We start from the raw sequence: 113,695 nt of genomic DNA, 5'->3' as shown, positions 1-113,695 counted from the left end.
TCAGGAAATCGAACTCGCCTGGGGTCATCTTGTGTTCCCCTTCAGAACGCGAGAGATCTTGGGACCGATCTCCTTCAAGGGTAGAATATCGCAGCACATGCCCGTCTGCGCGGCCGCGCCCGGCATGCCCCACACAACACTGGTGGCTTCGTCCTGGGTGATCACGCTGCCGCCTCCGGCGGCGATGGTCTTCACGCCATCGGCGCCGTCATGGCCCATGCCCGTCAGGATGATCCCGAGGGTCGCGGAACCGTAGGCCTTGGCAACGCTGTCGAACAGCGGATCAACGGCCGGCTTGCAGAAATTGACCGGCGGACCGTCCTTGAGACGGATCTTCACGGCACCGGCATCCTTCTCGACAGTCATGTGCTTGCCGCCCGGTGCAACGTAGATGTTGCCCGGTTTGAGCACTTCTCCGTCTTCGCCTTCCTTGGCCGGACGCAGGGCGGCCTTGCCCATGTGTTCCGCCAAAATGGCCGTGAACGTCGGAGGCATATGCTGGGTGATCACGACCGGAACATCATTCATGGCCGTACCGACTTCCTTCATGACTTCCTGCAGCGCCTGTGGGCCGCCCGTTGACGAACCGATGGCCAGGATCCTCGGACGCGCGGTCGAATAGGGTCTGGTCTGGAACTTCGTTGCGCCCGCCGAACCGGCCGCCGGAGCGACGCCTCGAAAGCTTGCGCGCGTATCGGTGGTCGGCCGGGCGGATACGGGTTTGGCCGGCTGCGCGGACCGGCCCGCATTGGTTTCGGCACGCATCGCGCGTGACGGTCCGCTCAGGCGGATCGCGCGGGCGCCGAGGGCCTTGACCTTTTCCACCAGTTCGCGGCGGAAATCGATCGACGTCGTGACTTCCGACGTGGATTCCGGCTTGGGCACGTAGTCCGCAGCGCCGAGCGACAGGGCCTTCAGGCTGATCTCCGCGTTGCGGCGCGTCAGGGTCGACGCCATGATGACAACGAGATTACGCTTCTTGGCCAGCATGAGCGGCAGGGCCGTCATGCCGTCCATTTCCGGCATCTCGATGTCGAGCACGACGACGTCGGGATTGCTTTTTTCGATGTCCTCGACGGCAAGCTTTCCGTTGCGGTGCGAGCTGACGACTTTCAGACTTTTGTCTTCACCGAGCCAGCGTGTCAGTAGTCCGCGAATGACGACTGCGTCATCGACAACCATGACTTTGATGGGATCGCTGCCCGGACTCGTGCCCGCTGTTATGCTTCTTTGCGCAAACGCCATTTAGAGTGCCCAACTCGATACTAGATAAGACCGACTTCCTGAAACTTGGCTTCGACGATTTCACGGTCGAACGGCTTCATGATGTACTCGTTGGCGCCGGCACGTATGGCACGCGCGATGTGAGCAACATCGTTCTCGGTGGTGCAGAACACGACGATCGGGTTTTCGCCGCCTTCTTCCGCGCGCAGGCTGGTCAGGAATTCCAGTCCGTCCATCACAGGCATGTTCCAGTCCAGAAGAATGGCGTCCGGCATGGTTTTCCGGCATTCGTCAAGCGCCTGCTGACCATCTTCTGCTTCGGTTATCTCGAAATTCATGTCTTCGAGAATGCGTCGGGCGACCTTACGGATAACACTCGAGTCATCCACGACAAGGCACTGTTTCATCAGGCGTAACTCCACTTGGGTGGCCGTTTTCGGCCAACTTATGCTGCAGCCATGGGTTCAGTGAACATCGCGCCAAGCAGCCGGTCCACATCGAGAATGACCATCAGCTGGCCATCCAGACGATGCACACCGCCGGAAATCTCGGCCCAGCGGCGGTCCAGGTTCGACGGGTTGGGCTCCGCGGAAGCGGAGGGCAATGTCAGAACTTCGCCCACGGTATCGATGACCAGACCGTAGCTTTCCTGCTTGTATTCGATGCCCACGGCCATCATCTGCCCATCTTCCAGAGGAGGCAAGTGCAGCCGGCGCCGCATGTTGATTGCCGTGACAATACGCCCGCGCAGGTTGAGAACGCCCTGAACCTCCGGTGCCGATTTCGGCACCCGGGTCACGCTTTCCGGCACGAAAACATCGTGGACCTGGGAAATCGGGAGACCGAAGAGCTGGCCGCCGATCACCACGGTCACATACTGGATCATGTCACTGGCGGCTTTTTGATCCTCGGTCAGATTCTGTTCCAGCACACTCATGCTGCAGCTCCCATTTCACCGGAGAAGACATCTTTCAGGGCGGCGATCAGTCCCGGGCGGTCGAATTTGGCGACATAATCGTCAAAGCCCGCCTGGCGTCCGCGTTCGATCGAGGCCGGCGTCACCATGGACGAGAGGGCCAGGATCGGAATGTTGCGGAACCGCGGATCGCGGCGCAGCGATTCACAGAACTCGAAACCGTTGATCTCGGGCATCTCGATGTCACTGACAATCGCGTTGAACTTGTCGCCGTTTTCCAGAAGCTCGAACGCCTGCTGCGGACCGTTACACGTGGTCACGTCATAGCCCGCCGCCTTCAGAACCGGCGTGAGCATGTTGCGGAAGAACGAGCTGTCGTCGACGAACAGGACCTTCTTGGTCAGCGCCTCGATATCCATTTCCTTGCGCATGAACCAGTCTTCGAAGGCCTGCGGCAGGTAATAGCCGAGATCGATGATCTCCGTGGCCCGTTCCTTCACGACCGCGGAACCGAGAATGCCCGGACGTTCCGAACCGACCTCGATGTTCATGCGATCCTCGACGATGTCGACGATCTCGTCGACGACAAGGCCCATGGAGCGGCCCGAGTCCGAGAACACCAGCATCGGCTGTGTGCCTTCGGTCTTGTGGCTGTCACCGTCGTTCAGATAGACCAGCGGCATGAGCGCACCGCGGTACTGGACCAGGTCGCGGCCGTTGGACCGTTCGATTTTCGAGACCTCGAATTCCTCGAGGCGGGTGACCAGGGACAGCGGCACCGCCTTCGGCTCCGGCGCACCGGCGCGGAACAGCAGCAGCGAGATCGAACTCTGTCCGGAAATCGCCTTGAACTGCAGGTCTTCCTGCTCGTCTTCCTGGTTTTCGGCAACGGCGCTGGACGCATGGCTTGCCATCGCGCTGGCGATGCCGTTCGGGTCGATGATCATGATGACCGAGCCGTCTCCCAGAATGGTGTTGCCGGAGAACATGTCGAGATTGCGCAGCATCGTCGACATCGGCTTGACCACGATTTCCTCCGTATGGAAGACACCGTCGACGACAACGCCGAATGTCTGGCTGCCCACCTGCATGACGACAATGAAGCCGTTGTCGGCGTCAATCGCCTCCTCGACGTTCTCGCCTTCATAGATGTCGAGCAGCTGAGACAGGTGCACGAGCGGCAGGAGCTTGTTGCGCAGGCGCAGAACCGGCGTGTCCTTGATCCGTTCGATCCGGTGTTCGGAATTGGTTTGCACGCGAACCAGTTCGACCACAGACAGCTGCGGGATCGCAAACCGGTCACCGCCCGCTTCGACAATCAGCGTCGAGACGATGGCCAGCGTCAGCGGAATCTTGATGATGAAGCTGGAGCCCTTGTTCTGCGTCGAACGCAGATCGACCGTACCACCGATCAGCTCGATGTTGTTGCGCACCACATCCATGCCGACGCCGCGGCCGGAGACACTCGTCACCTGCGCCGCGGTCGAGAAACCGGCCGCGAAGATGAACTTGTGGATCTGGGCATCCGTCATCTTGTCGACTTCGGCCTCGGTGGCAAGGCCGCGCTCGACGACCTTGGCCTTCACCTTGTCGACATCGATGCCTTTGCCGTCATCGCGGACCTCGATGATGATATGGCCACCTTCATGATAGGCCGCCAGCGTGATGGTGCCCTTTTCCGGCTTGCCGGCAGCACGGCGGTCTTCCGGAAGCTCAAGGCCATGGTCGGCGGAGTTCCGGACCATGTGCGTGAGCGGGTCCTTGATCATTTCAAGAACCTGGCGGTCCAGTTCGGTATCCGCCCCGATCATTTCCAGTTCGATCGGTTTTTCGAGTTCCTGGCTGAGATCGCGGACAATGCGCGGCAGCTTCTGCCAGGCGTTTCCGATCGGCTGCATGCGCGTCGCCATGACGCCTTCCTGCAACTCGGCGGTCACGTTGGACAGGCGCTGCAGCGGCACCTTGAATTCACTGTCTTCGTGACGGCGCACGATTTCCAGAAGCTGGTTGCGGGTAAGCACCAGCTCCGACACCATGGTCATCAGGTGTTCAAGCGTATCAACCGCGACACGAATGCTCTGGTTGGAAACACCGCCACCCTTTTTCTTTTCGGGATCCTTGGCATCCTTGGTTTCGGATTTTGCCTCGGCCTTCGGCGCTGCTGCGGCAGGAGCCGGTGTGGGTTCGGGTTCGGACTCTTCGACCTCGTCATGCGCGTCTTCCGGCTCGATCGGGTCCGGCTCGGCAACCTCGACTTCAATCTCGGTTTCCTGGAACGCGCGCTCCAGCTCGTCGAGGGAGACTTCCCCCGGGCGGAGCGGGCGTTCAAGCGCCTGCTCGGGAAGACTGTCACCGGCGGGCTCTTCCGCGGCGGCCTCCACGGCCTCCTCGGCAGATGCCTCCTCTACGGCCACAGGCTCTTCCTCTTCGGCGCCGCCGCCGGCCATGGCGGTATCGGCCTTCGCCGACATTTCTTCCAGCTTGCCGATCAGCTCGCTGTCGTCGCCTTCGGGCTCCTCGCCTTCGGCCGCTTCCAGCTCACCCAGAATATCCTTGATCTGGTCGATCGAAATCAGGATCAGCGACACGGCTTCCTGCGTCACAGGCGCACCGTCGCGGAACTTGCCCATGAGAGTTTCGGCCGCGTGGGCAATACCTTCGAGCCGGGGGAGGCCTAGGAAACCACAGGTGCCCTTGATCGTATGCACCAGGCGGAAAATGTTATCTAGAATGGTGGCGTTGTTCGGTTCCTGCTCGAACTTCACGAGCTCAACATCAACAACATCGAGACTTTCATTGGTCTCGGTAATGAATTCCCTGAGGAGGTCGTCCATGGCCTGCTCTCACCCGACTTGTTACTGGTTCCGCATCCCGAAAAGGATGTCTGGACCGAGAAGTCCATGAGAGCTAGGTTGACGACAAACAGTTAAGATACGCTGAAGCGGATGGAGACTTTTGCAGACCTGTTTTAGTCTGTCGGCAGGGCCGTAATTTTTACCAATTCATCTTGTTTATCTATTGTTAATACCATGCCACTCTCGCGTGCAAGCAGCAAAGTATAAATCGGCTGGACGGAATGCGCGTCCACCCGCTCCGGCTCCTCTCCACTCAGGGTTTCCTTCATTCCGAGCGGAATTCGGGGGTTCAGACCACTGGCATGAAGCGTGAAGGAGGGCGATTGTGGTTCGCCGTCCATTTCAACCTTGATTTCACCGCCGCGCGGCACACACTGATTGGCAATAAGAATGAGATTCAGAAGAAGCTTAACGTAGTTCTTCGGCATAAGGTGCCGAGTCAATTGCCAATTTAGGTCGGATTTTTCGTTTTCCATAAATCCCGACGCCACGACCTGAGCATCGCCCAGATCGATTTCGGCACCGGCAGATCCCGCCGCGCCGAAGGCAAGCCGCGCGAACTGAAGTTTCGCCGAAGCCTGCCGCGCGCTCTTGCGGATCAGGTCCATCGCGAATTCGCGCATGTCCTCCGAGCCCTCTTCGTCGAGCACTTCGAGGCCGTTGGTGATCGCGCCGACCGGTGAGATGATGTCGTGACAGACACGGCTGGCGACCAGAGCGGCAAGGTCAAGAGAAGAAAGCTCTTTAAGTGCGGACATGGCGATGTTTGGCTCTTGTTGAAGATCTCGGCAAATGACTGATTCGCTGCAGTAAGCCAAGGGTTACACATCCGCAAAGCCGCTGCCAAGGCAACGCGGGACCGCATTTCCGGTCATCCAGATGAAAGTTTGTCTGTCGGGTCGAAAGTCATGTCCCGGTGAAAGGTGACTATCGGACGGGCACGCATCCGACCCGGGACGCATTGTCCCTGGCGGCCTTCACCAGATTGGTTCCGTTCACGACGAACAGGAACCGGTTGACGACGGAATGAAAGAATACCAGCCGTCCCTCGACCACGGCGTAGATAAAGGGATTGCCCGCCGTCGCGAAACCTTCCGAAAGCGCATATCCGCCGCATCCGGCGAACATGGGTGCGTAGGAGTCGGGATCGCGCGCGAAGGCGGCCATGTTGCCTTCGTTGACGAAAATCCATTCCGCGCCGCCCCACTTGTACTCGTGCGCCCGGTCGCCCTTGCGTGGCTGACCATCGACAAAGTAGCTCACCGGATCATGCCCGCCGATGGCGTAGCCAGTTATCGGGTCAGGCACGAACACCTTGGGGCGTGCGAAGACTTTCCCCGCGAAAACACACGCAAGCAGGATCAAAACCGCGGAAAGACACATCCTTGTCTTTTTTTCAGGCCAGCTTTCCATTGAGTCGGCTTAAGTAAGGTGCAAGAGGGCATGCGAATCAGCATGATACTGGACCAGTTTAACATTGCAGTCTGACCGGACGGCAACAGCCGGACCTGTTATGGGAGATATTGAATGACACAAAGAACCTGGCGCGTCGCGTCCCAGATTTCGGCTGCGTTCCTCGTCTTGTGTTTGCTTGCCGTTTCCGGCCCGGGCTTTGCCCAGTCTTCGGGCAACGAACCGATACCGCCGAACGCGACCTACGGTGAAGACGAGATCCTGAAGACAGGCCATCAGTTCTTCGGGTCGGTTTCCGGAGGCCTGGCCTCGGTCGTCGAAAAGGCGTTTTCAAGCTACGGCGAGCCGAACGGCTATATTCTCGGCGAAGAGGGCTCCGGCGCCTTCGTGGCAGGCGCACGCTACGGCGAAGGGCACCTCTACACGCGCAATGCCGGCAATCACAAGGTTTTCTGGCAGGGCCCGTCCATCGGCTGGGACTTCGGCGCGGACGGGGCCCGGGTGATGATGCTGGTCTACCAGCTGCCGTCGGTAAATGCGGTCTATCAGCGTTTCGCCGGTGTCAACGGCTCCGCCTACCTTGTCGGAGGTGTCGGCATGACCGTTCTTCTGAAGAACGAGATCGTGCTCGTACCGGTGCGCGCCGGTGTCGGTGCACGCCTCGGCCTGAACCTGGGTTACCTGAAGATCACGGACAAACCGACCTGGAACCCCTTTTGATCGGGGCCTTTCCGACGCCCTTGCGGCCCCGGAAGGTTTCAGCCGGCGCAGCGTGAGCCCTTGGCGCCGGGGCCTGCGTGGTCTAATGATGGGTCAGTTGGCGCTTCAGGATCTGTCGCGTATTCGGATTTGATTGAGGTTTGGATGCTATTCGCTCCGCCCAAGACGCAGGGTCACAGGAAGATCCTTGTGGATATACGGCCCATCGGGAGCCGTTCTTCTTGCCGGATACCGATATCCGGCACGCGCCTTGACCGAGGCCTGATACACTACAGCCCTGGCGGAGAAACGCGCGGGAGCCGGACTTGATTGAAGCAGCGATGTATGTGGCACTTGGGTTTTGCACGGCCGGACTGATCGGCCTTGCGATCCTGCCCGCCTTCTATCGCCGGGCCGCCCGCCTCACGGAAGAAGCCCTGCGCGCTGTGAACCCGGCAAGCTATGCCGAGGTGAGAGCAGCCCAGGATCAGGAACGCGCCCGCTACGCCGTCGAACTCCGGCGCGTTGAAACGCGGCTGGATGCCGAACGCGAAAAAGCTGCCCGCTTTCATATCGAGGCTTCAAGGCTGACGTCCCAGATCGAGCAGGTGAAGGCGACAAGCCAGTCACTGGTTGCCGAACTGGAAACGAAGCTGGCCGACCAGGCGAGCGACCAGCACGCGGTCGACATGCTTTCGGCGGAAATAAAGACGCTGAAGCAAAAGCTGTCGGAATCCGAGAAGGCTCTGGCCGAAAGCTGGACGACACCCCGCGAAGGGGCGCCCGGCGAAACTCCAGCGGGCGACACCCAGGCGGATGGCGGCAGCGACTGGCTTCCGGCCACGGACACGATGACACTGGCGACGATCACCGGCCTGGAAGCCGAGGTCGCCACGCTCAAGTCGAGGCTCGCCGCGTACGAACCGACCGTTGCCGCCGAAGTGGAGGCTTCGATAAAGGAGGCCTCCAGGTCCCGGCTGGCCGAGCTGGAAGCCCAGCTCGTCGATACCGAGAGCAACTATGTTTCCGCACAGGCCGAGGTGACCCGGCTGTCCCTGATGCTGGAAGCGGCCAATGCCGCCGACGCCGAGCCGGACAAGAAGCTGCAGGCACAGCTCAAGGAACTCACACGCAGGATCGCGAGCCAGCAGACCGACCTGAAGGACAAGGACCGGGCACTGCAGCGCCTGACCGGCCAGGTCCGTCAACTGCGCAGCGACCTGGCCGCCTCACCGGAACTCAAGGGCTTGCGTGAAGAGTTTCGCGCCCTGTCCCGAAGACTTTCGGACGCGGAGACAATTTCGGTCGGGCCCGCAACCGCCACGGATTCCAAGGAAAAAAAGCCGGGGCGCGGTCCGGCCAAGGCCGCGCCCCCGGCTCCGGACGCTCCGGCGGCAGCCGAAAGGGCCGTGAACGGTAACCGGCCACAGGCAGCAGGCAGCGTCGCCTCGAAGCCGAACGGAGGTGAACCGCCCGAGGTGACGGCCTCCCCCACTCAAGAAACACCCCAAACTTCATCTTCCGCCAGGTCCTCCGACATAGCCTCCGCGGCGGAAGCGCTCGTCAGCCGGATCGTGGCCTCCAGCCGCAACAAGGCCAAGACCGAAGCCGACAGCACCGCCTCCCAAGCTTCCGGTGGCCAGGAAACGGCTGGCAAGAGCAACACAGACAGCGCGCGGAAAACCAAAACGGCGAAACAGAAGAACAAGGATGTGGCTTGAGATCTGCCGGTCGACTGCGCAGACCGGCAAACGCCTGACGGGGTGCTGCCAGTGCGCCACCTGTGAATGCCGCGTCAAACCATGACACAAGGCAATTCACTCGGCGATGCGCGAAGCGCGCGCAGGCACCCCTCAACCGGATATGCACCGCTGCGATGTCATGGACTTCACGGGACGAAATTTGAATGCTGATTGAACGCCATAACACCATTTTGGAGCTGGCCCGGCAACTGGGCCGCGTCAGTGTCGACGATCTGGCAAAACGGTTCGACGTCAGTCCCCAGACGATCCGCAAGGATCTCAACGAGTTGTGCGAACGGCGCCTTCTGGCCCGCACCCACGGAGGCGCCCTGCTGTCCTCCGGCATCGAGAATGTCGGCTATGAGGCCCGCAGGATCATTTCCAGCCGGGAAAAGGCCGACATCGGTGAGCAGGTCGCCGCGCTCATTCCTGACAATGCGTCGATCTTCATAAACATCGGCACCACCACGGAAGCGGTCGCCCAGGCCCTTTTGCAGCATCGTGGCCTGATGGTCATTACCAACAACATCAACGTGGCCAGCCTGATGCGCGGCTATTCCCAGATCGAGGTGGTGATCGCCGGCGGCGTGCTGCGCCACTCGGACGGTGGCATTGTCGGCGAGGCCGCGGTGGATTTCATGCGCCAGTTCAAGGTCGACTTCGCCGTCATCGGCGCTTCCGCGATCGATCCGGACGGATCGCTGCTCGACTACGACTACCGAGAGGTCAAGGTCACCAAGACCATCATGGACAATGCCCGGCATGTCATACTGGCCGCCGACAGCACCAAGTTCGAGCGCACCGCGCCGGTGCGCGTCGGTCATCTGTCCCAGGTCAGCACCTTCGTGACCGACCATTGCCCCTCGCCGGCATTTGCAAAGGTCGCCGAGGAAGCGGAAGTCAAGCTGATCGAGACGGGATTGCAGGAACGCGAGGACATCGCCTGACGGGAACAGGAGCTATGCACGACGACAGGGACAACCTGTGCGCAGTGTGTGGAAAGAGTGCTCAAGCTCCGGGAGAGAGATTGGCACGCCCAACGGGACTCGAACCCGTGTTTCCGCCGTGAAAGGGCGGCGTCCTAGACCGCTAGACGATGGGCGCGCGGTGCTCGGAGGCGTCTGCCTCAAGCCGAGGTTCGTGCGTATACGGCTGCTCGGCCGAAGACGCAACCCCTATTTCTCATTTTTTTGACAAACCCCTGGATTTCTCCCCACCCGCCAAGCGGGGCACCTTCGCGAAGATTTACCGGGCCACGAAATCGGTTCGGCCGACCTGCTTGCCTGTCACCTGATCGAAGCGCAGCAACGCCGTCCCGCTGCCCTCCCGCACCAGCACCATCAGCATGCCCTCGGCGATTGTGGCCTGGAGGACCTCCGCCTCGGAACCCACGGCGACGGTTGCCGCAAAAGGCAGTTCGGAGGGATCCGGCTTGTTGCTATTGATCTTGTAGAGAATTGCTGCAAAGACAGCGACAAAGCCCGCGATCATTACGAGGGTCGAGCCGAGCAGCAGGCGCTTCAGCTTCGCCTGGATGCGTTGGGCTTCCGGATCAAGTGGCGCCTCACCCGGTCCCTCGCCCCGATTATCAGGTTGTGACATGACAGAAAATTCCCTCGAAGATCCGGCCGGACTGGACCAGGATTTCAGTTTGACAGTTGATGCAGCCGATGCCGGGAAACGGCTGGATGCGGTGCTGGCGTCCCATCTGGACGCCCTGAGCCGCAACCGGATCCAGTCTCTGATCAAGTCCGGAGACGTCACCGTGGGCGGCGCGAAAATAGTGGAGCCGAAATACCGGGTCAATGAAGGTGATGCCCTGATCCTCACTTTACCCGAACCGGAGGACCCGGACCCCAGGGGCGAAGATATCCCAATCTCGGTGGTCTACGAGGACGACCACCTGATCGTGATCGACAAGCCGGCCGGACTGGTGGTGCATCCGGGCGCGGGCAACTGGACCGGCACGCTGGTCAATGCGCTGATCCATCATTGCGGCGACAGCCTGTCCGGCATCGGCGGCGTCAAGCGCCCCGGCATTGTCCATCGCATCGACAAGGACACCTCCGGCCTGCTGGTCGTTGCCAAGACGGACCAGGCCCACAAGGGTCTTGCCGCGCAATTCGCCGACCACGGCAAGACCGGTCCCCTGGAACGGGCATACGCCGCGCTCGTCTGGGGAGCGCCGTCCGGGCTCAAGGGCACGATCAACGCCAATCTGGCCCGGTCCCAGGCCAACCGGCAGAAGATCGCCGTCGTCAAGACCAGCGGCCGCCACGCCGTCACCCACTGGCAGGTCAAGGAACGCTTCGGCAATGCCGATCAGCCGGCCCTCGCCTCCCTGATGGAGTGCCGCCTTGAAACCGGGCGCACCCACCAGATCCGTGTTCACATGGCCCATATCGGCCACCCGCTGATCGGTGACGACGATTACGGGTCGGGTTTCAAGACAAAGGCCAATCGCCTGGAGGACCCGCTGAAGAGCCTCATTCAGGGGTTCGGAAGGCAGGCGCTGCACGCCGGTCTGCTGGCGTTTGAGCACCCGGCAAACGGCAAAACCTTGCGCTTTGAGAGCCCGTACCCGGCCGATTTCGCAAAACTTTTGTCAGCATTACAAAAATTTTAGGATGCATTTCCGGATTGTGACCATGTAATCGACCAATTTGGACCTATATTAATAGTTCTTGTGTGCCTGCACGGACACTATTCTGCGTCCGCTTTCCCTCCAACATGGCTTGCTTGCGTATCTCTGCGGGGCAGCGGGAGGCAAAGGGATGCAAACTTGACGAAAGGGGGTGCATGACATGGCCCAGAACGTACCGACGCTCACAGCCGGGGAAGGCGGCCTCAGCCGCTATCTCGATGAGATTCGCAAGTTCCCGATGCTGCAGCCGCAGGAAGAATACATGCTCGCCAAGCGCTACAAGGAGCATGAGGACCCTGAGGCTGCCGAAAGGCTGGTGAACTCGCACCTGCGCCTCGTCGCCAAGATTGCCATGGGGTACCGCGGCTACGGCCTGCCGATCGGGGAAGTCGTCTCCGAAGGCAATGTCGGCCTGATGCAGGCGGTCAAGCGCTTTGAGCCGGACAAGGGTTTCCGGCTCGCGACCTATGCCATGTGGTGGATCAAGGCCGCCATCCAGGAATATATCCTGCGCTCCTGGTCGCTGGTCAAGATGGGCACCACCGCCAACCAGAAACGCCTGTTCTTCAACCTGCGGCGCCTCAAGGGCAAGATCCAGGCCCTTGACGAGGGCGATCTGAAGCCGCACCAGGTGTCGGAAATCGCGACCCGTCTCGGTGTCAGCGAGGACGAGGTCATCTCCATGAACCGGCGCCTCGGCGGCGATGCCAGCCTGAACGCGCCGGTCCGCGCGGAGGCGGACGCGGGCGAATGGCAGGACTGGCTGGTCGACGAGAGCGACAGCCAGGAGACCATGCTTGCCAAGCAGGAAGAGCTGGACATGCGCCGCAAGATGCTGAGCGAGGCCATGGATGTCCTGAACGAACGTGAACGGCGCATCTTCGAAGCGCGCCGCCTCTCCGAGGATCCCATGACGCTGGAAGATCTTTCGGGCGAGTTCGGTGTCAGCCGCGAGCGCGTCCGCCAGATCGAGGTCCGCGCGTTCGAGAAGGTCCAGAAGGCCGTGCGCAACAGCGCGCGCTCGCTGGACCAGCAGCCGGCGAGCTAGCCGGCCTCCGCCGACGGTGACAACCGACCTGAAAAAGCGCCGGAGCCTGGCTCCGGCGCTTTTCTTTTGTCCGCATGTCTTTTCGAGTGAGCGGCGGCGCACTAGGGTCAGATTGAATCAAACCTTGGGGAACCAATGCGCCGCATTGTCAAAACACTGTTCTCGAGGCGCATACAGGTGGCAATGGTTGCCTGCCTCGTTCTCGGCGTCATGACCGGTTTGCGCGCCGCCGAGCCGGATTTCCTGACCAACCTGCGCGAACTCACCTTCGACTATTACCAGCGCTACACGCCGCGGCCGCACCAGCCGGCACCCATCCGTATCGTCGACATCGACGAGGCCTCCATAGCCGAAATAGGGCAATGGCCGTGGCCACGCACCCGCCTTGCGGAACTGGTGCGGACCCTGACCGACCTGGGCGCTGCGGCCATCGTTTTCGACATGGTGTTCTCCGAACCAGACCGAACCTCGCCGAGCCAGTTGATCACGGCTCTGGACCCGGGCGCACCGCCCGAATTGAAAAGGCTGCTGCAAGGGCTTCCCGACAACGACCGGCATTTCGCGGACGCCATTGCGAGCGCCCCCGTCGTGCTCGGTTTTGCCGTGACACCCGATCCAACGGACGGCCTGCCGCTGAAGCTGGCCGGCACATCCTTCGCGGGAGAAGACCCCGTCAACTTTCTTGCGCCCTTTTCCCACGCGGTCACGAACCTGGAACGGTTTCAGGAAAAGGCAAGCGGCATCGGCTCGTTCAATGTCTCCGCCGACGACAAGGAAGGCATTGTCCGCCGTATCCCCCTCATCGTCAGCGACGGCAACGAAATCTATCCAAGCCTTGTCACGGAGGCGCTGAGGGTGGCCCAGGGAGAGAAGGGCATCGTGATCCGCGCGACCGGTTCGAGCAACGAGAGCGCGACCGGAGCGGCAGCGGTTACCGCCATCAAGATCGGAGCTTTGCGCCCGCCGACTACGGCAAAGGGGGAACTCTGGCTCTATTACAATGCCGATGACAGGCATCCCGAACGGTACGTCTCCGCCCGGCGCCTTTTCGACCCGGAACAGCTCGAAGGACTTCTCCCTGCGATTGAAGGACAGATCGTTTTTGTCGGCACGTCGGCGGTCGGATTGCGGGACATCCGGGCGACCCCGCTGGGAGAGCAGGTTCCCGGGGTGTCCATTCACGCCCAGGCGGCGGAACAGATCATTTCGGGCCAGTTCCTGTCGCGCCCGGACTGGACGTTCGGCCTGGAAGTCCTGGCAACCTTCGCCGCCGGTGCAATCCTGATCCTGGCGCTGCCCGTTATCGGCAGCATCGGCACCGCCGTGCTGGGGGCGGCGCTTGTCGGCGGCCTCGTTGGCGGCTCTGTCTACCTCTTCCGGGTCGACGGCCTTCTGATCGATCCTGTCTACCCCAGCCTCTCGGCCGTGCTTGTCTTTACTGCGTCGACCGCCCTGCTCTATTTCCTGAGCGACCGGGAAAAGCGCTTCGTCAGACAGGCCTTCAGCCAGTATCTGTCGCCGGAACTGGTCACGCAGCTGGAAAAGGCCCCGGAGCAGCTTGCCCTCGGCGGCGAAATCAGGCCGATGACCATCCTGTTCATGGACATTCGCGGCTTCACACCGATCTCCGAACAGCTCACACCCGAGGAACTCGTCAGTTTCCTGAACACGCTGCTGTCACCGCTTTCCGACGCCATCCAGGCCGAAGGCGGCACCATCGACAAATATATCGGCGACAGCATCATGGCCTTCTGGAACGCGCCCCTGCCGGTGCCCGATCACGCTGAAAAGGCCTGCCGCGCCAGCCTGGCCATGCTGAAGCTCGTCGACAGGCTCAATGAAGAGGATGCCTTCGGGTTCAAGGCCCGGAACCTGAAAACGCAAACCGTGCAGATCGGGATCGGCCTCAACAGCGGCGAGGCCTGCGTCGGCAACATGGGGTCCGCGCGCCGCTTCAACTATTCCGTCATCGGCGACGCCGTGAATGTGGCCTCGCGCATCGAATCGAGCTGCAAGGCCGTAGGTGCGAACCTGTTGGTATCCGAAGAGACACGGGCCGCGGCACCGGACTTTGCCTATCTGGAAGCCGGGGAAATTCCCCTGAAGGGCAAAAGCGAACCCATCAAGCTGTTCGCGCTTATGGGTGACGGGACCCTCAGGCAGTCAGCCGCCTTTGAAACCCTGTCAGCCTGCCATGAGCAACTGCTTGACGCGCTCCGGGAGAAAGACACCGTTGCGGCCGCCAGAGCGCTTGCCGAGGCAAAGGCTCTGGCACCTGCCATGACACCCTTTTACGACCGGTTCGATGACCACCTCTCGGCGCTGTCATCCGCCGCCGACAGCGCCGCCTGAACGGCGGCGCTGTCATCTGCGTCAGCGGATCTCTTCCGCAAAACTTTCGACCGGCGGCACCGTGCCGATCAGGCCGGCATCGGCCATGAATTCCGCAAACCGCTGATAGCGGCCCTCATCCAGAGTGGCCGGACGCTTGGCAAACCGTGGCAGCGTGTCGGTCCAGGCGCGCTTGTTGAGCTCGTCATTGAGATGCGGATAAGCCTCGATGAAGGCGTTCCAGGCTTCCTCGGGATGGTTGGTCAGGTAGATCGTCGCCGCCTCGACGGCGGCCAGGAACTTCCTGAACCTCGGATCGTCCGTCTTATCCTTGTTGACCACGTAGATCAGCTCGTCGAAGACCGGCACCCCATTTTCTTCCGGGAAGAACGCCTTGCCGGCCTTGCCTTCGATCTCGATCTGGGTCAGCTCGAAATTGCGATAGGCGCCGATCACCGCATCCACCTGGCCGGACAGCAACGAACCGGACAAGGCAAAATTGACATTCACCAGCTCGACATCGTCCATGGTCAGACCCACCGAACGCAGCATCTGGCCGAGCATGGCGTCCTCGAAACCGGAGACGGAGAAGCCGATCGTCTTGCCCTTCAGGTCCGCCAATTCCTTTATGGGGCCGTCCTTGAGAACAATCAGCGAGTTGAGCGGCGTTTCGACCAGCGTACCGATCCATTTCAGCGGCAGGTCTTCCTCGATCTGGGCATGCAGCGTCGGCTGATAGGAGACCGCAATATCGCCCCGTCCTGCCGCCACCAGCTTCGGCGGCATGGCCGGATCCGCCGGCTCGATGATTTCCACCTCAAGGCCCTCGGCCGCGAAGAACCCCTTGGTCTGGGCCGTAACCAGCGGCGCGTGATCGGGATTGATGAACCAGTCAAGCAGCAGGGTCAGCTTGTCCGCGGCCTGGACCGGCTGAGACGCCAGAAGGCCGGCGGCGAAGACAAGAGACAGGAGTTGTTTTTTCATTGGATCCTCCGTTGCGGCAGCGTGGTTTCAGGTCACGGTCTGCCAGGGCACTAGAAACTGGGTGAAGCGGTTCACGGCAAAGCGCATGATCAGCACCATTGCCGCGAGCAGGATGAGAGCGGCGAACATCAGGTCCGCCTGCATGCGATTGCTGCTCTGGAGCATGATGAAGGCAAGCCCGCCCTTGGCTCCGGCCCACTCGCCGATAATCGCGCCCATGGGCGCGAAGACGGCGGCCACGCGCAGGCCGGAGGCAAAAGCAGGCAGGCCGGACGGCAGGCGGAACAGCCACAATTCGCGCAGCCGCGACAGCCGGTAGAGCCGGGCCAGGTCCCCCAGCCCCGGGTCGAGACGCTGGAGACCGTCGAAAAAGGTCGATGTCACGGTGAAGAAGATCACGAGGATCACGACCACGATCTTGGATGCAAGGCCGAAGCCGAGCCAAAGGACAAGAATCGGCGCGATTGCGAAAACCGGCAGCGCCTGGGTCACGAGGATCGGCGGCATCGCGAACCGGGCCGCCACCGGGAACAACCACAAAAACACAGACAGAACGGCCCCTGCCAACGCGCCCAAAACAAAACCGAGCACGGTTTCGTAGGCGGTGATCCCCGCATGATGCAGCAGGAAACCGGCGTTCTTGGCAAAGGCCGCGAACACCCGGTCCGGCCCGGGCAGGATGTAGTGCTGGGTGTCAAAAACGAAGACGATCGCAGCCCAGACCGCAACGGCGACAGCTGCACCGGTCAGGGCCCGCAGCACCGGCATCAGGAAAGACGTCATCTGGCCGACCCCTCGCGCCTGCACCCGAAGGCAATCGGGCGGGCCGGAACCGGCAACGGCAATGACAGCAACTGCCACGATGGCAGACGACAACGCATAGGATCTCCCGTCTTCGGACGCGCCGAAAATGACATTGGAGATCCGGGATTTGGCTAAAGGTTTCCGTCCCTTCGCCGGCATGACCCGGATCAGGTTCTAAGGGTTCGGCTGATGCCATCTCAGTTCCGGAAACCGGAACACCCCTCGGACCAAGGCGGACCTTGCCTCGTACGGTGGAAAAAGGCAAGCCGCGATCCGCGGCTTTTTTGGATTTGGTGGTCGCCCCTTGGGGTCAGCCGGCCTGCCAGGCTGTGATCGCCTTTTCGACCGCTTCGGCACCGACAGTGCCCTTTTCAAGGGTCAGGATGCCCCTTTTGCCGTTTTCATACAGCATCGGAATGTCGATCCAGCCGCGCTCGCGCAAAAGGGCCAGGTTCCGCTGCTGTTCGTTGGGCAGGCTGGAGAGCGCAATCCAGAAAAAGCCGGGAGAGACTTTCACCGATGCCCCGATGAGGGCATCCCCGCGGGCCTCTTCCGTCGGCTTCATGACCAGACCGGGCACGTTGACGACATCCCCGGCGGCAAAGGTTTCCGGAAACTCGTACTTGATCTCGACCAGGTGGCTCGCCGGCAGCGACGTGTCATCATTCGGCTTGATGCGGATATCCACCTTCACGTCGCGTTCGGGAATCTCGACGGAGGCGCTCAGAACCGCCTGTGCCTGACCATCGAGATTGGTTTCCTCGTCGAGGGTCCAGACGACGGCGCCCTGTGCCGCGGTGCCGGCACCTCCGCTTTCCTCGCCTTCCTCGTAGAGGATCGAGCGCTGTACGCTGCTCTCTTCCGCGACGGCAGGAACGGAGGGAGCCGCTTCTTCGGGCGAAATCGCCGCAAGGTTGTCATCCGGCACGGCCACCGGCGGTTGTTCGGGCGTGGCCGGCTCGGCGGCCGGCACCTGTTCGTTGTCGATGGACGTCACGATGGACGGCTGCGCCGGGGCCGGGGCCGGGGTGTCGTCCTGCGGCGTGATCGTCGTCGTGGTCACTGTCAGGGCGTCGGGCGCAACCACGTCGTCAGTACCGTCATTCAGCAGCCTGTCGGTGTTTTTGGTCTCGTCCGCCGCAGCCTGAGAGGGTTCATCCTGCGCCGGCGTGCCCTGGTCCGGCGCGGCGGGTTCGGGTTGAACCGCCGTCGTTGTGATCTGCGTGTCCCCGCCAGTCGCAGACGGGCCGCTGTCCGCGGTCTGCTCGCCTGCAGGAAGCAGGAAGTACGCTCCAACCGCGACCAGTATCAGCACCACGGCCGCCGCCGCGGCGATCGGCAGGATCCGGTTGCCGGACGAAACGCCGCGCAAGGCGTCCGACGCGCTTGGTTTTGCGCGCCTGCCGCGGCCGACGGTGGGGGCGGCCGTTTCCGCCTGGCTGCCCGCATTCGAATCACCCGCCTGAGCGGAGGTTGCCTGGTCAATCGACGTTTCGGGACCGGGTTCGAACAGTCCCTCATCCGCCGCCGGCCGGCTTTCAAAAGCGGGTTCCTGCCTGACCGGGGCCGTGTTCACGGCTTCAGGTTCCGCCTGGCCCGGACTGCGCTCGGCGGCATCCCTGGCGCTCTGCGTTGCCTGGCTTGCCGCCGCGCCGAGCGTTTCGGCTTCGGCCAGCGTCTCTTTCAAGGGCGAGGGCGTCGTGTCTTCGGAAGTCTCCGTGCCCTGCTCGTGGGAGACCGGGGCGGAAACGGGCGCCGGTTGCGGATCCGTTGCCGCCGGCTCGCTGTCCGGCTGCGGTGGCGCGACCACTGTCGTGACCTGCGGCGCCTCGGCCGCGGGCTCGGATTTGGGCGCAGGCGCTCCAAGCCCGAGACTTTCCCGCGCGGCCTCCGCCTCGACCTTCCGGATGGCTTCTTCCAGCCGCAGCTGCTCTGCCGTGATTTCGGACGGGGCAAGCGGCGGCTCATAGGCTTTCAGCTGATTGACGATGGCATTGCGCGCGCGGCTGTAGACGCTGCGGCGCGCGGCACCGTTGTTTTCAGGCAAAGACGCGATCGTTTTCTTCAGAATTGAATAGTAATCAGCCATCTTCCTGCCTACCGGCCGACTGCAAGGACTTGGTCCGCGGCCCGAGATTTCCAATCAGTCTCAGGCTTATAGCAAGTTTTTCATGTGCGGTGCGAATTCTTCCGGGGGAATGCAGCCGCAGCTTCCTTACAGTTCTCTGTCCTACCACAAACTCGTTGGAACGGCACACAACTGCGCGCCGCCGTCGGGTGACAACGCGCCGAAGTGATTCGCAACGCGTTGTCGTACCCTTCAATAATGTGCTTTTTGCGCCACAGATCTCAATCCTGGAACGGATTCTGCACAAGAATTGTGTCATCACGCTCGGGGCTGGTCGACAACAAGGCGACCGGAGCGCCGATGAGTTCCTCAACATGGCGCACATATTTGATCGCCTGAGCCGGCAGATCCGCCCAGGTCCGCGCGCCTTCAGTCGATTCCTTCCAGCCCGGCAGGCTTTCATAGATCGGCTTGACCCGCTCCTGCGCGCCCTGGGAGGCCGGCAGGTAGTCGATTTTCTCGCCATCCAGCTCGTAACCGACGCAGATCTTGATTTCGTCCAGCCCGTCCAGAACGTCCAGCTTGGTCAACGCGATGCCGTTGATACCGGACGTGCACACAGTCTGGCGCACCAGAACCGCGTCGAACCAGCCACAGCGGCGGCGGCGGCCGGTGACCGTGCCGAATTCGTGACCGCGGGTCCCGAGAAACTCGCCGACCTCGTCGTTCAACTCGGTCGGGAACGGACCTTCGCCGACACGCGTCGTGTAGGCCTTGGTGATGCCGAGCACGTAGTTGACCGACCCCGGACCGAGGCCGCAGCCCGTGGCCGCCTGCCCGGCAACCGTGTTGGAGGAGGTCACGAACGGATAGGTGCCGTGGTCGATGTCCAGCAGCGCGCCCTGGGCGCCCTCGAACAGGATGCGCTTGCCCTGGCGGCGCAGGTCGTCCAGCAGGTACCAGACCTTGTCCATATAGGGCAGGACCTTGTCCGCGACGCTGGCGAGTTCGTCGTAGATGGCCTGCGCGGAAATCTCTTCCTGGCCGAGGCCGCGGCGCAGGGCGTTGTGATGCGTCAGCAGTCGATCGATCTTGGCCGGCAGCGTCGTCAGGTTCTTCAGGTCCATCAGACGGATCGCCCGGCGTCCGACCTTGTCCTCGTAGGCCGGGCCGATGCCGCGTTTGGTCGTGCCGATGCGCGTTCCGGTGTTGGAGTTTTCGCGCAGCGCGTCCAGTTCGCGGTGCAGCGACAGGATCAGCGTGGCGTTCTCGGCAACGCGCAGGCTTTCCGGCGTCACCACCACGCCCTGCTGGCTGAGACGGGACACTTCCTCGGCAAGCGCATGCGGATCCAGCACGACACCGTTGCCGATCACGGACAGTTTTCCCTCGCGCGCGACGCCGGACGGAAGGAGAGACAGTTTGTAGCTGACCCCGTCGATGACGAGCGTATGCCCGGCATTGTGTCCGCCCTGGAACCTTACGATGACATCGGCCTGTTCCGACAACCAGTCGACAATCTTGCCCTTGCCTTCGTCACCCCATTGCGAACCGACAACAACCACATTCGCCATATAGACCTTGCTCTCCTGAAGCAGCTTCCAGGCACCCCGGAAACATGTCCCCGATGCCAACACGACAAGCCCCGGCAAACCGGCCGGGGCAAACGGCGCGGACTATAGACAGGTTTCCCGGCTCTTGCGAGTCTCCCGGGGCAGATTCTGCACCTGTCCCGCCACTTTTTCCAGGCGCCGACAGACTGTGACTTCGACCGCCCTTCGAACCGGCTTGCGGCTGTCTCGACAGCACCCACAAGCCGTCCCGGCCCGCATGGCGCTTTCCTCAACGGCCGGACTCGCGTTTCGGGTGTTGCGCACCTCCCCGGCGTGGTAGGCCGGAGCATCCGACACCTGCCAAGAGACCCGAACAATGTCGCTACGCAACTGGATCATGCTGGCCGTCCTTGGCGCCATCTGGGGCGGCTCGTTCCTGTTTGCCAAGGTTGCCGTCGCCGAGATACCTCCGCTGGTGCTCGTCTTTTTCAGGGTGTCGATCGCCTGCGTCGTTCTTCTGGCCGTTCTTTGGGTTCAGGGCCTCCTGGACAGGCTCGAGCCGCGGATGGCCGGCGCCTTTCTGATCATGGGCTTCCTGAACAACGCCGTTCCGTTTTCTCTGCTGTTCCTGGGACAAACCGCGATCGGCGCCGGCCTCGCGTCGATCCTGAACGCGACAACACCGGTTTTTACCGTGATTGTCGCCAGCCTTCTGGTCCGCCAGGAAGCCCTTCAAGCGCATCGTGTCGCAGGTGTGGTCCTGGGCGTCGCCGGGGTCGCCGTCATGCTGTCGAGCAGCCTGTCGGGGCTCGCCACCGATCCGGTCTGGGCACAGCTATGCTGCCTGGGCGCGGCGATCTCCTATGCCTGCGCCGCAACCTTCGCCAGGCGGTTCCGGTCCGTTCCGGCCCAGGTGGCGGCCACCGGCCAGCTCATGGGGTCCAGCCTGATCATGCTGCCCGTCGCGCTCTATGCCGGTGCCGGCTGGTCGCCGTCCGATCCCGGGCTGACCACCTGGCTGAATGTCGCCGCGCTCGGCGTCCTGGCAACGGCGCTGGCCTATCTGATCTATTTCCGCCTGTTGTCCGAAGCAGGCGCCACCAACGCGTCGCTGGTCACCCTGCTGGTTCCGGCCAGCGCGCTTTTTTTCGGCTGGCTGATCCTCGGGGAAAGCCTCGGCTCGCTGCAGATCGGCGGCTTTGCCATCCTTCTCGTCGGACTTGTTGTCCTGGACGGCCGGATACTGCGGCGCAAGGGACCCAGCGCCGCATGACGCCCCGGCGGCAAGGCTGTACACCGCCGGGGAGCCTGTCTTGCGCTCAGAACCTGAGCGACTTGACCTGCTTGACGTAGGACACCGCCGCGAGCCGCTCCATGACCTCGACCGGCACTTCGCCATCCACCTCGACGAGGCAGATCGCATCATCTCCCGCCGCAAGGCGGCCGAGATGGAAAGTCGCGATGTTGACGCCGTTGTTGCCGAGTTCCGTGCCCAGGTGTCCGATGAAGCCCGGCTTGTCCTCATTGGTGATGTAAAGCATGTGGGAGCCGAGCTCCGCCTCCATGTTGATGCCCTTCACCTGGATGATACGCGGTTTGCCGTCGGCGAAGACCGTTCCGGCAACCGAACGCTCCTGGCGTTCGGTGATCACGGACAGGCGCATGTAGGTCTCGTAGGCACCCTGCTTTTCGCGGCGGATCTCCTCGATCTTGATGCCCCGCTCCTTGGCCAGGATGGGCGCGGACACCATGTTGACCGTTTGCAGGAGCGGCGTCAGCAATCCGGTCAGCGCGGCGGCGGTCAGGGCCTGCACGTTCATCTCGGCAACGGCACCGGCATATTCCAGCCGGATTCCCTCGATGCCGGTTTCGGTCAGTTGCCCGGCAAATGAGCCGAGCTGCTCGGCCAGACGCACGAAGGGCGCAAGCTTCGGAGCCTCCTCAGCCGTGATGGACGGCATGTTGAGCGCGTTGCGCACCGCGCCGTCCAGCAGGTAATCGCACATCTGCTCGGCGACCTGCAGCGCGACATTTTCCTGGGCTTCCGACGTCGACGCCCCCAGATGCGGGGTCGAGACGAAGTTGGGCGCGCCAAAGAGCACGTTGTCCTTGGCCGGCTCTTCCACAAAGACGTCGAAGGCCGCCCCGCCCAGCTTGCCCTCGTCAAGCGCCGCGCGAACGGCCGCCTCATCGGCAAGGCCGCCGCGTGCGCAGTTGATCAGGTAGGCGCCCTTCCGCATCCTGGCGATCGCTTTCGCGTCGATGATGTTGCGGGTCTTGTCCGTCAACGGCGTGTGCAGGGTGATGAAATCGGAACGGGAAAGGAGTCCGTCCAGTTCGACCTTCTCGATCCCGAGCGCCACGGCGCGCTCCGGGGTCAGGAAGGGATCATAGGCGATCACTTTCATCTTCAGGCCGATGGCGCGGTCGGCGACGATGGACCCGATATTGCCGCAGCCGATCAGGCCAAGTGTCTTGCCGGTCAGTTCCCGGCCCATGAAGCGGGACTTTTCCCATTTCCCGGACTGGGTCGAAGCGTCGGCAGCCGGAATCTGCCGGGCCACGGCCATCATCATCGAAATCGCATGTTCGGCGGTGGTGATCGCATTGCCGAACGGCGTGTTCATCACGATGATGCCTCGCGCGGTCGCCTTCGGAATATCGACATTGTCGACACCGATGCCGGCCCGGCCGATCACTTTCAGATTGTCCGCGGCACCGATGATCTTTTCGGTCACCTTGGTGGCCGAGCGGATCGCCAGGCCGTCATACCTGCCGATGATCTCGAGCAGTTTTTCCTTGTCCTTGCCCACGTCGGGCAGGAAGTCCACATCCACGCCGCGATCCTTGAAAATCTGGACGGCGGCATCCGACAGCTTGTCTGAAATCAGTACCTTGGGAGCCATTTGAGCCTCTCCTTCAACGGGAATACGACCGGGCGACGCATCGCCCGGGAGTGGTGTTGTTTCTTGGAGAAAGTGCTCAGGCGGCCTGAGGCAGTTTCGCTTTCCGGGCCTGGAAGGCCCAGTCGAGCCAGGCGGTCAGGGCCTGAAGATCCGAGGCCTCGACCGTTGCCCCGGCCCAGATCCGCAGTCCGGACGGCGCATCACGGTACGCGCCGATGTCATAGGCGACGCCTTCCGCGTCCAGCGTGCTGACAATACCCTTGGCAAAGGCGGCCTGGTCATCGGCGGACAGCGCCTGGACACCGGGGTCGGTGACCTTGAGGCAGACGGAGGTGTTGGACCTGATCGCCGGGTCGGCGGCAAGGAAATCCACCCAGTCCGTGCGCGCCACCCAGTCGGCCAGCACCTTGAGATTGGCATCGGCACGTCCGCGCAGGGCGCTTAGACCGCCGAGGCCGTCGGCCCATTTCAGCGCATCGAGATAATCCTCGACGCAGAGCATGGACGGGGTGTTGATCGTCTCGCCCTTGAAGATGCCCTCGATCAGCTTGCCGCCCTTGGTCAGGCGGAAGATCTTCGGCAGCGGCCAGGCGGGCGTGTAGCTTTCCAGGCGCTCGACGGCGCGCGGGCTCAGGATCAGCACGCCATGGGCAGCTTCCCCACCCAGCACTTTCTGCCAGGAGAAGGTGACCACGTCGAGCTTGTCGAAGGCGAGATCCTGGGCGAAGGCAGCGGAGGTCGCGTCACAGATCGTCAGGCCTTCGCGGTCGGCCGGGATCCAGTCGCCGTTCGGCACGCGCACACCGGAAGTTGTGCCGTTCCAGGTAAAGACCACGTCATTGGAGAAATCGACGGATCCGAGATCCGGCAGCTCGCCATAGGGCGCTTCCAGCACACGGGCATTGTCCAGCTTGAGCTGCTTGATCACGTCTGTGACCCAGCCGGAGCCGAAGCTTTCCCAGGCCAGCATATCGACGCCGCGGGCGCCGAGAAGCGACCACAGCGCCATTTCCACGGCACCGGTGTCGGAGGCCGGCACGATGCCGATCCGGTAGTCTTGCGGAACGTCGAGGACCTTGCGGGTCAGCTCGATGGCTTCGGCAAGCTTTGCCTTGCCCGGCTTGGCGCGGTGCGACCGGCCAAGCGGCGCATCGGACAGTTGGTCTAGCGACCAACCGGGACGTTTGGAACAGGGACCGGATGAAAAATTGGGATTGGCCGGACGCAGGTCCGGCTTTGCGGTAAGCTCAGTCATGTGTCTACCCTCACAGATAGGAGCCCCTCGTTGGGGAGGGGTGGCCCACCTATGGGGATAGCGGAAGGACGGACGTTCCGCAAGGACATTGCGCGCAAAAGCGTGCAATGTCCCGCTTCCGCGAGGAGTCGCTACTGCGGTGCCTTCGGCAAAAGCTGCTGCAGTGGCGGGACGAAACGCGGTTGCCTCGGTGTCACCTGCGGCTGCTGTTGCTGCACACGCACACACCTGTTCCGCTTCGGATCCCAACGCGTGTTGCGCGGGCAGACACAGGCCTTGCTCTTTGCATTCCAGACCCGGCCACCCGTGCAGTTTGGCACCGTCGGCTCGACCCGTTGCCCGGGGCGCACGCATGTCAATGCGCCGACCCGCCGGACCTGCCACCCCTGTGCGGCCAGCGCAGCGGCCCGGACCGGGGTCACCTGCTTCCATCCGCTCGGACAGGTCTGTGCCTGCGGCCTTGGACGCGCGCAGTAATAGACCACGCTACCGCTCCGGCGCTGCAGCACTTCCGAATTGCGCGGAACCCGATTCTTGTTCCGGTAGAGCGTGTACCCCGAAGGGCATGTCAGCACCGTCTGCGGCTGGGGCGGGGTGCCGCAATAGATGGTCACGCCGCCACGGGTCACCGGTGCGATCCGCCAGCCCTGGGCCCGCAGGGTCCTGACCCGGGACGCCGCGACCTCGGACTGGCCGGACGCGCAGGACGGTGGTGGTTCGACCGGTTGCCGTAGCTGCACCGTCACGCAGCTGCTGTCATTGGAGGCTTGCGCATCGCCGCTGCCCCAGGAGACGAACAACCGGCCGAGCAGCCGCCCGTCGATGCGGCCCGTGGCCGGCAGTCCTGCCTGTTCCTGGAAAGCGCGTACCGCACCGCGGGTTCTCGGGCCTGCCTGGCCGTCAACCGGGCCGGCGTCGAAGCCGAGCGCGTTGAGGGCGTCCTGAACGGCCCTGGTCTGCGCGGCGACGCCCCAGTCGAGCGAGGCACAATTGCGCAGGCTCGAGGCCCCGCCGCGCGGCGGACGAACACTCAGCGACAGGGTCCGGGACTGACCCGGTGCAAGCGTCGTCACGGGGTGGCTGCAACTCACCTGCCCGCCGCCTGTCCGGCACCGCCAGGGAGCCGGACCAGAGGCGATCCGGCGGCTCGCGGGTGTGCCCACGTCGCTCAATTGGAGCGGACCGGTATAGGGCACCGGACCGTTGTTGGTGACCGTCACCTGAAACGCGCACGGCTGACCGGCCGTACAACTGCGCTGCGGCGCGGTCTTGGTCACGGAAAGATCGGCAACCTGACGCCGCGACGGCGGCACCACCGGCGCTTGCGGCTCTTGCGCCACAGGCGGCTCTTCCGGCTGCGGTTGTTCTTCCTGCTCTTCCGGCTGATCCTCCGGCTGGACAATCATGATGGTGCTGGTGTGGCGGTCGTTCTCGGGCTTCGCATCCTTCACCTTCAGATCCGGCCAGACCATCTCCTTGCGATGGACGATCCTTGGATGCGAAAAGTCCTTCGGGATGTCGAGCACCATGTCGATCCGCACCGAGGATTCCGGCTTCAGGGTGAGGCTGTCAGCGTCGCATTCGTAGCTGCCCACACCCGTGACACGACAGTCGAAACCGGGTGTCCGGCTCTGGAGGCTTGAAATGGCGACAGCCGGGTCGAGTGTGCCACGCAGTCCGGCAGCGCCCGAGAACAGGCGACCACCGCGATTCTCGACCCTGACCTCGATGGGACAGGACGCCCCCCGCTCGCAGGTTGTCGCGCCCCATGGCGCCAGATCGGCGGCGAGAACCGGGATGCTCACGCAAGCAGGTCCGTCCGTCGCCGGATTGTCGTCACCGCTGTAGGTCGAGCCGATGTACCAGGCCGGAGGAGGCGCCGACCAGTTCATCCGGGCGCAGTTCTCGACAGAGTTTCCGGCCACGGGATCGGGCAGGCGCATTGTCAGGGTGGTCAACACGGACTCGCCGGGCAGCATTGTACCGGCATTCAGGCAGGTCACCGTCCCGGCGGCTTCACTGTTGCAGGAAAATGTTCCCGTGGCACTTTCCAGGGTCGCACCGGCAGGCAAGAGATCATCGAAGGTCATCAGGGCCATGAAATCCTTGGGCCCGTTGTTGGTGATCTCCACTGTGAAGTCACAGGCTCCGCCTTCGTAGCACTCCGGTGGACCGGACTTGGCGATCTCCAGATCAAAAGCATCATCGATCCAGGTCGGAACGCACATGTCGTCATCCTTCTCGGTGGCACCGGGTGCGGGGATATCGTCAGGCGGCATGATGCCGACACCCCAGTCGAGGGCGACACAGTCGAGCAGCGGATCGGCGGGAGCCGGATCGGGTATCGCGACGGTCAGGAACAGGATCCGTTGGTCGCCGGGGTGAAGCAGGTGCGGCCCGCCGTTGAGTGCGCACCGGATGGGTGGTCCGGCGACACAGGTCCAGCCCGGGCTGTTGGCGACATAGGTCACACCGGGATCGATCTCGTCCCGGATCACGAGTTCATCGTTGTAGTCGTCCGGACCATTGTTGGTGACCAGCACCTGGTAGACGCAATTGCCACCTGCATCGCAACTGGCCGGACCCTGCTTGCCGATCGACAGGTCGAAATGACCGGCGCCGTCCAGCACGTTAACGGTGACGCAGGCTTCATCGGGATGAACATCGGCGGGCCCGTCATCCGAGGTCATCAGCGTCCAGTCGATGCGGGCGCAATTCTCGACGGTGGTGCCGGCAATGCCGTCGGGCAGCTTGATCCGAACCATCATCGGAACGGTCCCGCCGACCGGAAGCGTTATGTCCGGTGTCTGGCAGACAACGTCGGTGCCGCTGAGTGAACAGGTGACGGTCGCCGGATCGAAGCCGGCCAGAACAAGGGAGCTGCCGGCCGGCAACGGGTCTCGAACAGCCAGTGACCCGTTGAATTCACCCGGTCCCTGGTTGATCACCTGCACCAGGAACGTGCAATCCGCGTTCTCCGTGCAGTCGGGCATGGACGACATCTTGACGATGCCGAGATCGAAGCCCTCGCTCACCGGCGTTGTAACGCAATCCTCGTCGTTGCCGTCGCCGGGACCGTCGTCCGTACCCATTTCGAACCAGTCGATGGCAACACAGTTCTGCACGTTCGGTCCGGGCACGGTGGCGGGCAGAAGAAGATTGACCTCAATGGCCGCCGTCGCGCCCGGAGGCAACAGGGCGGCAGCATTGGTGACGCAGTTGAAGGCAACGCCGATGGGGGCGCAGTTCCAGCCGGGCGAGGTGGAGGCAAGCGTGGCACCCGCGGGCATCGTGTCCGTGATCGCAAGCGGACCTGCATAAGTCGTCGCGCCGACATTCCGGAGTGTCACGACATAGGTGCATTCAACCCCTTCCTGGCATTGCGCCGGTCCGGTCTTGCGGATCGCAAGGTCCGTATCGAGCGGGAACGGCGGCGGCAGGAACCAGCCGTCGGGCGGCAGCGGCGCGGGCACCCAGCCTTGCGGCGGCAGCCCCTCCGGCCATGGAACAGGGCCGAACGGATCGTCCTCCTGGGCCAAAAGTGCGCCCCCGGCGGGCAGCGACTGGACAACGGCGACGTCGCCGACGCGGGTGGCATCGTTCCGGAACCTCAGCTCTTCCAGGACGTTGCCGGCCGGGTCCGTATTGACGTCTGCGTCGACCATGAAGGAGCTGTCGGGCCCCGTCGCCGGGGTCACAGGTCCCGGGGCCGGGTAGGGCTGGAAGGCGGTTACGGGCTCGAACGCCTCGAAGGGGTGTGCGGCCCGGCCCTGAAGCCCGTGCACCTCGGAGCCGTCGTCATACGCCCCGGAGCTGGAATCGAAACAGCGCCCGCGATCCGAACAAAGGCCGTCTCCCGTCATCCACACCGTTCCATCCGGCACATCGGGGTTTGCCGTCCCGGAACCGAGATAGCCGGGGCCGAAGGAGACGCCCCCGGCCGATCCCGCGCGCAGATAGGGTGGTCCGTCCTGGCCGCGGTCATAGTAGCCGACATCATAGCGCCCGGCGCCACGCCAGAATCCGGTGTCGGTCATCTCGTAACGCAACACGCGGGATTCATGCGGGTAGGCAAAGGCATTTTCCGCTGCCAGACCGAGATTGCGGACCCCGCCGCGTTCCGCAAGCAGCATGACATTCTGTTCGCTCAGATCGGGAAACGCGATATCGGCGACGGGATGGCTGAACCCGGAGCGTGCAATCGCCTCCGGCGAGCGGAAGAAATCCGGAAGGACAAACTCCCGGCGAACGCCGGCCGGGTCAAAAGCACCGTCCGGACCGATGCCGATCGACCAGACCGCGTTCCTTTTCTCGCTGTCGTCCGCGCCGGCAAAATCCGCATTGCCGAAGCCCTGGCTGCTCCAGAGAGCATAATAGAGACGCACGCCATCGCTTTGGGTATCCCGGCGCACACCGAGGCCCCAGACGCGCCGGCGGAAGTCGGCAAAGTTCCAACAGGAAGGCGTGCGGCCGAAGTCTCCACTCGGACAATCGGCTGTCCGCGCCCGGCTCAACGGGTCAAAGGCCACGGGAGCAAGTCCCTGATAGCCACCGCTCGGGACGTCGAAGAACGCCCTCCGTCCGTCAACGCCATGATCATATGTCCCGAGAACCGCCCCGTCGGCAAGGCGGAGGCGATGCACCATGCCGGTCTCCAGGTCGGAGACATAGAGCTGACCATTCCAGCGGTCATAAGCGACATTGCCGAGGGCAGCGCCGCTGTTCGGCCGGCCATCCAGGGTTATTTCTGCAAAAAGTTCAGGTTGATAGCCGTTGGCGCCGTTCAGTTTCCAGACCGTTCCGGGTCCGCCTTCCGCGCCCCACATGCCGGCCATCCAGTCGGAATTGTCCGCATTCCTGTGCAGGCCGAAAGCAGAGGTCGCTGTCAGATAGATGTTTGCCGGCGACGCGTCATCGATGGCAACACCGAAGACCTGACCGATTTCAGCGGCTGTGACCGCTCCGCGCTGCAACGCGTTGAACCAGTGCTCGCCGCGTGCCGGCCCTCCCGGCTGGCGCAGGTCGACAACGCTGACCACGGCCCCCTGGCCGTCAATCACGAGGCGCCCCGCTTCTTCGGCTGTTCCTGAGAACCGCGTCACGACCGCCTCGCCAGGCTGAAGCGCCTCTTGCGCGCGGGCCGCGCCGCCCGCCACAGGCAGGCCTCCAAGGCCCGCCAGGACAACGGCTGAAAGAAGAAAATCACGGGTTTGGACCAACAACCGGGGTGACATGCGCAGCTCCCTTCGGGTTGGCGATGTCTCTGCCCTCTTGCGCTCCGGCGATGGTCCTCCGCCTATCGGCCGGAACGGGATCCAGGCAGCGCTCGCCGTTCCTATCCTGGGGCACGTACCCCTAGGTTAGTTTAGCGAATTCTGACATTGCCACCTTTGAGGGAGGTCAATGCCGGGTGAACTTCAGGCTCGCAAACAAAAAAAGGCCGGTCAAGCGACCGGCCTTTCCGTTCCCTGATCTGGAGATCAGAAGTTGCTGGTGATCGGCCCCTGGGGCTCGTAATAGACCGGGCCGGCCGGAGCGCTGCCACCACCGAAATTGTAGCGTACGCCAAAGCGGATTTCGTGAGCGGTCAGGTCGTCCCATTCCACCCGTGTTTCACCGGTGCCTGCGTCATGAAGCTGCACGGTCGCCGCGTCGCCGAGGTCGCGATACTGGTAGCCTGCGTCGAGCGACCACCTGTCGGTCACGGCGTATTCGGCACCGGCCATCAGTGCCCAGGCGAAGTTCCACTCGCTGTGCTTGCCGTCATAATTGCTGCGGCCGCCACCGCCCGGATTGACGGAATACGTGCTGTCGGTCGTCACGTAGGACGCACCGATACCGGCACCGACATACGGCGTGATCCGGTTCCAGGTCCCCAGATCGACATAGCCGTTCAGCATGACGGTCCAGACATCGATATCGGTCGACTCGGTCGAGTATCCGCCGGTACAGGCTCCGCAGACCGCGTAGCCCTTGACGTTCGCCGAGGTCTCGTAATCCAGCGTCACGTCCGTACGGAAATAGTCGTTGAACTGGTAACCGACACCGACACCGATCATCCAGGCATTGTCCATGGATTCCCGTTCGAAACGCAGATCACCGATCACAGGGTCGTTGAAGCTGCCGCTCGGATCGTTCCAGAATTTGTAACCGATGTCGCCGCGCAGGTACAACCCACCTGCCACGGGCACTTGCGGCACATGCTCGATGACCGGAGTTGGCAAGTCCGCAGCGTAGCCCGCAGTGGAAAGCACAACAGCAAAGCCGGTCAAAGACAAACGCTTAAAGAAATTGTCCATGTCCTCGTCCTCTTCCAGTGAGCGCCCGCTTCAACAATTTCCCGGACACATCAAACTTGAAAGCATACTGAGGGGAATTCATTAATTGTGACTTAACTCTGTTCATTAACCGCGATTTTTTACCTTAAGAAAGTCTTACCAAATCCGGATCTTGTTGACCGGACACAAAAAAGCCGCCTCCCGGGGGAAGCGGCTCCATCAGAGTCCGGGGAAGGTCAGGCCGCGGATGCGGCAACCACACCGGCGATGTCATTGACGACCTGCTTGACGAGGTCGGCATCATCGCCCTCGGCCATCACCCGGATCAACGGCTCGGTACCCGACGCCCTGATCACCAGGCGGCCGGATTTCCCCAGGCGCGCCTCACCGTCTTCGATGGCCGATTTGACCTTGTCCTGTTCGAGCGGAGCCCCGCCCTTGTACCTGACGTTCTTCAGGATCTGCGGCACCGGTTCGAACCGCCTGCAAACCTCGGACACCGGACGGTCCTGGTCCTTGACACAGGCAAGGACCTGCAGCGCCGCGATCAGACCGTCGCCCGTGGTGGTAAAGTCGGACAGCACGATATGCCCGGATTGCTCGCCGCCGACATTGTAGCCGTTGGCCCGCATGTGCTCGACCACGTAACGGTCGCCGACCTTGGTCCGGGCGAGGCCCAGGCCCAGTTGTTGCAGGTAGCGCTCCAGCCCGAGATTGGACATGACCGTTGCGACGATGCCCTGCGCCGACAGCCTGTTGCTGGCCTGCCAGGATTGCGCCACCACGGCCATCAGCTGATCGCCGTCAACAACGGCACCGTTTTCGTCGACAATGATCACGCGGTCGGCGTCACCATCGAGCGCAATGCCGATATCCGCGCGCACCTCATGCACCTTGCGGGACAACGCGTCTGTGGAGGTCGAGCCGCAATCCTGGTTGATATTAAAGCCGTCCGGGGTGACCCCCATGGAGATCACGTCGGCCCCGAGCTCCCACAAGGCTTCCGGGGCAACCTTGTAGGCCGCGCCGTTGGCGCAGTCGACAACGACGCGCAGTCCTTCCAGGTTCATTTCCCTGGGCAACGTCCGCTTGGCGAATTCGATATAGCGCTGCTGCGCCCCGTCGATCCGTCTCGCCCGGCCCAGCTCGCGCGCGCCGGCCAGCCGTGATGTCAGGTCGCTTTCGACCAGGCCTTCGATGGTCTTCTCGATTTCATCGCTGAGCTTGAAGCCGTCCGGGCCGAAGAACTTGATGCCATTGTCCTGGAAGGGATTGTGGGACGCCGAAATCATCACGCCAAGATCCGTTCTCAGCGAGCGCGTCAGCATGGCCACAGAGGGCGTCGGCATCGGCCCGAGCAGAAAGACATCCATGCCCACGGACGTGAAGCCTGCAACCAGTGCCGTTTCCAGCATGTAGCCGGACAGGCGCGTGTCCTTGCCGATCACCACCCGATGGCGATGACCGCCGTTCTTGAAAACGAGGCCAGCGGCCATCCCGACCTTCAGAGCCAGTTCGGCGGTCATCGGGAAACGGTTCGCCTGGCCGCGAATGCCATCGGTGCCGAAATACTTACGCATCAATCATGCCTGCCTGAATTTCCAATGTGCGCCCTTATTAACGCAATTGGCTCCGATCACGATTCAAAATATGTGAGCAATTGTTACCATTCACAGGCACGCATCAACGGCCGCAAAGGCAGAAGCCCGGCATTGGCCGGGCTTCGTCAGTCACTTAGGCGTTGATCAGGACGGTTGCGGCTCCATGCCGCCGCTGGCTTCGTCCCCGCCGCGTTTCGCACCTGCTGTGGGAACCGCGGAAGAACGGCCGACCGGCTGGTCGTCGTCGGTGTCGCGCACCGGCGGCTTGCCGTTCAAGAGGTCCTTGATCTCGTCGCCAGAGAGCGTTTCGTATTCCAGAAGGCCCTTGGCAATCGTGTGCAGCTGGTCCTCGTGGTCGCCCAGGATCTTGTTGGCGGTTTCATAGCCCTGGTTGACGAAGGACTTGATTTCCGCGTCGACGATCTTCTGGGTTTCGTCCGAGACATGCTGGTTCTTGGCCACGGAGTGGCCCAGGAAGACTTCTTCCTGGTTCTCGCCGTAAAGCAGCGGGCCGAGCTTGTCGGACATGCCGAACTGCGTGGCCATCGCCCGGGCCAGCTTGGTGGCCATCTGGATGTCGCCCGAGGCACCGGAGGTGACCTTCTCGTAGCCGAAGATCATTTCCTCGGCCACGCGTCCGCCCATGGCAACCGCAAGGTCGGCCTTGCACTTGGCCCGGGTCAGGGACACCTGGTCCTTTTCCGGCAGGCGCATGACCATACCCAGCGCGCGGCCGCGCGGAATGATGGTCGCCTTGTGGATCGGGTCGGAGGCTTCCTGGTGCAGTGCCACCAGCGCATGGCCGGCCTCGTGATAGGCGGTCAGCTTCTTCTCTTCCTCGGTCATCACCAGCGTGCGGCGTTCCGCGCCCATCATGACCTTGTCCTTGGCATCCTCGAACTCGGCCATGGTCACCAGGCGCTTGGACCGGCGGGCGGCCAGAAGCGCGGCCTCGTTGACGAGGTTCATCAGGTCGGCGCCGGAGAACCCGGGCGTACCGCGTGCCAGGGTCTTGACGTCGACATCCGGCGCCAGCGGCACCTTGCGCATATGCACCTTCAGGATCTTCTCGCGGCCGGTGATGTCCGGGTTCGGTACGACGATCTGGCGGTCGAAACGGCCAGGGCGCAGCAGCGCCGGGTCGAGAACGTCCGGACGGTTGGTCGCCGCGATGATGATGATGCCTTCATTCGGCTCGAAGCCGTCCATCTCGACCAGCAACTGGTTGAGCGTCTGTTCGCGTTCGTCGTTGCCGCCGCCGAGACCGGCGCCGCGGTGACGGCCGACCGCATCGATTTCGTCGATGAAGATGATGCAGGGCGCGTTTTTCTTGGCCTGTTCGAACATGTCGCGGACACGGGAAGCACCCACACCGACAAACATTTCAACGAAGTCCGAGCCGGAAATGGTGAAGAACGGCACGTTTGCCTCGCCCGCGACGGCACGTGCCGTCAGGGTCTTACCGGTGCCCGGAGGGCCAACCAGCAGGACACCGCGCGGAATGCGTCCGCCCAGGCGCTGGAATTTCTGCGGATCACGCAGGAACTCAACGATCTCCTGAAGGTCTTCCTTGGCTTCGTCGATGCCTGCGACATCCTCGAAGGTGACCCGGCCGTGCGCCTCGGTCAAAAGCTTCGCCTTGGATTTACCGAAGCCCATCGCCTTGCCGCCGGACCCCTGCATCTGGCGCATCACAAATATCCAGATGCCGAGAATGATCAGCATGGGCAGCCACGAGAACAAGGCACCGAGAAGCGGTGAGCTTTCCGCTGGGGGACGGGCATTGATCAGCACGCCCTTGCCACGCAGCTCGTTGACATACTGGGCACCGTCGGGCGCATAGGTCTGGAAGGCGCCGCCGCTGTTGTAGCTGCCGGTGATCTTCTGTTCCTGGATGGTGACGGACCTGACCTCGCCGTTGTCGACCTGCTTCATGAAGTCCGAATAGGCGATGTCATTTGTCGCACCGTGCTGCGCCGGGCTTTGAAAAAGCTGGAACAGGGCGATCAGCAACAATGCGATGATCACCCAGAGAGCAAAGTTGCGAAAATGTGCGTTCATTTCGTTTCCTTAGCCGCCCAACGCGACCCCTGGGTCTGTTGAGAATTAGGTTCCGGTCCCGTCGATGGCCCGGGTCGGAGCGCTTTGCCTCCGCACACGGCCAGATCCCAATTCTCAAAAGACCCCGGCTCGCGCGGTCTTTATTCGTTACAGCGAAGATAGGTCGCCGAAGTCCCGCTGCCAAGGCGGTGCGCCATAGTTGCGCAGATGCACTGACTATTTTGTTAAGCCCGGAGCTCTATCAGAACTTCTTAGCAGGGAAAACTCTAGTTTTCGCCTTGTACGGTCCCATCGTCCAAATAGTTACCAAGAAGCTTAACTTGGATCGGCAGGCGCTCCAAATCCAAAACGTCGCCCTTGCAGGAATTGCCTAGATTTGAAGCGGCCACCAGGAAGGGCAGACACAGGATGTCCTCCCCGGCCCAGACCACCGGCGCACAATGGAAGGCGGCCTTCGGCCACCCCTTGGGCCAATTGACGTCCCTGGACCGGAGCGGTGCGTTGCAGAGCGGCCCGAGACAAAGCGCTTGCCGACCGTGGGCCTTCCTCCTGTCGGAAACGCAATACCGGTACCGGTTGTCCCAGAGACCGCTGCCCTCCGGGTCAACCAGTGTTTCGGGTGGTGTCCGCCCCGGTTCCTTCCAGCAGAAAACAACGTCATCCCGCGCATCGAACACCGCGCCACCGAGGGTCAGACGGCAGGGCCGCTCCCTGACCAGCATCCGGTCCAGTCCACTCAGATTGCGAAACCGCGGCCGCGGCGTGGCCCCGCTCACGCGCGCGATCATGAGTGTAAGCAGTCGCAGCCGCATCTCTTCCGTCATCGACCGGTACGCCAGACGATCCAGTTTCAACGGACCGGCCGGGTGTTCAATCAGGTGTTTTTCGGCGAGATCCCGAAGGCAGGCCTCCAGCGCCTCTCCTGCCCGGCGCATGTGCCCGGCTGTCTTGGAAAGTCGCTCCGCTGTCAGGCCCTCTTCTTCCAGGAGCGCCAGGATCGACCGGAGCCGGCTCCTCTTGTACCTGGTGTTGCTGTTGGAGGGATCGGTGCACCATGTCCTGCCGCGCGCCCTCAGGCTGGCTTCCAGGCGAGCCTTGGCGACACCCAGGAACGGCCGCAGCAGCCGCAGGCCTTCCGGGCCGTTCGGTTCGTCCGCGGCCATGCCCCCCAGACCGGCGACACCGCTGCCGCGGGTCAGCCTGTCGAGGAAGGTCTCGGCCTGGTCGTCCTGGTGGTGGGCAAGAAGCAGCGCTTCCGATCCGGATCCCCTCATGTGCTGCGCCATCAGCCGGTACCGGGCGAGGCGCGCCTCCTCCTGAAGGTTGCTGGCGGGCTTTTGCCCCGACCAGCGCAATATCGTGCAGGGCACACCTTCACCGCGCGCACAGTCGGCAACAAAGGCTGCCTCTTCGGCACTTTCGGGGCGCAAGCCGTGATCGACGCACAGGATTTCAAGGGATCCCTGCCAGCCTGTCCGCCGCTTCCACTCCGCCAGCAGCACCAGGAGACACAGCGAATCCGCTCCGCCGGACACGGCCACGGCAAGGTTTGAAAAGGACGTCAGCCTGGAAAAGAGAGCATCGACAATATCGGACGGGAGCCCCTCGGGCTCGACCGGCCCGTCAGGAACATTGGGCACGTTTGCGCTCGTCCCTGGCCTGGGACAGGACCGCGGGAGCGGCATTCGGAAACTTGTTCAGAAGTTCGGAGAAGGTTGCGCAAGCGGCGTCCGATTCTCCCAGACCGCGCAGGGACACGCCGAGCTTCAGCAGGCTGTCCGGGCTTTTTTCGTTACCGGGATGGTTGGTATAGGTCTTCAGAAACGCGTCCGCCGCCTCGCGGTAGTTCTGCTGCGCGAGCAGGCTCTCTCCGAGCCAGTACTGGGCGTTCGCCGAGCGCTGGTCATCGGGATAGTTTTCCAGGAAATTGCGGAACCCGCGTTCCGCGCCGGAATAATCCCCGTTCACAGCCAGCGAATAGGCCTCGTTGTAGTCGGTCTGCGGATCACCGCTGCCGATTACGCTTGCGATCTGGTCGTCGTCGGTTGCCAGGCCCGGGTCCGGCGAGATGTCGTCGCCCGTGCCCGGAACGTTGTCCAGTCCATTGGCAAGCGCCGACAGGTCGATCGGACCGTCAGTCGGCAGTCCGGTGTCATACCCGCCGGACTGGTCCCAGCTGGCATCGCCGGACCCGTCGGCAGGCAAGGTGGCAAGCCCGCCGCCCGGAGCGACAAGCGATCCGGTTTGCGGCGTGCCGTCCGGGGCAAGCCCCGGTGCACCTGATCCGGGCGGGAGTTCCGAGCGCTTGCCCGGCGTGCCGCCTTCAAGCTGCTGGAAGCGGTATTCGTTGTCTTCCTGCATGCGGCGCATCATGTCCTGCATTTCCCGCAGCTGGAAAGACAATTGCTCGATCTGGCCGGTCAAGACGCGGATCCGCTCTTCCATCTGGCCGATACGCACGGCGGATTCGTCGTTGCGGCGTCCGAAAAGCTGGGCTTCGGACGGTGTGGCAGCGGTGATCATCACCATCGCCAGAACGAGACCTGCAAGTCCCTTTAAATGTTGCATTCTCTCCTCCGGTTCGGGGATCCGCGAGCGCTCTGCCGGCAAATCCTTCCGCATGATGTCTTATCATGACCGGTTATCTACTCAAGTGCACAGAGCGCTCCGACTTCGGCTAAATTTTGACCTTTCCTGCCGAAACCCGAGAGATTTCGCATTTGCGGCACCTGATCGGCCGGATCTCGGATGAACACGCCCTGCCCGGATAACGCAAAAGGCCGGGCACGAGGCCCGGCCAATCTGTTCGCTGTTGCGGCAATCAGTTGGTGGCGTTGTTCAGAACGGTCACCGCGCGGCGGTTCTGGGACCAGCAGCTGTTGTCGTTGCACACCGCGACGGGCCGTTCCTTGCCGTAGGATATCGTCCGTATCCGCGAAGCGTTGACGCCCTGCGACACCAGATAGTCACGGGCAGCCTGGGCCCGGCGCGCACCGAGAGCGATGTTGTACTGGCGCGTTCCGCGCTCGTCGGCATGTCCCTCGACCGTGATCGTGTACTGGGAGTATTTCTTCAGCCACTGGGCCTGTTTGGCGAGCGTCGCCTGGCCCTGCGAATTCACCACCGACTGGTCTTCCTCGAAGAACACGCGGTCGCCCACATTGACCACGAAATCCTGGCCCGTGCCCGGCTTCACGTTGCTGGACAACCCATCCGGTTTCGTCTGGGCACATGCCGCTGCGAACAGAACCGCAAAACAGACGGCAATCCATCGCGCACCTTTTGCGGCGTTTACTTGCTTGAACATTCCTGTCTCCTAAACCCCAGCCCGCAAACCTCACTCCGGGAGCGTCCGGTTCTTGGTAAACGCTTTCTAGCCAAAACCGGTAAAAAACGTCTTTTCAAACGTGGTTAGCGAAAGCTTAACACGGCCTGCCCCGGCAGGCCGCCTTTCGTGTCAGTCGATCAGCGGCGACCAGGACGGATCCGACGCGAAGGCCGGCGTCTCCAGACGCTGCTCGTTGTATCCGGTCAGGTCGACGGTCCAGACCTGCGGACCGCCATTGGCGCCCGGCGTGTCCCGGAAGAACACCAGCACCCGGCCGTTCGGCGACCAGGCGGGTCCCTCGTTGTGATAGCCCTCTGTGAGGATGCGCTCGCCCTTGCCGTCCGGACGCATGACGCCGATCATGAAGCGGCCCTGATGCTGCTTGGTGAAGGCGATCAGGTCCCCGCGCGGCGACCAGACCGGCGTCGAGTAACGGCCTGGCCCGAAGGAAATGCGCTGCGCCTCGCCGCCGCCCGCGCTCATGACATAGAGCTGCTGCGTGCCGCCACGGTCGCTTTCAAAGACGATCCGGCTGCCGTCCGGAGAATAGGACGGGCTGGTGTCGATCGCGGCCGTGTTGGTCAGGCGCGTCGTCCGGCGCGACCGCAGGTCCATCTTGAAGATGTTGGCATTGCCGCCCTGCTGCAGGCTCATGACGACGCTCTGGCCGTCGGGCGAGAACCGGGGGGCAAAGGTCATGCCGGGGAAATTGCCGACGATCTCGCGCTGGCCGGTCTCGATGTTGAGCAGGTAGACGCTCGGATCGGCGGCGCCATAGGACATGTAGGTGATTTCCTGGCTGGTCGGCGAGAAGCGCGGCGTCAGCACCAGGTCCTCGCCCCGCGTCAGGTAACGGGTGTTGGCGCCGTCCTGATCCATGATGGCCAGCCGCTTGATGCGCTTGTCCTTCGGCCCGGTCTCGTCGACAAACACGATCCGGGTATCGAAATAGCCCTTTTCGCCGGTCAGGCGCTCATAGATGGCGTCGGCGATGATATGGGCCAGCCGGCGCCAGTTTTCCGGCGTTGTGTAGAACTGCTGACCGAGCATCTGTTCGGCGGCGAACACGTCCCAGAGCCGGAATTCCGCGCGCAATCGCCCGTCCGGCTGCTTGATCACGGTGCCCGTCACCAGGGCCTGGGCCTGGATCTTGCGCCAGTCGCCGAAGCGCGGCGTCGAATTCACGCTCATGTTCTTCTGCAGGAAGCTGGCCGGGTCGAGCGGGTTGAACAGGCCGGACCGCTTGAGATCCGCCGAGATCACACCCGTCATGTCCGCCGCCAGCTTGCTGTCGCCCCCCTCGGCGGTGAACGACGGCAGGGCGATCGGCAAGGGCTCGATGTTGCCGCCGCGAATGTCGATTTCAACGAGGGCCCGCGCCGGCTGCATGGCCAGCAGAATCAGGCCCAGACCGACAAGGAGTTGCCGCAGAAGATGGCTCATCTTCCGTTCCAACCGATCAGTTTTCATCGTTTCCGTCGTCAAACCTGGCCTCCTGCCATTCAAGCGAAGCATGTTCCGCTCCCGGTATTCGGTTTTCATCCCGATCCAACCTGAGCGCATCATTGGTTAGGATCCAAAATCAGCATCAATATGTTCCCGCCACGCGACTGGCATGTCATTCCGGTCTCGCACCCGATCCTAGGAAAAATTCGGATCGAACGACAACTTAAGTTCATTCCAGCCGTTGGCGCCGCCGTATTTGTCCGCCGGCAGGATGGTGAAGCCTCCCTCGTTGTCCACCTGGTAGATCGCCCGTTTGGCCGAGTCCGCCAGCGACTGGAAACGGGGATCCGGATACGTGTTCAAAAGCACCGGCGCCCCGGCCAGCTTGCCCTGCGGGGTAAACTTGATCTGGTACGTGATCCTCATGTCCGGCGGATACTGGTCGGGAAACTTGTTCCAGCGTTCCTGGATCATCTGGCGAATGAGATCCTTCTCGTTCGCCGTCAGGCCGGCATGCTGCACGCCACGCTGATCACCGACGGAAGCGGGCTGCTGCGAGGACGGGCCGCTGGAGCCTCCGTTTTCCTTGCTCAGGAGCTGGTCGATTGCATTTGCATCGAAGTTGCTCCGGTCCGTCTCCGGCGTGCGTCTCGGCGGCGTGGGCTTGGACCGGCTCACTGCCGCTGCGATTTTCTGGTTCGGAAGCGGCGCGGCCTGCTGCACCGGTTCGGGTTCCGGCGCGGGCTCGGGCTCCGCGGCAGGTTCCGGCTCCGGTGCCGGGACCGGCTCGGCATCCGCCGGCGGTGCCGACGCCGGCTCGGGCTCGGCCGCCGGTGTGGGTGCAGGGGCCGGTGCGGGCGCGGGAGGCGGCGGCGGTGGAGCGGCCGTGTCCTGCGTCGGTGCCGGTTGTTCGGCCGGCTGCGGTTCCTCGGCCGGTTCCGCTTCACGCGGTTTCGGCGCCGGCGGCGCCTCGATATCCCCCTCCCGGTCCCCGACCTGGATCTCCGTCTTTTCGGCCAGCGTCGCGAAATCCATGTCGATGAAGACAGGCTGCTCTTCCTGTTCAGGAAAGCGCTCCGCGCCCGGAAAGGCGATCAAGCCCCAGAGAAGGATTGCCGAATGTCCGGACAGTGACGCGATGAGACCTGCGCGCATGGTGCGTTACGAGTCCCGTTCATCCTCTGTGCGCAGCGCCAGCCGCTTGAAACCGGCAGCACTGATGCGGCCCATCACCTGCATCATGGTCCCGTAGCTGGCATTGCGGTCGCCGAACACGTAGATGCGTTCGTCGTAGCCATTGGCCGCGATCGCCTCCAGTGTCGGTACGACGTCCTCGAGCGCGTAGGCCTCCTTGGAGATGAAGATCTCGCCGGACGCCTTCACGGTGACCGTGATCGGTTCATTGTCCCCGGTCAGCTGCTGCGCCTGGGTCTCCGGCAGATCGACCGGAACCCCCACGGCCAGCAGCGGCGCCGTGACCATGAACACGATCAGAAGCACAAGCATGACGTCGACGAAGGGCGTCACGTTGATTTCGCTCATCGGCGCGTGGCGCTGCCTGCGCCGGCCGCGGCGCCCGCCTGACTGTGCGGATCCGGCTTGCATGCCCATGGCTCAGCCCCTCTCGTCGATCTGGCGCGACAGGATGGCCGAGAATTCGTCGGCAAAGCCTTCCATCCGCGCGACCGCCTTGCCGACATCGGAATTGAACTTGTTGAAGGCGATCACGGCCGGGATCGCCGCCAGCAGACCCAGCGCCGTCGCAAACAGTGCCTCGGCGATGCCCGGAGCCACCACGGCTAGGTTCGTGCTTTCCGAAGCGGCAATCGCCTGGAAGGCGGTCATGATGCCCCAGACCGTGCCGAACAGGCCGATGAAGGGCGCCGCCGAGCCGACGGTCGCCAGCACGAGCAACCGGTTCTCGAGCCGCTCGGCCTCGCGCTGGATGGTGACATCCATGACCCGGTCGATCCGCTGCTGCAGGCTGCCGATGGCCGGACGCGCGCCTTCATGGCTGCGTTTCCACTCGCGCATCGCCGCCACGAACAGGGCCGCCATGGAATGGTTCACCCGGTTGTGCAGCGTGTTGTAGAGCTCTTCCAGGGACTGGCCGGACCAGAACACGGTTTCGAACCGGTTCATCTGCCGCCGCGTGCGCCCGACCAGCATGAACTTGTCGACGATAATCGCCCAGCACCATACGGATGCGAAGATCAGGCCGGCCATGACGACCTTCACGACAATATGCGCCTGCCAGAACAGATCGAGAAACGTATGTTCACCCATGTTTATTAAGACCCCTAGGCCGTCTGATACTGATGTGCAGTCCAGGTTCCGAAAGCGTCAGGATGGACCCGGAATCAGGAGGCCGGATAATGTAACCAGCCGCCTCTCTGACGTTTGATTTTGTCAAAACTGGGACGTTTCCATTCAAAGAACGCCCCTCTCTAAAGGAATCAATTAAGGTTACTGCAAGATTAACGCAGGTAATGGAGTTGTAACTATTTTCCTGAGGACGGCCGGCAGGACCGCCCAGGTCCGCGCAAGGCCCTCAATTGTCGGGGCTTTCTCCAGGCACATGCCGTTGAAGTTTTTCCGCCAGCACAAGCGGCAGCCGCGTCGGCCGCCCCTCGGACGTGATCACCGCAACGGTCACTGCAGCGGAAATCAGCAAATCACCGCCCCGATGGATCCGCTGCCCGAGCCCGATGCGCGCGCCCCTGAACTCCGCGACGCTCGTGCGGACTTCCAGCACATCGTCGATCCGGGCCGGCTTCTGGAAGTCCAGTGTCATGGACCGCACGGCAAAGGCCAGCGAAACCCCATGCGCGCCCGATGCCATATCACTGTGATGAATGCCGATCAGGCGCAGGAAGTCGGAGCGGGCCCGCTCGAAAAAGCGCACATAGGCCCCGTGATAGACGATGCCGGTAAAGTCGGTGTCCTCGTAATAGACCCTGACGGGCAGCACATGGCCGCCCTCTTCCAGGCGACCCGACAGATCCGGCCAGTCAGACACGACGACATCCCCGCTTTCCTGAGACCCAAAAAAGAAGGCCGCCCGGTCGGCAACCGGACGGCCTGACTTGCCCATACCTACGATCGCCGTCAGGCGGCTGCAACCTCGGAGAGGAATTTCTCGACCGAGGCCCGCAGATGTTCGGCCTGCTGCTTCATCTCGATCGTCGCCGTCAGCATGTCGCCGACCGCCTGGGAGTTTTCCGCAACGCCCTCGTTGAGCGATGCAACCGTGTTGGCCACGCTGCGCGTGCCGTCCGCGGCCTCGGCCACGTTGCGCGAGATCTCGCCGGTGGCCGCGCCCTGCTGCTGGACGGCGTCGGAAATGGTCGTGGTGTAGGAATTGACCTCCTCGACCGATTCCGACACCCGTGCGATCTCGTCGACCGCCTCCGTTGTCGATGCCTGGATCGCCGCGATCTGGGCGGAAATCTCCTCGGTTGCCTTGGCGGTCTGGCCGGCCAGCGACTTCACTTCCGAGGCAACAACCGCGAAGCCCTTGCCGGCGTCACCGGCACGGGCCGCCTCGATGGTCGCATTCAGCGCCAGCAGATTGGTCTGCTCGGCGATTTCCGAAATCAGCGAGACAACGTCGCCAATCTTGTTGGCCGCTTCGGCCAGGCCGGAGATCTTGGAGTTGGAACTTTGCGCCGCCGTGGTGGTCTGCGCCACGATCGAGGCTGTCGTTTCCACCTGCCGGGAAATCTCCGAAATGGAAGCGTTCAGCTCCTCGGTCGCCGAGGCAACCGCCTGCACGTTGGAAGACGCGTTTTCAGAGGTGGACACGGCCGTCTGGCCCTGTTCCGAAGCGGAGGCGGAGCGTGCGTTGAGCGCGGAGGACACGTCCTCGACGCGGGCGATGTTGGTTTCCACCAGTTCGAGCACGGTCTGGGATTCGGCCCGGAACGCGGCGATCAGCGAATCGATCAGCTTTTCGCGTTCCTCGCGGGCGATGTGTCCCTTCTTGCGGTCCGCCGCAAGGCGCTCCCGCTCGATCGAATTGTCCTTGAAGACCTCGATGCAGCGGGCCATGCGGCCGATCTCGTCCAGCCGCTCGGTTGCCTCGACACCGACTTCCAGGTCGCCGTCGGCAATCTTGCGCGCCGCCACGGAAAGCCGCTCCATGGGAGCGAACATGCGCCGGGTCACCCACCAGATCAGGCCGACGATCGGGACCAGACAGAGAAACCCGGAAATGACCGCGCCATAGGTGATCCGGTCGGCAGCCGCCGACAGCTCGGTCTGCTTGACCGCCTCCACCACCCCGAAGGGCGCGTCGATGAAGGTATTGCTTGCCTCCGCGAACCGGTAGTCCCCGTCGCCCAGCCGGATCAGGCGGTCATCGACGCGAATGTCGGCGATGGAATGCACCGCGGCAACCTCACCGTCCGCACCGAGCTGCACCAGCTTGCCCGAGGAATCCGAAAGGAAAACCTGCTCGCTTTCGCCAAGTCCGGACTTTTCGTTCAGGAGCCCGGCCAGGTGTTTCATGTCCACGGTAAAGGCGACGGCGCCGAAGAACCGGTCGAGATAGAAGACCGGCGCCGCCAGCACCGCGCTTACGGAACCGTCATCGGATGTCACGAAACCTGAGGAATAGATCTGGCCGCCGGCCAGGGTATCGGCTTTCAGGGCTGCGAAGAGCTTGCCCATGGCGACCTGGACCGGATGACCCGCGATCTGCGCATCATCCACGTGAAACCCGAATTCGGGTCCCTTGCGATAGGTATAGGTGAGGTAACCGTCCGGATTGGCGAGCGCCGCATCCGAGAACAACCCCTGTCCGATCAGATCCTGATAGATCGGATGAACGACCTTGTGATTGTTCACATAGTAGTTGGACTCGGCCGGCTCCACCAGGAGATGCCGTTCGTTCGCCGGGTGCGGATTGTCGTCGACGAAGATCTTGCGGAGAAGCCCGGTCTGCCCCTCCTTCAGGTTCTTCCAGCCGACCATGGTCTTCATCAGGCTGTCCTTGGCCCCTTCCAGGGTCACGAAGAAGGCCGCGCTGTCCCTGACCTGCCCGAGCGACAGTTCAAGGACCTTCTGCTTGGCCTTGGTCGCACTTTGCAGCCCGGCATCCGCCTGCCCGTTGGCAACGTCCCGGGAAATGATCGAAGTCACAGTCACGATGGCAACGCACATTGTCAGTGCGCCCGCCAGAAACATCAAAGCCAGTTTAGAAGAAAGCCGCTTCCGCATGGTGTCCCCCACATAGTTAACGGGACAATACGGCTGTATTCGCCAATAAATGCTTAATTATCGAGCAGGCCCTGCCAGTTTCGGATGACTTGTATTTGCCAGGCGTTGGAATCCCTAGTCCGGGTCCGAAAAAAGGCCCATCTGCGGTGCATCCGCACGTGCGGGTGCGGCAAGGCCCAGATGTTCGAAGGCCATCGGCGTCAGGATCCGGCCGCGCGGCGTGCGTTGCAGAAAACCATTCTGGATCAGATAGGGTTCCACGATTTCCTCGATGGCATCCCTTGGCTCCGACAGGGCCGCGGCGATGGTTTCGATGCCGACAGGTCCACCGCCGAAATTGACGGCGATCTGGTTGAGATAGCGCCGGTCGAGACTGTCGAGGCCCGCGCTGTCGACCTCAAGCTGCAGCAGCGCCTTGTCGGCAAGCGCACGGTCCACCCGTTCTGCGCCTTCAAAAACGGCGAAATCACGCACCCGGCGCAGCAGACGCCCGGCAATGCGCGGCGTGCCGCGCGATCGCTTGGCGATTTCATGCGCTCCGTCCTCGGCCATGCCGATGCCGAGAATGGACGCGCCGCGCTTGACGATATGTTCCAGCTCGGGGACCGTGTAGAACTGCAGCCGGACCGGTATGCCGAAACGGTCCCGGAGCGGCGTCGTCAAGAGGCCGAGCCGGGTGGTCGCCGCCACAAGGGTGAACTTGGCCAGATCGATCTTGACCGAGCGAGCCGCCGGCCCCTCGCCGATGATCAGGTCGAGCTGGAAATCCTCCATGGCCGGATAGAGCACTTCCTCCACGGCCGGGTTCAGCCGGTGGATTTCGTCGATGAACAGGACGTCCCGTTCTTCCAGATTTGTCAGGAGTGCGGCCAGGTCCCCGGCCTTGGCGATCACCGGACCGGAGGTCGCCCGGAAATTCACGCCGAGCTCGCGCGCCATGATCTGGGCCAGGGTTGTCTTGCCAAGACCCGGCGGGCCGACAAACAGCACGTGGTCCAGCGCCTCGCCCCGCGCCTTGGCCGCGCCGATGAAGACCTTCAGATTGGCGCGCGCCTGCGCCTGGCCGACAAATTCGTCCAGCGCCTGCGGCCGCATGGTGCTGTCGATTTCATCGCCGCGGATCTCCGGCGTCACGATACGGCTGTCATCCGACATGGCTTACGACCACAAACAGAAGCACCAGAAGAGCGAAGGAATAGGCCACCCGAAGTGCATAGAATTTCTTGTACTGGCGCAAAACGAAAGGATCGTCCGTTTCGATCCGGCGCCCGTTGATGGAAAACGGACGGTCGCCCACCGCCTGGCTGAAACGGTGGTCGAGATACATGATGCCGCCGATGCCGAGCACCACAAAGGCAATCGCGATGACGGCATAGGTAACGGCGATCATCCTGACAGTTCCTTCAGCCCCAGGCGGATCAGCGTTTCCGTCGTCGCCTCCTCGCCGGCCGACTGCATCGCCTTTGCGACAGCCCCGCTCGCCTGTGCCTGGGCATAACCCAGATTGGTCAGCGCGGAAACCGCCTCGGCAACCGGCCGCGCGGCGACATTGTCGGCGACATTCTGCGACACGGCAATCGTACCCTGGTCGACGGTCGCAAGGGCCGGCGCCTTGTCCTTCAGTTCCGAAACGATCCGTTCGGCGACGCGCTTGCCGACACCCGGCGCACGGGTTATCGCGGCCTTGTCGCCAAGCGCGATCGCGTTGGCGACGTCGCCGGCCTTCATGATCCCGAGTATGCCGAGCGCAACCTTGGCGCCCACCCCCTGCACGGTCATCAGAATGCGGAACCATTCGCGTTCCGCCTCGGCCGAGAAACCGTAGAGCCGGATCATGTCCTCGCGCACGATGGTCTCTATGAACAGCACCGCGGCTTCCCCCGCTCGTGGCAGGCCTTGCAGGATGCGCGAGGGGCAATGCACCTGGTAGCCGACACCGTGGACGTCCAGGATCACGTGATCCTCGCCGTAACTGTCGACCGTGCCTTTGAGTTTTCCGATCATGCAACCCCCATTGCCGCCAGCCGCGCCGCGCCGCTGGCCCGGTGCTGGGCGTGGCAGATGGCGATCGCCAGCGCGTCGGCCGCATCGTCACTGTTGAAGGTTGCCCGCGGCATCAGCACCTTGACCATCGCCCGGATCTGTTCCTTTTCCGCGTGGCCGGTGCCGACCACGGTTTTCTTGACCAGGTTTGGCGCGTATTCGGCGACCGGCAGTCCGGCGAGAGAAGGCACCAGCAGCGCGATGCCGCGTGCCTGCCCGAGTTTGAGCGTCGCGCCCGCATCCTTGTTGACGAACGTGTGCTCGACAGCGGCTTCCGCCGGCTCGAACCCGCGCACGACCTCGCTCAGGCCGTGATGCAGCTCGACCAGCCGTTCGGCGAGACTCTTCTTGTTGTCGGAGGTCACGGTACCGGAGGCAATGAAGGACAGCCGGTTTCCCGCCGCCTCGATCATGCCCCAGCCGGTGCGCCGCAGTCCCGGGTCGATGCCCAGCAATCGAATCGCGTGTGTCATGGAACAAATCGGTAACAAAACTTCCCCGTTGACGCCAGACAAAGCGCGGCTTACCACCGGAAAGCCTGTCCATAACATGCCCAATCAGGCAAGTGCCCGGGCGTTTTTCGACCTTCTTGCCCTGCCTTCCGGCGCAGTCTGCGCGTGCCGGTGTCCGGCTCCCCCGTTTCCCGCGAAGCCCATGTTCGACATCTTCAACTCGTTTCCACCGCACCTCCTGGCCTTTCTGGCCGCTGTCCTGTTCGTTGCCGGTTGCGTGCGCGGTTTCGCCGGCTTCGGCGCGGGCATGATCTTCATGCCGGTGGCAACGAGCGTCATGCTGCCGTCGACGGCCGCCGCCGCCTTCCTGTTCATCGACGGGCTTGTCGCCCTGCCCCTGGTCATCCGCGCCCTGAGACTGTGCGACTGGACAACCGTGCTCCCGGCCGTCATCGGCGCGGTCATTTTCGTTCAGTCCGGCGCCTGGCTGCTGGCCAACACGGATGTGCTTGCTCTGCGCTGGTTCATCTTCGCCATTGTCACCGGACTGTTGCTGCTGCTGATTTCGGGCTGGCGCTACCGGAGCAAACCGACGAGGCCCGTTTCCTTCGCTGTCGGTGCCGTTGCGGGTGTCCTGGGAGGCGTCTCTCAGGTCTCGGGTCCGCCGGTGGTCGCCTTCTGGCTGTCCAGCGCCAGGGAACCGGCCATCGTGCGGGCCAACCTGATCGTGTTCTTCGCGCTGGCCAGCATCGGCACCTTCGCGGCCTATGTCCTCAACGGCTTCTTCACCGTGAAGGTGTTCCACCTGCTGTTCGTGGCGGTCCCCGTCTACGCGCTCGCGATCTATCTCGGATCGAACGGTTTCAGGAAGGCCGATCCCGCGCTTTACCGGAAGCTCGCCTACGGCCTGATCGCGCTCGCGGCACTCACCAGCATGCCCGCCCTCGACCCGCTGTTCCGGTAGTCGGTTCCTGCAGCAAAGCACTCCAGGACGATCTTATCCCGACGAGCGCTCGATTAGCTTCTCCTGCCACTTGGCGCATTTTTCCGCCATCAGGCGATCGAGCTCGGCCTCGAACTCCTCGCGGCTGTCGCAGGCCTGCGCCAGGACACTCAGCGCAACGATCGCCGCATCCGCGGCTTCCTCGCGGACATCGGCCAGCGTCCGGTTCTTGTAGCCGCTGCCCGGCGCACCAGTCGCCGACAGCACCGCCTGCGCCAGCTCGCCCGCTTCCTCGGCCAGTTTCAGCGCCCGTTCCTGCAGGGTCTTCGGGTCCTTCTGGGTCAGGTCGTAGATATTGAACATGAAGCTTCCTTGATCAGTCCGGACTTCTCTTTCGTCTTCGCGGACGACAGAAAGATGCCGCATAAAAAACCCCGGCCGGGCCGGGGTTTTAGAAGTCAGGCCGGGCAGAAACCGGTCAGGAGGCCAGCGCCGCCAGGGTTTCCTCGTCGACGTCGAAATTGGCGTAGACGTTCTGGACGTCGTCATCGTCTTCGAGCATGTCGATCAGCTTCATCAGGGTCTGAGCCTTGTCGGCGTCGACCGGGGTCAGGTTCTGAGGCTTCCAGATGATCTTGGTGGAGTCCGCCTCGCCCAACGCGTCCTCCAGAGCCCTGGCGACCTCGTTGAGGTCTTCAAAGGCGGAATAGATCGTGTGACCGTTCTCGTCGGACTGGACGTCTTCCGCACCGGCCTCGATCGCGGCTTCCAGCACAGCTTCGGCTTCACCGGCCTCCGGCTTGTAGACAATCTCGCCGACCCGGTCGAACATGAAGGAGACCGACCCGGTTTCGCCGAGCGATCCGCCGCATTTGGTGAAATAGGAGCGGATGTTGGACGCGGAGCGGTTGCGGTTGTCGGTCAGGGCCTCGACGACGACGGCGACGCCTGCTGGGCCGTAGCCCTCGTAGCGGATCTCCTCGTAAGACTCTGCATCGCCCGCCTGGGACTTGTTGATCGCCCGCTGGATGTTGTCCTTCGGCATGGACTGGGCCTTGGCGTTCTGGACGGCCAGGCGCAGGCGCGGGTTGGCGTCCGGGTCCGGATCGCCCATTTTCGCCGCGACGGTGATTTCCTTGGACAGCTTGGAGAACATCTTGGAACGGGCCGCGTCCTGGCGGCCCTTGCGGTGCATGATGTTCTTGAATTTTGAATGGCCTGCCATGGCTCTTCTCGGCTCTCTACGGATGATGTCGGTGAAAAACTGCGCCGCTTATAGGCAAGTTGGCTCTGAAAATCCAGTTCGGCGAAATTATCGGCTCGAGGCAGCCTGGCCACCGTTCCAGAACGGCGGCAGCACCGGCTCCAGCCGCCCGCCGATCCGAAGCGGCGCGATCCGTTCCGCAAGGCCCGTGCGGTCGTCGGTCTCGATGGCGACCCCGCAAACCGTGGGATCACCGGCTGCCGGCGTGAAACGGGATCCGGGAATCTTGCGCTGGAACCGGTTGACCGGCTCGTCCTTTTCCATGCCCAGCACGCTGTCATAGGCACCGCACATTCCGGCGTCGGACATGTAGGCGGTGCCGTTTTCCAGGATCTGGTGATCCGCCGTCGGCACATGTGTGTGCGTGCCGACCACGAGGGACACCCGGCCGTCGAGGAAATGGCCCATGGCCTGTTTCTCGCTGGTGGCCTCGGCATGCATGTCGACGATGATGGCATCGGCAACGTCTCCGAGCGGGCAGTCGTTGACCGCCTTGTCGATGGCGGCGAACGGGTCGTCGAGCGAATCCATGAAGACGCGGCCCATGACATTGGCAACCATCACCCGGGCCCCGTTGCGGGCCGTATAAAGATGCGCGCCCCGCCCCGGCGTGCCGGCGGGGTAGTTCACCGGCCGCAACAGCCGGTCCTGGCGCTCGATATAGACCAGCGTGTCGCGCTGGTCCCAGACGTGGTTGCCCGTGGTCACGACGTCGGCGCCGGCGTCCAGCACGTCCTGGAGGATGGCTTCGGTGATCCCGAAGCCGGCAGCGGCATTTTCGCCGTTCACAATCACGAAATCCAGCTGGTTGTCCTCGACCAGTCCGGGCAATTCCTCGATGGCGGCGGTCCGGCCGGCACGGCCGACCAGATCGCCCAGAAACAAGATACGCATAAGTCCTCGCGGGATCAGTCGAACGCGCGGTATCCGCGTTCGGTCAGGATTCCATTCAAGGGCTTGTCATGCGCTTCCGCGGGCACGCGGTCAACCTCCTGAATGGCAAAGGCAAGGCCGATGCGCACCAGGGGACCTGATTTTTCAAGGCTCGCAATCGCGTTGTCGTAAAAGGCCTTGCCGTAACCGATGCGGTTTGCGCGGGCATCGAACCCGGCCAGCGGCATCAACAGGACGTCGGGGCGCAACTCCTGCGCTTCGGGTCCTGGTTCCATGCAGCCGAAACCGGCTGGCACCAGCTCGGTGTCGCGGTCCAGACGGCGGAAAATCAGGTTCGGACCGACCATCACCGGCAGGCAAAGCACATGACCTTTCTGGCGGAGCCTGTCCAGCAGCGGCCTCGGGTCGATCTCGTCCCGGATCGGCCAGAAGCCTGAGACGACGGCCCCTGGCGGCAGAGGCAAGTCGTCGACGTGATCGACCAGCGCGAGGCTGCGTTCGATACGGTCCGTGACCGGCATGGCCTTCCGGCGCGCCAGGACCACCTTGCGCAATGCGGCTTTTTCATCTGCTGTGGAAACAGGATCGATCATGGGCCCTCAAACAATATTTACCGGCCCGCTCTCTTTCGGAAGGAAATGCGCAGCCGCCCGACCGTTGGATCTGCAATCCCGGAGAACCTACAATGTAGGTGGGCGCCGTATGCAACGGACCACGGCCCAGCGCAGGGACAGCTCCCGAAGGAATGCGTAAGGCCCCGGGGATAATGTTCCTGACGTATCGGGCAGCCGCAACTACCGCATATAATCCGGCCTCGCCGCAATTACCAGAGCGGCATGGAATTCGCCACAAACGAACCGCTTCAGAAAGCTCACCCCGAAAAAGACCTGTCCGGTTTTCGGCCTTTGCCGCGATGCATTCGGATCATGCCTTACCAAGAGGTAATTAAATAAAAAATAGGCACATACGAAATCATACTTAGTTACGAAAAAGCATAATTATTTCAAACAAAAGTTTGTAGGCCTAAGTAGATTCATCAATTCGAGCGAATATTTTATATTGTTGATAAATTTGAATCAAATTCACAATATGCAACTTGTGGTCGACATTGTTTCTAATACACTCAAATGGCAATGCTTTTTGAGGCATGCGCTGTCGGCCTTTTTTGCAACATGTCCAAAAAAGAGAGGAATATCTCATGGCAGATGACAAACCGGGCCTTCTCCACACGCCTGAGTACCTGAAAGGCTTGGCGGAACAACTTCGCGCCGAAGCAGATCGCGCCGAAGCCCGTGCCAAGAGGTTGTCCAGCGGTGCGGAGAAAGCAAGTTGCGAGTCGGGGTGCTGGAACATTCTTTCGACCTGCATCCAGGTTCAACCGCTTTGAAATCCTGGTGTCCGGCGCGACGAGCGCCGGACATTCTTTCTTTCCACTCCGACCCCTCTTCAGCCAGACGGAAGATCCGGCAGTTCGACCGGCAAAAGCCCAGGGAAGCGACGCCATGACCTATCAGCAAGCTCTGCCAGCCCCCAAACTCAAGGATGGCATCTACCTCAAACCCATGAACGGCTACGCATTGGTGCATGGCCACCATCCGTCGCTGATCCGCATGATTCACCCTTCCGAGGCTTTCTTCCTCAGCCTCTGCAACGGCACCTATACCTTACCGGAAATCTCCTATCTTTTCGGCTCGACCTTCCGGCTTCCCCCAGCAGACGCAGAGCCACGCATTGCCCGGTTTATCGATCAGTTTCAGGTATTTGTGAAACAGGTTCCCAGATCGGCGGCACCGGACAGCATGCCTCAAGCCCGTCTGTCCCCCAGCGATTTTCTCTATCCCGGCGACGACGCGGCCATCGCAAATGCCACCTACGGCCAATGGCCTGTCCCGGCCGGAATCAACATCACGCTGACCTTCAAGTGCAACTTCAACTGTTCCTACTGCTACCAGGACCTGCTGCAGCCGGACGGCAAGATGTGGACCTTTGACAAATGCCTGGGCCTGGTCGATGAAGCCGCGGATTGGGGTGTCGTCTTTCTGGGACTGACAGGAGGAGAGCCCACAATATTCAAGGGCTGGCTGGAGCTGATTGAGCGTGGCCTGAGCCGTGGCATGATCCCGACAATGACGAGCAACGGCACCGTCATCGGCACAAGCCCCGAATATGCCCAGCGCCTGGCCGCCGCCGGCATGAAGGAAATCACGATCAGCTTCGACGCCCCGAATGCGGAGCTTCATGACGAAATCACCCGGTCCAAAGGGCAGTTTCCAAAGGTCCTGAAAGCGATCGAGCACCTCGTCGACAGCGGAATCCGCGTCGTCATCAAATGCGTGCTCACACCGAAAAACCGGCATCTGATCGTTCCCATGATAGACATGCTGGCGGATCTCGGCGTCTCTGAAATCGGCATCTCCTACATGGAAAGCGGAGCCTTGAATTCCGGGGCGAACCTTTCGGACAACATCTCGACCGGTGAACTCCTTGAGGTGCGAAAAGCCGTTCTCGCCAAGCGGGATGAATACATGTCCGTTTGCACGATACACCCGCCGAAGGACGCCACCAGGAAATGGGGTCAGGATGACTGGTACCCCTGCGGCGGGATCAATATGGGCATGTCCATCTTTCCGAGCGGTGACGTCTCGGTTTGCGACAAGATGCACGGTGTCAAGGACTTCACCTACGGCAACGTTTTCGACAGCGGCCTGAGAGCGATCTGGCAGGGGGACGCGTTTCAGGCGCTCCGGGAGAGAACCGTCGACCCGGCACGGATCGATCCGGACTGCGCAAAATGCAGCAAGCTGCACATGTGCAGGACGTCGTGCTTTGTCGACGCGTTTAACCAGAGCGGCAAATACCTTGCCAAGGACCCCAATTGTGGCGGGCCTTTCCTGAACTAGGGAAACCGCGTTCAACCGGACGCGAAAGATGCCGCAACTTATTGAAAGAATGAAATTTCCTGCTTCCGCATAAAGTCACGCGAAAGCAGGATCATCCAGCAATCCCTTGTGAGCAGAGAGATGCCCATGTCGGTCGAATTTGAAATCGGATATCACGGGGAAATCACCGAATTGGCGAACGGCACCCTTTTGGACAGTCAGCAGCTCGGCATTGTGGTCGCGGCAAACATCGCGCAGGATCTTTTCCAGACGAAAAGTTTCATCCACTTCGACAACTGCGATTTTCCGGGCGGGATCGGCCATATCGACGACGAGTGGAACGCGATTGATACGCAAGGCAATCGGTCCGACGCAGCGCTGGTCTCCTTCGGCGCGTTACTGCACACGGTCCAGGACTTCTACGCGCACTCGAACTGGATCGAGTTGCATCTGGACAGCGATCCGGTTCCAACCTGGGATTTGAAGCTGTCGTCGTTGCCGGCCAATATCGTCAGCGGAACCTGGTCCCTCGGCTCGCCCAAGCTCTGCGGGCCCGGGGCACCGTCCCACAGTCAGCTCAACAAGGACAGTCCCAAGTCGCCGGAAGGATCGAAAGTCGTCTCCTCCGGACCGAACACGGGCAAAAGTTACTTCGACCTGGCCTTTTCCGCCGCGCTCGCCGCCTCAAAGCTACAATTCAGCCGATTGGCGCAGCTACCGCCGGCGGCAATTGCGGCAACGGCGGTCGAAACGCCGCCGGATCTCGAGGATCTTGTCGAAATCATGCGCGGTTTGCGGGAAACCAACTGAAAGAAAGGCACTGTCAGACCGCCGAGACAGATGCGGCCGCGGCCGGATCAGGAGGCCTCGGATGATTTGAGGCTCTTGGAAAGACTGTCCGCAAGGCTCTCGATACGCGCTGCGGCCTGGTTGACCGCCCTGGAAAGCTCTTCCTCGTTCTGGCTCATGTCGTCGAGGGCGGACACCTGCTGCTTCCGGGCCTCGGCCAGATCCTCTTCCAGCTGCGCCACCTTGCGCTCCAGCTCGGAGACCTGGTCTGTTGCCATGATACCGGCCATGACGGTGAGGCGCTGGTCGCCGATCTCGCCGAAGGCCCCGCGCAGCTCGTTGATCCAGCCGTCGAACCGTCCCGCGAGTCCCTGGAGCCGCTCTTCCTCGCCGTCGTCACAGGCCATGCGGAAGGATTTGCCGTTGATGGTGACGGTGATCTGAGCCATGCGAACCTATCCCCCGTGCGCGTCGAGCACGCTGCGAATGGTTTCCATGGCAGAGACAAGCCGCCGGGACACATCCTTGTTGGCTTCTTCCAGCCTGGAGGCGCGGGCTTCGCTTTCATCGAGAGAGGCAGCAAGCTGGGATCTGTCTTCGCCCAGTCTTTGCAGATCGTCCTGCAGGGCGTTAAGGGAGCGGTCAGCGTCCATACGCCGCTGGACGGCGGTTTCCAGCTGACCCACAGCCTGGTCCAGGCGTCTCACCGCGTCAGCAAGGCTGGTCTTTTCCATGCAGTCGACTTCCGCCATTAATTACATTGTCCCAAGTGTTTTTGCGGCGGCCCGCCCATCCTTTTCAAGCAACAGACTGGAGATTTGGCGCTTTCGCCCTGACGTTTCGTGCATAAAACTTGTGCAAACAGAACGGCGTTCCGAAGCGCTTGCATACCGGCGAAAAAGCAAATCCTTATCAGGGCATCGAGCTTAGGCACCGCAACTTCTCTCAGTCAATGCCACCATTGGCAGAATCCTCAATTCTCTGGGGCCATGAGCCTTTCATTCGGTTGAATTGGCCGGGGTGCGCGTGATCGGATACGAGGCGCAAATCTTTGGAAACCATCCGGTTTCCAAAGATTTGCAACGACGTGGCCGGACACATTCCCCCTGTCCCGCAGCAACACAGAAACGGCTTCGCTCTGCTGCATCAATCCGCGTGAGCCGGGCAGGAAACCCGCTTTTCACGCTTGTCCTTGCAGCCCATCGCCGTTTGCCGCTCCCTCTCAACCAAATGATTGTCTCCTGATCCTAACCCGTGACAGGAAATTTTCTTCCGCAATTCGAAGTCGCCTTGCACCACAGCAGCTTTGTTGACTCGGGTGCGGTTCCTGATATTTGTCTGGCGCCTGATCGAAATTGACGATAGTTAACTTTTGAGCAACGTACCTCAAATCTGCCTTGCCGAGCGCTGTGCTTCGGGTATGGGCGCTCCAGAGCAAGCAACGGGAAGAAGATGACCGATCTTGATAAACACCAGCGCATGGCAAATGCGATCCGCTTTCTTGCCATCGATGCCGTGGAACAGGCCAAATCCGGTCACCCCGGACTGCCCATGGGCGCTGCCGATATCGCGACAGTACTGTTCACCGAATTCCTGAAATTCGACCCGACCGCCCCGCACTGGACCGACCGCGACCGTTTCGTGCTGTCCGCCGGACACGGCTCCATGCTGCTCTACAGCCTGCTTTACCTGCTCGGCTACGAGGACTTCTCCCTCGACGAGATCAAGAACTTCCGTCAGCTCGGCTCACGCACGGCCGGCCATCCGGAATTCGGCCACGGCGCGGGCATCGAGACCACCACGGGCCCGCTTGGTCAGGGCCTCGGCAACGCCGTCGGCATGGCGATCGCGGAACGCCTGCAGTCGACCCGCTTCGGCGAGGATCTTGTCGACCACTACACTTATGTTCTGGCGGGCGACGGCTGCCTCATGGAAGGCATCAGCCAGGAAGCCCTGTCGCTGGCCGGTCACCTGAAACTGAACAAGCTGATCGTCATCTGGGACGACAACGGCATTTCCATCGACGGCAAGGTCGAAATCACCGACTCGACCGACCAGCAGGCCCGTTTCGCCGCCTCCGGCTGGAACACGCTCAGCGTCGACGGCCATGATCCCGTCGCCATTTCCGCAGCTATCCGCCAGGCCCAGGCCAGCGACCGGCCGACCCTGATTGCCGCCAAGACCACCATCGGCTTTGGCGCGCCGACCAAGTCAGGCACTGCCAAGGTCCACGGCGCACCGCTCGGTGCGGAGGAAATCGCCGGCACCCGCGAAGCCCTCAACTGGCCGCACGCGCCCTTCGAGGTTCCCAGCGACATTCTTGACGCCTGGCGTATTGCCGGCCTGCGCTCCGCCTCCGCCCACAAGGATTGGCAGAAACGTTTTGCGGATGCCGATGCCGAGACCCGGGCCGAGTTCGAGCGCCGCAACCGCGGCGACCTGCCGGCCGGCTATGCCGCGGCGATGATGGACTACAAGAAGAAGCTGGCCGAAGACCAGCCGACCATGGCGACCCGCAAGGCCTCCGAGGCGGTCCTGGGTGTCATCAACGAGGTTGTTCCGGAAACCATCGGCGGCTCCGCCGACCTGACCGGCTCCAACAACACCAAGACCGCGCAGACGGCCCCGATAACCCCGGACGATTTCTCGGGCCGTTACATCCACTACGGTGTCCGTGAGCACGGCATGGCCGCGGCCATGAACGGCATTGCCCTGCATGGCGGCCTGGTTCCCTATTCCGGCGGCTTCCTGATCTTCTCCGATTACTGCCGGCCGTCGATCCGCCTTGCCGCCCTCATGGGACAGCGCGTCATTCACGTCATGACACACGATTCCATCGGTCTTGGCGAGGACGGGCCGACGCACCAGCCGGTGGAGCATTTCGCCGCCCTGCGCGCGATCCCCAACCTGAACTTCTTCCGTCCGGCCGACATCACCGAGACGCTCGAATGCTGGCAGTTGTCGCTGGAGAACCGGAATGGCCCGTCCGTCCTGGCACTGACCCGCCAGAACCTGCCGTCCCTGCGCAAGACCTTCGAGGAAGACAACCTTTGCGCCAAGGGCGCCTATGTGCTGATCGACAGCGACGACGACGCCGCGGTCACGATCTTCGCTTCCGGGTCCGAGGTCGAAATCGCGGCAGGCGCTCACGAAGAACTGACCGAAGCCGGCATTGCCACCCGCGTGGTGTCCGTGCCTTCCTTCGAACTGTTCGAAGCCCAGTCCGACGACTACAAGGCCGCCGTGCTTGGCACCAGCCCGGTCAAGATCGCCGTCGAGGCAGGTATTCGCATGGGCTGGGAACGCTTCATCGGCTCCGATGGCACCTTTATCGGCATGACCGGTTTCGGTGCCAGTGCTCCGTACAAGGAGCTTTACGAGCATTTCGGCATCACAAAGGAGGCCGTTGTCGCGGCCGCCAAGGAAAAGCTCGACGCTTAATCGAGATCAATTCCCGGCACCGAGACTTCCTCCTATGGTGCCGGGTCTTCGAGCACGTCATGTGCTATTTCAGTGACCACTCTAAGTGGCTTTTAAACCGGTTTAGGCCCCGACCAGGCACGCCGGAGATTGCGGGAGTTGATTATGGTAACCAAGGTAGCAATCAACGGATTTGGACGTATCGGCCGCAACGTGTTGCGCGCCATCGTCGAATCCGGTCGCACCGACATCGAAGTTGTTGCGATCAATGACCTCGGCCCGGTCGAGACCAACGCACACCTCTTGCGCTACGACAGCGTTCATGGCCGTTTCCCGGCCGACGTCGCGGTCAATGGCGACACCATCTCGGTTGGTGGCGGCAATCCGATCAAGGTGACCGCGATCCGCGACCCGAAGGACCTGCCCTGGGGCGAGCTCGGCGTGGAAGTCGCCATGGAGTGCACCGGCATCTTCACAGCCAAGGAAAAGGCGTCCTTGCACCTGGAAGCCGGCGCCAAGCGCGTGCTGGTCTCCGCCCCGGCCGCCGGTGCCGACAAGACCATCGTCTACGGCGTCAACCACGACGCGCTGACCGCCGACGACCTGGTCGTGTCCAACGCGTCCTGCACCACCAACTGCCTGTCCCCGGTCGCCTATGTCCTCAATGAAGCCGTCGGCATCGAGAAGGGCTTCATGACCACGATCCACTCCTATACCGGTGACCAGCCGACCCTGGACACCATGCACAAGGATCTCTACCGCGCCCGCGCCGCGGCCATGTCCATGATCCCGACCTCCACCGGCGCCGCCAAGGCCGTCGGGCTGGTGCTGCCGGAGCTGAACGGCAAGTTGGACGGTGTCGCCATCCGCGTGCCGACCCCGAACGTGTCCGTGGTCGACCTCAATTTCATCGCCAAGCGCGAGACCTCCGTCGAGGAAATCAACGCGGCCGTCAAGGCCGCCGCCGACGGCAAGCTGAAGGGTATCCTGGGCTACACCGAAGATCCGCTCGTCTCCATGGACTTCAACCACGACAGCCATTCGTCGGTCTTCCACATGGACCAGACCAAGGTCATGGACGGCACCTTCGTGCGCATCCTGTCCTGGTACGACAACGAGTGGGGCTTCTCCAACCGCATGGCCGACACGGCCATCGCCATGGCGAAACTCATCTAGGAAAACCGAAGGGACGCCGGACAGGTCCGGCGTCCCTTTCCGGTGCCAGTACCGGCCGTTTCAGGAAAATCGTCCCAGGAAATCCAAATCGGACCTACGTCCAGGGCAATCGTCATGTAGACTTGAACCGTAGTTGCGCAGTTCAAGACTGGAGACGCTGCCATGACCCCGCTTCTGGTTATCCTTGGTTCGTTGTTCGCGATGGGTTGCCTTGTGGGCTTTTACTTCTACAGGGCCGATCTCACGGAGGAGCAGCAGCGCATCCCGTCAGATCAGGATTGGCAGCCGGACATGGAGCCGTCCGACGCCGACGTGACGAAAAACCGCGACCCGTCGGAACTGGACCCCTGACCGTCCTCACCCCAGACCCGTCGGAGACCCTGTGCTCGAGCTATTCACCGTCATTTCCCTGACCATCGTCGTCGCCATCGTGCCCGGACCGGACTTCGCCGTCGTTCTGCGCAACGCCCTGATCGGCGGCCGCCTTGCCGGCATCATGACCGCCCTCGGCATCGCCCTGGCGCTCGGCGTCCATGTAACCTACGCCCTTGCCGGCATCGGCCTGATCGTCTCCCAGTCGATCCTGCTGTTCAACGCGCTCAAGCTGATCGGCGCCGCCTACCTGATTTTCCTTGGTGTGACCATGTACCGCACGGCCTCGAAAGAGATGCCGTCGGAAAGTGCGCTGACCGGAATGCCGCCGCTAAAGGCCTTGCGCTGGGGCTTTTTCACGAATGTGACCAATCCGAAGGCGACCATGTTCGCGCTCAGCGTGTTCCTTCAGGTCACCTCTCCGGCAACACCGCTCTGGACCCAGATCGGCTATGGCGTGATCATGGCCGGCGGCGTGTTCCTCTGGTTCGTCCTGGTCACGCTGTTCTTCACCCTGCCGGCGGTCCGGCTGCACTTCATGCGCGCCAAACTCTGGATGGAGCGCTCCTTCGGTGTCCTGCTGACGCTCTTCGGCATCGGCATCGCTATCACAACCAATTCGACCCGTCCCTGACAACAGGTGCTCATCCATGGCTTTCAAAACTCTCGACGATCTGACTGACATTGCCGGCAAGCGCGTTCTGGTCCGCGTGGATCTGAACGTGCCGATGGATGGCGGCAAGGTCACCGACACAACCCGCATCGAGCGGGTGCTGCCCACGATCCGCGAACTGTCCGAAAAGGGTGCAAAGGTCATCCTGCTGGCCCATTTTGGCCGCCCCAAGGGTGAACCCGTCGCGGACATGTCCCTGGCTCCGGTGGCACCGGCCGTCTCGCGCCTGCTGGGCAAGCCGGTTGCCTTCGCCGATGACTGCATCGGCCAGCCGGCCGAAGACGCGGTCGCCGGGCTTTCGAATGGCGACGTCCTGCTTCTGGAAAACACCCGCTATCACGCCGGCGAGGAAAAGAACGACCCGGACTTCGCCAGGGCCCTGGCCGCAAATGGCGATATCTACATCAACGACGCCTTTTCCGCCGCGCACCGCGCCCACGGCTCCACCGAAGGCATCGCCAGACTGCTGCCGGCCTATGCCGGCCGCACGATGCAGGCCGAACTGGAAGCGCTCGGCTCTGCCCTCGGCGAACCGGTCCGCCCGGTGCTCGCCGTGGTCGGCGGCGCCAAGGTGTCGTCCAAGATCGACCTTCTGGAAAACCTCGTCTCCAGGGTCGACATGCTTGTCATCGGCGGCGGCATGGCCAACACATTCCTGGCCGCAAAGGGCGTCAGCGTCGGCAAGTCGCTGTGTGAACACGATCTCGCCGACACGGCAAACAGGATCATGGCCGCTGCCGACAAGGCGGGCTGCGAGATTGTCCTGCCGGCAGATGCCGTCGTTGCCAGGGAGTTCAAGGCGGGCGCCGACAACGAGACCGTCGCGCTCGACGCCATCCCGGAAGACGGCATGATCCTCGATGTCGGCGCCGCGTCCATCGACACGGTCAAGGGCAAGATCGACACCGCCAAGACCCTTGTCTGGAACGGCCCGCTCGGCGCGTTTGAAATCGCCCCGTTCGACACCGCGACCGTGGCGGCCGCGCAGCATGCCGCGGCCAACACCCGGTCCGGCAAGCTCAACTCCGTCGCCGGCGGCGGCGACACGGTGGCCGCGCTGAACCACGCGGGCGCAGCGGACGATTTTTCCTATGTCTCGACCGCCGGCGGCGCCTTCCTGGAATGGCTGGAAGGCAAGGAACTGCCGGGCGTGAAGGCGCTCGAAGCCTGACAAACCGGGGAGAACCGGAATGAAGCGTCAGTTCACCAACATTCTGACCGAGGAGGTCGCCGTGACGGCGGCCTTCTACGTTGAACTGCTCGGAATGACGCCGCAGTTTTCCTCCGACTGGTTCGTCAATCTCGTCGATCCGGAGACCCCCGGACTGGAACTCGGCATTCTCAACCAGACCAGCGACATCGTGCCCGTGCGGGCCCAGAAAGCCCCCGCCGGCGTGATCCTGACCTTTGTGGTCGACGATTGCGACACCGTCTATGAGCGCGCCCGCGCGCTGAACGCCGTCATCGTCGAAGCGCCCCGCGACCTGCCCTACGGTCAGCGCCGCATGGTTGTGAGAGATCCCGCGGGAACATTTGTCGACATCAGTTCGCCGGTCCGGTAACCGCGACCCGGTTAAATTTTGCTTCCATTTAATTCGAATATCGAATTAAATAAGCTTGATCATTTTCCGGCAGGCCCTTGTATTTTAATTGATTTAACCGGTTCGTTTCCTCTTTCCATGTCGGAAAATCTTGTTAGAACGACCGGGGATTGACGCACCGCAACACAGGTGACGTTTCGAGTTATCCTGGGATCCGGACCTTCGGGAGAAAATTGATGGCACGCATTACCCTTCGCCAGCTTCTTGACCATGCCGCCGAGCACGACTACGGCGTTCCGGCCTTCAACATCAACAACATGGAACAGGCGCTGGCCATCATGGCCGCTGCCGACCAGACCGATTCTCCCGTGATCATCCAGGCTTCGCGCGGTGCCCGCGCCTATGCCCACGACGTCATGCTGAAACACATGATGGACGCGGTTGTGGAGATCTACCCGCACATCCCGGTCTGTGTGCACCTGGACCACGGCAACGCGCCGCAGACCTGCATGACCGCCATCCAGGCCGGCTTCACCTCGGTGATGATGGACGGCTCCTTGGAAGCGGACGGCAAGACCCCGGCCAACTGGGACTACAATGTCGGCGTCACCAAGACCGTGACCGACATGGCCCATCTCGGCGGCATTTCCGTGGAAGGCGAACTCGGCGTGCTCGGATCCCTGGAAACCGGCATGGGCGACAAGGAAGACGGCCACGGCGCCGAAGGCAAGCTCAGCCATGACCAGCTGCTGACCGACCCGGACGAAGCCGTCAAGTTCGTGCGCGAGACCAAGGTCGACGCGCTGGCCATCGCCATGGGCACCAGCCACGGGGCCTACAAGTTCACCCGTCAGCCCGACGGTGAGATCCTGGCAATGAACGTGATCGAGGAAATCCACCGCCGCCTGCCGGAAACCCATCTGGTGATGCACGGTTCCTCCTCGGTGCCGCAGGACCTGCAGGACATCATCAACCAGTATGGCGGGGAAATGCCCCAGACCTGGGGCGTTCCGGTGGAAGAAATCCAGCGCGGCATCAAGAACGGCGTGCGCAAGGTCAATATCGACACCGACAACCGCATGGCCATGACCGGCCAGATCCGGAAGGTCCTGAGCGAAAACCCGGGCGAATTCGACCCTCGCAAGTATCTCAAGCCGGCACGCGACGCCATGCAGAAACTGTGCATCTCCCGCCTGGAAGCGTTCAACACCGCCGGCCAGGCCTCCAAGATCAAGAAGATCGTCACCCTGTCCGACATGGCAGCGCGGTATCAGTCCGGCGAACTGGATCCCAAGATCGCCTGATCCGCGGTTTTTCAGCGGCCGGGTCCACCCGGTTGCAGTCACTTTATTGAAAGAGGGGCCTTGCGTCCCTCTTTCGCCGTCTTTAGGGACAAGAACCGCTACTACCAATCGGATCAACCAGGATCGCCGACGTGAATCGCCCCCGCCTCTTTCTCGTGACACCGCCGGTCTTTGACACGGCCGACCTGGCTGCACAGCTCAAGCAGGCCTTTTCGGGCGGCGACATCGCCTGTGTGATGATCTACATGCCCGGCGCCGGGACCAAGGAAGTACAGGCGGCAGCCAGCGTGCTGGTGCCCGTCATCCAGGAGGGCGGCGCCGCGGCGATCGTCTATGGAGACACCCAGGCCGCCGGCCGCAGCGGAGCCGACGGGGTTCATGTCGACAGCTCCCTGGAAGACGTGAAGCTGGCAGTCGAGAGTTTTCAGCCCGACCGCATCGTCGGCACGGGTGGCACCAAGCTCAAGCATGACGCCATGGAATGGGCGGAAACCGGTGTCGACTACCTCTTTTTCGGCAAGCTCGACCTGCCTGAAAAGGATGCGGCCCATGACCGGACCCTCAAGAGTGCGGCCTGGTGGGCGGAACTGTTCGAGACCCCGTGCGTCGCCATGGCCGGCAACGCGCTTGACACGCTCGGGGATGTTGCCGCGACGGGTGCGGATTTCGTCGCGCTGAAAGACGCCGTGTGGCAGTCCGGTAACGGGATTTCATCCACAATCGCGGAAGCCAACCGCATCCTGGAGGCTTATCCGTTTCCAGAGGTTGAATAGACGACAAGAGGCTGAGCAGGATCCATGCCCACAACAAGGGTGAGCCTTCGACGGAACTCAGGCGCCGCCAAGCTGCTGGCGACGGTCACACTTGCCCTTTTGTCGGCTTCCCCGGCCACGGCGCAGCAACAGGACGGCGACACGGCGCCGGCTCCCGGAGCCGCCGCTGAAACACTAGCGACAAACGGTGGCGCCCCTGTCCCGGCCCTGATCGACGTGACCACGAAGGACAAGACCCTGCGCAGCATCATCGATGCGGGTCCGCCAAAGCTGGCGGAAGGTGACAAGGCCTCCGCCTCGACCGCCTATTCCGCATTTCAGCGCGGCTGGTTCCTGACCGCTCTCGGACTTGCGACACCGCTGGCGGAACAGGAGGACGTGGCCGCACAGGCGATGCTGGGCGTCCTGCATGAAGCCGGCCTGGGCATCCGGCAGGACAAGGCCAAGGCGGCCGACTGGTACCGTCTGGCCGCCGCCAAGGGCGACGCCGGCTCTGCCATGCAGCTGGCGCAGCTCTATCTGCTTGGAACCGGCGTGGAGACCGACAAGAAGAAAGCCGCCGACTATTTCGAGCAGGCCGCCGCCGCAGGCAACGCGTCCGCCCTGTACAATCTCGCCCTGCTCTACCAGGAAGGCGAAGGCCGCCCGTTCAACGAGGCAAAGGCGCGCGAGCTGCTCGAAGAGGCCGCCCAACTGAATGACCCCGAGGCACAATACGCGCTTGGCCTCAGCTATATCGAGGCCCAGACCGGTCTGAACGATCCCGGTCAGGGGGCGTTCTGGCTGGGCCGCGCGGCGCGGCGCGGTCATACCTCCGCCCAGGTCTATTACGGCATCCTCAGGTTCCAGGGCAAAGGCGTCGACCCGGACGAGTCGGAAGCCGCGGACTGGTTCGAACGGGCGGCAACCGCCGGCAACCCGGTTGCCATGAACCGCCTGGCGCGCGTCTACGCCTATGGCCGCGGCCGCGAACAGGACTTTGCCGCAGCCGCGGGCTGGCATCTGATTGCGCGGACGCTCGGCGTTTCGGATTTCAACCTCGACCGGATCGTGGAAAGCCTGGACGAGACCACGATGGCCGAGGCCAAGAAGCTGGCCGAACAATACTCGGCCACACTGATGGCCCCTTCGGAGGATCCGGCACGGGAATCTCCGTAAACCTTGCGATGCCGCTCCGATTTGTAAGGATGTTTGCCTTTTTTCCTTGAACTTTCCGGGCTTTTGTGGTGGACAGGCGCGAGCTATTTCCGGCGCCCGGCTTCCCGGCCGGTGTCCGCGCTGCTCAAGATCCTAACAATACGCAAAGTCGGTCGTTCCATGAAAATCAACGGAAACGAAATCAAGCCCGGTAACGTGCTTCAGCACCAGGACACCCTGTGGGCGGTTGTCAAAGTCCAGCACGTCAAGCCCGGAAAGGGCGGCGCCTTCGCACAGGTCGAGATGAAGAACCTGCTCGACGGCCGCAAGCTCAACGAGCGTTTCCGCTCCGAGGACAAGGTCGAGCGCGTGCGCCTGGAGCAGAAGGACTTCCAGTACCTTTACACCCAGGACGACATGCTGATCTTCATGGATACGGAAACCTACGAGCAGCTGGAACTCCAGTCCGATTTCGTCGGCGACCGCGCCGCCTTCCTGCAGGACGGCATGATGGTCACCGTGGAACTGCATGAAGAACGCCCGATCGGCATCACCCTGCCGCAGCATGTGACCCTGGAAATCTCCGAAGCCGACGCCGTCGTCAAGGGCCAGACCCAGTCGTCGTCCTACAAGCCTGCGCTCATGGAAAACGGCGTGCGCGTGATGGTGCCGCCCTTCATCACCGCCGGCGAGAAGATCATCGTCGACACCGGCACCCTGGAATATGTCCGCCGCGCGGACTGATCCGGCTTTAGAGAATTTTAAATTGGCGCGTCCGGAACAAGCCGGGCGCAGCCCAACAACAAGTGACAATCGATGGCCCGCACAGCTCTCCTCAACGTGATGGTTCAAGCCGCAATCAAGGCCGGGCGTTCCCTGGTCCGGGATTTCGGCGAAGTGGAAAACCTGCAGGTTTCCCGGAAGGGCCCTGGAGACTTCGTCTCGGCCGCCGACCGCAAGGCCGAGGAAATCGTGCGCGCCGAACTGACCAGGGCGCGTCCGACCTTCGGTCTCGTCATGGAGGAAAGCGGTGAAGTCGAGGGCACCGACGGCCAGCATCGCTGGCATGTCGACCCGCTCGACGGCACCACCAATTTCCTGCATGGCATTCCGATCTTCGCCACCTCCATCGCCCTGGAGCGCGCGGGCGAGATCGTCGCAGGCGTCATCTACAATCCGGTCATGGACGAGCTCTACACGGCCGAGCGCGGCCGCGGTGCCTTCCTCAACGACCGCCGCCTGCGCGTTGCCGGCCGCACCGAGCTGAATGACATGGTCTTCGGCACCGGCCTGCCCTTCATCGGCAAGGGCGACCACGGCCGCACCCTGCGCGAGCTGCGCTACATCATGCCGGAAGTCGCCGGCATCCGACGCTGCGGTGCCGCCGCGCTCGATCTTGCCTGGACCGCCTCGGGCCGTCTTGACGGCTACTGGGAACGCAATCTCAATTCCTGGGACATCGCCGCAGGGCTGCTGATGGTGCGCGAGGCCGGTGGTTTCGTTTCCGACCTGGCCGGCAAGAACAAGATGCTGGACAGCGGCGACGTCGTCGTCGGCAACGAGGATGCCCACAAGCATTTGCTGCGGCTCCTGAAACAGGCGGAAGCTCCGGCCCAGGGGTAAAAGCCTCGCGACCAATGTCTTTTTGGGGCTGGGACACAAACTCCACGTCATCCTGAGGAGGACCTCAAGGTCCGTCTCGAAGGATCGGCAACTTGTTTCGGAGTGCCTGGCCGATCCTTCGAGACGCGCGCGAGCGCGCTCCTCAGGATGACGATGGAGTGGAAGAAGACACCCGAATTCGGCCTTTTCAGGGTTTATTCCCGTTTCAGCCTCTTTAAGAGGTTTCCAAGGTGTTAAAAATCACGCTATCAATCGGTTACGTCTGAAACAGGTGACCGATTGAGCAATATGGCCAGAGAATTTGACCCCTACAGCCTGTCCAGCCCGAGGGCCTATCTGACCTTCATGATCATCTTCCTGGTGATCGTCGCTTTCATTGCCTTCATCCTGTTCCCGCAAATCTCCACCGCCTTCATGAGCAATCCCGGCCTCAACGGACTGATTGTCCTGGTCGGCGTCTTCGGCGTGCTGCTGCTGTTCGGCCGGGTGATCCGGCTTTTCCCGGAAATCACCTGGGTCAACTCCTTCCGCATCGGCGATCCGGCCCTGGACACCCGCTCGCCCGTGCTGCTGGCGCCGATGGCCGCCCTTCTGGGCAACAAGGCCGGCGACATGGCCCTGACGCCGACCACCGCGCGCTCGATCCTGGATTCCATCGGCATGCGCCTTGAGGAGAGCCGCGAGATGTCGCGCTACCTCACCGGCCTTCTGGTGTTTCTCGGCCTGCTCGGCACCTTCTGGGGCCTGCTGCAGACCGTCAGCTCGGTCGGTGCCACCATCCAGTCGCTGGATGTCGGCTCGGGCGATGCCAACGTGATTTTCGAGGACCTGAAAGCCGGCCTGGAGGCACCGCTGTCCGGCATGGGCACGGCCTTCTCGTCCTCGCTGTTCGGCCTGACCGGCTCCCTGATCCTCGGCTTCCTCGATCTTCAGGCGGGCCAGGCCCAGAACCGGTTCTACAACGAGCTGGAGGACTGGCTCTCCACCGTCACAGATATTGCCTCGGAGGAAGGCCTGTTCGACGCATCGGACTCGCCCGGTGTCGAACAGATCCAGGCCTCGATCTCGGCGCTGCAAAAGAGCATGGAGGATGGCGGCGGCCGGAACGCGAACCAGGCCATGGCCAACCTGGCCGAAGGCATCCAGGGGCTGGTCAAGCATGTGCGCTCCGAACAGCAGATGATGCGCGACTGGGCCGAGTCCCAGGGTGAGCAGCAGAAGCGGATCGAGGGCCTTTTGACCTCCATCGCCGCGGCCTTCGACCGGGCGAAAGAATAAACTAGGAGCGTTTTTCAATGGCAGGAGGACTGCGTGCCCGCCGCCGGGGACAGGCGACCGACTACTGGCCCGGCTTCGTCGATGCCATGGCAACGCTCCTGCTCGTCATCATCTTCCTGCTGTCGATCTTCATGATCGCGCAGTTCTTCCTGTCGCAGCAGCTTTCCGGCCGGGACACGGTGCTCAACCGGCTCAATGCCCAGATCAGCGAACTGACCGAACTTCTTGCGCTGGAACGCGCCAATGCCGGCGAGCTGGAGGACACGATCCTCGGCCTGCAGGCAAGCCTGTCGGACGCCGAAGCCGAACAGACCCGTCTTCTCGGCCTGCTGGACAGCAGCTCCGGGGCCGCGGATGCGGCCGGAGGCCGCGCCACCCGTCTTGAAAACCTGCTCGACGACGAACGCCAGATCAGCCAGGAGGCCCTGGCTCAGGTGGAACTGCTCAACCAGCAGATCGCCGCGCTCCGCCGCCAGATCGCAGCCGCCAACGCGGCGCTGGAAGCCTCCGAGGCCAAGGAAGCCGACAGCCAGGCCAAGATTGCCAGCCTCGGCAAACGGCTCAACGCCGCCCTCGTCCAGAGGGTTCAGGAACTGTCGCGCTACCGCTCCGACTTCTTCGGCCGCCTGCGCGAGATCCTGTCCCAGCGCTCCGACATTTCCGTTGTCGGCGACCGCTTCGTGTTCCAGTCCGAAGTGCTGTTCGATTCAGGCCAGGAGGACATCAACCCGGACGGACAGCAGGAACTCGACAAGCTCGCAGAAGCCATCCTGGAACTCAGCGGCCAGATCCCGGACGAGATCAACTGGGTGCTCAGGGTCGACGGCCACACGGACGCCCGCCCGCTTTCGGGCACCGGCCGCCTGCGCAACAACTGGGAGCTTTCCGCCGCCCGCGCCATCTCGGTCGTGCGCTACCTGATCGAAAAGGGCGTCGATCCCAAACGCCTTGTCGCCGCCGGTTTCGGCGAGTTCCAGCCCCTGGAAGAAGGCGAGTCGCCCGAGGCACTGGCGAAAAATCGCCGGATCGAATTGAAGCTTACGGAGCGTTGAGAACTCTCTCTCGCAACAGGCCGGATCCCGCCGGACAAAAATCGGTGAAGCCGCACATCCGGGCAGCCTTGCGCCTGACAGGTGCCGCAAGCGCGATATTATCAGGGTTCACGTGTGTGGCCTGGCCCGCTTCGGTGGACACCGACAAGAACCATCACCTTAGCTTCTATACGATCGTGTCGCAGTCAGACGGCAGCACAAAAGTGTCTCATCTGCCCCTTGTCCCGAATTTGCCCGGGCGAGCTTGCTACGGTTGGCGTGTGAAGGTTTCCTTGTCGAAGGAAATGGTCGGCTTCAGGGAAGTGTTTTCACTACCCGCCGCGCCCAAAACCTGGTCCGGCGAAAACGATCCCTATGCGGCCAACGCAATCACGAAGGACCGTACGACGTCCATTACCGAAAGGTTCGAAACACCTCAAAACGGCACAATCGGTAATGAATGGTGCGTCGTTGAAGGCGACCCTCTGGGCAAATACAGGATGGAGATCCATGTCGCCGAGGAGTATCTGGGAACCCTTGATTTTGAGCTGGTCACCCCACAGGACTACGACCGTGCAACGTCCCGATAAGCCAGCCCTGCTTGTGTGCGGGAGAACGCTGCCGTTGAAACGACCACCGTCTGTTGCCGGCCGGAATGTTCCCAGAGTGTCCCTGGAGTGTTTGTCGAGGTCCAACGCCTGAAAGCGGGATAACCCTGCAGATCAGGAAGTTGCGGCCTGCCCCAGCTTGAACTGCTGCCTGACAGTCTCGACATAGGTCGCGCCGACGGGCAGTTCCCTGCCATCCTTCATGCGGACGATCATGCGTCTTCCGGTTTTCTCAACGTTCGAAACAAAATCCCGGGCGACCCAATGCGAGCGATGGATCCTGCACCCGGGATAGCCTTCGAGAAGATCGATCGCGTCGGTCAAGCGGATCAGCAGAAGCGACGCACCCGTTGTCGTGGTCACCTCGGCATAGTGATCCTGCATGGATATCGAAATGACAGCGCCGACCCGGCAGTTGTCGGGCAGCCGGTTCAGGAGCGGAACGACCTGTGGGTCGTCCGTCGGCTCCGGCTCCACCTCGGAGACATCGCTTCTGGCATCGACAACCGGTGCCTCGGTCCTGCCGAAAACGGCCGGCCACAGGAAGAACTCGGCGAGCAGCAGGATCGTCGAGAACACCACCACCTGCGCGACAAGCATCGGGTAGGGCGTGGTGATTTCTATCCGCGGACCGACCAGGGAGAAGAGAACCGTGATGTAGGCCGCCGTGGGCAATGCCCCGAAAGCGACACTCAACAAGAAGCGCGGAAATGGCGGGATGAACGCCGTCAGGCGGCTGTGAAAGAACACGTGCAAGACACAAACGATGATCGCCATGCCACCCAGGATGTCCAGGAACCAGAACACCATGCGTTCCCAGAACGTCATCAGGTCGTAAGTCCCGAACGGCCCGAAAAAGGTGGCCAGCAAAGCCACCCCGAAATACAGGAACAGCTTTCGCTCAAGATCAAAAACGATTGTAAATTCACGCTTCGTGAACATGTCTTTACGAATTTTCGTCCCTGTTTTCAAAGGTTTTCGCGAAACTTGCCTTTCATAGCACACTCGAATTTCGCAGTCCTGTCTGCACGGCCGAATTCTTCAGAGGACTGCGTCGTGCCCGACAAATCGTCGATCACGCCGCAGCCGGTGCGAGACGGCCGCGTTGGAGTCCGAATGGCGTTTTAGTGCCGACGGGCTCCGCAACCGTCTTCGGGGAGCCGGCAGCTTCGATGAGACGGAAGGCAACGGACTGGACCCAAACTGAATTGCACAAGGTGTCGCCAGGGCAAACTACCGGACTTGAAGGGCGTCAAATCCGGCAACTCAACAAGTGATTGTTTCAAGGGATTATTGACATGGCAGATTGGTACATCGGCTCATATGACGACGAAACGCTCATACGCTCACAATGGTGGCTACCAGGCCAGGGGATCAGCATCTACTTCGGCAACCTGGGATACGACACCCTCAATTTCTCGGCTGTCCCCGGCGGAATGACCTATTTCTACGGTCAACAGGCCTGGGTGCAAGACCGCACCATTCCGCTTGGCGTCTATGACGAATCGATTGGCCAGGATCTTTACGCCTTCGCCTATACCGGCGGCTGGGAGCACATCATTGCCGGATCGGGTGCGGACACCTTCCACCTCCTGGGCGGTGTCCTGGTCTATGACGGCGGCGAGGGTAACGACACTTTCGTTTATACCGCCAGTGGATTTGATCCCGGCATCCATCTCGATGGCAACCTTGGTGATGATAGTCTCGATTTCACGGACGAAACTCTCGGAATAACCTACGACCTCAATGCCGGGACACTCACGAATTATCGCGACTGGGTTGCGACCGTTTCCAGTGTTGAAAACATTCTCGCCGGTTCCGGAGACGACATCCTCATTCCAGGCGCAGACACGCTTTTAATGAACGGCGGTGACGGTGACGATACCTTTGACGTGAGCGCAGGCGTTCTCGTTCTCGGACAGACCTTCATCGGCGGCGACGGTATCGACACGTTCAGTTTTTCCGACCTCACATGGGGCCTGGAGGTCGATCTGGAATCCGGCCTGGTGACATGGGGAGACACAGGCGCAATCTACGCCTTTGCCTATGATTTCGAGATCGTTCGCGGCGGGCTGGATGACGACACGATCCTGGGCTCGGATAGCCGCAACGACATTTACGGTGGCCGCGGCGACGACTTCATCGACGGCTCCGGAGGACGTGATTTTCTGTATGGCCAGAATGGTGACGACACCATTCTGGGCGGTGCCGGCAGGGACAATATCTACGGACAGAAAGGCGATGACGACCTGCGCGGAGGCGGCGGAAACGACGCGATCCTTGGCGGCAAAGGCAACGACACGCTCCGCGGCAACGCAGGCAACGACACCTTGCGCGGCGGCACCGGCGACGACATTCTTGCCGGAGGACGTGGCAATGACCAGCTCAGAGGAGGTGCGGGCGAAGACCTTCTGATCGGCGGCAAGGGTGATGACACCATGTTTGGCGGCGAGGACTCCGACACATTCCTGTTCGCGGACAATCACGGCAACGACACGATCCTCGGATTTTACGTGGCGGATCCCGCCGAGCTCATCGATTTCAGCAGACTGTCATCCATCTCCAGCATGAGCGAGCTGATCGCTTCGTCGGTCGACACGGCTGACGGTGTCCTGATCACGACCGGCGCCGCCTCATCCGTGCTGCTGACGGATGTGTCATTGGCCAACCTGAGCGATGCCGAGTTCCTTTTCCTCTGATAGGCCAGACAAACCTTGCAGCTGTTCGGGACGAACAGCTGCAAGTGCCGGAAAATGCCGCCCCCGAGACTTGCGGCGGTCAACAGATCGGCGCTCCGGGCCACACCACGGCCCTCAAGAAGCTTCTTCGATCCCGAGCGAGCCTGCCAACCAGCCGTGATACTCGCGCAACGCATCCTCGTCGCGCGCGCAGTAGGACCATTTCTGCTGTTTCCTGACCGTCAGGAACCCTGCGCGGCGCAAGAGTTCTATGTGCCGGCTGACGGTCGGCTGGGAAACGCCCAGGCGCTCCGCGATCAGGTTCATGCAGACGCCGACCGTTTCCGGATCGGCCGATTCCTGATGCGAAAATTCTGTTCCGGGCGCCATGAGCAACCGCAGGATCTGCATCCTGTTTTCGCTGGCCAAGGCCTTGATCTGGTCGGTTCTCGACGTCATGACCTTGGCTATATAGCAATATTGCCAAACTTCAAAAAGAGCCGGCAACACGGTCCGGAACCACGGCTGGAAGTCATGCGAGTCTGGACAAGGTGCCGTTCCAGCTCTCTTCGCGAATCGTGCAGACGGCGACCGACGGGTTTTGGGCACCGGCTTCCTGTCAGCATCCGGTCTCAGGATTGCCTGCGAAATTTCCTTCGGACCGCCCCGCACTCCTCTCACCACGGTGACAGCAGGCCTGTGGTTCCTTGTGGCTCTCCGAACGAGCGAAGGAACACGCACCTATGAAAAGAACACCTGTCAACCCTTGGCCCTGGTCCCTGAAACTGGGCTATAATCAGGCCGAAACTCTGGAGGATGCCGGCCGGCATCTGGTCTGCGCCGGCCAGACCGCGGTCGATAGCGAGGGCAACCCGCGGCACCCCGGCGACATGCGCGGCCAGATCGCGCTTGCCCTGGACAACCTGGAAGCCGTGCTTGGCGCTGCCGACATGAGCCTTGGCGATGTAACCAGCCTGCGGATCTTCACCACCGACGTCGACGAAGCGCTGAAGAATTTCGATCTTATGGGCGCACGCTTCGGGCCGGTTGACGCCGCGCCTCCAATGACCCTACTTGGAGTGTCCCGGCTGGCATTGCCGCCTCTCCTCTTCGAGATCGAAGCGACGGCCGCCGACTGAAACCAGATCACGCCGGTCGGAACACATCTGTCGGGTCCGGCGAAACCGAGCAGACCCGAAGCGGGCCGGCAACGGACCGTGATCGAAAACAGCAGGGACAGCGGATGCGACGCGCGGAACGCCTGTTTCGGATCATCAACGAAATGCGGACCCGTGACGTCATCCGCGGCAGCGAGCTGGCGGAAAGACTCGAAGTCTCCTTAAGCACGATCTACCGCGACATCGCGCATCTCCAGGCCTCCGGCCTTCCCATCGAAGGGGAGGCCGGCATCGGCTACCTGATGCGGCCGGGCTTCGATCTGCCCAACCTGACCTTCACCCACGATCAGATCGATGCGCTTGCGATCGGGCTGGCCTTTGTCGAGCGCACCGGTGATCCGGCACTCGCTGCGGCGGCTCTCGAGGCGCGCGCCAAGATCCAGGCGGGCCTGCCCAGGCCCGAGGAGCGCAAGCTGGCCGATGCGCCCTATTTCAGCCTGCAGATCAGAAACAGCGCCCCGCCCAACGTAAGCCTGATCCGCGAGGCCATTCGCCAGAGGTTTCTGGTCGAATTGGTCTATGAAGACGGAACGGGCAAACAGTCGGAACGCAGCGTGCACCCGCTCGTTCTGTGGAACCTGACCGACGGCTGGATGTTCTCCGCCTGGTGCGAACTCAGGCAGGATTTCCGCACCTTCCGCTTTGATCGCATCGTGAAGCTGGCCGTTACCGACACTCTTTTTGAAGACGAGGACGCGAAGGGGCTCCGCGCCTTCCTGGCGTCCGACACGTGCGAGGTCGGCGGACAATAACCGCCCCTTTCAGCCCGGCCCTTGCCCGGAACCGCTCTAGATCCGGAATTCCGCAACCATGGGGCAATGATCCGAAGCTTTGGGACGGTCCCAGCCCACACGCGGGAAACGAGGAACGTCTTGAGAATTGGGAACGCGGTACGGCATTCCGAAACGGACGATCTCCGGAACGCCGACGATTTTTTCTGAAAGGGCGGGAGACGCGATTATGTAGTCAAGCTGCGTCTTGTGCTTTTCGCCCGCGTAATAGTGGGTCCAGCGCTCTTTTTCAGGCAACAATTCGGCAAGATTCACCCCGAACCCGTCATGCAGCAACGGATCGACTCCGGACTCCTCGGATGTCTCGATGTCCTCGACATGATTTCCGTCTTCATCCAGCCGGCCGCGAACCTTGATGACCTGCCGATAGTCATTCAAATCTCCGACCACGCACCAAAGCGCTGAGCCGGGATCCTCAAACTTTCTATTGATGATCTCACGAACGGTAATAGCTTCGAGTTGGCGCATGCCCATGCTCTTGTCCCGGCCGCCGCCCATGGACTTGAAGTGACAGTTGAAGACAGTCACGGGCGCTTTGCTCAGCACCGCTTCCACGCAGTCCCGTCTGAAGATACGATTACGATTAAGGTCATCGGCTTTCCTCTTTGCCTTGGGAAAGGCTGCAAGCAGTTCTTGTCCCGTAGCCGTGTTGTCGACCCATGCAGGCGTCAGATCGGCATGTGAACGGGTGTACAGGGGCCAATCCGCATGCGCGGCGAAAGCAACATCGATCCCGCGCATGTCATTGGCCTCGTGAAGCACGACATGCCGATAGGATGTCTCGCCCAGCTTTGCGTAATAGGCTGAGAGGAATCTTTCCAGAGCGCGGAAACTGTCCACTTCCTGGAACGCGACAACGTCCGCATTCAATTGCGCAAGTGCCAGCGCGGTATGCTGCCGCTTGTCGTCGTCCTGGGATATGGAAGCGGTTCGGACCAACTGCCTGAAATCATCGAAATCCTCAAGGTCACCGTCGCCATATTCAGCCAGGAATTGAACAATAGGCGCAAGATACCTGGCTTCGCGACTGCCTGGTCCCTTCAGAAATGCATTGAAATCAAACCTGGTAAAAAGATTTTCTAAATTAAAGGTGGCAATACGAAGCTTAACCGGCATAAGAAACGCCTTCCCAGCAAAGACCACAAGCAATGTTTCAAGTATAGCTTGAATCCCGTAAGTCATGCAACCCTGAGAAATGGGCACCGTTTTCTTCAAGCTCAAGGGGAACGCACCCTGACGGGACCGTCTTTCTGCAGGTCCCTGCCTATTGAGGTTGGTACAACTGGTGTCCAGTGCCGCACAGACGGCCAAGGGGCCACGACACATGCCAGGCTCTTCATTTATCCCGGGACGGTCGAAGACGGCACCTGAAACTGCTCGGCCATCTGAGGCTTCAAACAGGCAGTTGCGAGCGTTCTGGGCCCCTGCTCACGCCAGGAGCCCGCCAGTCGGTGCTGATACGCACGCGGGGACCGCGCTGCACGATTGGCTGGACCCTTTCCGCTGTTTCCTGACCGGCACGAACAAGGTGCGGCGCAGGATCCGCACCCTGTTTTCGCTGGCCAGCGCCTTGATCAGGTCGGATCTTGACCTCATTATCATTGTCATATAGCAATATTGCTAAATATCGATAAAGGAACCGGACATGCTTCAGCTCGACAACAGTTTTTCGTTCCGCGGCCAGAGGGTCGCCTGGGGATCCATGGGAGAAGGCGACCCGGTCGTTCTGATCCACGGCTTTCCCTGGTCGGCGCAGGCCTGGCGCCGTATCGCGCCCTGGTTGGCCGGGACCAGCAAAGTGTATTATTTCGACATGCTGGGATTCGGTCAGTCGGAAATGGCCGACGGTCAGAAGGTCGATGAATCGGTCCAGAGCGACCTTCTGGAAGCCCTGATCTCACACTGGGGCCTGAAGCGGCCACGGGTGGTCGGTCATGATTTCGGCGGACTGGCGGCCTTGCGGGGTCATTTCGTCAACGGCATCGACTACGGCAGGCTTCATCTCGTGGATCCGGTCGCCGTCCTGCCGTCCGGGTCGCCCTTCTATGCCCATGTGGCCCATCACGAAGCCGCCTTCGCCGGCCTGCCGGACTATGCCCACGACGCCCTGTTCAAGGCCTATATACAGCAGGCGGCGCATTATCCGCTGCGGAAGGATGCGATGGAGATCTACGCGGCGCCCTGGCGCGGAGACGCAGGCAAGGCCGCCTTCTACAGGCAGATCGCCCAGGCTGATCCGGGCAACATTTCCGAGGCCGAAGCGCGCTACCGGAAACCCGATTTCGACGTTCACCTGATCTGGGGAGAGCATGACACCTTTATCCCGGTCGAACGGGGCGAAAAACTGCGGCGCATGCTGTCCGCGGACAGTTTCACGGTCATACCCGGCGCCGCCCACATCGTCCAGGAGGACGCGCCCGAGGCGCTGCTTGGCGCGTTGCTGCAACATCTTTGAGAGGCTGCCTCCGGATCGACGGAGGTCCCGACCGTGTCACGAAGGAATTGGCATCGGCTCTGACGACGCCGGGAATTCAAGCATCGGATGAGCAAGGCGGACCGGCCACCCGATACGCCGCCCGCCCCGATCCTTGGCCAATCCGCTCGCGATTTTTTCAGAGCGCTTTCAGCTGAGTTCCAGACTCGGCGGCTGGCCGAACTTGCGGCTGTAGTCGCGGCTGAAATGGGTCGGGCTCTCATAACCGACCGCATAGGCGGCTTCCGCAACCGTGTGCTGCCGCGACACCAGCAGGGCCTTTGCCTCGATCAGGCGCAGGTCCTTTTGATATTGCAGCGGTGTGGTTCCCGTGACCGACTTGAAATGCTCGTGAAAGGAGGACGGACTCATGGCCGAGATGCGGGCAAGATCCGTCACGCTGAGCGGTGCCCGGAAGTCCTTTCGCACCTTGCCGATGGCCCTGGCGATCCGGCTGGCATGGCTGTCGGCGATCAGCAGGTTTCGCAACATGCCGCCAATCGGGGAAAGCAGAAGCCGGTAGTGGATTTCGCGCCGGATCGACGGGCCCAGAACCCTCGCGTCCAGGGGCCGGCCCGCGAGTTCCAGATATCTGACGAGCGGAGCCAGCCAGACCGGATCCGCCTGGCGCGTGGTGAGCGAGCGGACGGCAGGCCCATTTGCTGCGGGTGGCAGGGCATCCACCACCTGGTCGTAGAGACTGCGCAACAGCGCAAGGTCAAGTATCAGGACCACCGCGAGATAGGGCTCTTCGGCACTCGCGCGGGTGATCCTGGAGACGACAGGCACATCGTGGCTGATCAGGAGCGCGTCGCCGGGCGCAAGTTCCACGAGCTGGGTTCCGATCGAGGTGACCTTGCTCCCCTGAAGGATCAGGCAGATTGCCGGTTCATAGACAAAGGCTTCGATATCACTGATGCCGTTTCTACAAAAAATGCCGAGGCCGGGCAGGCTTTCAAAATGTTCCGATATGTCAGATCGATAGCTGTTGCTCAGCGCGATGAGATGGGTCAGATCCATGCCGGCCTCCTTACGGGACTGTGTATCAGATACCGGAGGCGGCTGCAGCCAATTGTTCCGCTGTTTGGAGGAATTGGCAGACATGGCGGAGAAGTTGGCAGGCATGGGGAAAAGATCCCGGCTATCTGTTGTTGTCAGGTTCACCGGCGGAGCAGGGAGCGTCTCATGTCGTCCATCCAAAACCAGTTTCTCGATCTCGGCAGTCATCACGCGGTCTATGACGCCATCGATCCCGCAGGCGCCCTGAAAGGCAGCGCGGCGGGCAAGGTCGTTTACATCACCGGCGCCTCGCGCGGGATCGGCCAGGCCACAGCGGTCGCCTTCGCCAGTGCCGGAGCCCGGGCCGTTTACCTGACGGCGCGTTCCGAGGAGGCGCTGAGGGAAACACGGGAGCTGGTCAGACAGGCGAACCCGGAAACGCAGTGCCGCGTTTCCGTCTGCGACGTCACCAGTGCGGCGGAGGTGGAGGCTTCAGTCGATGATTGCGTCTCGGCATTCGGCGGCATTGATCTCGCCGATGCCAATGCCGGTTATCTCGGCAAGTGGACCAAGATCGGTGAAACCGATCCGGAAAGCTGGTGGCACGGTTTCGAGGTGAACCTGCGCGGCGTCTATCACGTGATCCGCTACACGCTGCCCCACCTGATCACCTCTGCCGGCGCGCATGAGGACAAGGCGACCAGCGGCGGTCATCTCATTCTTCTGTCCTCGATCGGCGCACAGCTGCTCATGCCGGGCGCGTCCGACTACCAGACCTCAAAACATGCCATCAACCGGCTGTGCGAATTCGTCGTGACCGATCACGGTGCCGACGGCGTCAAATGCTTTGCCATCCATCCGGGCGGTGTTGCGACGGATCTCGGGCTGACCATGCCGGAGTTCCTTCACGAATACCTCGTCGATGCCCCGGAGCTGGCGGCGGGATTTGCCGTCTGGCTGAGTTCGGGTGCGGCCGACTGGGCCAGAGGACGGTATCTCAGCGCCAACTGGGACGTCGGCGAAATCTGCAAAAACAGGGACCGGATCCTTCAGGATGATCTGTTGGTGAACCGGATGCGAGCGCAGGGGTAACGCGACATGTTCGCGGCGCGCTGCTGTCACGCAAACCCCAGCCAGCCGAAGAGCGGATTTGAGGAATCGCGCAGCAAATTCAGGGCCATTGCGATGCTGGTCAGCACCAGAAGGGGACGTATCACCCGCGCTCCGCCCCGCATGGCGAGCCGGGAGCCGGCGAGCGCGCCCAGTATCTGACCCAGTCCCATGACCAGGCCGATTTTCCACAGCACGGCGCCATGAAGCACGAACACCAGCAGGCCGCCGATGTTCGACGCGAAATTCACGACCTTGGTATGCGCGGTTGCCTTGAGCATGTCGAACCCTGCGAGCGCGACAAATGCCAGCATGAAGAACGACCCCGCCCCCGGGCCGAAGAGCCCGTCGTAAAAAGCGATCGCGGGAATGACCGTGGCGCCGAACACACTGAAGGCGATGCGCCGCCGGCGGTGAACGCCTCCCGGATCGGGTTTGAGGCCGAAATAGATGGCAATGAAGATCAGCAGGAGCGGCAAGGCCCCTTTCAGGATCTCGAGCGGCAGGATCGTGGCGAGACTGGCTCCGAGGACGGCGCCCACGAGCGAAAGGCAGGACATCGGCAACACCGTCCGCACGCGGACATGTCCCTTGCGTCCGTAGGCATAGGCTGCCGATCCCGAACCGAACAGCGCCTGCAATTTTGCCGTCCCCAGGGTTTCGAGCGGCGGCAATCCGGCCAGGAGCAGCGCCGGAATTGCGATCAAGCCTCCCCCTCCCGCGATCGAGTCAATGAACCCGGCCAAAAACGCGGCCACGAAAAGGAGCAGGACAAGTTCAAGGGCTATGTCGGTCAATGAGGGATATCCCGGAAATGGGTGGGGCGGCCCGGGTCAAACGGAGACAGCGTCACGCTGAGCGGTGGACTGCGCCCCGCGTCTTGCGACCTCTCGATGGGGATGTGCCGGATAGCATCCGAGCACTGTTGTTTCGGTGGCAAAGTGAGCCAGTTCTTCGAGCGCGAGTTCGAAGGCCGGATCCTGGCAATGCGCAGCGGCGTCAATCAGAAACTGGGTGTTTTCGAACTGTCCCTCGATCATGTAGCTCTCGATACGGGTCAGGTTCACCTTGTTGGTCGCAAACCCGCCCAGTGCCTTGTAGAGCACGGCGGGAAGATTTCGAACCCTGAACAGGACGGTGCTCATGCATTTTTGCCGCGTGTCGGGCATGACCGGGTCCCGCGCCAGAATGACAAACCGGGTGGTGTTGTCGGTCTCGTCCTCGATGCGCTCCGCGAGAATGGATAATCCTGACCAAGCGTTGAGCGGGGCACATCCTTGAGAATTTCCAGGTTGACATTCTGCGCCCCTGCCTGCCTTTCAACGTCATGACCATCCTCAAGAGCCATTGGCAACTCATCCTGATCACCGCAGTGCTGTTTCTTTTGTGGAACACGGCGATCGCGATCCCGCTCAAGATCCTCGTCGTTTACCTGCACGAGCTGGCCCATGCGCTGGCCGCGATCCTGACCGGCGGCTCCGTCGTCGAGATTTCCCTGTCGCCCTACCAGGGCGGCCATGCCATCACCCGGGGCGGCAGCCGTTTCCTGACATTGACCGCCGGGTATCTCGGCTCCCTGCTGCTCGGCGTGTCCCTGATGATGATCGCGCTGAAAACCAAGGCGGATCGGATTGTCCTGGGAGGGCTCGGCGCCTTCACGCTGGTGGTGACCGCGCTCTATATCCGCGACTGGTTCGCCCTCGCCTTCTGTCTTGGTACCGGTGCCGCCATGCTGGCCGCCGCCCGTTATCTCAGCGTCGAACTCAACGACCTGATCCTGAGGGTGATCGGCCTCGCCAGTATCCTGTACGTGCCCTACGACATCTTCGACGACACCATCCGCCGCTCCGGCATCCGGTCGGATGCCTACATGCTCGCGGAAGAGTATGGCGGCCCGACGATTTTCTGGGGCGGCCTGTGGCTGGCCGCAAGTCTGGCCATCATCTATTACAGCCTGCGCCACGGCCTGGGCGACAACAGCAACCTGGTGTTTCGCAAGCGCAAGCCAGGGCCGTGATCCGCCTCCGGCGTGACCTTCGCCCCAGCGGGCGTTTCACGTCCCGAGATCAGCGCCAAAACCGGGCAACGCAATGCCGGAAGGATGCCGTCCGCGCCAGCCGACGCTGGGTCATAACAGACCTCCGCCGACAAAGATCACTGCAAGACCCGCCATCGTGGAGAGAAGCTTCTGCCAGGCGAGCCGGAAGCCGATGAGGCCGAAGGACACAAGGGCGAGACCGACGCCGATCTTGAGCCCGGCCAGGACCGCGGCAAACGGCGTGTGCGCCAATTCGATCACGGCGGGATTGGCAATCATCGCCAGCGGGATGACATAGAGTCCGATGCCGAGCGCCATCGCGGTCATGGCCACCTTCAGCCAGTTCTCCCCGACCATGCCGGCGGCAATGAAGACCGCGCCGCAGACGGGCGGCGTGATCGTCGAGATCAACGCGAACCAGAACACAAAGAGATGCGCCTGAAGCGGTTCCAGCCCCTGCTGCACCAGCGCGGGACCTGCAACGGAAACGCAAATCACGTAAGCGGCCGTTGTCGGCACCTCCATGCCGAGCACGAGGCAGGCAAGGGCCGTCAGGAACAGCGACGGCCACAGGTATCCGCCGGATCCCGACAGGATCAGCGACGTGATCTTCACGCCGAGGCCCGTGATCGCGAGAACCCCGATGATGATCGAGGCACAGACGATGATGGCGGCGATGACGGAGACCTGGCGCGCCGCGGTCAGCACCGCGTTCTCCATGCGGCGCAGGATTTCGCGCGGATCGAATGTGCCCCTGGCATTGAAGAGCAGGAGAATGAAACCGGCCAGGATCGCGAGACAGGCCGCATATTGCGGCGTGAACCCGGCGATGAACATGCCGTACAGAAGCACCAGGAACGGCACCAGGAAAAACGCCGAGGTGATGAAGACCTGTCTCAGTTCCGGCTGGTCCTCGCGTGCGATCGCGGCAAGATCGAAGCGGCGCGCATAGGCGTTGATGCCGACCCAGACGGCAAAGAAATACAGCACCGCCGGCAACAGGGCCGCTGCCATGATCTGGGTGTAGGGCACCCTTGTCAGCTCCACCATGACGAAGGCGCCGGCCCCCATGAGCGGCGGCATGATCTGTCCGCCGGACGAGGCCACCGCCTCGACCGCGCCCGCAAGACGCTTCGGATAGCCGAGCCTTGTCATGGCCGGCAGGGTAATGGCCCCCGTGGAGGCGACATTCGCCGAGGCGGATCCCGAGATGGAGCCGAACAGCGCCGAGGATAGAACCGAGACCTTGGCCGCGCCCCCTTTCAGACGGCCGGCGGCGGCAGCGGCGACATTCATGAAGCCCTGCCCCGCCTCGCCCGCGTTGAGCACCGCCCCGAAAATCACGAAAATCGCGACCACATTGACGGAAACCCCCGTCAGGCTGCCCCAGATGCCGCCTTCGGCAATCGTCAGAGTTCCGAGAAAACTGGCGATCGGTGTTCCCGAATGGCCGAATTCACCGGGGATGTGCTGCCCGTAAAGGCCATAGGCCAGGGCCAGCGCGGCCACGATGGGCAAAGGCCAGCCAATGGCGCGCCGGGCCCCTTCCAGCACCGTGACCAGCAGAACAATGGCAATGACCAGCTGAAAGTCACCTTCCAGAAACCCGTATTGATCCGACAGCATCGACTGGTTGAGCGCGACCCAGAGGCAGGCCGCGACGCCCGCCGCACACAACAGAGCACCGCTGACACGCTGAGCGATGCTGCCGCCGGCGAACAGGAATATCCAGGGCAATGCCAGCGCCAGGTGCACCGGCCGGCTGACCAGATTGGGAACCAGGCCTGAAAAGATCAGCCCGAGATGAAAGACGACAAGCGTGATGGCCAGAACAAGCATCGCCATGCGCCAATATGGAGTGGGGGCAGCTTCGCCGCGGATCATGATGTGTCGCGTGTCTTGATAGGGAGCAATCGGTGCAGCCGGATCCGGCCACCTGCAAAAATTCCGGCGTGCAGCCCGGTCCAGACCGGAAGCCGCGCGCCGAAGACAATTGAAAAGAAGCTTACTTCTGGGCGTCGGTCAGAGAAATGCCGGCTTCCTCATAATAGCGCACCGCGCCGGGATGGATCTTGCCGGTGATGTTGGCCATCAGACCCTGGTCCACGCCGTTCCACCACGGGGCTTCCTCGCCCATCTTGGCCTTTTCTTCCCAGAACGTCTTGGTCAGCGCATAGGCCGTGTCGTCATCCATGGCGGTGGTCGTGAAGGCCGCGACCGGCAGGGACGTGGTGACGATGTCGGTTTCCTGGCCGGCATAGGTGCCGGCCGGGATGACCAGCTTGGTGCGCTTGGTCTCGGCAATCTGGTCATCGGAAAGAGACAGGACGGAAACCCCGGTCGAGGCGGCGGCCTCGATCACGTTCGGCGCCGGCCAGGAGCCTGCGGTCACGAAGCCGTCGATCTGGCCGTTCTTCAGAGCCGCGACGGCGTTGGAAAGTTCGACCTCGGCAAGATCGACCTTGCCTTCAAGGCCGAACAGCTTGAGATATTTCGCGCCTTCGTTGGCACCGAAGGATCCCTTGCCGAGCAGGATGGTCTTGCCTTCCAGACCGGCAAAGTCGGTCACGCCGCTGTCGGCGGACATCACGAAATGCATGGTCAGCGACGGAATCGGGAACAGCGCCCGGATCTCGTCGAACTTGGGGTCGCCCTTGCCTTCGAACATCGCCTTGCCGCCCTGGGCAAGCGAAACAAGAACGGGAGGCGTCGTGAAGACGTAGTCGCCACCGCGTGCCCGGGCTTCCATCACGTTCTGGACGGAGCCCTGGCTTTCCTCGACGGTCACGATCATCTCGCCATCGCTTCCCGCCTTCACGGCTTCGGCGATCTGCACACCCATCTGATAGTAGGACGAAGTGGATTTGGCGGACTTGTAGGTGATCCGTGTTTCCGCCTGCGCCTGTGTGACACCAAGGGCAAGCGTCAGGGCGAAGCCCAGCTTCAACAGTTTGTTTGACATGTTGTTCTCCCAGAAAGTCTGGAAGACTAAGTCGGGATCGCCGGAGTGGCAACGCGTTTTCGCTCCCATCCGGTACGCTTTTCAGGAAGAAAAAGGCCGCCGGCTGAACCCAGCCGGCGGCCCTGATCGCAGCTCCGCTTACGGGAGATTTATTTGGTTTCTTCGTCTTCGGACGCGGCCTCTGAATCAGCGGCCTCGTCTTCGTTGCCGGCTTCGTCCTCTGCCGCGGCTGTGTCTTCGGCAGCAGCCTCTTCAACGGCGACGGCTTCTTCTTCAGAACCGGTATCCTGGTCGAACACCGAGCCGGCATCCACGTCGGCGGCCTCGTCTTCAACAGGTGCGGACTTCAGGGACCCCAGGTTTGCGAAGACCGCATCCGCGTCGATTTCCTCTTCTTCCTCGCGCTTCACGGGCTGGCTCGGATCGAAGGAGAACGCCGCGGCAATCGCGTCGTCGCTGGTCGATTCCTCGACCGGCATCAGGGTTTCCTCCGCACCGGCGACCGGCTGCGGCAGGTTCTTGGCCGCCTTTTCGACTTCCATGTCGAGTTCCAGCTGGCTGCACAGGCCGAGCGTCACCGGATCGGACGGCGTCAGGTTGGCGGAGTTCCAGTGGGTGCGGTCACGGATGGCCGCGATCGTCGGCTTGGTCGTGCCGACCAGGCGCATGATCTGCGCGTCCTTGAGTTCCGGATGATTGCGCACCAGCCACAGGATGGCATTCGGCCGGTCCTGACGGCGGGAAACAGGTGTGTAGCGCGGGCCTTTGCGCTTGGCCTCGGGAACAACCACTTTCGATCCCTGCAGCTTCAGCTGATAATTCGGATCTTTCTGAGCCTTTTCGACTTCTTCGCGGGTGAGCTGGCCGGTCAGGATCGGGTCGAGCCCCTTGATCCCCTGCGCGGCTTCGCCGTCGGCAATCGCCTTGACCTCAAGCGGGTGCAACTTGCAGAAGCCTGCGATCTGCGTGAAGCTCAGCGCGGTGTTGTCAACGAGCCAGACGGCGGTTGCCTTCGGCATCAGCGGCGTGTTCGCCATCGGATAAATTCCTCTCGTCTGCTCCCTCGCCCGGCGGGGCGAAAAAGCGGTGTTCCGTGTCAGTTTCCTGGGAAGTGGCCGGAATATAGGAGAAATCCGGGCGAAACGCAAATGGGAACGCACAATTTGCGTTCCCGCTGAATTTGCGTGCATTCAATCGTTCACCGACAGAACGATTTTGCCAATATGGCCAGAGCTTTCCATGCGCCGATGCGCCTCGGCGGCCTCACCCAGCGGAAAGGTCGAATCCATCACCGGCCCGATTTTCCCCGATTCGATCAGCGGCCAGACCTTCTCAGACAGGCTGTCGGCAATCGCGGTCTTGAAGGCATCGCTGCGAGGCCGCAGCGTCGATCCGGTATGGGTCAGGCGCTTCACCATGAGCCGGGAAAAATTCACGTTCTCCGCAATGCCGTTCAGAGTGGCGATCTGGCAGATACGCCCCTCGACGGCAGCCGCCTTCCAGTTCCGTTCGACATAGTCACCGCCGACCATGTCGAGGATCACATCGACACCGGCGCCTTCGGTGATCTCCAGAATCACCTTTTCGAACGCCGCCTCCCGGTAGTTGATCACGTGATCCGCCCCGAGCTTCTTCACCGCCTCCGCCTTGTCGTCCGAGCCGACGGTGGTGAACACTTCCGCGCCGAAGGCCCTGGCCAGCTGGATAGCGGTCGTGCCGATCCCCGACGTGCCGCCATGAACCAGGAAACGCTCGCCGCTCTTGAGGCCGACCCGGTCGAAGACATTTGTCCAGACAGTGAAGAAGGTTTCCGGCAGCGCCGCAGCTTCCACCATGGAGAGACCTTGCGGGATCGGCAGGGCATGACCTTCCGGCACCTTGCAGTATTCGGCATAACCACCGCCGGGAGCCAGGGCCGTGACCTGTGCCCCCACCTGGTGGCGCGTACTGCCTTCGCCGCACGCCACCACTTCGCCGGAGACTTCCAGGCCGGGCAGGTCGGAGGCTCCCTTGGGCGGCGGATAGGCCCCCTTGCGCTGCAACACGTCCGGCCGGTTCACACCGGCAGCAACGACACGGATCAGGATTTCCCCCGGTCCCAAATCGGGAATCGGTCTTCGTTCCGCCTTCAGGACGTCCGGCCCGCCGGGCTCCGAAATCGCGACAACCGTCATGCTTTCCGGCAGATTCTGCATGGAGCTCGATCCTTTTTGGTTCATTTTGGGACTGGCTAGGCCAACTGTGCCTGGCCTATGGTGAATCGTCACCTATCTATTTGCCGGAAAGACAGCCGGACAGGCAAGGTGTCCGGACCCGGACTGGCACACGCTTGGAAACGAGACAATGAGCCTATTTGATGATGATGTCCCCAGAAAATCACCGGCCGGCGCGATCACTGTCGGTGAGGACCTGTCGCGTTTGTCCGAGGAAGAGCTGGCGGAACGAATCGAAGCTTTGACTGCGGAAATTAACCGAACCCGGAACGAACTGGAACAACGCGGCACTATTCGCAATGCCGCTGACGCGTTCTTCCAGAAATAGCCTGCAAAATATTGCATATTTCGCAGAAAGCGAGGCGACGCTACGGCACCTGATGTAAACGTGGTAGGTAAAAATTTACTCGTTTACCTCTTATTAATCTTTCCAAAGTATAAATTTAGTTATCCAGTCATCTGGATGTGAGTGGCTCCTGTCCACTCTGTTTGACGCCTCCCTGTTAAAGACTCAGAGCCGCAACCGTGCGGCTCTTTTTTTTGCCTCCACCTCATAGTATCTTGTCAGAGTTCTGGTTAATGGCCGTTTTCGAAACCGTTTGGCACGTGCCTTGCTAGTTATAGGCCATGAAGACCTGCATCGTTCCAAAAAGGAACACCTGCAACGGAGTGACACATTCCGGGACGGGACAAGAAGAGATGCGGGACGATCGGATCTGTAACTGAGGCGTAGCATTCATGACGGAAGACACAAAAAAAGCCGGTGAACCAGTTGGCGCAGTGCATATCGCGCATCACCTCGCCAGCTCGGACAGCTTCCAGACGCTGTTTCAGGAAGGCATGTCGCTGGTCGAGGAGACGGCGATGTATCTGGACGGCGATGGCCGCGAGGAAGCCAAGCAGCTGCCCCGCCCGGCCTCACTGGCCTACGCGACGGAATCCATGCGCCTGACCACCCGGTTGATGCAGCTTGCGTCCTGGCTGCTGCTGCAACGCGCGGTCAATGAGGGCGAGATGTCCCGCGAGCAGGCAGGCAGCGAGAAGAACAAGGTCCGCCTCGACAAGCTTTCAAGCGCGACCGGCGGCCCGTCCTGGAGCGATCTGCCTGAAAGTCTGCGCGCGCTGATCGAACGCTCCACACGTCTCCAGGAGCGCATCGTTCATCTCGACACCATGCTGTACCGCAAGTCCGAGGAACCTGCCGAGGAAGCCACCAACGACAACCCGGTCGCCTCGCAGCTCAACAAGCTGCACGCCGCTTTCGGCAAGTTCGGCTGAACCGGGCAGCAGCCAGCCTCTATTGCATTCGAAAAGCCGCCGCGAGGCGGCTTTTTTGGTATTCGGACGATTGCCGGAGCCCGCATGACCCTCTTGGGAAAAACGGGCGCAAACTGCCGGCTCTTCACATATCCCGCATCCGGTTGGTCTGCTGTGCGAGACGCATCGTCTCGTGCTCTTCAAGGTCCAGGAGCGACTGAAGAAGCTCCTGCGCTTCGGGAATATCTGCCCGTCTGAGCAACTCCCGATAAAGATCGATCGCCTGGTTGTGAACGTTGAACACCGACACGCAGATTTCGTTGAAGTCCATTTCTGCGATGGGCACGCCGTCGCCGCGGCGGAGATCGATCGGCTCGTGTTTCAAATAGTCATACACCCAGGTATTGAGCGCCTTGGTATCGGCCTGCTGCTCGAAACCTTCGATGATTTTCTCCAATGCGGCCTCGTGATCGGCGAGATATGACAGCAGCATCCTGGCCATCTCCTGCTCATGCTGCGCCGAGCCGTCGGCGAAGCGCTCGGCGAGCTGACGGTGCATCAGCCGCGTCCAGTCGATGAGATCGGAAATCGTTTTGACTTTCATGACCTTAATCTCCGAATGGTCCAACTGCGGCTTCTTGTGCCGAAGCCCGTCATCTGAAGGGGTGGTGAGCAGCAAACGCGTGGCGCTCCGGCACCGGAGCGGACCATGGCAAGCTTCCGGCCCGGCGGCAGGGTCACACGTTTCCCAGCATAGGTCAGCCGGGCAGTTTGCAGCAAGTTCGAGCCCGGACCCGCTCGAGGCTTCGAGCATCCGGCCGGCCGCGCGGCGCCCGGAGGGCTCTCCGCACGCTGCGAGGCGCTCAACCACGAAGCAGCTTGGCCGGACCAAACACAAAAAACCCGGCCACAAGGCCGGGTCTTTCGTTTGAAGCTGCCGAGGTCTGGAGCTTTAAGAGCCTAGGAAGCCAGCGAACTTGTTCTTGAAGCGGGACACGCGGCCGCCGCGGTCCATCAGCTGACGGTCACCACCGGTCCATGCCGGGTGGGACGTCGGGTCGATGTCGAGCGTCAGGGTGTCGCCTTCCGCGCCATAGGTGGAGCGGGTGGTGTATTCGGTGCCATCGGTCATGACGACCTTGATGGTGTGGTAGTCGGGATGGATATCCGCTTTCATGGCCGGTCCTTTCAAACGCCGTGCAGCCGTCTTTCCGGGAAAGCCGCTGGCTGGCGCAAAACGAAATGAAGGGCCGCCGATCCGGATGCGGACGCCGCCCTCAGAAACATGAGGCGGGGATATACCCCATGGCCGCGTCCAAGACAAGGGGCATTTTCCTCCCTTTTTGATGCTGTCCAGCACGGGAAATCCGGGACGCCCCGCTGAGCCGCCATCTGCCGGTCTCCACTTGACCAAACCCATTGAGCGTTCCGGTGAACATGTTAAGAGGAACGGGAAACGAGAAGGAGAGCCCAGTGGCCGACGCCCCTGCTTCAGACGCGCAGACCCCGAACGGAAAATCCCGAAAGTCCCTCAGGCCGCTGACCCGCCTGCTGCCCTACCTGATCCGGCACAAGATCATGGTCGGCGCTGCGATCGTCGCCCTGTTTTCCGCGGCCCTGATCACCCTGGTGCTGCCGGCGGCCGTCCGCCGCATGATCGATTACGGGTTCGGCGCCGACGATCCCGCGCTGGTGAACTCCTATTTTGCGGTTCTGATCGTCGTCGTCTGCGCGCTCGCCACCGCCAGTTCCGTCCGTTATTTCCTGGTGATGTGGATCGGCGAGCGCGTCGTGGCCGAAGTCCGCTCGGATGTCTTTGCCCACATGACACGGCTCAGCGCCGCCTTTTACGACAGCGCCAAGTCCGGCGAGATCCTGTCCCGGCTGACCGCGGACACGACCCAGATCAAGGCCGCCTTCGGCGCCAGCGCCTCGCTCGCCATGCGCAACCTGATCATGTTCCTCGGCGCCTCCGTGATGATGGTGGTTACCAGCCCGCGCCTGTCGGTGATCGTCCTGGCCGCGATTCCGGTCATTCTCGTTCCCATTCTGGGGTTCGGCCGCCAGGTGCGCAAGCGCTCGCGCTTTGCCCAGGACACGCTGGCGGACGCGTCCGCCTATGCCAGCGAGATGCTCGGCTCGGTCAAGACCTTGCAGGCCTTCACCCATGAGGAGCGCAGCGCCGGCCGCTACGGCGCGTCTGTCGAGGCGGCGTTCCAGGCGGCGCGCAAGGCCATCATGGCACGCGCGGCCCTCACCGGGTTTGCCATCATGGTGATCGGTGCCAGCATCGTCGCCGTTCTGTGGATCGGCGCCAGCGACGTTTTCGCCGGCCGCATCACCGGCGGCGAACTCAGCCAGTTCCTGCTCTATTCCATCCTGGCCGCCGGCTCCCTGGCCGCCCTGTCCGAAGTCTGGGGAGAGCTCTCCCAGGCGGCGGGGGCTGCCGAGCGCCTGTCCGAACTTCTGGACATCGAGCCGGAAATCGATGCCCCGGCGAACCCGGTCGCACTGCCGGAGACGCCCCGCGGTGCCATTGCCTTCGACAAGGTCTCCTTTGCCTATCGCAATGCCGAGCACATGCCGGTGGTCCGCGACCTGGACCTGACCGTCGCACCGGGCGAGACCGTTGCCGTGGTCGGCCCGTCGGGGGCCGGCAAGTCGACCCTGTTCAGCCTGCTGATGCGGTTTTACGATCCGGTCTCCGGCACCATTCGCCTCAATGGCGTCGACCTGACCGCCCTCGATCCGCGCGACTTGCGCCGGCACATCGCGCTGGTTCCACAGGACACCGCGATCTTCGGCACCAGCATTGCCGAAAACATCGCCTATGGCCGCCCCGAGGCGAGCCGCGAGGACGTGATGTCGGCTGCGAAGGCCGCACATGCGGCCTCCTTCATCGAGACCATGACGGACGGCTATGACACACTGGTGGGTGAGCGCGGCGTGACACTCTCCGGCGGCCAGCGACAGCGTATCGCCATTGCCCGCGCTGTCCTGAAGGACGCCCCCGTCCTGCTGCTGGACGAGGCCACCAGCGCCCTTGACGCGGAAAGCGAACGGCTCGTGCAGACGGCCCTCGACCAGTTGATGGAAGGCCGCACCACGCTCGTCATCGCCCACCGCCTGGCAACCGTGCTGAAAGCCGACCGGATCGTTGTGATGGAGGACGGCCGCGTCGTCGAAACCGGCACCCACGCCGAACTCAGCGCCGCCGGCGGCCTCTACGCCAAGCTCGCAAGCCTGCAGTTCGGCGCTGAAAAGGAAGCCGCTGCGGTTTAGGGGGGCTCTATCGTGGACGGCTCATCAGATTTTAGCATCATCATGCCGACTGCTGTCCGGTTGAAACGACAGTGGTTTCGGCAAGATACTGGAACGACTTGTCTATCTGCGGTGAACGGCTTGCCGAACATGAGACAGATACGCCGCTTGCTGTTGTCTCCCCCCTTGCGGGGGAGATGTCCGGGAACCGGACAGAGGGGGGTGAAGCGGTTGCCGTAAAGTCGGAAATGCCGGTTGATTTGGATAGGGTGACACCCCCCTCTGTCTCTTGAAAGAGACATCTCCCCCGCAAGGGGGGAGAGGGGCGCAAGTGGTCTGGTCTGAAATCTCATTGGAGAGGCTTCCTTAACCGGACACCAGTGGGTCAAGCCCTGCAATGACATTCATATTGAAAGAAGCTGGAGAAGCCTTAGGGACAGCGCGAACACCGTCCCTGCATCAAAGCTGACTTCAAACGTCGTCGGGAACCGCAACGGTGTAGTTGAGCGGCATGCGGCCGCCGTCGGCGAAGATGGTCTGGCCGGTGACGTAGCTGGAATCGCTGGACGCCAGGAACGCGGCAACGCCTGCAATCTCGGACGGCTCACCGATGCGCAGCATCGGGGTGCGCGACATGATCCGGTTCTTCGCGGCCGGATCGGAATTCACCGACGCCAGCATTTCCGTCATGATCGAGCCCGGGCCGATGGCATTGACGCGAATGCCGTACTGGGCAAGCGACAGCGCCGCCGTCTTGGTCAGCTGGGTGATGCCGCCCTTGGAAACGCAGTAGGGGATCTGGTTGGGGATCGCCAGCACGGAATTGACCGAGGACATGTTGATGATGCAGCCCGGCTCGCCGCCGCCTTGCACCTTTTCAACCATGTGCCGTGCGACCGCCTGGGCGCACAGGAAGGCGCCCTTGAGGTTGATCGCCAGGACCCGTTCGAAATCGTCCTCCTCAAGGTCGAGGAATTCTGCGCCGACCACGATCCCGGCGTTGTTGACCAGGATATCGATGTCGCCATAGGCATTCAGGGTCTCGGCCACGAGATTGCGCACGTCCAGACGCTCGGCGACGTTGCAATGGATGTACATTGCCTCGCCCTGGCTTTTCAGATCTTCCGCCGCGGCTTCGCCGGCATCGTCATCGACGTCGGCAATCACGACCTTTGCACCATCGGCGACGAAACGCTTGGCAACGGCAAACCCGATACCCCGGGCTGCACCGGTGATGATGGCGACCTTATTCTCCAAAGACACGGAAACCTCACGGCTGCTAGAGTAATCAACGCCGCGCAAAAAGGCGCGGGCCGCGCTGCGGCGGCCCGACCATAAGTGTCAAAATGAGTGCTGTCGATGGCCCTTGTCGGCCTCCAGCAACGTCAATCGCTCCACTCAGGTGGAAATCCCATGTGTTTTCAAAGCGTCGCTGATTTCATCCAGAATTGCCGGATCATCGATCGTGGCCGGCATCTTGTAGCTCTCGCCATCGGCAATCTGACGCATGGTGCCGCGCAGGATCTTGCCGGACCGGGTTTTCGGCAGGCGTTCGACCGTGATCGCGATCTTGAAGGCGGCCACAGGGCCGATCTTCTCGCGCACCAGTTTCACCAGCTCTTTCTCGATCTCGTCATGCGGGCGTTCCACGCCCGCTTTCAGCACGACGAACCCGCAGGGAAGCTGGCCCTTCAGCTTGTCGGCGATGCCGATCACCGCGCATTCGGCAACATCTTGATGGGTTGCCAGAACCTCCTCCATGCCACCGGTCGACAGGCGGTGGCCGGCGACATTGATGATGTCGTCGGTGCGCGCCATGATCGACAGGTAGCCGTCATCATCGATCACGCCCGCATCCGCGGTTTTGTAATAGCCCGGGAATTCGGCGAGATAGGCGTCGAAGAAGCGCTTGTCCGCATTCCAGAGCGTCGGCAGACAGCCCGGCGGCATCGGCAGCTTGACCACGATGTTGCCAAGGGTGTTGGGCCCCAGCGGATGACCGGCATCGTCGAGCACCTGAACATCGTAGCCGGGCATCGGCACCGTCGGCGAACCGGGTTTCACCGGCAACTGGCCAAGGCCGAGCGGATTGCCGACGATGCACCAGCCGGTCTCGGTCTGCCACCAGTGGTCGATCACCGGCACCTGCAACTGGTCGATCGCCCAGTTGACCGTTTCCGGATCGGCGCGTTCACCGGCCAGGAACAGCGAGCGGTACTGGGAAAGATCGTATTTCTGGATCAGTTCGCCGTTGGGATCTTCCTTGCGGATCGCGCGGAAGGCCGTCGGCGCGGTGAACAGTGAAACCACGTTGTGATCCGAGATCACCCGCCAGAACGTGCCGGCGTCGGGCGTGCCGACCGGCTTGCCCTCGAACACGATCGTGGTGCAGCCATGCAGCAGCGGCGCGTAACAGATATAGGAATGGCCGACCACCCAGCCGACATCCGACGCCGCCCAGAACACCTCGCCCGGCTCGACGTCGTAGAGGTTCTTCATCGACCATTTCAGGCTGACCATGTGGCCGCCATTGTCGCGCACCACACCCTTTGGCTGCCCCGTCGTGCCGGAGGTGTAGAGAATATAGAGCGGGTCGGTCGCCTTGACGGGGACCGGCGCAATCCGGCGGCCGGCCGCTACGGCAGCCTCGACCAGGCTGCCGAGGTCCTGATCACGTTCGTTTTGAAGGTCCGCCGCCAGTTCCTCGCGTTGAAACACCAGGCAGCTGTCCGGCTTGTGGGACGACAGTTCGATCGCCTGGTCCAGAAGCGGCTTGTAGGCAATGACCCGGCCCGGTTCCAGGCCGCAGGAGGCGGCGATGATCGCCTTGGGCGTCGCGTCGTCGATCCGGGTGGCCAGCTCGTTGGCGGCAAAGCCGCCGAACACGACCGAGTGGATCACGCCGAGGCGCGCGCAGGCCAGCATGGCCATCACCGCCTGCGGGATCATCGGCATGTAGATGATGGCGCGATCGCCCTTCTCCAGGCCATGGTCGGCAAGCACGCAGGCAAAGGCCTCGACCTCCTCCAGCAGTTCCGCATAGGTATAGGTCGCTGTCTTGCCGGTGATCGGGCTGTCATAGATCAGCGCCGGCTGGCCCGGCCGCCCGCGCTCCACATGCCGGTCGAGACAGTTGTAGCAGGTGTTGCATTCCCAGTCGGGAAACCAGCGGCCGTACTGGCCCTGGTCCGGATCGAACACCTCGTCGGTCGTCGAGACCCAGTCGATCTCGTTCGCCGCCGTCTTCCAGAACCCGAGCGGATCGTCTTTCCAGCCCTGATAGACCTCGTGATACCGGCTTGCCATGATGCGTCCTCCCAAACAGCCGCGCGGGGGAGCGCGCCCCCCGGCATTTGCGGCCTAGAGTGCTGTAAGGGAACCCGAAAATGCAAGCCTGACCATTTAGGCAATTAGACGGTCGGGACTTTACGTAAGCCCTCCGGCGTGGTTGTCTGCCGGTCCTTTCGAAATTCCCGTCGTGAAAATCCATCCATGATACCGATTGCCGATCCCTGGTTTTATGCGGCCGCCATTCCGGCGGTGTTTTTTGTCGGCCTGTCCAAAGGCGGGTTCGGCGGCACCTTCGCCATGCTCGGCGTGCCGATCATGGCCCTGGCGGTTTCCCCGCTCCAGGCGGCCGGCATCATGCTGCCCATCCTGATCGTCATGGATATCGTCGCCCTGCTTGCCTATCGCGGCCGGGCCGACTGGAAATGCCTGGCCATCCTCCTGCCCGCCGCCGTCATCGGCATCGGCATCGGCTGGGCGACGGCCGCCTACGTGAACGACGCCTTTGTGCTGTTCCTGATCGGCATCATGTCGCTGGCCTTCGTTGCCGACTATGTCTTCAAGCAGCGCAAGGCGACGCAGGCCGCCCGCCATAATCTGCCCAAGGGCACGTTCTGGGGCGCCATCGCCGGTTTCACCAGCTTCATCAGCCACACCGGCGGCCCTCCCTTCCAGATGTACATGCTGCCCTTGCGACTGGCGCCGATGCTGTTTGCCGGCACGGCCGTGATCTTCTTTGCCGCCGTCAACGCGATCAAGCTGGTGCCCTATTTCCTTCTGGGCCAGTTCGACGCAACCAACCTGTCCACCTCCGTCACGCTGTTCCCGGTTGCGCTGGTCGCCACCCTGGTCGGCGTCTGGCTGGTCAGGATCGTCAAGGCGGAAACCTTCTACGCCATCATCTACGTCTTCATGGGGCTGATCGGCGCCAAGCTCACCTATGACGGGCTCCTGGGCCTGCTGGCGTGACGCATTTGGAAGAGAGCTGACCGCAAGGACGAATTGCGCGGGCCGGCATTTCCGGCTTTCATGGCAAAAAGATCCGGGAGGAAGATCATGGACGCTGCCGCCAGCCCGTACACGCAGGGGCTCGACAAGACCACGGCCAATTATGCCGCGCTGAGCCCGCTCGGCTTTCTCGCCCGCGCGGCGGATGTGTTTCCCGAGACCACCGCGATCGTGCATGGCAAACAGCGGACCGACTACCGCACCTTCTACAAGCGGTCCCGCCGCCTCGCTTCCGCGCTTGAGGGTCTCGGCATCGGCAAGAACGATACCGTCAGCGTGATGCTGTCCAACGTGCCGCCAATGCTGGAAGCCCACTACGGCGTGCCCATGGCCGGCGCCGTGCTGCATTCCATGAACACGCGCCTCGACGCGGCCATCATCGCCTTTCAGCTCGACCATGCGAATTGCAAGGTGCTGATCACGGACCGGGAATATGCCCCCGTGATGAAGGAAGCACTTGAACTGGCCTCGGTCGCGCCCACCGTGATCGATTACTCCGATCCGGAATTTCCGCAGGACGGCGAACGTCTCGGCACGCTCGACTACGAGGCGTTTGTCGGCTCCGGAGATCCCGGCTTTCAATGGTCCCTTCCGCAAGACGAATGGGACGCAATCGCGCTCAACTACACGTCCGGTACCACCGGCAACCCTAAAGGCGTGGTCTATCATCACCGCGGCGCCTACCTGCTCGCCCAGGCCAATGTCATCACCGCATCGATGGCCAAGCATCCGGTCTATCTGTGGACCCTGCCGATGTTCCATTGCAACGGCTGGTGTTTTCCCTGGTCGCTGTCGCTGGTCGCCGGCACCCATGTGTGCCTGCGTTGGGTGCGGCCGCAGACCATGTGGGACCTGATCGCCGACGAGGGCGTTACGCATCTGTGCGGCGCGCCGATCATCATGTCGACGCTCCTGAACGCCGCCCCGGACCAGAAACGGGATCTGGAGCGCGAGGTCGAGTTCTTCACCGCCGCCGCGCCGCCGCCCGAAAGCGTTCTGGCGGCCATGAAGACAGCCGGCTTCAACGTCACCCATCTCTATGGCCTGACCGAGGTCTACGGCCCCGCCGTCGTCAACGACTGGAAGCGGGAGTGGGACGCGCTGTCCGCGGAGCAGCAGGCCCAGAAGAAGGCCCGCCAGGGCGTGCGCTACGTCGCGCTGGAAGACCTGACCGTGCTGGATCCCGAAACGCTGGAGCGGGTACCGGCCGATGGCGAGACCCTCGGCGAGGTCATGTTCCGCGGCAACGTTGTCATGAAGGGATACCTGAAAAATCCGGAGGCCACCGAAAAGGCCTTCCGTGGCGGCTGGTTCCATTCCGGAGATCTCGGCGTCCTGCACCCGGACGGCTACGTCCAGCTGAAAGACCGCTCCAAGGACATCATCATCTCGGGCGGCGAGAATATTTCATCGATCGAGGTCGAGGAGGTGCTCTACAAGCATCCCGACGTCACGGCGGCCGCCGTGGTCGCCCGTCCCGACGAAAAATGGGGCGAGACACCTTGCGCCTTTGTCGAATTGAAGGCGGGATCAACAGTGAGCGACGCCGACCTGATCGCTTTCTGCCGTGAGCATCTGGCCGGTTTCAAGGCGCCCAGGACGGTGGTTTTCTGCGAGCTTCCCAAAACCTCCACCGGAAAGATCCAGAAATTCGCTCTCCGGGAACAGGCGAAGGCGCTTTAGGGTCTATGGACATCGCAAACTCGGAGCTGCCAACCCTGACAGCGTCATCCTGAGGAGGGCCGTCAGGTCCGTCTCGAAGGATCCGCAACTTGCTCCGGTCCTCGTGGCCGATCCTTCGAGACGCGTGCAAGCACGCTCCTCAGGATGACGATGAAGGTGTTGACAGGTCATTGACCCGACGCTGCCAGCGATTGATCTTAACGGGCCATATACTCCGGCATCTCCCCCGAATAAAACAAAAACGCCGCGCGATGCGCGGCGCCTCGAATTTGCGGGTACGTACGTGCGTCTAGTGCAGCGTCACGTCCTGACGTATTCGCTCGATTTCATCCTTGATCTTGAGCTTTTGTCTTTTCATGTCAGCCAATTGCAGAGAGTCAGTACTCGGATGCAGCTGAGCGTCTTCAATCTTGCGTTCCATTTCCTGGTGACGGCGCTCAAGTTCTGCGAGATGCGACTGCATTGACATGGAAAAACCTCCTGTCTGTTGGCTCAACATTTTCATCGTGCCACAGAAATTCCGGGCTTGTCGATTGCTGATTCCGCATACCTGGGGCGTTTCGCCGTCAAATTATGCATTCTCTCCGGTATCCTTAGGAAACCCTGAAAATCGGCCCGGAATTAACCACTTCAAATCTCACAAAAATTCCCCTTGGGAGATTTGCCAGTTCACAGCTTTTCCCCGCTGTTCCCGCGTTGCGCGCCGGCATGCCCAAATCGACTCCAGGGAAAGAATTGCAGCCCGCAATTTCGGACCCGCACTTGCCAAAGATGCTATCTTGCCGGGCATCGGCAAAATGGATTAGGACTACTGTCCTGTTTCGGGGGACGTGAATGGCGCAGCAGGACAGTGAAGCATTGCGGAATGAACTGGCGCAGCTTCGTCAGGAGCATCGGGATCTTGACGTGGCCGTCGAGGCGCTGGCGGCGACGACGAACCATGACGCCTTGCAGCTGCAGCGGCTGAAGAAAAAGAAGCTCATGATCAAGGACCGTATCTCCGCCCTTGAAGACCAGCTGTTCCCCGACATCATTGCCTGACCCCTGTCCTCGCCCGCGTTGCAAGGGGAGCCGTGGCGAATTTGCCGGATCGTCGGTGATTCGCGCTTGCGATGCGCCCGCTGCTGCCTATACTCCGCGGCTCTTCTGAGCCTGCCGGGAATTGGAGCGAAAAATGGCACAAGCGGATGTCGCAATCATCATGGGCAGTCAGTCGGACTGGCCGACTATGAAACATGCGGCCGACACGCTCGACCAATTGGGCATCAGCTACGAGGCCCGCATCGTCTCTGCCCACCGCACTCCGGACCGCATGTATGCCTTTGCCAAGGGCGCAAAGGCCGAAGGTTTCAGGATCATCATCGCGGGCGCGGGCGGCGCGGCGCACCTGCCGGGCATGACCGCGGCCCTGACCCCCCTTCCCGTCTTTGGCGTGCCGGTGGAAAGCCGGGCGCTGTCGGGAGAGGACAGCCTCCTGTCGATCGTGCAGATGCCGGCCGGCATCCCGGTGGGAACGCTGGCCATCGGCAAGGCGGGTGCCACCAATGCGGCGCTGCTGGCCGCCGCCGTGCTTGGTCTGACCGATGCAACGGTCGCGGACGCCCTCGATTCCTACCGTGCCGAGCGCACCGCCGCCGTCGCGGATGCCCCGAGCGACGCCGGCTGAGCCGACGGAAATTTTCGCTGAAAACAGGATTGCCCGACATGAGCGACACAACCCGGTTGAGCCCTGGAGACACCATCGGCATTCTCGGCGGCGGACAGCTTGGCCGCATGCTGGCGCAGTCGGCGGCAAGCCTCGGCCTCAAGACGCACATCTTCTGCCCCGATCCGGCCAGCCCCGCCTTCGATGTCAGCGCCACCTACACGGTCGCCCCCTACGAGGACAGGGACGCGCTCGACCGGTTTGCCGGGTCCGTCTCCGTTGTCACCTATGAATTCGAAAACGTGCCCGGCCCGACGGCCGCCCATCTGGATGCCAGGGTGCCCGTACGCCCGGGCGTGCGCGCGCTGGAGGTCTCCCAGGATCGCCTGTCCGAAAAGAGGTTCCTGTCGGGTGCCGGCGTTGCGATTGCAGGATTCGCGGATATCAACGCGCAATCGGATCTCGACGCCGCGCTGGAGCGTTTCGGCGGACAGGGCGTCCTGAAAACCCGCCGGTTCGGCTATGACGGCAAGGGCCAACAGATGATCCGCGCCGCCGGCGATGCCGACGGCGCCTTTGACAAGCTCGGCGCCGTTCCGGCCGTCCTGGAGCAGCTGGTTTCCTTCGACTGCGAAGTCTCGGTGATCGTTGCCCGCGACGTTGACGGACGGACGGCCTGCTACGACATTGCCCGCAACCACCATGAAAACCACATCCTGAAAACCTCGACGGTCCCGGCCGGCGTTTCCGAAGCAACGGCGACAGCTGCGCGCGCCATGGCAGAGCAGATCGTTACCGGCCTCGATTATGTCGGCGTGATGGGCGTCGAGATGTTCCTCGTCCGGGATGGCGACGGCGAGACGCTGATGGTCAACGAGATTGCGCCGCGCGTACACAATTCCGGCCACTGGACCCAGGACGCCTGTCTCTGCTCGCAGTTCGAGCAGCATATCCGCGCGGTCGCCGGCTGGCCGCTCGGTTCCGCGGAACGCCATTCGGATGCCGTGATGGAAAATCTGATCGGCGAGGACGCGGAGGGCTGGCAGGCGGTTCTGGGCGAAGCGGATGCCCGGCTGCATCTCTACGGCAAGGCGGACATCCGCCCTGGCCGCAAGATGGGCCATGTGAACCGGATTTCCGGAAAAACCGCCTGATCGATCAGCCGGTCACGAGCCCGAGTTTCTCCCGGCTGGCGAAACGCCGGTTGGCGAGGATGGCGACCGAGGCCAGCCCGCCGGCGAGGCCGCACCAGACGCCCACCCCGCCCCATCCGGCCAGGAAACCGAGGCCGAGCGACAGGCTGATGCCGACCACCCAGTAGCCGAACAGCGCGTAAAACAGCGGGATGGTGGTGTCGCCGAGACCGCGCAGATTGTTGACGCCGATGATCTGGCCGCCGTCGGCCAGCTGGAACAGCGCGGCGACCAGCAGGAACGAGACACCGTAGGTCATCACGTCCCGCGCCTGCGGGTCATCCAGATCCAGATAAAATCCAACCAGGATTTCCGGGACGGTCCAGAACAGGATCGCAAAGCTGCCCATGAACAGCATCGTGACCGCAAGCGATGTCCAGCCCGCGCGGCCCACGCCGGCATGGTCCCCCCGCCCTGCCGCCAGGCTGACCCGGGTCATGGCGGCCACCGACAGGCCGACCGGCACCATGAAGGTGATCGAGGCGATCTGCAGGGCAATGCCGTGACCGGCAAGCGGCAGCGTGCCCAGCCAGCCGATCATGATCGACGACGCCGTGAACAGCGACCCTTCCGCGATAATGGTCAGCGCAATCGGGGTTCCGAGCCGGACGATCTGGAAGAACACCTGCCAGTCCGAGCGCCAGATCCGGCCGAGAATATAGTACCGCTTGAGCCTGGGATGCAGCAGGGCATAGGCGAGCAGGAACAGGAACGTCGTGCTGGCGCTGAAGACCGAGGCGATGCCCGCGCCGACAAGTTCGAGCCTCGGAAAACCGAATTCCCCGAAAATCAGCAGGTAATCGAGGATCGCATTGACGATCGCCCCGGCAATGGTCGCCCAGAGCACCACCTGCGTGCGTTCCATGACGGTCAGGAATGCCCGGATCGCCATGATCAGCAGCGCGGGCAGCATCGTCCATTGCAGGTAGATCATGTAGACGCCGGCGAGTTCCGCAAGGTTCGGCTCCTGCCCGAGCGCCAGCAGGATCGGCTCGATGAACAGCAGCACGCCCCAGACCGGCACGCAGAAAAAGACGGAAACCCAGAACCCCATGCGCACGGCCCGGCGCAGGTCTCGCGGCTTACGCTGGCCACGCGCGCGCGCCGCCAGGGGAATGACCGCCTGCAGGACGCCCATGCCGAAAAACCACAAAAGCATGTAGAAATTGAAGGCCAGGACGGACGCCGCCAGTTCTTCGGCTCCCAGGCGTCCGATCATCAGGACATCGGTCGTATTGATGGCCATCTGGGCCATCTGGGCCCCGGCAAGCGGCAGTCCGAGCGACAGCGTCGGAAGGATATCGCTCCGCCAGAGCGAGGCCTTCTGTGGCGAATCGGACACCCTTGACGCAGGCTGCGCCATCGCTTCCTCCAAAAATACGGGTGAGACCCGGCCATTTGATGCAATTGTCCGGCCGGGGCGGGTTATCCACCTCTAACGGCGAAAAGCTGCAGAGTCCACTCCGTTTGCACCGTCGTGGCGTGGCGGCTTGCGGGTGCAAAGAAACCGGATTCTTGGCGAATGGCTGTGGACACATCAGGAATGCTCTGGTATGTAGCCCGCCAGTAGTGAGCGACGCGTCAGCGGCGATCAAGTTTCTGTACACATGTGAATGCTCGATACATCGGTTTGCCGGTGAGTGTTGACTGCGTGTTTCCGGAAGCAGTCGCACAGATCGTTGGCCAGAGCTCGCTTAAATCAACGTCCATTCAGGCTGCGGATTGGCCGCGGCGCATCGAAAACGGGAAAAAACGCGTGCAGGTTCTGGTTCGCGACAACAATGTCGATCAAGCGCTCAAGGCGCTGAAGAAAAAGATGCAGCGCGAAGGCATCTTCCGTGAAATGAAGCTTCGCGGTCACTTTGAAAAACCGTCTGAAAAGAAGGCACGCGAGAAGGCTGAAGCCATTCGCCGCGCGCGCAAGCTGGCTCGCAAGCGGGCACAGCGCGAAGGTCTTCTCCCGGGCAAGTCCGCTCGCCGCTGATCCGGCTTGAGTGTGCCCGGCGGCTGGCTCCGCCACACTTGACAAGATTGCCCTAAGGCCGACCGAAGTCCCGGTCGGCTTTTGGCGTTTTGCCGAGAATGCCTTGGACATGGCGCGATCGCTTGAGCAAAGCCACATTACCGCCCTATTGGAGGGAGATGAACGGCATGTCTGAACGCCTGACTGTAAGAGATCGTCTTTGCCGCATGCGCAATTTTCTGCCCCACGCCGCCTTGCTCAGCCTCGCAACCCTGCTGGCAGCCTGCAACACGTCGGGTGTCTATAACGACGTTCCGGTCAATTCCTCCGCGGGATCCTCCACGAACATCGCCTCCTTGACCGCAGTGATCGAGGCCAATCCTTCGGATGCAACGGCCTACAGCACGCGCGGCATCGCCTATGGCCAGGCCGGTAAGCTCGACAACGCGGTCGAGGACTTCAACCGCGCCCTGCAGCTCAATCCGCAGTCCTACCAGACCTACGCCAACAGGGCGCTTGTATACCGCCGCATGGGCCGGACCCAGGAAGCGGTGTCCGACTACACCCGCGCGATCAACATCAAGCCGGATTACGATGTCGCCTATGTCGGCCGCGGAAACATCTATCGCCAGCAGGGCAATTACAGCGCCGCCCTTGCCGACTTCAATTCCGTGATTGCCCGCGACAGCTCCGATGCCCGCGCGTTCTACAACCGCGGCCTGATCTACCAGGCCCAGAACCAGCATCAGCGTGCGATCGAGGATTTCGCCACGGCCATCGGCCTCAACCCGAAGGCCAGCGCACCCTACATTGCCCGCGGCATTTCCTACATTGCTCTGAACGATCCCAATGCGGCGTTCTCCGACCTGTCCATGGCCGTCAACCTTGACCGCGACTCGTCGGTTGCCTGGGCCAATCGCGGACTTGCACTGGAACAGCTTGGCAAGACCACCGACGCCCGTCGCAATTACACCCGCGCGATGACCCTGGACAATTCGAACCAGGTTGCCCGCGAAGGTCTTGGCCGCCTCGGCCGCAGCTAGAACGCTTTTCGAACCAGGAACTTGCCTCGCCCGCCCCGGGTCGGCGCTGTGCGTTGCCCAAGCGCAGCCGCAAGTCTTGAATGTGCTGATTTCGTCGTTACCACTCAGCCGTGTTACGGTCTTGGCAGAACGAATCGCCGCTGACTCCTCGGTTCCTGACGACGAAAAGCCGAAATCGCTCCATGACTGCCAATCCAATTCTCGTTTCCTCGCCCACGCCCCGTTCGGGAACGACGCTGGTGCAGCGTTTGATCACCAGTTCGGACAACGGGATTTGCTACGGCGAGTTCTGTGGCCGAAGGATCGTCGAACTGTGCGAGTTTGCACACAAGGAACTGGTGGCTGTTCAGAACAACAGGGAGCGGCAGGAATACGAGTGGGACAACATCTTCCAGGGCAATCATGACTACTGGATGGTCGGGCTGGACTTGCCCGGCGAGTTCCCCGGACATGCCCTGGTCGGAGCCGTCCAGTTCTATAAACAGAACTATGACGAAGCAACACGGGCCATCGACAAGGAAATCTGGGCGGCGAAGGTTCCGAAAATCGCCTTCAGGGATGTCGTCAAGACGTCCGACCTGATCAGCGACCTCAAATGCATCTACATCTACCGAAACATTTATGACGTTATCAAATCGCAGAAGACGAGGGGCTGGTTTGAACGAGAATCCGATCTCGTCAAGGCCTGCGAGGAGTGGCTGGCCAATACCGAGGTGATCGCCGCTCTGAAACGCGCCGCGTTCCAGAACCAGCCGACCATGCTGCACGTCGTCCAGTATGAGGACCTGACGGAAAACCTTCAGGACAACATCGAGCAGATAGAAGCCTTCACCGGCCTGAGCGGCATCAAGCCCGAAGTGGCCGATACCAAGGTCAACACCTGGAAGCCGACGTCCAGGGAAAACCTCGAGCCCAGGGTTTCCTACGAGGCTCCGCAGGGCCTTGCGCGGCACGAATGTGAACTCATCGACAAGATCTGTGGCGAGCGTATGCGGGAGCTCTATCCGGAGCTCTCGATGGAGGACTTTCTGCCGAAAAACTGATGCCCGGTGTCACGGCTCCCGTGCACCGAGGGCAGAGACCCGCGGGAAGGACTTGCGGCTCAAAACGGCACGGGCGACCGGAAGATAACTCTGTCGCCACCGATCGGATGATGCAGTTCCAGGCTCTCCGCATGCAGCGCCAACCGGTCCGACGCGGCCAGTGCGTCACCTTCGGCATAAAACCTGTCACCGATGATCGGATGGCCCTGCGCAAGCATGTGCACCCTGAGCTGGTGAGACCGCCCGGTATGCGGAAACAGCCGGACGCGGCAGGTTCTTTCGCGTCGCTCGAGCACCTGCCAGCGCGTCAGCGCCGGCTTGCCGTGCTCAAAGCAGACCATCTGTTTCGGCCGGTTCGGCCAGTCGCAGATCAGCGGCAGATCGATTTCGCCGGCGTCATCTGCCGGCTGGCCCCAGACATCCGCAACATAGACCTTGGCGGTCTTGCGCCTCTCGAACTGCAGACCGAGATGCCGGTGCGCCGCCGCGTTCATTGCCAGGACCATGACACCGGACGTGTCCATGTCGAGCCGGTGAACGATCCGCGCCTCGGGAAAACGCTCCCGGGCTCGCCTTTCGACGCAATCGGCATGTTCCGCAGCCTTGCCGGGGACACTCAACAATCCGCCGGGCTTGTCGATCACCAGAAGGTCTTCATCGACATGCAGGACCGGAAGATACGGTTCCAGCGGTGGCGCGTAGACGAAGTCTGAAAGATCTGTCTGGTTCATGGCGCCGCCTGTGGAGCGAAAGTCGGCAAAACAAAAGGCGCGGCTCCGGCCGCGCCTTCTCCCTTCGACAGGGAAACGTCTCTCGACGAACGTATCAGACCGTCAGAATGGCCAGAACGCCGGTCAGGAGAAAGACCGCTGCGGGCGGGATCCAGCCGGAGGCCCCGAGTGCCAGACCGATGGCGGAAGCAACCACCGTTGCGATCAGCATCAGCCAGCCGAACACGGTGGCGACCGTACCGCCGAATGCGAACAGGATCAGGCACAGAACGATGTTGAGGACCGCGATGGTGCCGACCTTGGAGAAGTTGATGAACCCCTCGTAGGTCTGCTCGTGAGCATCATAGTCCATTGCGGGCGCGGTTTCGTCAGACATGAAGTCCCCCAGGAAAATTCGTAAGTCGGCAGCCTTCATACAATAAAGGCAACCTGTTCGGCAATGACCGGTTTTGCTGTTTTGTCCCGATAGGACGCGACTTTTTGGCAGGTGGGCGGCCCGGCCGGCTTTCTAGGCGGCTGTGGGTGTCCCCGCAAGGCCGGCGACTTCCAGAACGGCATCCTGACGGCGGCGCACTTTCTCGGCATCAAAACCCTCGATCTGCTCATTGAACAGCTCAAAGAAATTGAGCTCGGCACGCAGATGCAGGAAAACGCCGCCGAGGCCTATGGCGGCCCGGTCCATGAAGACGAATTCCTGCGGCACTGTCACTGGCCCCAGTTCCTTCAGTGCGGAATGAACCCGGAAGGCTTCCTTGCGGCCGTATTCGGCTGCGGACACCCCGTCCGCGATCGAACGGACCCGATCCGTCAGTAGCGGTCCGTAGATGAACCTTGCCCAGACATTCAGGACCTCGATCACCTCTTTCTTGAGCCCCTTGAACCCCCAGCGTTCATAGGCCGAAACGACCCGGTCGTTGTCCTCTTCCAGCAGACCGCGGTAGAGCTCGACAACGCCTTCCACAAAGGCTTCCGGAAACACCCGGATACAGCCATAGTCGAGAAGGTTGATCCCCGCGGGTGCACCATCTGCTTCGAAGACCGTGTAATTACCCAGATGCGGATCGCCGTGGATCACGCCGAAATGGCTGAAAGGGTGCCACCAGGCATGGAACATGGTCCGCGCCAGGTGATTGCGGTCTTCCAGGCTGTGTTCCTTGAAGTCCAGCAGCGGCCGGCCCGTGAGCCAGCCCATGGTCAGGAGCCGCTTGGTCGACAGGTCATGGATCACTTCCGGCACCCGGATCTGGTCCGTCTCCTTCAGGATCTCCTGATAGACCGCGATATGCGCCGCCTCCCTGGCATAGTCCAGTTCCTCGCGCACCCGTGCGCTGATCTCCTTGGCGATCTCGCGCGTGTCGATCGCCGGGCTCATGCGCCGGTGCAGTGAAAACAGCATCTGCAACTGGCTGAGATCCGCCTCCACGGCCGAGGCCATGTCCGGATATTGCAGCTTGCACGCCAGGACCCGGCCGTCGTGACCGGTGGCCCGGTGCACCTGGCCGAGCGAGGCGGCCGCCGCCGGCTCCCGGCCGAACGCCTCGAACCGCGTCTGCCAGTCGGCCCCCAGTTCCGCGCGCATGCGCCGCTTGACGAAGGCCCAGCCCATGGGCGGCGCGCTCGCCTGAAGCTTCGCCAGCTCCGTGGTGTATTCAGGCGGCAGCGCATCGGGGATGGTCGACAGCAGTTGCGCCACCTTCATCAGCGGCCCCTTCAGACCTCCGAGCGCTTCCGCCAGCTCGGCCGCGTTCTTGGCATTGTCCAGCTCCATGCCGAACAACCGCGCGCCGGCAACCTTGGCCGCGATCCCGCCCATGTTGGTGCCGACCTTTGCATAACGGCCCATGCGGGCACTGAAGCGATTGCTTTCGCGGTCTTTTGGTCCTGGCATGAACGTGGATGCTCCCTGAAGGGCCAAGCTTGATGACATCGACACTACATAAGAATTACGGCGGCAAGGTCCAGTCGGACCAGCAGCCAAAGCGCCGCACTTCAGCCGGACAGGGCTTCGAGCGCCTCCGCCAGGGCGTCCCGTGTCGGCCCCAACCCCTTGTAGGCCAGCTGGTCCGGGTCCAGCGCCAGCAGCTGCCGCCTGAGGCCGGCGGCCAGTTCGGCCCGGTCTTCCTGGCTTTCCAGCACCGCAAGCGGGTCATGGTGGATCTTGATGGTGAACAGGATGTCGCCAGAGCCCGGCAGCCGGCGCAGGGTCTGGCGTTCCACCCGCAGAAACAGGCGCGCAAGAGCACCGTCCTCGATCTCGACCCGGATCTGCTTGGGTTGCGGATGATGAAGCTCGGCGTCCGGGTAGATCGACCAGTTGAAGCGGCCGAGCAGCTGCCCCGTCTTCAGGTTGTCGAAGATCCGCGCCACCATCCGGCCCATGCGGCCCTCATTGAAACCGGGCACGTTGTCATGGATACCCGTCATTGACTGGCCGAACTTCTCCGCCAGGGACCAGGAGGAGGGAAAACACAGAGAGGCGGCCGCCAGCCGGTAACCGTCCGGCCCCGGCCGCATCAGGACAAGATCCTCCTGCACAAGGCGCGAGGCCGTCAAAAGGGCGGGTCCGTCCGCAAGCGCGACACGCCGCCCGGCCTGGAGCAACTCGACCTCGTGCCCCGAGACCCGGTGAGTGTCCGGGTGGTATTGCGCGAGATGCCCGGTGACAAGGTCCAGCACCTCCTGTTGCGCGGCCCCGGTATCGGGTTCGGCCCGGAATACGACGTCGAGCGACGCCCCGATCAGCCTTTCCTTTTCCGCAAGATGTGGCACCAGGAACGGATCGACCTCCAGCCAGCTGTCTTCATCAACCGGTTTCAGGCCGACGGTAAAGGGCTGGCTGGAGCCGTCATAGGGGGTGTGCCGGAACGGGCGCGCGGGCTTCATGCGTCTGTCGTCTTCACGCCTCTTCCAGGGCCTCCAGTTCGTCGACGAGACCTTCGATCACCGAAAGCCCCTTTTTCCAGAAATCCGGATCCGTCGCGCTCAGGCCGAACGGGGCCAGCAGCTCCGAATGGTGCTTGGTGCCGCCGGCCTTGAGGAGATCGAAATACTTGTCCTGGAAACCGGCCTCCGCCTCCTCGTAGACCGCGTAAAGCGAGTTCACCAGGCAATCGCCGAAGGCGTAGGCATAGACGTAGAAGGGCGAGTGGATGAAATGCGGGATATAGGTCCAGAAGGTTTCATAGCCCTCGTTGATCCTGATCGCCGGACCGAGACTTTCCTCCTGAACGGACAGCCACAACTCGCCGATCTTGTCCGCGGTCAGCTCACCGTTGCGCCGTTCGGTATGGACCTTGCGCTCGAACGTGTAGAAGGCGATCTGGCGCACAACCGTGTTGATCATGTCCTCGGCCTTCGAGGCCAGCATGATCTTGCGCCTCTGCGGGTTGTCGGCCTTTGCCAGCATGGACTTGAAGGTCAGCATTTCACCGAAGACACTCGCGGTTTCGGCCAGTGTCAGCGGTGTCGGCGCCATCAGCGGACCGTTCGGCGCGGCCAGAACCTGGTGGACGCCATGCCCCAGCTCGTGGGCGAGCGTCATGACATCCCGGGTCTTGCCCTGGTAGTTGACCAGCACATAGGGATGCGCGCTCGGAACCGTCGGGTGCGCAAAGGCGCCCGGTGCCTTGCCGGACCGGGCGGGAGCATCGATCCAGCCCCTGTCGAAAAAGCGGCCGGCGATTTCGGCCATGTCCGAAGAGAAACCGTCATAGGCCGACAGGACCGTGTCCCTGGCCTCGTCCCACGGGATCAACCGCGTGTCGGCATCCGGAAGCGGAGCGTTCCTGTCCCAGGTGTTGAGCTGGTCCATGCCCAGCCACTTGGCCTTCAGCTTGTAATAGCGGTGCGACAGGCGCGGATAGGCCTCGCGGACCGCCGCCACCAGGGCATCGACCACCTCGCGCTCGACACGGTTGGACAGATGCCGGCTGTCGGCTATGTCGGAAAAGTTGCGCCAGCGGTCGGAGATTTCCTTGTCCTTGGCCAGCGTATTGGTGATCAGCGTGAAGGTTCTCAGGTTTTCCTTGAACGTCTTCGTCAGCGCCTCGGACGCCTGGCGGCGTTTGTCCGCAGACGGATCGACCAGGAGGTTGAGGGTCGGCTCGATGGAGAGCTGCTCACCGTCCACGTCGAAGGACAGCGAGGCCATGGTCTCGTCGAACAGGCGGTTCCATGCGCTGGCGCCGGTAACCGACTTTTCGTGGAACAGCTGCTCGACCCTGTCTTCCAGCTGATAGGGTTTGCCTTTCCTGAGGTCTTCGATCCAGGGCCGGAAATGGGCAAACTGCGCGTCCTTCAGCGCCGCTTCCATGACCGCGTCGTCAATCATGTTCATTTCCAGCGTGAAGAACAGGAGATGGGAACTTGCGGTCGTGATCTGGTCCTGCACATCGCCATAGAACTTCTGCGATTCAGGCCGGATGGTGTTTTCCGCGTAGACCAGGCCGGCAAAGGAAATCAGCCGTCCCATCACGTCTTCCAGATCCTCGTAGGCCCGAATGGCCGTGACCAGCGCGGAGACATTCGTTTCGGCAAGTTCGCCCAGGCGGCCCTTGTAGGAGGTCTCGAAGGTTTTCGACCGCTCGAGGATCTCCTTCAGATCCGCCGCGACTTCCGGAGCATCAACGGCAGGATAGAGGTCCGTGAGATCCCATTCCGGGAGCGTGCCGAGTTCTGCGGACGCGGAGGACTGAGGAGCAAAAACAGGCTTCGACATGGAATTGTTCTTCTCTGATCACCGGTTGCCGGCACAGCACCGGGCCTATCAACGACAATGAATTAGTAGGCCGGGGAAGGACCCCGCCGCAATCGGCCTGCGCAAACTTTTTTGCCCCGCGCTGGACGATTTGTTTACCCAATTGCGACCAGAATGGATCGAAACGAGACAATTCGGGACAAGCGAAGGTCAAGATGCAGGCTATCAGCGGCAAGATTCTCATCGTTGACGACGATCCGATCCAGCGCAGGCTCCTGCAGGAGGCGGTCAAGAAATTCGGCTACCGCTCGAAAACCGCCGAAAACGGATTGGAAGCCGTGCGGATCATGACAGGCCCCGAGGCCAGCGAGATCGATCTGATCATCCTGGACATGGTCATGCCGGAACTGGACGGTCTCGGCGTCCTGGAAAAGCTGCGCGGCGACAAAATCGCAACGCCGGTGATCGTGCAGACCGCCCATGGCGGCATCGACACCGTCGTCAGCGTGATGAATGCCGGCGCACAGGATTTCGTGGTCAAGCCGGTTGCGCCGGAACGGCTGAATGTCTCGATCCGCAATCTGCTCAAGACCTCCGCGCTGGAAGGCGAGATCACGCGGATCCGCAGCAAGGCGTCCGGCACGCTGACGTTCAACGACATCATCACCCATTCCGCGGCGATGGAGCGGGTGATCAACCTGGGCAAGCGCGCCGCCGCCTCCAACATTCCCATTCTCATCGAAGGCGAAAGCGGCGTCGGCAAGGAAATGATCGCCAGCGCCATCCAGGGCTCCAGCGACCGCAAGTCCAAACCGCTGGTCACGGTCAATTGCGGCGCGATCCCCGACAATCTGGTGGAATCCATCCTGTTCGGACACGAAAAGGGCGCTTTCACGGGAGCGGTCGACAAGCATGTCGGCAAGTTCCAGGAAGCCCATGGCGGCACGCTGTTCCTCGACGAGGTCGGCGAACTGCCCCAGGAGGTCCAGGTCAAGCTGCTCCGGGCCATCCAGGAAAACGAGATCGACCCGATCGGAGCCCGCCGCCCGGTCAAGGTGGACTTCCGCCTGATCTCCGCCACCAACAGGAGGCTGATCGACCAGGTCAAGGAAGGCGTCTTCCGGGAAGACCTCTATTACCGGCTGAACGTGTTTCCGATCTGGATCCCGCCCCTGCGCGATCGCCGCGAGGACATTCCGGCCCTGACCCGGCATTTCCTGGCACGCTTTGCCGCCGAAGAAGGCAAGCCGCAGGTGTCAAGCGTGAGCCCGGACACGCTGGCCATGCTGCAGGACTATCACTGGCCTGGGAACATCCGGCAGCTGGAAAACGCCGTTTTCCGTGCCGTGGTTCTGTGCGACGGCGCACATCTGACAATCAACGACTTCCCGCAGATCGCTTCCGCAACGGAGCAGCCCGTCGTTCCGGTCGCAGCTCCGCCGGCACAGGAAATACCGGCGCCTGCGGCCCAGACGGCACCGGCGGCATCGACATACGCGGCTCCGCCCCCCGCCGCGCAGTCCCCGTCGGCCACCGGCTTCGAACAGGAGGCCCCGTTCGGTTTCATGCGCAACCTTGACCAGGAAGGCCATGTCCGGAAGCTCGCCGATATCGAGGAAGAGTTGATTCGCGCCGCCATCAATCACTATTCCGGCCGCATGACCGAAGTGGCCAAGCGGCTCGGCATCGGACGATCCACGCTTTATCGCAAGCTCAAGGAATACGGCCTGGAGGACGGCGGCAAGGAAGATGCCGCCTGAAGGTTCCAGGGCCCGACACGATTCCCGGATCTGATCCGGGCAGCGCGCGATATCGATCTCCCCTGAAAACCGGCTGTTCAGCCCGGATTGTGGCCCCATCCGGGCGTTTTGCCGCCTATTGAGGCAGATCATGGCGACCGGGCTGGAATCGGACGATTTTTTGACGCATTCTGCGATTATCCAGCACCAATGGAGAAATTTGCCAAGAGGAGCTTGCGGCGTTGCATTTCTGCCACGATTATCAGGCAAGCGAATTTAGGGTAAAAACTTCTTAACTTGCAGCGGATAAAGTGTGCTTCCTGCTGGGGAGCACGGGATGGGTGAAAGCCCTCGAAAACGGCGAGATAGAGATTGCGTAATCGGTTAGTTGATTTCGACGCCGTCGGATGGCTGAAGCGTGCGGCGGCAACGATTGGCACGCTTGCAATTGCGTCTGTCTGCCTTGCGGCTGCTGCGCAGGCCGAAACACGCACACTCAAACTGTACAACACCCATACAAAGGAACGTGTGTCCGTCACCTTCAAGAAGAACGGGCGCTATCTTCCCGAAGGTCTGCGCGAAGCCAACCGCTTCCTGCGCGACTGGCGGCGTAACGAAATCATCAAGATGGATCCCGAGTTGCTGGACCTTGTCTGGGAAGTCTACCAGAAGGTCGGCGCGCGTGAGCACATCTACGTCGTGTCCAGCTACCGCTCTCCCGCCACCAACAACATGCTGCGCAAGCGCTCCCGTGGTGTCGCCAAGAACAGCCAGCACACGCTCGGCAAGGCCATGGATTTCTATATCCCGGGCGTCAATCTTGCGAAGCTCCGGGCCACCGGCCTGCGCAAGGAAGTCGGCGGCGTCGGCTACTATCCGCGTTCCGGATCGCCTTTCGTGCATATGGACACCGGGCGCGTGCGCCACTGGCCGCGCATGAGCAGGTCCCAGCTGGCCAAGGTGTTTCCCGACGGCAAGACGCTGCACATTCCGTCCGACGGCAAGCCGATGAGCGGTTACAAGGTCGCCCTGGCTCAAAGCAAGGCCGGCACGTCCCGTACCTCGCGGCCGACCATTGTCGCCTCGAACAACCGGTCTTCTGCGCCCAGCACCCGTGATCAAAGTCTCACGAAGCCCGGCAAGACGATTCCGGTGAACGCCTCCGACGAAACCAGACCCTCTGGCGGCGGCAACCTGTTTGCAAGCCTGTTCGGCGGCGGCAACCGCAACGACAACGAGTCCAAGAGGCCCGGAGCCGTGGGCAACACCCCGCCCGCGAACCTGACGGCCCGGGTCTCGCCGGTCGTCGACAACCCGCCCGTGCCCGGCCGCAAGATACTGGAAACCGAGCCGGAAGCACCCGCATCCCAGCCGTTTGCCGTGGCCAGCGCTGCGCCCGTCCTGAAACCGCAGTCGGCACCGCCGGCCCCCGTGGGCGTGGCCGCGCCCGCCGCCAACACGCTTGACGCGCAGCGCGTTGCCCTTGAATCGGGCCAGCCGGCGTTGCCGAACCAGGAAATCGACACCCGCTTCCAGGTGGCGCGTGCCCCGGCGCAGAAGCCGGCCACCGGCCTGAGCGAAGCCGCAAGGGCGGCCGCCGCGACACTCGGACAGTCCGTCCCGGTGCCGCCGGATGCACCGGCTGATGATCCGGTCGCTGCCATTGCCGCGGCAACGGGCACGCCCGTGCCGTCACCGGCGCCCGCGCCGCGTCCGGAAACCACTCTTGCCTATGCTTCGGCAAATACGGCACCGACAGGCCTGAACCGGTCCCTGCGCCCGTCCATCAGTACGCAGCAACGCGCTTCGGCAACCCGGCCCGGCAATCCGAATGGTCAGGCAGACCGGACGAAACGTCCCACCGTCTCGGGCCGGATACCGCGCGATCAAATCGTCGATCCGCTTGCCGGTTTCGCCAGCCTGCCCGACAAGTCCGCACCGGCGCTTCTTTCGGGAACCGGCACAACACGTCATCAGGCCTTTGCCTGGCTCAGTCATCCGAACCAGCGCTCCCTGGCGAATGTCATGACACCCGGCAACCGCTTTGTCTCGGCAAGTTTCGACAGCACGCCGTATAGCGGCCTGCGGACGGACCGCTTCGACGGCGGACCGGCCGTGGTGGTGCTTCCCGTGCGCTTTGCCAGGTAACGGCATCCAGACAGAACACAAAAAAAGAGCGGCCCAACGGCCGCTCTTTTGCATTTGAACGCTGGACTGGCTCAGCTTTCCGGCATCGCCGGTCCGGCCATGCCCAGGGCATGCAGGTAAAGGTCCAGAACGGCTTCTTCCTCTTCACGCTCATGCGGCTGCTTCTTGCGCAAGCTGACGACCTTGCGCAGGATCTTCACATCGTAGCCATTGCCCTTGGCTTCCGCGTAGACATCCTTGATGTCGTCGGAAATCACCTTCTTTTCCTCTTCCAGACGCTCGATGCGTTCGACAAATGCCCGCAGCTGATCGGCTGCCACTCCACCCGGATCGGACATGTTTTCAAGGCTCCTTGCTGTTTCTTCTTTACTGTCGGATTGCGCGCTCCCGCGAGTGGAGGACGCTTAATGGAATTCAATGCGTGATCGTGCCGTGCCAGACTCGACCCGAACCGTCAAGCGGCCAGACCTGCCCGGCGGCCTTTTGCGTCAATGCTGCGGCTTGTTTTTCTCGAACGCCGCCTTCTGGTCCGAGGTGGCCTCTGTCTGATACTTGGTTTTCCAGTCGTCATAGGGCATGCCGTAGACGATTTCGCGGGCTTCCGCCTTGCCAAGATCCAGGCCTTTCGTCTCGGCCGCGTCCTGGTACCAGTTGGACAGGCAGTTCCGGCAGAAACCGGCCAGGTTCATCATGTCGATGTTCTGAACGTCCGTGCGGTCCCGCAGATGCGCCACGAGACGCCGATAAACGGCCGCTTCCAGTTCCAGTTTGGTCTGATCGTCCATGGCCTGGACCTCCTTTGTCTTGAAGACCGCCCAGTGACGGTCAGTCCGCGTCGCTGCGCGATTTGAAATGCTGAACGCGCCGGCAGTCCAGATTGCTGACGATGTTTCTCAATGTCGGCTCCAGGCGGTCGGCCCATTCCAGGGCGCCCCGCTCATCCGCGATCAGATCCTGCCGCAACTCCAGCAAGGCTTGCGCCAGACCGCGCCGCGTGGCGTGCCGGTACATTGTGTCGTTTTTGAGAGCCCCGTCATAGGGTTCGTTGTCACCCACGACCAGGTCCTCCTGCGCTCTCAATCCGTCCAGCATCGGCCGGACCGCGCGCGGATCGCTGTCCCACAGCACCGTTACGTGCCACGGCCGCGGCACGCCCCGCCAGACCGGCGTGAAACTGTGGATCGATATGATCACGGGCGGCGGCGCTTTCGCGATCATGACGTCAAGCGTCCGGTCGATCAGATCGTGATAGGGCTTGTGAAACGCGTCGATCCTTGACGCACGCTCGCCCGCATCGACACCGGCGTTGCCGGGCACCACTGCGCCGTCGGACAGGCGCATGATCAGCGTCGGGTCGTCCTCGCCCCGGTTGGGATCAATCAGCAGGCGGGAAAAGGTTGTCAGGCAAGCGGGTGCGTTCAGCCGCCGGGCGAGCTCCAGTGTCACCGCGCGGGCGCCGATATCGTAGCCGATATGGCGTTCGAACTGCTCCGCCGGAACGCCCAGGTCACCATAGCCGGGTGGCACGGTGTTGCAGGCGTGGTCGCACAGGAGCAAAAGGCCGGACTCGGTGTCTCCGCTTATGAATTCCGTTGGCTGAAAGGCCACGCCGGTATCGGCTGCAGTTTGTCTCATTTCTCGCTTCGTGGAAATTCGTGCGGCTCCCGGTTTGCAGGCCGTCAGGTTTACGTCAAACCGGGATGGGAACCAAGACCCAAATCGTCTCAGGCGGCCGCAGCCGGGGCAGATGTCCAATTCTAATCAAAAACGATTCCGGTGACCCCAAGCAGTTTTGCCAAGGGGGCCGCAACGCTGTATATGCTTTATTGACAGCGAAAATGATTCAGAAGCGGGTCGGTCATGTTACCGCCCCATTTCTAACCACATAGGGGAGAGGTCCGTCCATTTGGGGCAACGAAGATCGGACGGTCAGGAAAACAAGGTTGGGCGAAAGCTTCCGGATCCTGTTAACGACGTTG

104 protein-coding genes, 1 tRNA gene, 1 other RNA gene, 1 pseudogene and 1 riboswitch (1 of these 108 running past the window's edge) are annotated in these 113,695 nt (G+C 62.1%); of the genes and pseudogenes, 44 read left to right on the top strand and 63 right to left on the bottom strand.

Translation table 11 applies throughout. The annotated features are described in order from the left end of the window. The 7 genes from O6760_RS12235 to O6760_RS12205 form a co-directional block, all read right to left on the bottom strand. Window positions 1-28 carry the start of a CheR family methyltransferase gene (locus O6760_RS12235; protein WP_269585635.1) on the bottom strand. 857 nt of this gene lie to the left of the window's left edge, so the window shows 28 of its 885 coding nt (coding positions 1-28); its start codon is at window positions 26-28; its stop codon lies off the left edge, out of view. Next, complete coding sequence (locus tag O6760_RS12230) at window positions 25-1,245, bottom strand: protein-glutamate methylesterase/protein-glutamine glutaminase (RefSeq protein WP_332306223.1); 1,221 nt, start codon at window positions 1,243-1,245, stop codon at window positions 25-27. Before O6760_RS12230 ends, O6760_RS12235 begins: the two co-directional genes overlap by 4 nt. 20 nt (window positions 1,246-1,265) lie before the next feature. Beyond that, window positions 1,266-1,631: a response regulator gene (locus tag O6760_RS12225; RefSeq protein WP_006932059.1), complete on the bottom strand. Its 366-nt coding sequence runs from the start codon at window positions 1,629-1,631 to the stop codon at window positions 1,266-1,268. 38 nt (window positions 1,632-1,669) lie between these two features. Continuing rightward, window positions 1,670-2,161 (bottom strand): chemotaxis protein CheW, encoded by a 492-nt coding sequence (locus tag O6760_RS12220; RefSeq protein ID WP_269585633.1) that lies wholly within the window; start codon window positions 2,159-2,161, stop codon window positions 1,670-1,672. Beyond that, window positions 2,158-4,974, bottom strand: a complete 2,817-nt coding sequence (locus tag O6760_RS12215; protein WP_269585632.1) for a hybrid sensor histidine kinase/response regulator — start codon at window positions 4,972-4,974, stop codon at window positions 2,158-2,160. Before O6760_RS12215 ends, O6760_RS12220 begins: the two co-directional genes overlap by 4 nt. 134 nt (window positions 4,975-5,108) lie before the next feature. Beyond that, complete coding sequence (gene chpT, locus O6760_RS12210; protein WP_269585631.1) at window positions 5,109-5,753, bottom strand: histidine phosphotransferase ChpT; 645 nt, start codon at window positions 5,751-5,753, stop codon at window positions 5,109-5,111. A gap of 169 nt (window positions 5,754-5,922) precedes the next feature. Next, window positions 5,923-6,303, bottom strand: coding sequence for a YHS domain-containing (seleno)protein (locus O6760_RS12205; RefSeq protein ID WP_269585630.1), 381 nt, complete (start codon window positions 6,301-6,303; stop codon window positions 5,923-5,925). 219 nt (window positions 6,304-6,522) lie between these two features. On the opposite strand from O6760_RS12205, the gene O6760_RS12200 reads away from it, so the two are divergent. From O6760_RS12200 to O6760_RS12190, 3 genes are all read left to right on the top strand, one after another. Continuing rightward, the gene (locus O6760_RS12200; RefSeq protein ID WP_269585629.1) at window positions 6,523-7,128 is read left to right on the top strand and encodes a DUF1134 domain-containing protein; all 606 of its coding nucleotides are present in this window, start codon (window positions 6,523-6,525) and stop codon (window positions 7,126-7,128) included. A gap of 305 nt (window positions 7,129-7,433) precedes the next feature. Next, a complete protein-coding gene (locus tag O6760_RS12195; protein ID WP_269585628.1) occupies window positions 7,434-8,828 on the top strand; it encodes a hypothetical protein in 1,395 nt (464 codons plus the stop codon). A gap of 185 nt (window positions 8,829-9,013) precedes the next feature. After that, window positions 9,014-9,796 carry a DeoR/GlpR family DNA-binding transcription regulator gene (locus tag O6760_RS12190; RefSeq protein WP_269585627.1) on the top strand — a complete coding sequence of 261 codons (783 nt, stop codon included), beginning with the start codon at window positions 9,014-9,016 and terminating at the stop codon, window positions 9,794-9,796. Between the two features lie 81 nt (window positions 9,797-9,877). Here O6760_RS12190 and O6760_RS12185 read toward each other — a convergent pair. Further along, a tRNA-Glu gene (locus tag O6760_RS12185) sits at window positions 9,878-9,953 on the bottom strand. Window positions 9,954-10,094: 141 nt separating this feature from the next. After that, window positions 10,095-10,451: a DUF6476 family protein gene (locus O6760_RS12180; protein WP_269585626.1), complete on the bottom strand. Its 357-nt coding sequence runs from the start codon at window positions 10,449-10,451 to the stop codon at window positions 10,095-10,097. Here O6760_RS12180 and O6760_RS12175 point away from each other — a divergent pair. The 3 genes from O6760_RS12175 to O6760_RS12165 all read left to right on the top strand — a co-directional run bounded on the left by O6760_RS12175 (window position 10,450) and on the right by O6760_RS12165 (window position 14,893). Beyond that, the gene (locus tag O6760_RS12175) at window positions 10,450-11,475 is read left to right on the top strand and encodes an RluA family pseudouridine synthase (RefSeq protein ID WP_269585625.1); all 1,026 of its coding nucleotides are present in this window, start codon (window positions 10,450-10,452) and stop codon (window positions 11,473-11,475) included. The two genes, O6760_RS12180 and O6760_RS12175, sit on opposite strands and share 2 nt — an antisense overlap. Window positions 11,476-11,653: 178 nt before the next feature. Beyond that, a complete protein-coding gene (rpoH, locus tag O6760_RS12170; protein WP_269585624.1) occupies window positions 11,654-12,541 on the top strand; it encodes an RNA polymerase sigma factor RpoH in 888 nt (295 codons plus the stop codon). 135 nt (window positions 12,542-12,676) lie between these two features. Continuing rightward, the gene (locus tag O6760_RS12165; RefSeq protein WP_269585623.1) at window positions 12,677-14,893 is read left to right on the top strand and encodes a CHASE2 domain-containing protein; all 2,217 of its coding nucleotides are present in this window, start codon (window positions 12,677-12,679) and stop codon (window positions 14,891-14,893) included. A 21-nt stretch (window positions 14,894-14,914) separates the two neighbouring features. Here O6760_RS12165 and O6760_RS12160 read toward each other — a convergent pair whose 3' ends face one another. From O6760_RS12160 to O6760_RS12145, 4 genes are all read right to left on the bottom strand, one after another. Continuing rightward, the gene (locus tag O6760_RS12160) at window positions 14,915-15,856 is read right to left on the bottom strand and encodes an ABC transporter substrate-binding protein (protein ID WP_269585622.1); all 942 of its coding nucleotides are present in this window, start codon (window positions 15,854-15,856) and stop codon (window positions 14,915-14,917) included. A 27-nt stretch (window positions 15,857-15,883) separates the two neighbouring features. Continuing rightward, window positions 15,884-16,732 carry an ABC transporter permease gene (locus tag O6760_RS12155; protein ID WP_332306222.1) on the bottom strand — a complete coding sequence of 283 codons (849 nt, stop codon included), beginning with the start codon at window positions 16,730-16,732 and terminating at the stop codon, window positions 15,884-15,886. Between the two features lie 55 nt (window positions 16,733-16,787). Next, window positions 16,788-16,893, bottom strand: a riboswitch (TPP riboswitch). Window positions 16,894-16,970: 77 nt separating this feature from the next. Next, window positions 16,971-18,749: a hypothetical protein gene (locus O6760_RS12150; RefSeq protein ID WP_269585621.1), complete on the bottom strand. Its 1,779-nt coding sequence runs from the start codon at window positions 18,747-18,749 to the stop codon at window positions 16,971-16,973. 260 nt (window positions 18,750-19,009) lie between these two features. Continuing rightward, a complete protein-coding gene (locus O6760_RS12145; protein WP_269585620.1) occupies window positions 19,010-20,302 on the bottom strand; it encodes an adenylosuccinate synthase in 1,293 nt (430 codons plus the stop codon). A gap of 355 nt (window positions 20,303-20,657) precedes the next feature. Between O6760_RS12145 and O6760_RS12140 the strand changes: the two genes are divergently transcribed. Continuing rightward, a complete protein-coding gene (locus tag O6760_RS12140) occupies window positions 20,658-21,554 on the top strand; it encodes a DMT family transporter (protein ID WP_269585619.1) in 897 nt (298 codons plus the stop codon). A gap of 46 nt (window positions 21,555-21,600) precedes the next feature. Here the strand turns inward: O6760_RS12140 and serA are convergent, their stop codons facing one another. The 19 genes from serA to ruvC all read right to left on the bottom strand — a co-directional run bounded on the left by serA (window position 21,601) and on the right by ruvC (window position 46,892). Further along, entirely contained in the window at window positions 21,601-23,187 is a 1,587-nt protein-coding gene (gene serA, locus O6760_RS12135; protein ID WP_269585618.1) for a phosphoglycerate dehydrogenase, read from the bottom strand. 76 nt (window positions 23,188-23,263) lie between these two features. Beyond that, on the bottom strand, window positions 23,264-24,442 hold the full coding sequence (locus O6760_RS12130; protein WP_269585617.1) for a phosphoserine transaminase: 1,179 nt from the start codon (window positions 24,440-24,442) through the stop codon (window positions 23,264-23,266). Between the two features lie 131 nt (window positions 24,443-24,573). After that, window positions 24,574-29,676, bottom strand: coding sequence for a peptidoglycan-binding protein (locus O6760_RS12125; protein WP_269585616.1), 5,103 nt, complete (start codon window positions 29,674-29,676; stop codon window positions 24,574-24,576). 246 nt (window positions 29,677-29,922) lie between these two features. Continuing rightward, window positions 29,923-30,741: an outer membrane protein gene (locus O6760_RS12120; protein WP_269585615.1), complete on the bottom strand. Its 819-nt coding sequence runs from the start codon at window positions 30,739-30,741 to the stop codon at window positions 29,923-29,925. Between the two features lie 215 nt (window positions 30,742-30,956). Continuing rightward, window positions 30,957-32,303 carry a phosphoglucosamine mutase gene (gene glmM, locus O6760_RS12115; RefSeq protein ID WP_269585614.1) on the bottom strand — a complete coding sequence of 449 codons (1,347 nt, stop codon included), beginning with the start codon at window positions 32,301-32,303 and terminating at the stop codon, window positions 30,957-30,959. A 162-nt stretch (window positions 32,304-32,465) separates the two neighbouring features. Then, window positions 32,466-34,382, bottom strand: coding sequence for an ATP-dependent zinc metalloprotease FtsH (gene ftsH / locus O6760_RS12110; protein WP_269585613.1), 1,917 nt, complete (start codon window positions 34,380-34,382; stop codon window positions 32,466-32,468). A gap of 266 nt (window positions 34,383-34,648) precedes the next feature. After that, entirely contained in the window at window positions 34,649-36,022 is a 1,374-nt protein-coding gene (tilS, locus tag O6760_RS12105) for a tRNA lysidine(34) synthetase TilS (RefSeq protein ID WP_269585612.1), read from the bottom strand. After that, window positions 36,006-36,950, bottom strand: coding sequence for a tol-pal system protein YbgF (gene ybgF / locus O6760_RS12100; protein WP_269585611.1), 945 nt, complete (start codon window positions 36,948-36,950; stop codon window positions 36,006-36,008). The genes tilS and ybgF overlap by 17 nt, the downstream gene beginning before the upstream one ends. A gap of 253 nt (window positions 36,951-37,203) precedes the next feature. Then, window positions 37,204-37,689: a peptidoglycan-associated lipoprotein Pal gene (gene pal, locus O6760_RS12095; protein WP_269585610.1), complete on the bottom strand. Its 486-nt coding sequence runs from the start codon at window positions 37,687-37,689 to the stop codon at window positions 37,204-37,206. A 150-nt stretch (window positions 37,690-37,839) separates the two neighbouring features. Continuing rightward, on the bottom strand, window positions 37,840-39,153 hold the full coding sequence (gene tolB / locus O6760_RS12090; RefSeq protein WP_269585609.1) for a Tol-Pal system beta propeller repeat protein TolB: 1,314 nt from the start codon (window positions 39,151-39,153) through the stop codon (window positions 37,840-37,842). Window positions 39,154-39,351: 198 nt separating this feature from the next. Then, window positions 39,352-40,311 carry a hypothetical protein gene (locus O6760_RS12085; protein ID WP_269585608.1) on the bottom strand — a complete coding sequence of 320 codons (960 nt, stop codon included), beginning with the start codon at window positions 40,309-40,311 and terminating at the stop codon, window positions 39,352-39,354. Between the two features lie 6 nt (window positions 40,312-40,317). Continuing rightward, window positions 40,318-40,767, bottom strand: coding sequence for an ExbD/TolR family protein (locus O6760_RS12080; protein WP_269585607.1), 450 nt, complete (start codon window positions 40,765-40,767; stop codon window positions 40,318-40,320). Window positions 40,768-40,770: 3 nt separating this feature from the next. Further along, entirely contained in the window at window positions 40,771-41,442 is a 672-nt protein-coding gene (gene tolQ / locus O6760_RS12075; protein ID WP_269585606.1) for a protein TolQ, read from the bottom strand. A 265-nt stretch (window positions 41,443-41,707) separates the two neighbouring features. Continuing rightward, complete coding sequence (gene ybgC / locus O6760_RS12070) at window positions 41,708-42,175, bottom strand: tol-pal system-associated acyl-CoA thioesterase (protein WP_269585605.1); 468 nt, start codon at window positions 42,173-42,175, stop codon at window positions 41,708-41,710. 89 nt (window positions 42,176-42,264) lie between these two features. Continuing rightward, window positions 42,265-44,319: a methyl-accepting chemotaxis protein gene (locus O6760_RS12065; protein WP_269585604.1), complete on the bottom strand. Its 2,055-nt coding sequence runs from the start codon at window positions 44,317-44,319 to the stop codon at window positions 42,265-42,267. A 171-nt stretch (window positions 44,320-44,490) separates the two neighbouring features. Next, window positions 44,491-45,531 carry a Holliday junction branch migration DNA helicase RuvB gene (ruvB, locus tag O6760_RS12060; protein WP_269585603.1) on the bottom strand — a complete coding sequence of 347 codons (1,041 nt, stop codon included), beginning with the start codon at window positions 45,529-45,531 and terminating at the stop codon, window positions 44,491-44,493. Next, complete coding sequence (locus O6760_RS12055) at window positions 45,521-45,766, bottom strand: endonuclease (protein ID WP_269585602.1); 246 nt, start codon at window positions 45,764-45,766, stop codon at window positions 45,521-45,523. The genes ruvB and O6760_RS12055 overlap by 11 nt, the downstream gene beginning before the upstream one ends. Next, on the bottom strand, window positions 45,763-46,380 hold the full coding sequence (gene ruvA / locus O6760_RS12050) for a Holliday junction branch migration protein RuvA (RefSeq protein WP_269585601.1): 618 nt from the start codon (window positions 46,378-46,380) through the stop codon (window positions 45,763-45,765). The genes O6760_RS12055 and ruvA overlap by 4 nt, the downstream gene beginning before the upstream one ends. Further along, window positions 46,377-46,892: a crossover junction endodeoxyribonuclease RuvC gene (gene ruvC, locus O6760_RS12045; protein ID WP_269585600.1), complete on the bottom strand. Its 516-nt coding sequence runs from the start codon at window positions 46,890-46,892 to the stop codon at window positions 46,377-46,379. Before ruvC ends, ruvA begins: the two co-directional genes overlap by 4 nt. A 181-nt stretch (window positions 46,893-47,073) precedes the next feature. Here ruvC and O6760_RS12040 point away from each other — a divergent pair, with 181 nt between their 5' ends. Continuing rightward, window positions 47,074-47,835 carry a sulfite exporter TauE/SafE family protein gene (locus tag O6760_RS12040; protein WP_269585599.1) on the top strand — a complete coding sequence of 254 codons (762 nt, stop codon included), beginning with the start codon at window positions 47,074-47,076 and terminating at the stop codon, window positions 47,833-47,835. A gap of 33 nt (window positions 47,836-47,868) precedes the next feature. On the opposite strand, the gene O6760_RS12035 is transcribed toward O6760_RS12040, so the two are convergent. The 5 genes from O6760_RS12035 to ssrS all read right to left on the bottom strand — a co-directional run bounded on the left by O6760_RS12035 (window position 47,869) and on the right by ssrS (window position 50,766). Beyond that, entirely contained in the window at window positions 47,869-48,177 is a 309-nt protein-coding gene (locus O6760_RS12035; RefSeq protein WP_269585598.1) for a MazG-like family protein, read from the bottom strand. Window positions 48,178-48,292: 115 nt separating this feature from the next. Beyond that, entirely contained in the window at window positions 48,293-49,039 is a 747-nt protein-coding gene (locus tag O6760_RS12030; RefSeq protein WP_269585597.1) for a YebC/PmpR family DNA-binding transcriptional regulator, read from the bottom strand. Between the two features lie 87 nt (window positions 49,040-49,126). Then, the gene (locus O6760_RS12025; protein WP_269585596.1) at window positions 49,127-49,972 is read right to left on the bottom strand and encodes a TIGR00282 family metallophosphoesterase; all 846 of its coding nucleotides are present in this window, start codon (window positions 49,970-49,972) and stop codon (window positions 49,127-49,129) included. A 14-nt stretch (window positions 49,973-49,986) separates the two neighbouring features. Further along, window positions 49,987-50,565, bottom strand: coding sequence for a 5-formyltetrahydrofolate cyclo-ligase (locus O6760_RS12020; RefSeq protein WP_269585595.1), 579 nt, complete (start codon window positions 50,563-50,565; stop codon window positions 49,987-49,989). Window positions 50,566-50,611: 46 nt separating this feature from the next. Beyond that, a non-coding RNA gene (ssrS, locus tag O6760_RS12015) (6S RNA) lies at window positions 50,612-50,766 on the bottom strand. 404 nt (window positions 50,767-51,170) lie between these two features. On the opposite strand from ssrS, the gene O6760_RS12010 reads away from it, so the two are divergent. The 3 genes from O6760_RS12010 to O6760_RS12000 all read left to right on the top strand — a co-directional run bounded on the left by O6760_RS12010 (window position 51,171) and on the right by O6760_RS12000 (window position 53,661). Further along, the gene (locus O6760_RS12010; RefSeq protein ID WP_269585594.1) at window positions 51,171-51,359 is read left to right on the top strand and encodes a hypothetical protein; all 189 of its coding nucleotides are present in this window, start codon (window positions 51,171-51,173) and stop codon (window positions 51,357-51,359) included. A 115-nt stretch (window positions 51,360-51,474) separates the two neighbouring features. Beyond that, window positions 51,475-52,872, top strand: a complete 1,398-nt coding sequence (locus O6760_RS12005) for a radical SAM/SPASM domain-containing protein (protein WP_269585593.1) — start codon at window positions 51,475-51,477, stop codon at window positions 52,870-52,872. Between the two features lie 126 nt (window positions 52,873-52,998). After that, on the top strand, window positions 52,999-53,661 hold the full coding sequence (locus O6760_RS12000; RefSeq protein ID WP_269585592.1) for a hypothetical protein: 663 nt from the start codon (window positions 52,999-53,001) through the stop codon (window positions 53,659-53,661). 47 nt (window positions 53,662-53,708) lie between these two features. Here O6760_RS12000 and O6760_RS11995 read toward each other — a convergent pair whose 3' ends face one another. Together O6760_RS11995 and O6760_RS11990 are read right to left on the bottom strand one after the other, a co-directional pair. Next, window positions 53,709-54,089 carry a cell division protein ZapA gene (locus O6760_RS11995; RefSeq protein ID WP_269585591.1) on the bottom strand — a complete coding sequence of 127 codons (381 nt, stop codon included), beginning with the start codon at window positions 54,087-54,089 and terminating at the stop codon, window positions 53,709-53,711. Between the two features lie 6 nt (window positions 54,090-54,095). After that, window positions 54,096-54,374: a DUF4164 domain-containing protein gene (locus tag O6760_RS11990; RefSeq protein WP_269585590.1), complete on the bottom strand. Its 279-nt coding sequence runs from the start codon at window positions 54,372-54,374 to the stop codon at window positions 54,096-54,098. A 718-nt stretch (window positions 54,375-55,092) separates the two neighbouring features. On the opposite strand from O6760_RS11990, the gene tkt reads away from it, so the two are divergent. The 14 genes from tkt to O6760_RS11920 all read left to right on the top strand — a co-directional run bounded on the left by tkt (window position 55,093) and on the right by O6760_RS11920 (window position 68,558). Beyond that, window positions 55,093-57,081 carry a transketolase gene (tkt, locus tag O6760_RS11985; RefSeq protein ID WP_269585589.1) on the top strand — a complete coding sequence of 663 codons (1,989 nt, stop codon included), beginning with the start codon at window positions 55,093-55,095 and terminating at the stop codon, window positions 57,079-57,081. 144 nt (window positions 57,082-57,225) lie between these two features. Further along, window positions 57,226-58,236 (top strand): type I glyceraldehyde-3-phosphate dehydrogenase, encoded by a 1,011-nt coding sequence (gap, locus tag O6760_RS11980; protein WP_269585588.1) that lies wholly within the window; start codon window positions 57,226-57,228, stop codon window positions 58,234-58,236. A gap of 162 nt (window positions 58,237-58,398) precedes the next feature. Next, a complete protein-coding gene (locus O6760_RS11975; protein ID WP_269585587.1) occupies window positions 58,399-58,587 on the top strand; it encodes a hypothetical protein in 189 nt (62 codons plus the stop codon). A 31-nt stretch (window positions 58,588-58,618) separates the two neighbouring features. Continuing rightward, window positions 58,619-59,242, top strand: coding sequence for a LysE family translocator (locus tag O6760_RS11970; RefSeq protein ID WP_269585586.1), 624 nt, complete (start codon window positions 58,619-58,621; stop codon window positions 59,240-59,242). A gap of 16 nt (window positions 59,243-59,258) precedes the next feature. Then, window positions 59,259-60,452 carry a phosphoglycerate kinase gene (locus O6760_RS11965; RefSeq protein ID WP_269585585.1) on the top strand — a complete coding sequence of 398 codons (1,194 nt, stop codon included), beginning with the start codon at window positions 59,259-59,261 and terminating at the stop codon, window positions 60,450-60,452. 19 nt (window positions 60,453-60,471) lie between these two features. Continuing rightward, the gene (locus tag O6760_RS11960) at window positions 60,472-60,843 is read left to right on the top strand and encodes a VOC family protein (RefSeq protein WP_269585584.1); all 372 of its coding nucleotides are present in this window, start codon (window positions 60,472-60,474) and stop codon (window positions 60,841-60,843) included. 215 nt (window positions 60,844-61,058) lie between these two features. Then, on the top strand, window positions 61,059-62,126 hold the full coding sequence (gene fba / locus O6760_RS11955) for a class II fructose-bisphosphate aldolase (RefSeq protein ID WP_269585583.1): 1,068 nt from the start codon (window positions 61,059-61,061) through the stop codon (window positions 62,124-62,126). Window positions 62,127-62,257: 131 nt separating this feature from the next. After that, the gene (locus O6760_RS11950; protein ID WP_269585582.1) at window positions 62,258-62,899 is read left to right on the top strand and encodes a thiamine phosphate synthase; all 642 of its coding nucleotides are present in this window, start codon (window positions 62,258-62,260) and stop codon (window positions 62,897-62,899) included. A gap of 24 nt (window positions 62,900-62,923) precedes the next feature. Beyond that, a complete protein-coding gene (locus O6760_RS11945; protein ID WP_269585581.1) occupies window positions 62,924-64,057 on the top strand; it encodes a tetratricopeptide repeat protein in 1,134 nt (377 codons plus the stop codon). Window positions 64,058-64,216: 159 nt separating this feature from the next. Beyond that, entirely contained in the window at window positions 64,217-64,780 is a 564-nt protein-coding gene (gene efp / locus O6760_RS11940) for an elongation factor P (protein ID WP_094074798.1), read from the top strand. Window positions 64,781-64,852: 72 nt separating this feature from the next. Then, on the top strand, window positions 64,853-65,659 hold the full coding sequence (locus O6760_RS11935) for an inositol monophosphatase family protein (RefSeq protein ID WP_269585580.1): 807 nt from the start codon (window positions 64,853-64,855) through the stop codon (window positions 65,657-65,659). Between the two features lie 288 nt (window positions 65,660-65,947). Further along, window positions 65,948-66,937, top strand: coding sequence for a flagellar motor protein MotA (locus tag O6760_RS11930; RefSeq protein WP_269585579.1), 990 nt, complete (start codon window positions 65,948-65,950; stop codon window positions 66,935-66,937). A 17-nt stretch (window positions 66,938-66,954) separates the two neighbouring features. Beyond that, window positions 66,955-67,989 (top strand): peptidoglycan -binding protein, encoded by a 1,035-nt coding sequence (locus O6760_RS11925; protein WP_269585578.1) that lies wholly within the window; start codon window positions 66,955-66,957, stop codon window positions 67,987-67,989. Window positions 67,990-68,261: 272 nt separating this feature from the next. Then, window positions 68,262-68,558 (top strand): hypothetical protein, encoded by a 297-nt coding sequence (locus O6760_RS11920; protein ID WP_269585577.1) that lies wholly within the window; start codon window positions 68,262-68,264, stop codon window positions 68,556-68,558. Between the two features lie 132 nt (window positions 68,559-68,690). Here the strand turns inward: O6760_RS11920 and O6760_RS11915 are convergent, their stop codons facing one another. Continuing rightward, on the bottom strand, window positions 68,691-69,518 hold the full coding sequence (locus O6760_RS11915) for a LytTR family DNA-binding domain-containing protein (protein WP_269585576.1): 828 nt from the start codon (window positions 69,516-69,518) through the stop codon (window positions 68,691-68,693). A 356-nt stretch (window positions 69,519-69,874) separates the two neighbouring features. Here O6760_RS11915 and O6760_RS11910 point away from each other — a divergent pair, with 356 nt between their 5' ends. Continuing rightward, the gene (locus O6760_RS11910; RefSeq protein WP_269585575.1) at window positions 69,875-71,275 is read left to right on the top strand and encodes a calcium-binding protein; all 1,401 of its coding nucleotides are present in this window, start codon (window positions 69,875-69,877) and stop codon (window positions 71,273-71,275) included. Between the two features lie 114 nt (window positions 71,276-71,389). Here the strand turns inward: O6760_RS11910 and O6760_RS11905 are convergent, their stop codons facing one another. Then, on the bottom strand, window positions 71,390-71,713 hold the full coding sequence (locus tag O6760_RS11905) for an ArsR/SmtB family transcription factor (protein WP_269585574.1): 324 nt from the start codon (window positions 71,711-71,713) through the stop codon (window positions 71,390-71,392). A gap of 284 nt (window positions 71,714-71,997) precedes the next feature. On the opposite strand from O6760_RS11905, the gene O6760_RS11900 reads away from it, so the two are divergent. Beyond that, window positions 71,998-72,393, top strand: a complete 396-nt coding sequence (locus O6760_RS11900; RefSeq protein ID WP_269585573.1) for a RidA family protein — start codon at window positions 71,998-72,000, stop codon at window positions 72,391-72,393. A 104-nt stretch (window positions 72,394-72,497) separates the two neighbouring features. Further along, window positions 72,498-73,184: a helix-turn-helix transcriptional regulator gene (locus O6760_RS11895; RefSeq protein ID WP_269585572.1), complete on the top strand. Its 687-nt coding sequence runs from the start codon at window positions 72,498-72,500 to the stop codon at window positions 73,182-73,184. Window positions 73,185-73,220: 36 nt separating this feature from the next. Here O6760_RS11895 and O6760_RS11890 read toward each other — a convergent pair whose 3' ends face one another. Continuing rightward, a complete protein-coding gene (locus O6760_RS11890) occupies window positions 73,221-74,444 on the bottom strand; it encodes an endonuclease/exonuclease/phosphatase family protein (RefSeq protein WP_269585571.1) in 1,224 nt (407 codons plus the stop codon). A gap of 424 nt (window positions 74,445-74,868) precedes the next feature. Between O6760_RS11890 and O6760_RS11885 the strand changes: the two genes are divergently transcribed. Next, window positions 74,869-75,678, top strand: a complete 810-nt coding sequence (locus O6760_RS11885) for an alpha/beta fold hydrolase (RefSeq protein ID WP_269585570.1) — start codon at window positions 74,869-74,871, stop codon at window positions 75,676-75,678. Window positions 75,679-75,846: 168 nt separating this feature from the next. Here the strand turns inward: O6760_RS11885 and O6760_RS11880 are convergent, their stop codons facing one another. Continuing rightward, the gene (locus O6760_RS11880) at window positions 75,847-76,716 is read right to left on the bottom strand and encodes an AraC family transcriptional regulator (protein ID WP_269585569.1); all 870 of its coding nucleotides are present in this window, start codon (window positions 76,714-76,716) and stop codon (window positions 75,847-75,849) included. A gap of 165 nt (window positions 76,717-76,881) precedes the next feature. Here O6760_RS11880 and O6760_RS11875 point away from each other — a divergent pair, with 165 nt between their 5' ends. Beyond that, window positions 76,882-77,787, top strand: coding sequence for an SDR family NAD(P)-dependent oxidoreductase (locus tag O6760_RS11875; protein WP_269585568.1), 906 nt, complete (start codon window positions 76,882-76,884; stop codon window positions 77,785-77,787). 26 nt (window positions 77,788-77,813) lie between these two features. On the opposite strand, the gene O6760_RS11870 is transcribed toward O6760_RS11875, so the two are convergent. Next, complete coding sequence (locus O6760_RS11870) at window positions 77,814-78,602, bottom strand: TSUP family transporter (protein WP_269585567.1); 789 nt, start codon at window positions 78,600-78,602, stop codon at window positions 77,814-77,816. 36 nt (window positions 78,603-78,638) lie between these two features. Then, window positions 78,639-78,974 (bottom strand): hypothetical protein, encoded by a 336-nt coding sequence (locus O6760_RS11865; protein WP_269585566.1) that lies wholly within the window; start codon window positions 78,972-78,974, stop codon window positions 78,639-78,641. A gap of 158 nt (window positions 78,975-79,132) precedes the next feature. Here O6760_RS11865 and O6760_RS11860 point away from each other — a divergent pair, with 158 nt between their 5' ends. Continuing rightward, a complete protein-coding gene (locus tag O6760_RS11860; protein WP_269585565.1) occupies window positions 79,133-79,822 on the top strand; it encodes a M50 family metallopeptidase in 690 nt (229 codons plus the stop codon). 111 nt (window positions 79,823-79,933) lie between these two features. On the opposite strand, the gene O6760_RS11855 is transcribed toward O6760_RS11860, so the two are convergent. The 4 genes and pseudogenes from O6760_RS11855 to O6760_RS11840 all read right to left on the bottom strand — a co-directional run bounded on the left by O6760_RS11855 (window position 79,934) and on the right by O6760_RS11840 (window position 85,000). Beyond that, a complete protein-coding gene (locus O6760_RS11855) occupies window positions 79,934-81,727 on the bottom strand; it encodes a TRAP transporter permease (protein WP_269585564.1) in 1,794 nt (597 codons plus the stop codon). Window positions 81,728-81,848: 121 nt separating this feature from the next. Then, complete coding sequence (locus O6760_RS11850) at window positions 81,849-82,805, bottom strand: TAXI family TRAP transporter solute-binding subunit (protein ID WP_269585563.1); 957 nt, start codon at window positions 82,803-82,805, stop codon at window positions 81,849-81,851. Window positions 82,806-83,146: 341 nt separating this feature from the next. Further along, window positions 83,147-83,842: pseudogene (locus tag O6760_RS11845) on the bottom strand (DUF1013 domain-containing protein); the annotation flags it as partial. 153 nt (window positions 83,843-83,995) lie between these two features. Then, the gene (locus tag O6760_RS11840; RefSeq protein ID WP_269585562.1) at window positions 83,996-85,000 is read right to left on the bottom strand and encodes an NAD(P)H-quinone oxidoreductase; all 1,005 of its coding nucleotides are present in this window, start codon (window positions 84,998-85,000) and stop codon (window positions 83,996-83,998) included. Between the two features lie 148 nt (window positions 85,001-85,148). On the opposite strand from O6760_RS11840, the gene O6760_RS11835 reads away from it, so the two are divergent. Together O6760_RS11835 and rcdA are read left to right on the top strand one after the other, a co-directional pair. Then, window positions 85,149-85,346, top strand: a complete 198-nt coding sequence (locus O6760_RS11835; RefSeq protein WP_269585561.1) for a DUF1192 domain-containing protein — start codon at window positions 85,149-85,151, stop codon at window positions 85,344-85,346. Between the two features lie 410 nt (window positions 85,347-85,756). After that, window positions 85,757-86,296 (top strand): protease adaptor protein RcdA, encoded by a 540-nt coding sequence (gene rcdA / locus O6760_RS11830; RefSeq protein WP_269585560.1) that lies wholly within the window; start codon window positions 85,757-85,759, stop codon window positions 86,294-86,296. A gap of 124 nt (window positions 86,297-86,420) precedes the next feature. Here the strand turns inward: rcdA and O6760_RS11825 are convergent, their stop codons facing one another. Together O6760_RS11825 and rpmE are read right to left on the bottom strand one after the other, a co-directional pair. Then, window positions 86,421-86,954 (bottom strand): hypothetical protein, encoded by a 534-nt coding sequence (locus O6760_RS11825; protein WP_269585559.1) that lies wholly within the window; start codon window positions 86,952-86,954, stop codon window positions 86,421-86,423. Between the two features lie 273 nt (window positions 86,955-87,227). Then, window positions 87,228-87,452 carry a 50S ribosomal protein L31 gene (gene rpmE, locus O6760_RS11820; protein WP_006932159.1) on the bottom strand — a complete coding sequence of 75 codons (225 nt, stop codon included), beginning with the start codon at window positions 87,450-87,452 and terminating at the stop codon, window positions 87,228-87,230. A gap of 296 nt (window positions 87,453-87,748) precedes the next feature. Between rpmE and O6760_RS11815 the strand changes: the two genes are divergently transcribed. Beyond that, entirely contained in the window at window positions 87,749-89,557 is a 1,809-nt protein-coding gene (locus tag O6760_RS11815) for an ABC transporter transmembrane domain-containing protein (protein ID WP_442969872.1), read from the top strand. Window positions 89,558-90,007: 450 nt separating this feature from the next. On the opposite strand, the gene O6760_RS11810 is transcribed toward O6760_RS11815, so the two are convergent. After that, on the bottom strand, window positions 90,008-90,799 hold the full coding sequence (locus tag O6760_RS11810) for an SDR family NAD(P)-dependent oxidoreductase (RefSeq protein WP_269585558.1): 792 nt from the start codon (window positions 90,797-90,799) through the stop codon (window positions 90,008-90,010). 135 nt (window positions 90,800-90,934) lie between these two features. After that, complete coding sequence (locus O6760_RS11805; protein WP_269585557.1) at window positions 90,935-92,842, bottom strand: propionyl-CoA synthetase; 1,908 nt, start codon at window positions 92,840-92,842, stop codon at window positions 90,935-90,937. A gap of 186 nt (window positions 92,843-93,028) precedes the next feature. Here O6760_RS11805 and O6760_RS11800 point away from each other — a divergent pair, with 186 nt between their 5' ends. Both O6760_RS11800 and O6760_RS11795 read left to right on the top strand, forming a co-directional pair. Continuing rightward, the gene (locus tag O6760_RS11800; RefSeq protein ID WP_269585556.1) at window positions 93,029-93,793 is read left to right on the top strand and encodes a sulfite exporter TauE/SafE family protein; all 765 of its coding nucleotides are present in this window, start codon (window positions 93,029-93,031) and stop codon (window positions 93,791-93,793) included. An 87-nt stretch (window positions 93,794-93,880) separates the two neighbouring features. Next, window positions 93,881-95,515 carry an acyl-CoA synthetase gene (locus O6760_RS11795; RefSeq protein WP_269585555.1) on the top strand — a complete coding sequence of 545 codons (1,635 nt, stop codon included), beginning with the start codon at window positions 93,881-93,883 and terminating at the stop codon, window positions 95,513-95,515. A gap of 289 nt (window positions 95,516-95,804) precedes the next feature. Here O6760_RS11795 and O6760_RS11790 read toward each other — a convergent pair whose 3' ends face one another. After that, window positions 95,805-95,984: a YdcH family protein gene (locus O6760_RS11790; protein ID WP_269585554.1), complete on the bottom strand. Its 180-nt coding sequence runs from the start codon at window positions 95,982-95,984 to the stop codon at window positions 95,805-95,807. A 365-nt stretch (window positions 95,985-96,349) separates the two neighbouring features. On the opposite strand from O6760_RS11790, the gene O6760_RS11785 reads away from it, so the two are divergent. The 3 genes from O6760_RS11785 to O6760_RS11775 all read left to right on the top strand — a co-directional run bounded on the left by O6760_RS11785 (window position 96,350) and on the right by O6760_RS11775 (window position 98,314). Then, a complete protein-coding gene (locus O6760_RS11785) occupies window positions 96,350-96,556 on the top strand; it encodes a YdcH family protein (protein WP_269585553.1) in 207 nt (68 codons plus the stop codon). Window positions 96,557-96,689: 133 nt separating this feature from the next. Next, entirely contained in the window at window positions 96,690-97,181 is a 492-nt protein-coding gene (gene purE / locus O6760_RS11780; protein ID WP_269585552.1) for a 5-(carboxyamino)imidazole ribonucleotide mutase, read from the top strand. 38 nt (window positions 97,182-97,219) lie between these two features. Continuing rightward, window positions 97,220-98,314: a 5-(carboxyamino)imidazole ribonucleotide synthase gene (locus O6760_RS11775; RefSeq protein ID WP_269585551.1), complete on the top strand. Its 1,095-nt coding sequence runs from the start codon at window positions 97,220-97,222 to the stop codon at window positions 98,312-98,314. 4 nt (window positions 98,315-98,318) lie between these two features. Here O6760_RS11775 and O6760_RS11770 read toward each other — a convergent pair whose 3' ends face one another. Then, on the bottom strand, window positions 98,319-99,716 hold the full coding sequence (locus O6760_RS11770) for an MATE family efflux transporter (RefSeq protein WP_269585550.1): 1,398 nt from the start codon (window positions 99,714-99,716) through the stop codon (window positions 98,319-98,321). A gap of 393 nt (window positions 99,717-100,109) precedes the next feature. On the opposite strand from O6760_RS11770, the gene rpsU reads away from it, so the two are divergent. The 3 genes from rpsU to O6760_RS11755 all read left to right on the top strand — a co-directional run bounded on the left by rpsU (window position 100,110) and on the right by O6760_RS11755 (window position 102,402). Beyond that, window positions 100,110-100,337 carry a 30S ribosomal protein S21 gene (rpsU, locus tag O6760_RS11765; RefSeq protein ID WP_008188883.1) on the top strand — a complete coding sequence of 76 codons (228 nt, stop codon included), beginning with the start codon at window positions 100,110-100,112 and terminating at the stop codon, window positions 100,335-100,337. Window positions 100,338-100,504: 167 nt separating this feature from the next. Further along, window positions 100,505-101,359: a tetratricopeptide repeat protein gene (locus tag O6760_RS11760; protein WP_269585549.1), complete on the top strand. Its 855-nt coding sequence runs from the start codon at window positions 100,505-100,507 to the stop codon at window positions 101,357-101,359. A gap of 182 nt (window positions 101,360-101,541) precedes the next feature. Continuing rightward, window positions 101,542-102,402 carry a sulfotransferase gene (locus tag O6760_RS11755; protein ID WP_269585548.1) on the top strand — a complete coding sequence of 287 codons (861 nt, stop codon included), beginning with the start codon at window positions 101,542-101,544 and terminating at the stop codon, window positions 102,400-102,402. Between the two features lie 59 nt (window positions 102,403-102,461). Here O6760_RS11755 and O6760_RS11750 read toward each other — a convergent pair whose 3' ends face one another. The 5 genes from O6760_RS11750 to O6760_RS11730 all read right to left on the bottom strand — a co-directional run bounded on the left by O6760_RS11750 (window position 102,462) and on the right by O6760_RS11730 (window position 107,850). Then, window positions 102,462-103,133 (bottom strand): pseudouridine synthase, encoded by a 672-nt coding sequence (locus O6760_RS11750; RefSeq protein ID WP_269585547.1) that lies wholly within the window; start codon window positions 103,131-103,133, stop codon window positions 102,462-102,464. Between the two features lie 94 nt (window positions 103,134-103,227). Further along, complete coding sequence (locus O6760_RS11745; RefSeq protein ID WP_269585546.1) at window positions 103,228-103,509, bottom strand: aa3-type cytochrome c oxidase subunit IV; 282 nt, start codon at window positions 103,507-103,509, stop codon at window positions 103,228-103,230. 132 nt (window positions 103,510-103,641) lie between these two features. After that, the gene (locus O6760_RS11740; protein WP_269585545.1) at window positions 103,642-105,021 is read right to left on the bottom strand and encodes an ABC1 kinase family protein; all 1,380 of its coding nucleotides are present in this window, start codon (window positions 105,019-105,021) and stop codon (window positions 103,642-103,644) included. 101 nt (window positions 105,022-105,122) lie between these two features. Further along, complete coding sequence (locus O6760_RS11735; RefSeq protein ID WP_269585544.1) at window positions 105,123-106,016, bottom strand: heme-dependent oxidative N-demethylase family protein; 894 nt, start codon at window positions 106,014-106,016, stop codon at window positions 105,123-105,125. 13 nt (window positions 106,017-106,029) lie between these two features. After that, on the bottom strand, window positions 106,030-107,850 hold the full coding sequence (locus O6760_RS11730; protein ID WP_269585543.1) for a M3 family oligoendopeptidase: 1,821 nt from the start codon (window positions 107,848-107,850) through the stop codon (window positions 106,030-106,032). A gap of 194 nt (window positions 107,851-108,044) precedes the next feature. Between O6760_RS11730 and O6760_RS11725 the strand changes: the two genes are divergently transcribed. After that, the gene (locus tag O6760_RS11725) at window positions 108,045-109,589 is read left to right on the top strand and encodes a sigma-54-dependent transcriptional regulator (RefSeq protein ID WP_269585542.1); all 1,545 of its coding nucleotides are present in this window, start codon (window positions 108,045-108,047) and stop codon (window positions 109,587-109,589) included. Window positions 109,590-109,940: 351 nt separating this feature from the next. Next, on the top strand, window positions 109,941-111,716 hold the full coding sequence (locus O6760_RS11720; protein ID WP_269585541.1) for a DUF882 domain-containing protein: 1,776 nt from the start codon (window positions 109,941-109,943) through the stop codon (window positions 111,714-111,716). 71 nt (window positions 111,717-111,787) lie between these two features. Here O6760_RS11720 and O6760_RS11715 read toward each other — a convergent pair whose 3' ends face one another. The 3 genes from O6760_RS11715 to O6760_RS11705 form a co-directional block, all read right to left on the bottom strand. Further along, window positions 111,788-112,054, bottom strand: a complete 267-nt coding sequence (locus tag O6760_RS11715; RefSeq protein WP_269585540.1) for a DUF2312 domain-containing protein — start codon at window positions 112,052-112,054, stop codon at window positions 111,788-111,790. A 150-nt stretch (window positions 112,055-112,204) separates the two neighbouring features. Beyond that, window positions 112,205-112,501: a DUF1244 domain-containing protein gene (locus O6760_RS11710; RefSeq protein ID WP_269585539.1), complete on the bottom strand. Its 297-nt coding sequence runs from the start codon at window positions 112,499-112,501 to the stop codon at window positions 112,205-112,207. A 40-nt stretch (window positions 112,502-112,541) separates the two neighbouring features. Further along, entirely contained in the window at window positions 112,542-113,351 is an 810-nt protein-coding gene (locus O6760_RS11705) for an N-formylglutamate amidohydrolase (protein WP_269585538.1), read from the bottom strand. Between the last annotated feature and the right edge of the window lie 344 nt (window positions 113,352-113,695).

The sequence above is a fragment of the Roseibium sp. Sym1 genome (assembly GCF_027359675.1).
Taxonomy (GTDB): domain Bacteria; phylum Pseudomonadota; class Alphaproteobacteria; order Rhizobiales; family Stappiaceae; genus Roseibium.
The sequence above is the reverse complement of the archived record's forward strand: the minus strand, read 5'-3'. Positions and strand labels throughout refer to the sequence as shown.

What these genes read in the sequence shown, in the direction of transcription:
- O6760_RS12035 (WP_269585598.1), bottom strand. Translation starts at nt 48,177, where the DNA reads ATGTTCAATATCTACGACCTGACCCAGAAGGACCCGAAGACCCTGCAG.
- chpT (WP_269585631.1), bottom strand. Translation starts at nt 5,753, where the DNA reads ATGTCCGCACTTAAAGAGCTTTCTTCTCTTGACCTTGCCGCTCTGGTC.
- O6760_RS12215 (WP_269585632.1), bottom strand. Translation starts at nt 4,974, where the DNA reads ATGGACGACCTCCTCAGGGAATTCATTACCGAGACCAATGAAAGTCTC.
- O6760_RS11925 (WP_269585578.1), top strand. Translation starts at nt 66,955, where the DNA reads ATGGCAGGAGGACTGCGTGCCCGCCGCCGGGGACAGGCGACCGACTAC.
- O6760_RS11730 (WP_269585543.1), bottom strand. Translation starts at nt 107,850, where the DNA reads ATGTCGAAGCCTGTTTTTGCTCCTCAGTCCTCCGCGTCCGCAGAACTC.
- O6760_RS12005 (WP_269585593.1), top strand. Translation starts at nt 51,475, where the DNA reads ATGACCTATCAGCAAGCTCTGCCAGCCCCCAAACTCAAGGATGGCATC.
- O6760_RS11875 (WP_269585568.1), top strand. Translation starts at nt 76,882, where the DNA reads ATGTCGTCCATCCAAAACCAGTTTCTCGATCTCGGCAGTCATCACGCG.
- O6760_RS12190 (WP_269585627.1), top strand. Translation starts at nt 9,014, where the DNA reads ATGCTGATTGAACGCCATAACACCATTTTGGAGCTGGCCCGGCAACTG.
- O6760_RS12055 (WP_269585602.1), bottom strand. Translation starts at nt 45,766, where the DNA reads ATGATCGCCGTTACCTATGCCGTCATCGCGATTGCCTTTGTGGTGCTC.
- O6760_RS11945 (WP_269585581.1), top strand. Translation starts at nt 62,924, where the DNA reads ATGCCCACAACAAGGGTGAGCCTTCGACGGAACTCAGGCGCCGCCAAG.
- ftsH (WP_269585613.1), bottom strand. Translation starts at nt 34,382, where the DNA reads ATGAACGCACATTTTCGCAACTTTGCTCTCTGGGTGATCATCGCATTG.
- O6760_RS11800 (WP_269585556.1), top strand. Translation starts at nt 93,029, where the DNA reads ATGATACCGATTGCCGATCCCTGGTTTTATGCGGCCGCCATTCCGGCG.
- O6760_RS11755 (WP_269585548.1), top strand. Translation starts at nt 101,542, where the DNA reads ATGACTGCCAATCCAATTCTCGTTTCCTCGCCCACGCCCCGTTCGGGA.
- O6760_RS12040 (WP_269585599.1), top strand. Translation starts at nt 47,074, where the DNA reads ATGTTCGACATCTTCAACTCGTTTCCACCGCACCTCCTGGCCTTTCTG.
- rcdA (WP_269585560.1), top strand. Translation starts at nt 85,757, where the DNA reads ATGACGGAAGACACAAAAAAAGCCGGTGAACCAGTTGGCGCAGTGCAT.
- O6760_RS12200 (WP_269585629.1), top strand. Translation starts at nt 6,523, where the DNA reads ATGACACAAAGAACCTGGCGCGTCGCGTCCCAGATTTCGGCTGCGTTC.
- O6760_RS11785 (WP_269585553.1), top strand. Translation starts at nt 96,350, where the DNA reads ATGGCGCAGCAGGACAGTGAAGCATTGCGGAATGAACTGGCGCAGCTT.
- O6760_RS11760 (WP_269585549.1), top strand. Translation starts at nt 100,505, where the DNA reads ATGTCTGAACGCCTGACTGTAAGAGATCGTCTTTGCCGCATGCGCAAT.
- serA (WP_269585618.1), bottom strand. Translation starts at nt 23,187, where the DNA reads ATGGCTCCCAAGGTACTGATTTCAGACAAGCTGTCGGATGCCGCCGTC.
- O6760_RS12130 (WP_269585617.1), bottom strand. Translation starts at nt 24,442, where the DNA reads ATGACTGAGCTTACCGCAAAGCCGGACCTGCGTCCGGCCAATCCCAAT.
- O6760_RS11915 (WP_269585576.1), bottom strand. Translation starts at nt 69,518, where the DNA reads ATGTTCACGAAGCGTGAATTTACAATCGTTTTTGATCTTGAGCGAAAG.
- O6760_RS11965 (WP_269585585.1), top strand. Translation starts at nt 59,259, where the DNA reads ATGGCTTTCAAAACTCTCGACGATCTGACTGACATTGCCGGCAAGCGC.
- O6760_RS11735 (WP_269585544.1), bottom strand. Translation starts at nt 106,016, where the DNA reads ATGAAGCCCGCGCGCCCGTTCCGGCACACCCCCTATGACGGCTCCAGC.
- O6760_RS11725 (WP_269585542.1), top strand. Translation starts at nt 108,045, where the DNA reads ATGCAGGCTATCAGCGGCAAGATTCTCATCGTTGACGACGATCCGATC.
- O6760_RS11895 (WP_269585572.1), top strand. Translation starts at nt 72,498, where the DNA reads ATGCGACGCGCGGAACGCCTGTTTCGGATCATCAACGAAATGCGGACC.
- ruvC (WP_269585600.1), bottom strand. Translation starts at nt 46,892, where the DNA reads ATGACACACGCGATTCGATTGCTGGGCATCGACCCGGGACTGCGGCGC.
- O6760_RS11775 (WP_269585551.1), top strand. Translation starts at nt 97,220, where the DNA reads ATGAGCGACACAACCCGGTTGAGCCCTGGAGACACCATCGGCATTCTC.
- O6760_RS12165 (WP_269585623.1), top strand. Translation starts at nt 12,677, where the DNA reads ATGCGCCGCATTGTCAAAACACTGTTCTCGAGGCGCATACAGGTGGCA.
- O6760_RS11705 (WP_269585538.1), bottom strand. Translation starts at nt 113,351, where the DNA reads ATGAGACAAACTGCAGCCGATACCGGCGTGGCCTTTCAGCCAACGGAA.
- O6760_RS11805 (WP_269585557.1), bottom strand. Translation starts at nt 92,842, where the DNA reads ATGGCAAGCCGGTATCACGAGGTCTATCAGGGCTGGAAAGACGATCCG.
- O6760_RS12010 (WP_269585594.1), top strand. Translation starts at nt 51,171, where the DNA reads ATGGCAGATGACAAACCGGGCCTTCTCCACACGCCTGAGTACCTGAAA.
- O6760_RS11885 (WP_269585570.1), top strand. Translation starts at nt 74,869, where the DNA reads ATGCTTCAGCTCGACAACAGTTTTTCGTTCCGCGGCCAGAGGGTCGCC.
- purE (WP_269585552.1), top strand. Translation starts at nt 96,690, where the DNA reads ATGGCACAAGCGGATGTCGCAATCATCATGGGCAGTCAGTCGGACTGG.
- tkt (WP_269585589.1), top strand. Translation starts at nt 55,093, where the DNA reads ATGACCGATCTTGATAAACACCAGCGCATGGCAAATGCGATCCGCTTT.
- O6760_RS11905 (WP_269585574.1), bottom strand. Translation starts at nt 71,713, where the DNA reads ATGACGTCGAGAACCGACCAGATCAAGGCCTTGGCCAGCGAAAACAGG.
- rpmE (WP_006932159.1), bottom strand. Translation starts at nt 87,452, where the DNA reads ATGAAAGCGGATATCCATCCCGACTACCACACCATCAAGGTCGTCATG.
- O6760_RS11710 (WP_269585539.1), bottom strand. Translation starts at nt 112,501, where the DNA reads ATGGACGATCAGACCAAACTGGAACTGGAAGCGGCCGTTTATCGGCGT.
- O6760_RS12020 (WP_269585595.1), bottom strand. Translation starts at nt 50,565, where the DNA reads ATGATCGATCCTGTTTCCACAGCAGATGAAAAAGCCGCATTGCGCAAG.
- O6760_RS12120 (WP_269585615.1), bottom strand. Translation starts at nt 30,741, where the DNA reads ATGGACAATTTCTTTAAGCGTTTGTCTTTGACCGGCTTTGCTGTTGTG.
- O6760_RS11975 (WP_269585587.1), top strand. Translation starts at nt 58,399, where the DNA reads ATGACCCCGCTTCTGGTTATCCTTGGTTCGTTGTTCGCGATGGGTTGC.
- O6760_RS12085 (WP_269585608.1), bottom strand. Translation starts at nt 40,311, where the DNA reads ATGCGCGCAGGTCTCATCGCGTCACTGTCCGGACATTCGGCAATCCTT.
- O6760_RS11770 (WP_269585550.1), bottom strand. Translation starts at nt 99,716, where the DNA reads ATGGCGCAGCCTGCGTCAAGGGTGTCCGATTCGCCACAGAAGGCCTCG.
- O6760_RS11910 (WP_269585575.1), top strand. Translation starts at nt 69,875, where the DNA reads ATGGCAGATTGGTACATCGGCTCATATGACGACGAAACGCTCATACGC.
- O6760_RS11935 (WP_269585580.1), top strand. Translation starts at nt 64,853, where the DNA reads ATGGCCCGCACAGCTCTCCTCAACGTGATGGTTCAAGCCGCAATCAAG.
- ruvB (WP_269585603.1), bottom strand. Translation starts at nt 45,531, where the DNA reads ATGTCGGATGACAGCCGTATCGTGACGCCGGAGATCCGCGGCGATGAA.
- O6760_RS11745 (WP_269585546.1), bottom strand. Translation starts at nt 103,509, where the DNA reads ATGTCTGACGAAACCGCGCCCGCAATGGACTATGATGCTCACGAGCAG.
- O6760_RS12175 (WP_269585625.1), top strand. Translation starts at nt 10,450, where the DNA reads ATGACAGAAAATTCCCTCGAAGATCCGGCCGGACTGGACCAGGATTTC.
- O6760_RS12000 (WP_269585592.1), top strand. Translation starts at nt 52,999, where the DNA reads ATGTCGGTCGAATTTGAAATCGGATATCACGGGGAAATCACCGAATTG.
- tolQ (WP_269585606.1), bottom strand. Translation starts at nt 41,442, where the DNA reads ATGGGTGAACATACGTTTCTCGATCTGTTCTGGCAGGCGCATATTGTC.
- pal (WP_269585610.1), bottom strand. Translation starts at nt 37,689, where the DNA reads ATGTTCAAGCAAGTAAACGCCGCAAAAGGTGCGCGATGGATTGCCGTC.
- O6760_RS11840 (WP_269585562.1), bottom strand. Translation starts at nt 85,000, where the DNA reads ATGCAGAATCTGCCGGAAAGCATGACGGTTGTCGCGATTTCGGAGCCC.
- efp (WP_094074798.1), top strand. Translation starts at nt 64,217, where the DNA reads ATGAAAATCAACGGAAACGAAATCAAGCCCGGTAACGTGCTTCAGCAC.
- O6760_RS11740 (WP_269585545.1), bottom strand. Translation starts at nt 105,021, where the DNA reads ATGCCAGGACCAAAAGACCGCGAAAGCAATCGCTTCAGTGCCCGCATG.
- O6760_RS11850 (WP_269585563.1), bottom strand. Translation starts at nt 82,805, where the DNA reads ATGTCAAACAAACTGTTGAAGCTGGGCTTCGCCCTGACGCTTGCCCTT.
- O6760_RS11795 (WP_269585555.1), top strand. Translation starts at nt 93,881, where the DNA reads ATGGACGCTGCCGCCAGCCCGTACACGCAGGGGCTCGACAAGACCACG.
- O6760_RS11860 (WP_269585565.1), top strand. Translation starts at nt 79,133, where the DNA reads ATGACCATCCTCAAGAGCCATTGGCAACTCATCCTGATCACCGCAGTG.
- O6760_RS12145 (WP_269585620.1), bottom strand. Translation starts at nt 20,302, where the DNA reads ATGGCGAATGTGGTTGTTGTCGGTTCGCAATGGGGTGACGAAGGCAAG.
- ruvA (WP_269585601.1), bottom strand. Translation starts at nt 46,380, where the DNA reads ATGATCGGAAAACTCAAAGGCACGGTCGACAGTTACGGCGAGGATCAC.
- O6760_RS12150 (WP_269585621.1), bottom strand. Translation starts at nt 18,749, where the DNA reads ATGGCTGATTACTATTCAATTCTGAAGAAAACGATCGCGTCTTTGCCT.
- O6760_RS12140 (WP_269585619.1), top strand. Translation starts at nt 20,658, where the DNA reads ATGTCGCTACGCAACTGGATCATGCTGGCCGTCCTTGGCGCCATCTGG.
- O6760_RS11715 (WP_269585540.1), bottom strand. Translation starts at nt 112,054, where the DNA reads ATGTCCGATCCGGGTGGAGTGGCAGCCGATCAGCTGCGGGCATTTGTC.
- tolB (WP_269585609.1), bottom strand. Translation starts at nt 39,153, where the DNA reads ATGAGCCATCTTCTGCGGCAACTCCTTGTCGGTCTGGGCCTGATTCTG.
- O6760_RS12125 (WP_269585616.1), bottom strand. Translation starts at nt 29,676, where the DNA reads ATGTCACCCCGGTTGTTGGTCCAAACCCGTGATTTTCTTCTTTCAGCC.
- O6760_RS11750 (WP_269585547.1), bottom strand. Translation starts at nt 103,133, where the DNA reads ATGAACCAGACAGATCTTTCAGACTTCGTCTACGCGCCACCGCTGGAA.
- O6760_RS11930 (WP_269585579.1), top strand. Translation starts at nt 65,948, where the DNA reads ATGGCCAGAGAATTTGACCCCTACAGCCTGTCCAGCCCGAGGGCCTAT.
- O6760_RS12225 (WP_006932059.1), bottom strand. Translation starts at nt 1,631, where the DNA reads ATGAAACAGTGCCTTGTCGTGGATGACTCGAGTGTTATCCGTAAGGTC.
- O6760_RS11790 (WP_269585554.1), bottom strand. Translation starts at nt 95,984, where the DNA reads ATGTCAATGCAGTCGCATCTCGCAGAACTTGAGCGCCGTCACCAGGAA.
- ybgF (WP_269585611.1), bottom strand. Translation starts at nt 36,950, where the DNA reads ATGCAACATTTAAAGGGACTTGCAGGTCTCGTTCTGGCGATGGTGATG.
- O6760_RS11880 (WP_269585569.1), bottom strand. Translation starts at nt 76,716, where the DNA reads ATGGATCTGACCCATCTCATCGCGCTGAGCAACAGCTATCGATCTGAC.
- O6760_RS11995 (WP_269585591.1), bottom strand. Translation starts at nt 54,089, where the DNA reads ATGGCTCAGATCACCGTCACCATCAACGGCAAATCCTTCCGCATGGCC.
- O6760_RS11865 (WP_269585566.1), bottom strand. Translation starts at nt 78,974, where the DNA reads ATGCCCGACACGCGGCAAAAATGCATGAGCACCGTCCTGTTCAGGGTT.
- O6760_RS12030 (WP_269585597.1), bottom strand. Translation starts at nt 49,039, where the DNA reads ATGGCAGGCCATTCAAAATTCAAGAACATCATGCACCGCAAGGGCCGC.
- O6760_RS12025 (WP_269585596.1), bottom strand. Translation starts at nt 49,972, where the DNA reads ATGCGTATCTTGTTTCTGGGCGATCTGGTCGGCCGTGCCGGCCGGACC.
- O6760_RS12220 (WP_269585633.1), bottom strand. Translation starts at nt 2,161, where the DNA reads ATGAGTGTGCTGGAACAGAATCTGACCGAGGATCAAAAAGCCGCCAGT.
- O6760_RS12065 (WP_269585604.1), bottom strand. Translation starts at nt 44,319, where the DNA reads ATGTGCGTTGCCATCGTGACTGTGACTTCGATCATTTCCCGGGACGTT.
- O6760_RS12180 (WP_269585626.1), bottom strand. Translation starts at nt 10,451, where the DNA reads ATGTCACAACCTGATAATCGGGGCGAGGGACCGGGTGAGGCGCCACTT.
- O6760_RS11960 (WP_269585584.1), top strand. Translation starts at nt 60,472, where the DNA reads ATGAAGCGTCAGTTCACCAACATTCTGACCGAGGAGGTCGCCGTGACG.
- O6760_RS11855 (WP_269585564.1), bottom strand. Translation starts at nt 81,727, where the DNA reads ATGATCCGCGGCGAAGCTGCCCCCACTCCATATTGGCGCATGGCGATG.
- gap (WP_269585588.1), top strand. Translation starts at nt 57,226, where the DNA reads ATGGTAACCAAGGTAGCAATCAACGGATTTGGACGTATCGGCCGCAAC.
- O6760_RS12160 (WP_269585622.1), bottom strand. Translation starts at nt 15,856, where the DNA reads ATGAAAAAACAACTCCTGTCTCTTGTCTTCGCCGCCGGCCTTCTGGCG.
- O6760_RS11835 (WP_269585561.1), top strand. Translation starts at nt 85,149, where the DNA reads ATGAGCCTATTTGATGATGATGTCCCCAGAAAATCACCGGCCGGCGCG.
- fba (WP_269585583.1), top strand. Translation starts at nt 61,059, where the DNA reads ATGGCACGCATTACCCTTCGCCAGCTTCTTGACCATGCCGCCGAGCAC.
- O6760_RS12230 (WP_332306223.1), bottom strand. Translation starts at nt 1,245, where the DNA reads ATGGCGTTTGCGCAAAGAAGCATAACAGCGGGCACGAGTCCGGGCAGC.
- O6760_RS12080 (WP_269585607.1), bottom strand. Translation starts at nt 40,767, where the DNA reads ATGGGCATGCAAGCCGGATCCGCACAGTCAGGCGGGCGCCGCGGCCGG.
- O6760_RS11900 (WP_269585573.1), top strand. Translation starts at nt 71,998, where the DNA reads ATGAAAAGAACACCTGTCAACCCTTGGCCCTGGTCCCTGAAACTGGGC.
- rpoH (WP_269585624.1), top strand. Translation starts at nt 11,654, where the DNA reads ATGGCCCAGAACGTACCGACGCTCACAGCCGGGGAAGGCGGCCTCAGC.
- O6760_RS11990 (WP_269585590.1), bottom strand. Translation starts at nt 54,374, where the DNA reads ATGGAAAAGACCAGCCTTGCTGACGCGGTGAGACGCCTGGACCAGGCT.